The 81,124-nt window shown below is 65.8% G+C and carries 77 protein-coding genes and 1 pseudogene (1 of these 78 only partly in view); 23 read left to right on the forward strand and 55 right to left on the reverse strand.

What is annotated here, in order from left to right; genetic code table 11:
• The 8 genes from YWC_RS29215 to pdxR form a co-directional block, all read right to left on the reverse strand.
• Positions 1 to 1,198, reverse strand: partial view of a tetratricopeptide repeat protein gene (locus YWC_RS29215; protein WP_036214210.1) — the 5' portion only. The gene continues 503 nt to the left of window position 1, outside the view; only the first 1,198 of its 1,701 coding nucleotides appear in the window; the start codon lies at positions 1,196 to 1,198; its stop codon lies beyond the left edge, outside the window.
• Complete coding sequence (locus YWC_RS0112470) at positions 1,195 to 1,896, reverse strand: sensor histidine kinase (RefSeq protein WP_027865674.1); 702 nt, start codon at positions 1,894 to 1,896, stop codon at positions 1,195 to 1,197. Before YWC_RS0112470 ends, YWC_RS29215 begins: the two co-directional genes overlap by 4 nt.
• A 103-nt stretch (positions 1,897 to 1,999) precedes the next feature.
• Positions 2,000 to 3,664: an FAD-dependent 5-carboxymethylaminomethyl-2-thiouridine(34) oxidoreductase MnmC1 gene (gene mnmC1 / locus YWC_RS29220; protein ID WP_036214212.1), complete on the reverse strand. Its 1,665-nt coding sequence runs from the start codon at positions 3,662 to 3,664 to the stop codon at positions 2,000 to 2,002.
• 1 nt (position 3,665) lies between these two features.
• Entirely contained in the window at positions 3,666 to 4,229 is a 564-nt protein-coding gene (locus tag YWC_RS0112480) for a DNA-3-methyladenine glycosylase I (RefSeq protein ID WP_027865675.1), read from the reverse strand.
• Between the two features lie 24 nt (positions 4,230 to 4,253).
• Positions 4,254 to 5,309 carry a glycosyltransferase family 4 protein gene (locus tag YWC_RS0112485; RefSeq protein ID WP_051306424.1) on the reverse strand — a complete coding sequence of 352 codons (1,056 nt, stop codon included), beginning with the start codon at positions 5,307 to 5,309 and terminating at the stop codon, positions 4,254 to 4,256.
• The gene (locus tag YWC_RS0112490; protein ID WP_027865677.1) at positions 5,306 to 6,352 is read right to left on the reverse strand and encodes a glycosyltransferase family 9 protein; all 1,047 of its coding nucleotides are present in this window, start codon (positions 6,350 to 6,352) and stop codon (positions 5,306 to 5,308) included. Before YWC_RS0112490 ends, YWC_RS0112485 begins: the two co-directional genes overlap by 4 nt.
• Before the next feature lie 166 nt (positions 6,353 to 6,518).
• Positions 6,519 to 7,250 (reverse strand): class I SAM-dependent methyltransferase, encoded by a 732-nt coding sequence (locus YWC_RS31580; RefSeq protein WP_051306425.1) that lies wholly within the window; start codon positions 7,248 to 7,250, stop codon positions 6,519 to 6,521.
• Between the two features lie 73 nt (positions 7,251 to 7,323).
• A complete protein-coding gene (gene pdxR, locus YWC_RS0112500) occupies positions 7,324 to 8,841 on the reverse strand; it encodes a MocR-like pyridoxine biosynthesis transcription factor PdxR (RefSeq protein WP_229413096.1) in 1,518 nt (505 codons plus the stop codon).
• 54 nt (positions 8,842 to 8,895) lie between these two features.
• On the opposite strand from pdxR, the gene YWC_RS0112505 reads away from it, so the two are divergent.
• Together YWC_RS0112505 and YWC_RS29230 are read left to right on the forward strand one after the other, a co-directional pair.
• Complete coding sequence (locus YWC_RS0112505; RefSeq protein WP_027865679.1) at positions 8,896 to 9,360, forward strand: OsmC family protein; 465 nt, start codon at positions 8,896 to 8,898, stop codon at positions 9,358 to 9,360.
• 73 nt (positions 9,361 to 9,433) lie between these two features.
• A complete protein-coding gene (locus YWC_RS29230; protein WP_229413093.1) occupies positions 9,434 to 9,883 on the forward strand; it encodes an FMN-binding negative transcriptional regulator in 450 nt (149 codons plus the stop codon).
• Between the two features lie 25 nt (positions 9,884 to 9,908).
• Here YWC_RS29230 and YWC_RS29235 read toward each other — a convergent pair whose 3' ends face one another.
• The 3 genes from YWC_RS29235 to YWC_RS0112525 form a co-directional block, all read right to left on the reverse strand.
• Positions 9,909 to 10,604 carry a DUF4142 domain-containing protein gene (locus YWC_RS29235; RefSeq protein ID WP_084416414.1) on the reverse strand — a complete coding sequence of 232 codons (696 nt, stop codon included), beginning with the start codon at positions 10,602 to 10,604 and terminating at the stop codon, positions 9,909 to 9,911.
• A gap of 95 nt (positions 10,605 to 10,699) precedes the next feature.
• Positions 10,700 to 11,497: a DUF4142 domain-containing protein gene (locus tag YWC_RS0112520; RefSeq protein WP_027865680.1), complete on the reverse strand. Its 798-nt coding sequence runs from the start codon at positions 11,495 to 11,497 to the stop codon at positions 10,700 to 10,702.
• Between the two features lie 333 nt (positions 11,498 to 11,830).
• Positions 11,831 to 12,298 (reverse strand): GyrI-like domain-containing protein, encoded by a 468-nt coding sequence (locus tag YWC_RS0112525; RefSeq protein WP_027865681.1) that lies wholly within the window; start codon positions 12,296 to 12,298, stop codon positions 11,831 to 11,833.
• Between the two features lie 265 nt (positions 12,299 to 12,563).
• Between YWC_RS0112525 and YWC_RS0112530 the strand changes: the two genes are divergently transcribed.
• Positions 12,564 to 13,187: a head GIN domain-containing protein gene (locus tag YWC_RS0112530; RefSeq protein ID WP_027865682.1), complete on the forward strand. Its 624-nt coding sequence runs from the start codon at positions 12,564 to 12,566 to the stop codon at positions 13,185 to 13,187.
• A gap of 14 nt (positions 13,188 to 13,201) precedes the next feature.
• Here YWC_RS0112530 and YWC_RS0112535 read toward each other — a convergent pair whose 3' ends face one another.
• The 5 genes from YWC_RS0112535 to YWC_RS0112555 are packed head-to-tail and all read right to left on the reverse strand — an operon-like array spanning position 13,202 to position 16,370.
• Entirely contained in the window at positions 13,202 to 13,531 is a 330-nt protein-coding gene (locus YWC_RS0112535; RefSeq protein ID WP_027865683.1) for a DUF4326 domain-containing protein, read from the reverse strand.
• 8 nt (positions 13,532 to 13,539) lie between these two features.
• A complete protein-coding gene (gene arsH, locus YWC_RS0112540; RefSeq protein WP_027865684.1) occupies positions 13,540 to 14,256 on the reverse strand; it encodes an arsenical resistance protein ArsH in 717 nt (238 codons plus the stop codon).
• 8 nt (positions 14,257 to 14,264) lie between these two features.
• Positions 14,265 to 15,545, reverse strand: coding sequence for an arsenic transporter (locus YWC_RS0112545; protein ID WP_027865685.1), 1,281 nt, complete (start codon positions 15,543 to 15,545; stop codon positions 14,265 to 14,267).
• A 14-nt stretch (positions 15,546 to 15,559) separates the two neighbouring features.
• On the reverse strand, positions 15,560 to 16,042 hold the full coding sequence (locus tag YWC_RS0112550) for an arsenate reductase ArsC (protein ID WP_027865686.1): 483 nt from the start codon (positions 16,040 to 16,042) through the stop codon (positions 15,560 to 15,562).
• A gap of 10 nt (positions 16,043 to 16,052) precedes the next feature.
• The gene (locus YWC_RS0112555; RefSeq protein ID WP_027865687.1) at positions 16,053 to 16,370 is read right to left on the reverse strand and encodes an ArsR/SmtB family transcription factor; all 318 of its coding nucleotides are present in this window, start codon (positions 16,368 to 16,370) and stop codon (positions 16,053 to 16,055) included.
• 153 nt (positions 16,371 to 16,523) lie between these two features.
• On the opposite strand from YWC_RS0112555, the gene YWC_RS0112560 reads away from it, so the two are divergent.
• From YWC_RS0112560 to YWC_RS0112570, 3 genes are all read left to right on the forward strand, one after another.
• Positions 16,524 to 17,837 (forward strand): NAD(P)-binding protein, encoded by a 1,314-nt coding sequence (locus tag YWC_RS0112560; protein ID WP_027865688.1) that lies wholly within the window; start codon positions 16,524 to 16,526, stop codon positions 17,835 to 17,837.
• A gap of 30 nt (positions 17,838 to 17,867) precedes the next feature.
• On the forward strand, positions 17,868 to 19,067 hold the full coding sequence (locus YWC_RS29240) for an MFS transporter (protein WP_036214216.1): 1,200 nt from the start codon (positions 17,868 to 17,870) through the stop codon (positions 19,065 to 19,067).
• Positions 19,068 to 19,132: 65 nt separating this feature from the next.
• The gene (locus YWC_RS0112570; protein ID WP_027865689.1) at positions 19,133 to 19,450 is read left to right on the forward strand and encodes an ArsR/SmtB family transcription factor; all 318 of its coding nucleotides are present in this window, start codon (positions 19,133 to 19,135) and stop codon (positions 19,448 to 19,450) included.
• Between the two features lie 10 nt (positions 19,451 to 19,460).
• On the opposite strand, the gene YWC_RS0112575 is transcribed toward YWC_RS0112570, so the two are convergent.
• From YWC_RS0112575 to YWC_RS29245, 5 genes are all read right to left on the reverse strand, one after another.
• Positions 19,461 to 19,862, reverse strand: coding sequence for an OsmC family protein (locus YWC_RS0112575; RefSeq protein ID WP_027865690.1), 402 nt, complete (start codon positions 19,860 to 19,862; stop codon positions 19,461 to 19,463).
• A gap of 52 nt (positions 19,863 to 19,914) precedes the next feature.
• Positions 19,915 to 21,117, reverse strand: a complete 1,203-nt coding sequence (locus YWC_RS0112580; protein WP_027865691.1) for an MFS transporter — start codon at positions 21,115 to 21,117, stop codon at positions 19,915 to 19,917.
• A gap of 84 nt (positions 21,118 to 21,201) precedes the next feature.
• On the reverse strand, positions 21,202 to 22,446 hold the full coding sequence (locus YWC_RS0112585; protein ID WP_027865692.1) for a DUF2264 domain-containing protein: 1,245 nt from the start codon (positions 22,444 to 22,446) through the stop codon (positions 21,202 to 21,204).
• Positions 22,447 to 22,458: 12 nt separating this feature from the next.
• Positions 22,459 to 23,601, reverse strand: coding sequence for a glycoside hydrolase family 88/105 protein (locus YWC_RS0112590; RefSeq protein WP_027865693.1), 1,143 nt, complete (start codon positions 23,599 to 23,601; stop codon positions 22,459 to 22,461).
• Between the two features lie 5 nt (positions 23,602 to 23,606).
• A complete protein-coding gene (locus YWC_RS29245; RefSeq protein ID WP_051306427.1) occupies positions 23,607 to 24,932 on the reverse strand; it encodes a BNR repeat-containing protein in 1,326 nt (441 codons plus the stop codon).
• Positions 24,933 to 25,074: 142 nt separating this feature from the next.
• Here YWC_RS29245 and YWC_RS0112600 point away from each other — a divergent pair, with 142 nt between their 5' ends.
• The 3 genes from YWC_RS0112600 to YWC_RS0112610 all read left to right on the forward strand — a co-directional run bounded on the left by YWC_RS0112600 (position 25,075) and on the right by YWC_RS0112610 (position 29,288).
• Positions 25,075 to 27,426, forward strand: a complete 2,352-nt coding sequence (locus tag YWC_RS0112600; RefSeq protein ID WP_027865694.1) for a beta-galactosidase — start codon at positions 25,075 to 25,077, stop codon at positions 27,424 to 27,426.
• A 94-nt stretch (positions 27,427 to 27,520) separates the two neighbouring features.
• Complete coding sequence (locus tag YWC_RS0112605) at positions 27,521 to 28,222, forward strand: MarC family protein (protein WP_027865695.1); 702 nt, start codon at positions 27,521 to 27,523, stop codon at positions 28,220 to 28,222.
• A 10-nt stretch (positions 28,223 to 28,232) separates the two neighbouring features.
• Complete coding sequence (locus YWC_RS0112610) at positions 28,233 to 29,288, forward strand: porin (RefSeq protein ID WP_027865696.1); 1,056 nt, start codon at positions 28,233 to 28,235, stop codon at positions 29,286 to 29,288.
• A 1-nt stretch (position 29,289) separates the two neighbouring features.
• Here YWC_RS0112610 and YWC_RS0112615 read toward each other — a convergent pair whose 3' ends face one another.
• The 19 genes from YWC_RS0112615 to ubiE all read right to left on the reverse strand — a co-directional run bounded on the left by YWC_RS0112615 (position 29,290) and on the right by ubiE (position 49,581).
• The gene (locus tag YWC_RS0112615; RefSeq protein ID WP_027865697.1) at positions 29,290 to 30,069 is read right to left on the reverse strand and encodes an enoyl-CoA hydratase; all 780 of its coding nucleotides are present in this window, start codon (positions 30,067 to 30,069) and stop codon (positions 29,290 to 29,292) included.
• A gap of 159 nt (positions 30,070 to 30,228) precedes the next feature.
• The gene (locus YWC_RS0112620; RefSeq protein ID WP_027865698.1) at positions 30,229 to 31,425 is read right to left on the reverse strand and encodes an acetyl-CoA C-acyltransferase; all 1,197 of its coding nucleotides are present in this window, start codon (positions 31,423 to 31,425) and stop codon (positions 30,229 to 30,231) included.
• Positions 31,426 to 31,452: 27 nt separating this feature from the next.
• The gene (locus YWC_RS0112625) at positions 31,453 to 33,870 is read right to left on the reverse strand and encodes a 3-hydroxyacyl-CoA dehydrogenase/enoyl-CoA hydratase family protein (protein ID WP_027865699.1); all 2,418 of its coding nucleotides are present in this window, start codon (positions 33,868 to 33,870) and stop codon (positions 31,453 to 31,455) included.
• 127 nt (positions 33,871 to 33,997) lie between these two features.
• Complete coding sequence (locus YWC_RS0112630) at positions 33,998 to 35,788, reverse strand: acyl-CoA dehydrogenase C-terminal domain-containing protein (RefSeq protein ID WP_027865700.1); 1,791 nt, start codon at positions 35,786 to 35,788, stop codon at positions 33,998 to 34,000.
• Positions 35,789 to 35,838: 50 nt separating this feature from the next.
• Complete coding sequence (locus YWC_RS0112635; RefSeq protein ID WP_027865701.1) at positions 35,839 to 36,444, reverse strand: TetR/AcrR family transcriptional regulator; 606 nt, start codon at positions 36,442 to 36,444, stop codon at positions 35,839 to 35,841.
• A gap of 286 nt (positions 36,445 to 36,730) precedes the next feature.
• Positions 36,731 to 37,975: a DUF819 family protein gene (locus tag YWC_RS0112640; protein WP_027865702.1), complete on the reverse strand. Its 1,245-nt coding sequence runs from the start codon at positions 37,973 to 37,975 to the stop codon at positions 36,731 to 36,733.
• A 137-nt stretch (positions 37,976 to 38,112) separates the two neighbouring features.
• The gene (locus YWC_RS0112645; protein WP_027865703.1) at positions 38,113 to 38,496 is read right to left on the reverse strand and encodes an RNA-binding S4 domain-containing protein; all 384 of its coding nucleotides are present in this window, start codon (positions 38,494 to 38,496) and stop codon (positions 38,113 to 38,115) included.
• A gap of 20 nt (positions 38,497 to 38,516) precedes the next feature.
• Entirely contained in the window at positions 38,517 to 39,677 is a 1,161-nt protein-coding gene (gene clsB, locus YWC_RS0112650) for a cardiolipin synthase ClsB (RefSeq protein ID WP_027865704.1), read from the reverse strand.
• 3 nt (positions 39,678 to 39,680) lie between these two features.
• Positions 39,681 to 40,508, reverse strand: coding sequence for an endonuclease/exonuclease/phosphatase family protein (locus tag YWC_RS0112655; RefSeq protein ID WP_027865705.1), 828 nt, complete (start codon positions 40,506 to 40,508; stop codon positions 39,681 to 39,683).
• A 95-nt stretch (positions 40,509 to 40,603) separates the two neighbouring features.
• Positions 40,604 to 40,804 carry a hypothetical protein gene (locus YWC_RS0112660; protein WP_027865706.1) on the reverse strand — a complete coding sequence of 67 codons (201 nt, stop codon included), beginning with the start codon at positions 40,802 to 40,804 and terminating at the stop codon, positions 40,604 to 40,606.
• 365 nt (positions 40,805 to 41,169) lie between these two features.
• Positions 41,170 to 41,628: a dihydroneopterin triphosphate diphosphatase gene (gene nudB / locus YWC_RS0112665; RefSeq protein ID WP_027865707.1), complete on the reverse strand. Its 459-nt coding sequence runs from the start codon at positions 41,626 to 41,628 to the stop codon at positions 41,170 to 41,172.
• Between the two features lie 107 nt (positions 41,629 to 41,735).
• Complete coding sequence (aspS, locus tag YWC_RS0112670; RefSeq protein ID WP_036214219.1) at positions 41,736 to 43,538, reverse strand: aspartate--tRNA ligase; 1,803 nt, start codon at positions 43,536 to 43,538, stop codon at positions 41,736 to 41,738.
• 86 nt (positions 43,539 to 43,624) lie between these two features.
• Positions 43,625 to 44,212, reverse strand: coding sequence for a DUF502 domain-containing protein (locus YWC_RS0112675; protein WP_027865709.1), 588 nt, complete (start codon positions 44,210 to 44,212; stop codon positions 43,625 to 43,627).
• 61 nt (positions 44,213 to 44,273) lie between these two features.
• Positions 44,274 to 44,591 (reverse strand): FmdB family zinc ribbon protein, encoded by a 318-nt coding sequence (locus tag YWC_RS0112680; protein ID WP_027865710.1) that lies wholly within the window; start codon positions 44,589 to 44,591, stop codon positions 44,274 to 44,276.
• Between the two features lie 320 nt (positions 44,592 to 44,911).
• Positions 44,912 to 45,523 carry a methyltransferase domain-containing protein gene (locus tag YWC_RS0112685; RefSeq protein ID WP_027865711.1) on the reverse strand — a complete coding sequence of 204 codons (612 nt, stop codon included), beginning with the start codon at positions 45,521 to 45,523 and terminating at the stop codon, positions 44,912 to 44,914.
• Positions 45,510 to 47,093 (reverse strand): ubiquinone biosynthesis regulatory protein kinase UbiB, encoded by a 1,584-nt coding sequence (gene ubiB, locus YWC_RS0112690; RefSeq protein WP_027865712.1) that lies wholly within the window; start codon positions 47,091 to 47,093, stop codon positions 45,510 to 45,512. Before ubiB ends, YWC_RS0112685 begins: the two co-directional genes overlap by 14 nt.
• Positions 47,093 to 47,716, reverse strand: coding sequence for a ubiquinone biosynthesis accessory factor UbiJ (locus tag YWC_RS0112695; RefSeq protein WP_229413094.1), 624 nt, complete (start codon positions 47,714 to 47,716; stop codon positions 47,093 to 47,095). Before YWC_RS0112695 ends, ubiB begins: the two co-directional genes overlap by 1 nt.
• A 121-nt stretch (positions 47,717 to 47,837) precedes the next feature.
• The gene (locus tag YWC_RS0112700) at positions 47,838 to 48,827 is read right to left on the reverse strand and encodes a Tim44 domain-containing protein (RefSeq protein ID WP_027865714.1); all 990 of its coding nucleotides are present in this window, start codon (positions 48,825 to 48,827) and stop codon (positions 47,838 to 47,840) included.
• A gap of 19 nt (positions 48,828 to 48,846) precedes the next feature.
• Positions 48,847 to 49,581 carry a bifunctional demethylmenaquinone methyltransferase/2-methoxy-6-polyprenyl-1,4-benzoquinol methylase UbiE gene (gene ubiE / locus YWC_RS0112705; protein WP_027865715.1) on the reverse strand — a complete coding sequence of 245 codons (735 nt, stop codon included), beginning with the start codon at positions 49,579 to 49,581 and terminating at the stop codon, positions 48,847 to 48,849.
• A 150-nt stretch (positions 49,582 to 49,731) separates the two neighbouring features.
• On the opposite strand from ubiE, the gene YWC_RS31585 reads away from it, so the two are divergent.
• From YWC_RS31585 to YWC_RS0112745, 8 genes are all read left to right on the forward strand, one after another.
• Entirely contained in the window at positions 49,732 to 51,948 is a 2,217-nt protein-coding gene (locus tag YWC_RS31585; protein ID WP_051306428.1) for a hybrid sensor histidine kinase/response regulator, read from the forward strand.
• Positions 51,949 to 52,186: 238 nt separating this feature from the next.
• Positions 52,187 to 53,521, forward strand: coding sequence for a sigma-54 dependent transcriptional regulator (locus YWC_RS0112715; protein WP_027865716.1), 1,335 nt, complete (start codon positions 52,187 to 52,189; stop codon positions 53,519 to 53,521).
• Positions 53,522 to 53,866: 345 nt separating this feature from the next.
• Entirely contained in the window at positions 53,867 to 56,167 is a 2,301-nt protein-coding gene (locus tag YWC_RS31590; protein WP_027865717.1) for a hypothetical protein, read from the forward strand.
• Positions 56,168 to 56,232: 65 nt separating this feature from the next.
• Entirely contained in the window at positions 56,233 to 56,622 is a 390-nt protein-coding gene (locus YWC_RS0112725; RefSeq protein ID WP_027865718.1) for a hypothetical protein, read from the forward strand.
• A 13-nt stretch (positions 56,623 to 56,635) separates the two neighbouring features.
• Positions 56,636 to 57,325, forward strand: coding sequence for a C39 family peptidase (locus YWC_RS0112730; protein WP_027865719.1), 690 nt, complete (start codon positions 56,636 to 56,638; stop codon positions 57,323 to 57,325).
• Between the two features lie 10 nt (positions 57,326 to 57,335).
• A complete protein-coding gene (locus YWC_RS29265) occupies positions 57,336 to 57,866 on the forward strand; it encodes a hypothetical protein (protein ID WP_051306429.1) in 531 nt (176 codons plus the stop codon).
• A 36-nt stretch (positions 57,867 to 57,902) separates the two neighbouring features.
• The gene (locus tag YWC_RS0112740) at positions 57,903 to 59,393 is read left to right on the forward strand and encodes a coiled-coil domain-containing protein (RefSeq protein ID WP_027865720.1); all 1,491 of its coding nucleotides are present in this window, start codon (positions 57,903 to 57,905) and stop codon (positions 59,391 to 59,393) included.
• 215 nt (positions 59,394 to 59,608) lie between these two features.
• On the forward strand, positions 59,609 to 59,815 hold the full coding sequence (locus YWC_RS0112745) for a cold-shock protein (protein ID WP_027865721.1): 207 nt from the start codon (positions 59,609 to 59,611) through the stop codon (positions 59,813 to 59,815).
• A gap of 96 nt (positions 59,816 to 59,911) precedes the next feature.
• Here the strand turns inward: YWC_RS0112745 and YWC_RS0112750 are convergent, their stop codons facing one another.
• The 6 genes from YWC_RS0112750 to YWC_RS0112775 all read right to left on the reverse strand — a co-directional run bounded on the left by YWC_RS0112750 (position 59,912) and on the right by YWC_RS0112775 (position 66,444).
• On the reverse strand, positions 59,912 to 60,328 hold the full coding sequence (locus YWC_RS0112750) for a gamma-butyrobetaine hydroxylase family protein (RefSeq protein WP_027865722.1): 417 nt from the start codon (positions 60,326 to 60,328) through the stop codon (positions 59,912 to 59,914).
• A 10-nt stretch (positions 60,329 to 60,338) separates the two neighbouring features.
• Complete coding sequence (locus YWC_RS0112755; protein ID WP_027865723.1) at positions 60,339 to 60,776, reverse strand: HIT family protein; 438 nt, start codon at positions 60,774 to 60,776, stop codon at positions 60,339 to 60,341.
• Entirely contained in the window at positions 60,773 to 64,780 is a 4,008-nt protein-coding gene (locus tag YWC_RS0112760; protein WP_027865724.1) for a DUF3683 domain-containing protein, read from the reverse strand. The genes YWC_RS0112755 and YWC_RS0112760 overlap by 4 nt, the downstream gene beginning before the upstream one ends.
• A gap of 211 nt (positions 64,781 to 64,991) precedes the next feature.
• Entirely contained in the window at positions 64,992 to 65,312 is a 321-nt protein-coding gene (locus YWC_RS0112765) for a hypothetical protein (protein ID WP_036214224.1), read from the reverse strand.
• A 25-nt stretch (positions 65,313 to 65,337) separates the two neighbouring features.
• A complete protein-coding gene (locus tag YWC_RS0112770) occupies positions 65,338 to 65,934 on the reverse strand; it encodes a transglutaminase-like domain-containing protein (protein WP_036214227.1) in 597 nt (198 codons plus the stop codon).
• A 6-nt stretch (positions 65,935 to 65,940) separates the two neighbouring features.
• Positions 65,941 to 66,444 carry a YqaA family protein gene (locus tag YWC_RS0112775; protein WP_027865727.1) on the reverse strand — a complete coding sequence of 168 codons (504 nt, stop codon included), beginning with the start codon at positions 66,442 to 66,444 and terminating at the stop codon, positions 65,941 to 65,943.
• 202 nt (positions 66,445 to 66,646) lie between these two features.
• On the opposite strand from YWC_RS0112775, the gene ilvA reads away from it, so the two are divergent.
• The 5 genes from ilvA to rapZ all read left to right on the forward strand — a co-directional run bounded on the left by ilvA (position 66,647) and on the right by rapZ (position 71,900).
• A complete protein-coding gene (gene ilvA / locus YWC_RS0112780; protein WP_027865728.1) occupies positions 66,647 to 68,185 on the forward strand; it encodes a threonine ammonia-lyase, biosynthetic in 1,539 nt (512 codons plus the stop codon).
• Between the two features lie 163 nt (positions 68,186 to 68,348).
• Complete coding sequence (queF, locus tag YWC_RS0112785; RefSeq protein WP_027865729.1) at positions 68,349 to 69,179, forward strand: NADPH-dependent 7-cyano-7-deazaguanine reductase QueF; 831 nt, start codon at positions 68,349 to 68,351, stop codon at positions 69,177 to 69,179.
• A 354-nt stretch (positions 69,180 to 69,533) separates the two neighbouring features.
• Positions 69,534 to 70,016 (forward strand): PTS sugar transporter subunit IIA, encoded by a 483-nt coding sequence (locus tag YWC_RS0112790; RefSeq protein WP_027865730.1) that lies wholly within the window; start codon positions 69,534 to 69,536, stop codon positions 70,014 to 70,016.
• A 43-nt stretch (positions 70,017 to 70,059) separates the two neighbouring features.
• Positions 70,060 to 70,995: an HPr(Ser) kinase/phosphatase gene (gene hprK, locus YWC_RS0112795; RefSeq protein WP_036208776.1), complete on the forward strand. Its 936-nt coding sequence runs from the start codon at positions 70,060 to 70,062 to the stop codon at positions 70,993 to 70,995.
• 26 nt (positions 70,996 to 71,021) lie between these two features.
• Positions 71,022 to 71,900 carry an RNase adapter RapZ gene (gene rapZ / locus YWC_RS0112800; RefSeq protein WP_027865732.1) on the forward strand — a complete coding sequence of 293 codons (879 nt, stop codon included), beginning with the start codon at positions 71,022 to 71,024 and terminating at the stop codon, positions 71,898 to 71,900.
• A gap of 139 nt (positions 71,901 to 72,039) precedes the next feature.
• Here the strand turns inward: rapZ and YWC_RS0112805 are convergent, their stop codons facing one another.
• The 8 genes from YWC_RS0112805 to YWC_RS0112840 all read right to left on the reverse strand — a co-directional run bounded on the left by YWC_RS0112805 (position 72,040) and on the right by YWC_RS0112840 (position 78,722).
• Positions 72,040 to 73,125, reverse strand: coding sequence for an enoyl-CoA hydratase/isomerase family protein (locus YWC_RS0112805; RefSeq protein WP_027865733.1), 1,086 nt, complete (start codon positions 73,123 to 73,125; stop codon positions 72,040 to 72,042).
• A 143-nt stretch (positions 73,126 to 73,268) separates the two neighbouring features.
• Positions 73,269 to 73,622: a ribosome hibernation-promoting factor, HPF/YfiA family gene (gene hpf / locus YWC_RS0112810; RefSeq protein ID WP_027865734.1), complete on the reverse strand. Its 354-nt coding sequence runs from the start codon at positions 73,620 to 73,622 to the stop codon at positions 73,269 to 73,271.
• A 57-nt stretch (positions 73,623 to 73,679) separates the two neighbouring features.
• The gene (locus tag YWC_RS0112815) at positions 73,680 to 75,155 is read right to left on the reverse strand and encodes an RNA polymerase factor sigma-54 (protein ID WP_027865735.1); all 1,476 of its coding nucleotides are present in this window, start codon (positions 75,153 to 75,155) and stop codon (positions 73,680 to 73,682) included.
• On the reverse strand, positions 75,155 to 75,949 hold the full coding sequence (lptB, locus tag YWC_RS0112820; protein ID WP_084416415.1) for an LPS export ABC transporter ATP-binding protein: 795 nt from the start codon (positions 75,947 to 75,949) through the stop codon (positions 75,155 to 75,157). The genes YWC_RS0112815 and lptB overlap by 1 nt, the downstream gene beginning before the upstream one ends.
• On the reverse strand, positions 75,946 to 76,503 hold the full coding sequence (gene lptA, locus YWC_RS0112825; protein ID WP_027865737.1) for a lipopolysaccharide transport periplasmic protein LptA: 558 nt from the start codon (positions 76,501 to 76,503) through the stop codon (positions 75,946 to 75,948). The genes lptB and lptA overlap by 4 nt, the downstream gene beginning before the upstream one ends.
• 35 nt (positions 76,504 to 76,538) lie before the next feature.
• Entirely contained in the window at positions 76,539 to 77,141 is a 603-nt protein-coding gene (lptC, locus tag YWC_RS0112830) for an LPS export ABC transporter periplasmic protein LptC (RefSeq protein ID WP_027865738.1), read from the reverse strand.
• Positions 77,142 to 77,169: 28 nt separating this feature from the next.
• A complete protein-coding gene (locus YWC_RS0112835; protein WP_027865739.1) occupies positions 77,170 to 77,700 on the reverse strand; it encodes a KdsC family phosphatase in 531 nt (176 codons plus the stop codon).
• Positions 77,700 to 78,722: a KpsF/GutQ family sugar-phosphate isomerase gene (locus YWC_RS0112840; protein ID WP_027865740.1), complete on the reverse strand. Its 1,023-nt coding sequence runs from the start codon at positions 78,720 to 78,722 to the stop codon at positions 77,700 to 77,702. Before YWC_RS0112840 ends, YWC_RS0112835 begins: the two co-directional genes overlap by 1 nt.
• Positions 78,723 to 78,809: 87 nt before the next feature.
• Here YWC_RS0112840 and YWC_RS0112845 point away from each other — a divergent pair, with 87 nt between their 5' ends.
• Positions 78,810 to 80,789, forward strand: coding sequence for a monovalent cation:proton antiporter family protein (locus YWC_RS0112845; protein WP_027865741.1), 1,980 nt, complete (start codon positions 78,810 to 78,812; stop codon positions 80,787 to 80,789).
• A 96-nt stretch (positions 80,790 to 80,885) separates the two neighbouring features.
• On the opposite strand, the pseudogene YWC_RS33560 reads toward YWC_RS0112845, so the two are convergent.
• Positions 80,886 to 81,124 (reverse strand): annotated as a pseudogene (locus YWC_RS33560) (IS481 family transposase); the annotation flags it as partial.

Consider the following 81,124-nt stretch of genomic DNA (forward strand, 5'->3'; position numbering starts at 1 on the left):
CGAGGCAGGTCGGCACGTCGGGCCGTTCCCCGGTCGACTGCAGCAGCGCTTCCAGCTCGTCGCCGGCCTTGCGCGCGCGGCGGTAGTCGCCGCTCTCGTGGTACACCAGGCCTTCGGTGATCTTGGTGCGCAGTTCCATGTCCGGATGATCGGCGCCGAACTCGCGCTGCGCCGCGATCAGGAGCTGCAGCGCTTCCTTCGGATCGTTCTTCAGGCCGCACACGCGCGCCAGCCCCAGATAGGCGTCCGGCGTCTTGCGGATCGAGTACTCGCCGATCGAGATGCACTTGCGGAAGGCCTTCTCGGCCATGCCGACGTTGCCCAGCTTCAGGCTGGCCTGGCCGAGGTTGCGCTGGCGCGGCACGGAATTCGGCGAAAGCTTGGCCGCGCGCTCCAGCACGTTCAGCGCTTCCTCGTGCTTGCCCATTTTTTGCCAGGCCAGCGCCAGCTGGTCGTAGGCATCGATGTAGTAGCGGTTCTCGGCGATCACGGTCTGGAACATCTGGCGCGCCTGCTCATAGTCACCGTCGGCCATGCGGATCTTGGCCAGGCCGGAGCGCGCCCACTGGTACTCGCGCTGCGCCAGCACGCGCTCGTAGGTCTCGCGTGCCTTGGCCGGCTCGCCGCTTTTCTCCATCAGGCGCGCCTTCATGCGCAGCAGGTCGATCTCGTGCGCCTTGTTCAGCGCGATCTGCTCGTCGCACAGGCGCGCGGCGCGCAGGTAGTCCTTCTCGGCATAGGCCTGGTCGATCAGGCTGAACACCTGCTTCTTGCGCCACACCCGGTTCAGGCGGCTGAGCAGCACGCCTTCGGTGATCGGCTTGACCAGGTAGGCGTCCGGCTGGTGCTCGGCCGCCCCCATCACCGACTCCACGCTCTTCTCGGCCGACACCATCAGGAACACGCTCGAGGGCAGCAGCAGGTTGCGCATGCGCGCTTCTTCCAGCACCTGCTGGCCGTTCTTGCCCTCGCCGAGATTGAAGTCGCACAGCACCACGTCGTAGCGCGTCTTGTTGAGCAGGCCCATGGCCTCGCCGCCGCTGGAGGCCTGGTCGATGTTGCGCGCGCCCAGGCTGCGCAAGGCTTCGCGCAGCAGCTGGCGCACGCCGATGAAGTCGTCGACCACGAGGTAGCTCTTGGACGCCCAGTCCACCTGTTCGGCGCTCGGCGCCGCCAGCGAGTTGATCACGGCATTCATGGCAGGGTCAGGATGAAGCAGCCGCCGCCCAGCCGGCCGCCGTTCTCGAGGCGCACGGCGCCGTTGCGCTCGCGGTGGCGGTGCATGCGCGCGACCTCGCGCGAGAAATGCAGGCCCAGACCGGCGCTGTTGGTGAGGAAGTTGACACCGGACGCCATGCCGTTCATGGCCGCGCTCCCCGCCTCGAGCAGCGTGGCCGGGAAACCCACGCCATTGTCTTCGACGCGGATCTCGAGCCAGCCATCGCGCTCGCGCGCGCTCAGGAAGATGCTGTCGCGCGTGTAGTGCACGGCGTTGTTGACGGCATGCGAGACCACGCCGACGATCAGGTCCTCGTCGAAGTGCCAGACCAGCTCGGGATCGACGTCGAGCTCGAGCGCGATGCCGCGCGACTCCAGCAGCACCCGTTCCAGGGCGACCACCTGCTCGGCCAGCTGGCCGACTTCGAGCGGCTGCACGTCGAACGGATACTCGGGCGTGCCCACGTGCTTGTACAGCGCCAGCAGCTGCATCAGGTTGTCGTTCAGGCGGCGCGTCTGGTACAGCATCTGCGCCATTTGCGGATAGGCCTTCTCGGTCTCGGGCGAGGCGTCGTCGAGCAGGCGTTCGAGCGTGCCGGACAGGACGCTGATCGAATTCTTCATGTCGTGCGCAGTCGACGCGAGGAACATGGACAGGGGCGAGTGTGGGTCTTCCATCGAATTGGCCGGCTTTCGGCCTATAAATTACCGTAAGTCAATTATACCGCTGGCGATTTGACACTTTCTGGCGGAATGTAACTTATTGCGCTAACGCAACAGGCTACTCATCCGCCGGGACAGGTCCGCGTGGCACGCGACGCGCGCGCAGGACAAAACGCGCCGGGTCGAGCGCATCGACCAGGCCCATTTCCAGCGGCAGCGGCTCGCCTTCGAGCTGGGCGGCCAGCAGTTCCGCCGCCAGCGGCGCCCAGATCAGGCCGCGCGAGGCATAGCCGAGCAGCGCATGCAGGCCGGGGTGGCGCGGCACGTCGCGCAGGCGCTCGGTCCTGCCTGCGGCGCCGAAGTCCGGCAGGCGGCCGACCAGCGGCACGCGGTCCGGGGCCACGCAGCGGAAACCCACGCGGCCGGCCAGCGGCGCCCCGGCGGCAGCCAGCGGGTCGGACACCAGGCCGCGCAGGCGCTCGATGTTCTCTTCGTGGCTCGACAGGCGCAGTTGCGGGTCGGCGTCGAGGTCGTAGGTGGCGCCGGCGCAGGCAATGCCGCCGGCCGCCGGGGTCAGGTAGGCTTCGCGGCACAGCACCAGGGGCAAGGCGGGCAGGCTGCCGCTGTCCAGGTGGCTGACCTGCCCGCGCAAGGCCGCCAGCGGCAGCTCGCGCGATTGCGCCAGGCTGCGCGCGCCGGCGCCGCTCGCCAGCACCACGGTTGGCGCCTGCGCGACCACGTTGCCGTCCTCGGCGCGCGCCAGCCATTCGTCGCCGCTGCGTTCCAGGGTGATGCTGCCGGCGCCGAAGCGGCGCACCAGCCGCTCGCCGCAGGACTGCAGCATTGCTTCGCACACGCTGCCGGGACGCGCCCAGCCGCCCTGCGGGAACAGCCAGCCGCCGCTTGGCGCCGGCAGCCCGAGCAAGGCTTGCGCCTCGGGAGCTTCGAGCCAGCGCGCGAAGTCCGTCGGGTAATGCGCCTCGCGCGCGATGGCGCGCGACACGTCGGCGTGGCCGGGGTCGCGCGCCAATTGCAGCACGCCGCAGGCCTGCCCTTCGATGGCGCCGCCGATGCCGCCCAGCTGGCGCCAGGCGCGCAGCGCATACAGGTAGGCGGCGCGGGTCAGGCGGGTCGGGATATTGTCGTCGCGCGACAGCAGCGGCATGAAGATGCCGGCCAGGTTGCCCGAGGCTTCCATCGCCGGCGCCGGGTGGCGCTCGACCAGGGTGACCTGCCAGCCGCGCGCGCACAGGCTGGCGCAGGCGGCGGAGCCGGCCAGCCCTGCGCCGATGACCAGGGCGCGCTTGTGCGCTTGCGGCAGCACCGGCGGCAGCGGCAGGCGCGGCTTGCGGCTGGCAAAGACCGCACGCCTGCCGTCATCGTCGAAGACGAAACCCTGCGCCTGCAGCGCCGCACGCTGCTCGTCCACCAGTCCATCGGCTTCCAGCTGCGCCCCACTCGCTGCGATGCGCGCCAATGGCCGCGCGAAAGCGGCGCCGGCGACGTCCTGCAGGAAAAAATAATCAGGCTGCGCGCCCAGCTGCGCCAGCGCAGCGTCGAACGGCGCCGCAAGCAGGGTCAGGGTCAGCCGCGGGTCATCCTGCGGAATGCGGTGAAAGCCCGGCAGCAGGCCATCGGCAAGGGCCACGACGTGCAGCCGCGCGGGAGCGTCGGGGTCGGCGCGCCAGGCCTCCTGCACCGCACGCACCCGGGCGCCATCGCCGTAGTTCGTGTCGAACACGGTGTAGCGTTCGCGGTTGCGCCAGTGTGCGCGCAGGTCCACATCAAGCCCCTGCGAAACGGAAGCAGGCCTTGTCGTGGTCGTTTACGACGCCGACGCCCTGCAGGTAAGCGTAGATGATGGTCGAGCCGACGAACTTGAAGCCGCGTTTCGACAAGTCTTTCGAGATGCGGTCCGACAGCGCGGTCTTGGCGGGGCGCGATCCGTCCGGCCAGTCGTTGACGAGCGGCTTCCCGTCGACCCAGCCCCACAGGTAGGCGTCCAGCGTGAGCTCCTGTTCGCGCATCGCCAGGTACGCTTTCGCGTTGGTGATCGCCGCCGCCACCTTCAGGCGGTTGCGCACGATGCCCGGGTTGGCCAGCAGCTCGGCCACCTTGCCCTCGTCATAGGCGGCGATGGTATGCGCATCCCAGTTGTCGAAGGCCAGGCGGTAGCTGTCGCGCTTGTTCAAGATGGTCTCCCACGACAGGCCGGCCTGCGCCCCCTCCAGGTTCAGCATCTCGAACAAGGTCGTCTCGTCGTGGCAGGGCACGCCCCACTCGTGGTCGTGATAGGCGATGTAGCGGGGATTGGCCATGTTGGCCCAGGAGCAACGGGTCTGGTTCATCCCCGCAGTATAAACCCGCGGCCCCTAGCTGAGGACCTGCCGGTACAGGTCGAGGTAGGCCGCCCCCGCCTTTTCCCAGCTGAAGCGGCTCGCATGTTCGCGGGCACGCCGGGCGCCATCCTCGCGGGCAAAGCGCGCCAGTCCGTTTTCCAGGACCTCGGCCATGTGGTCCGGATCGAAGCTGTCGAAGTAGAAGGCGGCGTCGCCACCGACTTCCGGCAGGCTGGTGAAGCGCGACAGGAACACCGGGCGGCCGTGATGCATCGCCTCGATCACCGGCAGGCCGAAGCCTTCGGCGAGCGAAGGGAACAGGAAGGCCTCGCAATGCGCGTAGTACCAGTCCTTGTCGAACCCGCTGACCGGACCGGTCACCACCACCCGGTCGGCCACGCCGAAGCGCGCCGCTTCCTGCATGATCCTGTCCCGGTAGGCTTCCTTGACCACACCGGCGATCACCAGGCTCATATCGTTCGCGCGCAGCAGAGGCACGAGCACGTGGAAATTCTTCTTCGGGCAGACCATCCCGACCGCGAACAGGAAGCGGCCTTGCGGCAGGAAGCGCGGCTGGTGTCCCTCGGGCGCCCGGGTCGGATTGGTGCCGTTGTAGATGACCGAGATCTTGTTCTCCGCCTCCGGGAAGAAGCGCAGGATGTCGCTCTTCACGAACTCCGAGATCGCCACGATGCGGTCGACGCCCCGGATCTTGCGGCGCATTCTGCGCAGGTAGCGCTGGTAGCTCGCGCTGCCCGGCGTGCGCTCGTGCACCTGGTTGAGGTCGTGGACCGTCATCACGGTCCGGGCGCGCACGCGCTCCGGGCCAAAGCGGCAGTACTGGTCGGCGAAGTGGACCACGTCGAACTCGCGCTTGCGCGGAAACAGCCAACGGTGATACCTGCGGTGGCCGACGTAGGATGCCTCCTCGCCCAGGAAGCCGTGCTGCGCGGGATAGGTATAGGCGCTCAGGTCGACGCTGCCCTGCCCCTGCCTGGCCAGCTCCTTCGTCAGGCTGTCGCCGAAGGTGTGCAGGCCGGTGTTCTCGAAACGCATGGAATCGAGCGTGATCAGGAGCTTCGGCCTCACGCGGCCGCTTCTTCCATGCGTTGGCCGCGCTGCTGCGCTGCCGTGCTGCGCCATCCGGCGACCACTTGCGCCACCTGGCGCGCGCCGATCGCCTCCATGCAGCGGCAGTGCGCAGCGTCGGTGCAGCTGCCGCAGGCCTGCTCGCCGCAGAGCGACTGGGCACGCTGGCCGAGCGCGCCCCAGCGGGCGATGTCGATCGGCTTGATCGGTGGGAACAGGCCGAGCGTCGGCCTTCCCAGTGCCGCCGCGACGTGCAGCGGCCCGGTGCCGCTGGCGACCAGGCCGTCCGCCATGCCGATCAGCGCGACCAGGCCGTCCAGGTCCACCTGGCCGCACAGGTTGCGCACGTTCGGACTGGCCAACAGTTCGGGCGCCGCGCGCGCCAGCAGTTCGCCTTCGGCGCGGCTGCCCGTGATCCAGACGGCGATGCCGGGATCGTTGCTCAGCAACGCGGCCAGTTCGGTGTAGCGCGCCAGCGGCCACTCGCGGCCGTTGCCGTTCGACTTGGGATGCAGGATCAGGTTGAAGCGCGTCGGATCGAAGAAATGGCCGACGCCGGCCTCGCCAGGGGCCTGCAGGCCGTACAGGGGCCAGATCTCGTCCAGGACAGGCTGGCGGTCGATGCCGAGGGGCTTGAGCAGGGCGAAGTTCAGCTGGGCTTCGTGCAGGTTCGAGCGCGCCCGGCTGAAGTGCGCCAGCCGGTTGCAGCTGATCCAGTGGTGCAGGCGGTGGCTGCTGCCCACGCGGTTCGGCACGTGGGCGCGCCGCGCCGCGCGGCCGATGGCACGGTGCGGGAAGGCGAAGATGACGGTGTCGTATTCCCGGTCCTGGAACAGGCGGTCGATGTCCAGTTCTTCCAGCGCCAGCACGCGGTCGACGTGGCGGCAGCAGCGCACCACGGGCGCGGCATAGGCGCGGCACACCATGTCGACCTGGACGCCCGGGATCGCCCCTTTCAGGAAGCCTGCCAGCGGCAGGGTGAGGACGACATCGCCGATGTTATCCGTGCGGCAGATCAGAATGCGAGACAGGGCAGGATGCATGAAACGGTTTTCCGAAAGACTTCCGGGAGTCTGCGCCTGGCCGGGCCGCTCCCTACATTGATCCAAAAACTGCAGGCGTAATGCATGGTTACCCCATCTTTACATGTTCTTACCTGCAATACAACCGCTGAGGTGCAAAAGCGACAGGCACCTGGTGTGCCGGCGCTTATTTGCGCAACACGACGATGCCCGCCTGGTGTTTCGAGAACAGCACGGTGGCCAGGCCCGCCAGGGCGCGCATGCCGGGAATGCGCAGCAGCTTGCCTACCAGGTTGTCGGCGTGCTTGCGGTACAGGGCGATATACAGGTAGGAAGCATGCGGATGCACGCTGAAGCTGCGGAATCCGACTTTCTTGCCCGCGCGGATGATCTTCGCCGGGTGCATGTCGCGCTCGGTCGTGCCAAACTCCGCCATGATGGCGGCCGAACGGCGCTCGTGGCCCAGGCCGGGCTCGGAGGTGATGCAGATGCCGCCCGGTTTCAGGGCGCGCCAGGCGCTCTGCAGCGCGCTGACCTCGTCCACCGCATGGTGCAGGCAATCGAAGAACACCACCACGTCGAATTCTTCGCGAAAGGAAAGCGACTCGTAGTCGCCGACCACGAAGTCGAGGTTGGGCAAGCCTTCCTTGTCCCTGAGCCGGCGCCCGGCGTCGATGGCTTCTGGCACCAGGTCGGTGCCGATCACGTCATAGCCGCGCTTGGCGAACAGCACGCTGGTCCATCCGGTGCCGCATCCCATGTCGAGCAGGCGGCCCCCCTCGGGCATCAGGCCGAGCATGGCGCCCAGTTCCATCATGTACAGGCCGCAATGGGCGTCGGACCAGGGCTTGTGTGTCGAATGCTGCATGCCCGCTTCGCCGATCCTCTTGAAATACTCGTACTCGCCCTGCGTCGCCATGTGCCTCTCGTATTCAAGCAAAACGCCATTCTAGCTGATCAATCATTAACGTTTCCTGAAATGCCATTCGGCTTCAGGGCGCCAGGGCCTGTGCGAGACGGACCACGCCGGCGCGGATCTCCGCCGGCGTGAAGGCCGAAAAGCCCAGCAGCATCCCGGGCGGCGCCGCGCATGCCGGGCCGGCCTGCGGGTGGACATAGTAGGACAGCGGGCGCAGGTCGACGCCGGCGGCCAGGGCACGTGCCACGGCCTCGGCTTCGCCCAGCGGACCGGTGATGCGCGCGCAGACGTCCAGGCCGGTATCTGCCGGGCCGCAGGCCAGCATGCCGTCCAGGCGGCTTGCCAAAGCCTCCATCATCGCGCCGCGTCGCTCGGCATAGGCGTCGCGGGTGCGCCGGATGTGGCGCGCAAAATGGCCCTGCTGGATGAAGTCGGCCAGCACCGCCTGCGGAACCACCGGGCTGTGGCGGTCGACCACCGCCTTCGCCTGCGTCAAGGGTTCGACCAGCGCCGGCGGCGCCACCACATAACCCAGGCGCAGGCCCGGGAACAGCACCTTGGACAGGGTGCCGACATAGATCACGCAGCCCGCGTGGTCGAGGCTTTGCAGCGAAGCGAGCGGCGGACCGGTGTAGCGGTATTCGCTGTCGTAGTCGTCCTCGACGATCCAGGCGCGTTTCGCCTCGGCCCAGCGCAGCAGCTCGAGGCGCCGGCCCAGGCTCATGGTGACACCCAGCGGTAACTGGTGCGACGGGGTGGCGAACACCATCGCGGCGTCCGGATGGTGGGCGGCGGCATGGGCGACGTCCATGCCTTCGGCGTCGACCGGCACCAGGCACATGCGCGCGCCGGCCACTTCGAAAGGCGCGGCGGCGCCCTGGTAGCCGGGCGACTCCAGCCACACGCCCTCGCCCGGCGCCAGCAGCAGCTGCGCCAGCAGGTACAGGGCCTGCTGCGATCCGGTGGTGACGATGATCTGCTCGGGCGTGCAGCGTACCCCGCGCGAGGCATTCAGGTAGGCGCACAGCAGCTCCCGGAGCAGCGGGTAGCCGGCGGCGGCGCCGTAGCCCAGCGGCAGCTCGCGGCGGCGCCAGTGGCGCGCTTCCAGCTTGCGCCAGACCTCGAAGGGGAACAGGTCCAGGCCCGGCATGCTCGGCCTGAAGGCCCGCAAGGGGCCCTGGTGATGCCGTACCCGCGCCATGCTGGAGGCCATTGCCAGGCCGCGTGCCGGCAGCGGCCTTGTCATGCCGGGTGCGCCGGGCACGGCGCCGGCATGAGCCGGCCCCGGGCGCGCGGCGGGCAGGCTGGCGTCCACGAAGGTACCCTGCCCCACCCCGCCGCGCAGGTAGCCTTCGGCCGTGAGCTGCTCGTAGGCGGCCAGCACGGTCTGGCGCGACACCTGCAATTGCCGCGCCAGCTCGCGCGTGGCCGGCAGGCGGGTGCCGGGCGCCAGGCGTCCGTGCAGGATGGCGTCCTTCAGCCGCGCATAAAGCTGGCGGAACAGCGGGGTCGTGGCGGCGCGCTCGAGCGGCGCGGCGGCGATCAGGTCGTCGATGTGCATTGGTACGCCCATCTTCGCGCGGATTGGCACTTTGGACAAGCCAAGTGGTCTCTTAAGATAAGCCCATACCATCACGGAGGAAGCATGAAAGAGTTCGAAGCACGGGTGGCCTGGCAACGCGCCGGCCAGGCTTTCCTGGACGGGCGCTACAGCCGCGCCCATGACTGGCAGTTCGACGGCGGCCTGCAGCTGCGGGCCTCGTCCTCGCCCTTGTCGGTGCCGCTGCCGATGTCCGACCCGGCGGCGCTCGATCCCGAGGAAGCGCTGGTGGCCGCGGCGTCGAGCTGCCACATGCTGTTCTTCCTGTCGCTGGCGCAGCAGCAGGGCTTCATGGTGGACAGCTATGTGGACGGGGCCGTGGGCTTTCTTCACGAAGACGATGCCGGCCGCATCGCGATGACGCGCATCGAACTGCGCCCGGCCATCGTGTTCGGCGGCGAGCGCCAGCCCTCCGCCGACGAGCTGGACGCCCTCCACCACGCTGCCCACGCGCGCTGCTACATCGCGAACTCGCTCAAGACCGACGTCGTCGTCATGCGGGTGCGCTGATGTACCTGCCGACCCGAGACCGCCAGCAGGACCCACGGGCCATGCGCTCGCTCATCAGGGAGCATGCCTGGGCATGCTCGTCACCCAGCATGGGGGACTGCCGGATGCCGATCACCTGCCCTTCGAATTCGCCGAGGGCGGCAGCGAAGGCCTGGGCCTGCTGCGCGCCCACGTGGCGCGCGCCAATCCGGTGTGGCGCCGCGCCGGCCAGCAGGTGCTGGCCGTCTTTCGCGGGCCCGCCGACTACGTGCCGCCGGACCAGCAGGAAAAAGCCGCCAGCGGCGGCAAGGTGGTGCCGACCTGGGACTACCGCGTGGTGCACGTGCACGGGCGCCTGCGTGCGATCGAGGATCCGGGCTGGCTGCTGGACTTCCTGCATGGCCAGACGCGGCACCATGAAGCGGGCCAGCCGCAGCCATGGTCGGTGGCGGATGCGCCGCCGGCTTATATCGATGGCATGCTCAAGGCGATCGTCGGCATCGAGATCGACATCGCACGCATCGAAGGGAAGTGGAAAGGGTGATCTGGTCCGGTGGACCAGATCGTACTTACTTCTTGTTCGGGATCGGCTCCTTGCCGGTGGCGGTGCTGGTGTCGTTGCCCGGCGTGCCGGCCGTGCCGGTGGCGCCGCGCGCGGTACGGGCGATGAGTTCGTCCGCCGCCAGCAGGTGCTGCTCGACGACCGGGCGCATCTTCATGGCCAGGGCCTTGATGTCCGGGTCCTTGATCTTGTCCATGTTGTCGCGCAGTTGCTCGTGCGTGACGCGGTGGTCGCGCCGGCCCGACTGCTTCATGTAGGTGCGGTCGAAGATGTCGCCCTTCAGGGCTTCGAGCATGGCGCCCTTGGCCTTGTGCTTGACGGTGAGTTCCTTCGGCAGTTCGACGCCCTTGGCCTGGGCCAGCGCCTGCACCTCGGCCAGCGTCTTGCTGTGCTCGTCGACCATGCGCTGGGCGTAGGCCTTGATTTCCGGGTTGACGGCCTTGCTGAGCGCAAGCTTGCCGGTCGAGATCTCGGCCATGTTGGCCTGCGCCATCTCGATCAGGGCATTGCGGTCCGAGCGGTCCAGTTTGGTTGCGGGAGCTGCCGAGCTTGCGGGAGCCGCGGGCGCGCCGGCAGCTGCGGCAGCGGCCGGCGCCGTACCTTGGGTGACCGCCTGGGCCTGGGCCTGGCTTGCGCCGGCGGCGAACAAGGCGCCCGCGATCGACAGCGCCAGTACTCGGTGGATACGCAGTGTTTTCTGCATGGGATTCTCCTTGACACTTGCGTGTAAGCCGGCGGACGCGATGCACGGCCGCCGGCGGGTGAGGCGTGGCTGCCCGGCCGGCAGCCCGCGATTGCTTACTTGCCCGAGGTCGTGCCGGACTTGGCCGACGACATCTGCTGGGCCGCCTTCAGGTGCTGCTCGACCGTCGGGATGGTCTTCTCGGCGGCGGCCTTGACGTCAGGATCCTTGGCGCTCTTGCTGATCTTCTGCAGCTTGGCGTGGGTGTCCTTGTGGTCCTTGAGGCCGGCCATCTTCATGTATTCCTTGTCGAAGGCATCGCCGCTGAGCTTTTCCAGCTTGGCCGCCATCGCCTTGTGCTTGGCGTCGAGTTCGGTCGGCAGGGTCACGCCCTTGGTCTGGGCCAGGGTCTGCAGTTCGGACAGGGCCTTGCCGTGGTCGTCGATCATCTGCTGGGCGAAGGTCTTCACTTCGGCGTTCTGGCTCTTGCTCAGCGCCAGCTTGCCGGTTTCGACTTCGGCCATGTTGGCAATGGCCATGTCCATCATCGCCTTCTTGTCGGCGTTGCTCAGCTTGGCCGCACCGGAGGCGGTGGCGCCGGCGGCGCCCGACGCGCCCGAGCTGGACTGCATGGTATCGGCGGTGTGCGACTTGGCGCCTTCGGCCCGGGTGGTGCCCTGGCTGCCCGAAGCGCCCATCTGCGCGCTGCGGTCTTCCTTGCCCTGGCTGCTGGTGTTGTTGACGGTGCCGTCGGCGGCGGTCTTGCCGGTCAGGTTGGGGTTGCCCGTCGCGCTCTGGTTGGTCATCGACTGCGCGCTCTGGCCGGTGGTCTGGGCCTGCACGCCGACAGCGCTGAACATGGCGGCCACGGCACCAACTGCGAGCAACTGCTTGAGGGCCTGTTTCTTCTGCATGATGGTTCTCCTGTTATTGATGGTAGGGCTGCCGCTCGGGATCGCCGGGCGGGCGTCTCCTTCTAACATCTGGCGATGTCGAGCGCGTTTGAGTGTAGCGCCGCGTATTCACAGGTAGCGCACGTTAGCCGTATAGCAATTGCGCTGTTATATGGGGGTGTAAAACGAGAACGGAAACGAGGGAAGCGCGTCAAACGCCTGTCACAATCGGCAGGCAAGATACGCTTGTCCTTGGGAAGGGATGCTGGCGGCGCAAGCCGCCCTACCGGCGCCGGCGGTCGGGAAATATACCGGCACCAATTCATTGCCCTGCGAGCGCGCAGGGCAGCAGCATCACAGTAGCGGGATCAGGATGTCGTAGGCATTGTCCGGGCGGTTGCCGTCGTGGAGCGTCGGCGTGTAGCGGCGGTCGTAACGCTCGATGCGCCAGCCTTCCTCATCCTGCACCATGCCCAGCTGCTCGATGGCGGCATGGCCGGTCAGGTAGGTGGCCTGCACCCGCGTGACGGGTCCGCGGTGCGTCAGCATCGCATAGCGGCGCTCGGGAATACGGATGCCGATCATGCCCGGCGGCAGCGCGTTGAGGTCGCTGACCTCGGCGGCGATGCACTCGATGCGCACGCCCTGCTTGTCCTGCAGACTGACGCCGTAGCGCAGCCCGTTGGTTTCGCCCAGTTCGCTTTCGCGTTCCAGGAAGGTGCTCCAGATATCCGGCATATCCGCTTCCAATTCCGAGAGCGGACCTGCAAGCGGCAGTCCGGCGAGCTTCATTTCAGGTAAGGTGACAGTGGAGATGTGCATGGTATCGGCTACGCAAGTGGACGAAGAAAATTATAGCCTTAACTCCTCGACAATATTGTCACGGAATCAATCGTGCGCACCTATTTTTCATGATCTGGCAGGACAAATGTGCAACAGCGCACACAGGCGTATTGACGCGGGCGCGCTGTACGCACATTCCAGTTTTGCAACCGTCCACCCTCGCATTCTTGCAGTTCGTCGCAAACGGCACCCAGGCCTGTTCCGTCTCCCTACAATGGATTCATACCACTTATCGGAGACCACCATGCAACGCCTGATCCTTGCCGCAGTCCTGTCCCTCGCTTCGATCACGGCTCATGCCGACGAGCAAGTGCGTAGCGTGACGCCTTTCAAGGGCATCGCCGTGCACGGCCCGGTCAGCCTGGTGGTGGAAGCCGGTAAATCGTTTTCGCTCAAGGTACAGGGCGACCCGCGCTTCATCGAGCGCGTCAGCAGCGAAGTCGTGGACGGCGAACTGCGCCTGGACATGAAGGACAGCACGCGCAACAGCCTGAAAAGCAGCGACCGCGTGGTCGTGACCCTGCCTTCGCTGCAGACCTTCAAGGGCGAAGGCGCCGGGGAGATGCGCCTGACCAAGGTGCGCGGCGAACGCCTGGACGTCAATTACCGCGGCGCCGGCCGCCTGGCCATCGACGGCGAGGTGCGCGAACTGCGCCTGTCCGCCCAAGGCGTGGGCGAGGTCGACACCAAGGACCTGATCGCGCAGGATGCCAACGTCAGCTTCGAAGGCATCGGTTCGGTCAAGATCTACGCCAAGGACAGGCTGAACGCCAACGTGCGCGGCATGGGCGAGCTCACCTATTACGGCAACCCGCGCGTGGTGAACAAGTCGGTGTCGGGCATCGGCAGTGTGGTGGCGGCCAAGTAAGGGCGAAAGCCCGCTCAGCGGTTGGCGATGTCGAGCAGCACCTCGGCATGGCAGGGACCATCGAGCGGGCACCAGCAGGCCAGGTTCTTGCCGTGCAGCGCTTCGCACGCCTGTGCGGCCAGCTGCTGTCCTTCCGGGCTCGCCTCCAGCCAGCGCCGGTAGGCGGCCACCGCTTCGACCACGCTCGGCATCGCGGTGTATCTTGTACCCACCGGCGTGCCCGGCACCGCATCCGGCACCACCGAGAACGGATTGCCCCAGCGCCCGGGACGCGCCACCGACACCGTGTTCGGCGGCAGCTTCCAGCCCTTCTTCCTGCTCAGTTGGACGCGCTGCGGTTTCATCGCTTTCCCTATAGTTTTGCGATCTGCGCGTCGATTTTCTTCAGCGCGCGCTCGCTGCGCTCACTATACCGGTCCGTCAGGTAGTCGGTGCGCCCGCGCATGAGCAGGGTGATCTTGAAGAGTTCTTCCATTACGTCCACCACGCGGTCGTAATAGGCCGAGGGGCGCATCCGGCCCGCCTCGTCGAACTCCTTGTAGGCCATCGGCACCGAGGACTGGTTCGGGATCGTGAACATGCGCATCCAGCGTCCCAGCAGCCGCATCGTGTTGACCACGTTGAAGGACTGCGAGCCGCCGCATACCTGCATCACGGCGAGCGTGCGGCCCTGGCTCGGCCGCAGCGCGCCCTGCTCCAGCGGAATCCAGTCGATCTGGTTCTTCATCACGGCCGTGATCGCGCCGTGGCGCTCGGGACTGCACCACACCTGCCCTTCCGACCACAGCGACAGCGCGCGCAGCTCGACCACCTTCGGATGCGTCTCGGGCACGCTGCCGGCCATCGGCAGCTCCATGGGGTCGAAGATTTTCACCTCGGCGCCAAAGTGCTCGAGGATGCGCGCCGCCTCGTAGGTAAGGAAGCGGCTGAAGGAACGCTCGCGCAGCGAGCCATACAGCATCAGGATGCGCGGCGGATGGTCCAGGTCGCCGACGGGGGCGAGCTTGTCCATGCTCGGCATGTCGAGCTGTTCGGGGTTGATGTTCGGGAGTTCAGGTATGCGTTCCATGATCTTTCTCAGCCAAGACGAAGGGCCAGCGCACACAGCGTGACCAGCAGGATCGGCAGCGTCAGCACGACGCCGACCCGGAAATAGTATCCCCAGGACACCCGGATGTCCTTCGCGGCCAGCACGTGCAGCCACAACAGGGTGGCCAGGCTGCCGATCGGCGTGAGCTTCGGTCCCAGGTCGGCGCCAATCACGTTGGCATACACCATGGCTTCGCGCACCACACCGGTCGTGGCGGTGGCGTCGATCGCCAGCGCCCCCACCAGCACGGTCGGCATGTTGTTCATGATGGAGGACAGGACGGCCGTGATGAAACCAGTGCCGAGCGCCGCACCCCACACGCCGTATCCGGCGCAGCGCTCCAGCAGCGCCGTCAGGTGTTCAAGCAGGCCGGCATTGCGCAGTCCATAGACCACCAGGTACATCCCCAGCGAAAACACCACGACCTGCCATGGCGCGCCGCGCAGCACCTCACGCGTCGAGATCCGGTGCCCGCGCGCGGCCACCAGCAGCAACAGCACTGCGCCCACGGCGGCAACCGCACTGATCGGGACCCCGGCGTCGTCCAGCCAGAAGAAGCCAACCAGCAGCAACGCCAGCACCCACCAGCCGGTCACGAAGGTGGCGCGGTCATGGATGGCATCGATGGGGCGCTTGAGCTGGGCCAGGTCATAGTTGGCCGGGATGTCCTTCCGGAAGAACCAGACCAGGGCGGCGAGCGTCGCGGCCACCGACACCAGGTTGACCGGCACCATGACCGCCGCATAGCGTGCGAACGTGATGCCGAAGTAGTCGGCGGACACGATGTTAACCAGGTTCGACACCACCAGCGGCAGGCTGGCGGTATCGGCAATGAAACCGGCGGCCATCACGAAAGCGAGGGTGGCGCGCGCGGAGAACCGCAGGGCGACCAGCATCGCAATGACGATCGGGGTCAGGATCAGCGCGGCGCCGTCATTGGCAAACAGTGCCGCAACGGCCGCACCCAGCAGGACGAGCAGGATGAACAGGCGCCGGCCGTTGCCCCTGCCCCAGCGCGCCACATGCAAGGCGGCCCATTCGAAGAATCCGGCCTTGTCCAGCAGCAGGCTGATGATGATCACGGCAACGAAAGCCCCGGTGGCATTCCAGACGATATTCCAGACGACCGGGATGTCGGACGGATGGATCACGCCGGCCAGCAGGGCGACGAGCGCGCCGGCGGACGCGCTCCAGCCGATGCCGAGGCCACGCGGCTGCCAGATGACGAGGATGAGGGTGGCAAGGAAGATCAGGAAAGCGGGCAGCAAGCTTGATCCCCTGCTCAGGCCGGCAACAGGCTGCCGATACGGTCCAGCTCCGCCTTGAGGCGGGCACGATCCTGCGCCAGTTCACCAAGGGGAAGCGCGAGGAAGGCCTCGATGCGGGCGCGCAGGATCGCGTAGGCGCGCTCGAAGGCCTCGCTGATGTCGTCAAGCGTCCCTTCGACGTGGCCAGGATCCTCGACGCCCCAATGGGTGCGCAGTACTGGGCCCAGGTAGGCCGGGCAGGTCTCGCCGGCCGCGCTGGCGCACACCGTGACGACGATGTCGGGCGTCACCGGCAGGTCGTCCCAGGACTTGCTGTAGTAGCCCTCGGTCGGGATACCCTTTTCCGCCAGCAGCTGCAGGGCGCGCGCGTTCAGGCGCCCGGTGGGCTGGCTGCCGGCGCTCAGCGCTTGCCAGCCGGGTGGAGCGAGGTGGTTGAAGACGGCTTCGCTGATGAGCGAACGGCAGGAATTCCCGGTGCAGAGGAAGAGTACGTTCATGGTGGTTGGGTCAGCTCGTGGCGCCGCACACGGGCGTGCAGGGATTGCCGCCGCAGCAGTTCTCGGTGAGGAAGGACAGCAGGCCGTTCATGGTGTCGAACTGCGCCGCGTAGATGATGAAGCGCCCCTCCTGGCGCGGCGTGATCAGGCCGGCGTGGCTCAGCTCCTTCAGGTGAAAGGACAGCGAGGACGCTGGCATGCCGAGCGCCTCGGCGATCTTGCTGGCCGCCATGCCGGCAGGGCCGGCCTGCACCAGCAGCCGGAAGGTGGCCAGGCGCGATTCCTGGGCCAGTGCGGCAAGGGCCGCGATGGCGGACTTGGTATCCATGCGTGCTTCTTTCATTAATTCCATGCTTATCGAATTATACCGGAGCTTGTAGACACTTCGAATATTATCGAAATAATTTGACAGCTTCATGACAAGGCATTTATTCTTTGTTCGTCGAATGACGAATAACGAATACTTTTCAGGAGAGCTGCCATGCACCAGATCGATGCCACCCTTCCCGTCGCCATCCTTGGCGCCGGCCCCGTCGGACTCGCCGCCGCCGCGCACCTGCTGTCGCGCGGCATGACGCCCCTGCTGCTGGAAGCGGGCAGCGCCGTCGGCGCCAACCTCGACAGCTACCGCCATGTGCAGCTGTTCTCGCCGTGGCGGTACAACGTCGACAAGGCGGCGCGCCGCCTGCTCGAAGTCGCCGGCTGGACCATGCCCGACCCCGATGCCCTGCCGAGCGCCGGCGAACTGCGCGACGCCTACCTGGCGCCGCTGGCCGCCCTGCCCGGCATTGCCGGCGCGCTGCGCCTGCGGCACCGCGTCAGCGCGATCACCCGCAGCGGCGCCGACAAGGTGAAGACCCGCGGGCGCACTGAAGCGCCCTTCCTCATCCGCGCCGATACGCCGGACGGCCCACGCGAGTTCGCCGCACGTGCCGTGATCGATGCTACCGGCACCTGGACGCAACCGAATCCGCTCGGCGCCAGCGGCATCCCGGCGCTCGGCGAAGCGGCGCTGGCGGCGCACATCGCCTATGGCATGCCGGACGTGCTGGGCAGCCAGCGCACCCGCTATGCCGGCCGGCGCGTGCTGGTAGTGGGCGCCGGCCACTCCGCCGCCGGCACCCTGCTGGCGCTGGCCCAGCTCGCCGCCGAGCATCCCGCCACGCAACTGGTGTGGGCAACCCGCGGCAGCCAGCTGGCGCGCGTGTTCGGCGGCGGCGATGCCGACGGCCTGCCTGCGCGTGGACGGCTGGGGCAGCGCCTGCAGGCACTGCGCGACACGGGACAACTGGAGATGCGCCAGGACTTCCCGATCGTGCGCCTGGTGGAAAGCGAGGGCCGTATCGTCGTGATCGATGCCGTCGGCCACCGCATCGAGGGGATCGACGAGATCGTCTGCGCCACCGGGGCCCGGCCCGACCTGTCGCTGACGCGCGAACTGCGCACGCGCCACGACCCGTGGCTGGAAAGCACCGACGCGCTGGCCCCGCTGATCGACCCGAACGAGCATAGCTGCGGCTCGGTGCGCCCGCACGGCCATCGCGAGCTGGCCCATCCCGAGACCGGCTACTACGCGGTCGGCGCCAAGAGCTATGGCCGCGCGCCGAACTTCCTGCTGGCCACCGGCTACGAGCAGGTGCGCTCGGTAGTGGCAGCCCTCGCGGGAGATATTGCCGCCGCCGACGACGTCCAGCTCGAGCTGCCGGAAACGGGCGTCTGCGACACCCGGCGGGTCTACCAGCAGCAACGCGCGGCCTGCTGTACAGTGAAGGCTGCAGACGCCACCTGTTGCTGAGCGTTCGCCCATCGCTTCAGGAGAAACAGTTTGTCGTCCGCCCGCAAGACCATCGGCATCCTCGCCTTCACCCAGATCGCGTCGTGGGGATCGCTGTACTACGCCTTCGCCGTCCTGGCGCCGGCGATCGGGCGCGAGCTCGGCATCTCTGCCGAGACCGCGTTCGCCGCGTTTTCCTGGAGCCTGCTGGTAGCGGGGGTCGCGGCGACGCCGGTGGGCGCGCTGGTCGACCGCCACGGCGGACGTTGGGTCATGGCGGCCGGCTCGCTGACCAGCGCCCTCGGCCTGGCCTGGCTGTCGCAATGCGCAACGCCCGCCGCCTATTTCGGCGCCTGGACCCTGATCGGACTGGCGATGGCCCTGACCCTGTACGAAGCGGCTTTCGCCACCATCAACCGCAAGCTCGACGTGGGCGCGCCGCGCGCCATCTCGAACCTCACGCTGTTCGCCGGCTTCGCCAGCACCATCTTCTGGCCGCTGACCCAGTTCGTCGCGGCGCGCATCGGCTGGCGCGACACCTACCTGGCCTATGCGGCGCTGCAGCTGGCCGCCTGCCTGCCGCTGCATCTCTGGCTGGGACGCGACGCTACACGCGCGACCTTGTGCGCGCATGCCCCGCGCGACAGCCACACGCTGGCCGAGGCGATCCGTCACCCGGCTTTCTGGAAGCTGGCGCTCGCCTTCTCGGCCAACGTCTTCATCTTTTCGGCGCTCGCGATCAACCTGATCCCGCTGCTGCAGTCGCTCGGCCACAGCGCCGCCACCGCCGTGCTGCTGGCCGCCCTGGTCGGGCCGATGCAGGTCGCCGGCCGCATTGGTGAACGCACGCTGGCGCGCGACAAGGCGCCGCAGGCGGTGGGGCGCTTCGTGTTCGCCACCCTGCCCTTCGGCCTGCTGGCGCTGGCGCTGCTGGGCACCCGTGCCTGGGCGGTGGCGCTGTTCTGCATGCTGTACGGGATGAGCAACGGCGTGCTGACCATCATCCGCGGGACCTTGCCGCGCGTGCTGTTCGGGCCGCGCAACTATGGTGCGATCACCGGCGCCATGGCGGCCCCGTCGCTGCTGTCGAAGGCCATTGGTCCGCTGGTCGGGGCGGCGCTGCTCTCCGGCGCATCGGGTCCGATGATGTTGCCGCTGGTGCTGTTCGGCTGCGCGCTGGCCTCGCTCCTGCTCTACCTGTCGGCGGTCAAGCCGATAGCGGCAAGCGCAGCGGAAACCGCGGGCGCTTGACGCGAACTTGACGAGAATGCGCCGGCTTCCTATCCTCAGCGCTCAATACCAGATCGAAAGCACCCATGACCAGTTCCTGCTGCGGCCCGGCCGTCACGCCAGAACCCCGCGCCGACATCGACGTCGACGACCTCGCCGCGCTGTGCAAGGCGATCGGCCATCCCGCCAGGCTGCAGCTGCTGCGGCACCTGATCGAGCATGGCGATTGCTATTTCGGCAGCCTGGCCGACGTGCTGCCGCTCGCCGCTTCCACCATTTCGAAGCACGTCTCGATCCTGAAGGAGGCCGGCCTGATCGAAGGCTCGTCCGACCTGCAACGCGTCTGCTACTGCGTGCGGCCGGACCGGCTGGTCCAGCTGAAGGCGATGATCGGCGCGCTCTGACACGCGGCGCTCAAGGCAGCTGCAGGGCGACGGCGCATCCGGCCCGCAGCGTATTGTGCACTTCGGCCACCGCATCGGTTTGGGCCAGCAGGCGGGCGATGTCCTGCGCCGGCGCCGCCGAACGCACCGTGGCGCGGTAACGGATATCGGTGGCGGCCAGTCCGATGCCGGGGAATTCGGCGCTGGCCTCGACCTGTACGCCGTCGATCGGGATGCCGAGCCGCCGCGCTTCGCGGTACAAGTCGTTGCAATAACAGGTGGCCAATGCCAGCATCAGGAACTCGCCGCCGTTCACGCCCGAACCGGCGCCGGACGCCTTGGCCGGCACGGCCAGCGCCTGGCGGCTTCCGTCGGTGTCCACCTCGGCCCGATGGGCCGCGGGCGAATTGTCGACCAGGGCAGTAATCCGCATCGCATCCTCCATTGCCCGGAAGGGGCAAGGCAATGCTAGCGCATCTGCGTACTTAGGGCCGCTGCGACGGCATCCGCGGCAGGAACACGGCCAGGATGCCCAGCAGCGGCAGGAAGGAGGCGATCCGGTACACGTACTCGATGCCGGTGGTGTCGGCGACCGCGCCCATGACGGCGGCGCCGATGCCGCTGATGCCGAACATCAGGCCGAAGAACAGGCCGGCGATCATGCCCACCTTGTCCGGCACCAGCTCCTGCGCGAACACCACGATGGCCGAGAAGGCGGACGACATCACCAGCCCGATCACCACCGACAGCACGGCGGTCCAGAACAGGCTCGCATACGGCAGCGCCAGCGCGAACGGCGCGGCGCCCAGGATCGAGAACCAGATCACGCGCTTGCGGCCGATGCGGTCGCCGATCGGGCCGCCCGCGAAGGTGCCCGCCGCCACCGCCGCGAGGAACAGGAACAGGTACATCTGCGCCGCCTCCACCGAGACGTGGAAGCGTTCGATCAGGTAGAAGGTGTAGTAGCTCGACAGGCTGGCCATGTAGATGTACTTGGAGAACACCAGCAGCGCCAGCACCGTCAGGGCCCAGATGACGCGCCGTCGCGACAGGCCCGGTCCGGCATGCACGGCCAGCCTGCGCGTGACGGTGCGCAGGTGGCCTGCGTACCAGCGGCTGACGCCGACCAGCACCGCGACCGCCAGCAGCACCAGCAGCATCAGCCAGGCGATCCTGCCCTGGCCCTGCCCCACGATGATGGCGGCGGCCAGCAGCGGTCCGAACGCCGAGCCGAGGTTGCCGCCCACCTGGAACAGCGACTGCGCGAAGCCGAAGCGTCCGCCCGAGGCCAGCCGCGCCACGCGCGAGGCTTCCGGGTGGAAGGTCGAAGAGCCGATGCCGATCAGGCCGGCCGCCAGCAGCAGCATGGCGAAGCTGCCGGCCGTCGCCAGCAGGGCGACGCCGCCCAGCGTGACGCACATCCCGGCCGGCAGCAGGAAGGGAATCGGACGCCGGTCGGTGTACAGGCCGATCCAGGGCTGCAGCAGCGAGGCGGTGCACTGGAAGGTCAGCGTGATCAGGCCGATCTGGGTGAAACTGAGTGCGAATTCGTCCTTGAGCAACGGGTAAATGGCGGGCAGGACCGCCTGCACGCAGTCGTTCAGCAGGTGGACAAAGGCGACCGAAAACAGGATCTGCATCACGACTGCCGGCGGCGCGGCGGATGCTTGTGGCGATGTTGTGGACATGGAGGAAAGCACGGTGGAAAGCCTTGCCAGTGTACACCGCGCGGCCGGAACGCGCCGCCGGCCGCCGCGGTGCCCGCCATGGGTCTAGTAGCTCACCGGATAATCCTTCGGGAAGCCGCGGCCGCCGAAGGCCTTCTTCTGGGTCCAGTCCTGGGCGGGCGCGGTCCAGAAGCTGTCGCTGGCGGGCAGCCCCAGCGCCAGCAGGCTGCTGGAAGCGATGTACATGCTGCCGTTGTTCGAGTACCAGTCCCCCAGTTCGGGCTGGTGGCCGCGAAAGCCGATGGTGAGAAAACCCTCGTCCGTGAAGTTGCCCGGCGCATCCCAGATGGCACGGTGCACCGCATGCAGCGCGGCGCGCACCTGCCCTTCCGGCAGCGAAGCCGGCAGCTGCTTGCGCCAGGCCAGCAGCGCCAGCGGCTGGAAGGCTGCGGTGCGGTAGGTGAGCGAGCGGCCGATCGGCGGGAAGCTGCCGTCCGGGCCGACGAAGCGCTCCAGGTGCTCGCAGTAGCGCTGCGCGCGCCTGATCGCCTGGGCCAGCAGTTCCTGCGGCTTGGCCTGCCAGAAGGGGGCCTTCTTCGCCGCCAGCACGTCGAGCACCTCCAGCAGCATCGGGTACATCACGTAGGAGTTGTAGTAGTCGAAGTGAAAATCCTTGCCGTCCTTTATCCAGCCATCGCCGACATACCACTCGTTGATCTTGCGGATCGCCCCGTTCAGGCGCATCGGGTCGTACTCTTCCCCGATCGACAGCAGCCAGGCTTCGTTCATGGCGGCGAACAGCAGCCAGTTGGTGTTCGGGGGTTCGACCCGGCGCAGGCCCTTGATTTCGGCGACGATGCGCGCCTTGGTCGCAGCGTCGAGCGGCTCCCACAAGACCTTGGGCGCGCGCAGCAGGGCATTGGTGAAATAGGCGGAATCGACCAGCGCCTGGCCTTCGCCCTTCCACTTCAGGTAGTCCGGGCTGCGCGGATCGACCGCGTTGGCATAGCTTTGCAGCGCCATTCCCTGCAGGCGCCGGCGCAAGCTCCCTTCCGGTGTCGCGTCCGCCGGCAAGGCCAGCCAGGGGGCGATGCCCGACATCAGCCGGCCGAAGCATTCGAGATAGGCCACCGCGCGGTCGCGCCCGTCCCAGGTCGGGCTCAGCTCGAGCGGGAAGGTCGTTTTCAGCTCCCCCTTCGCCATGAGCGTCAGCACCGGCTCGGCCATCCGCTGCAGCAGGCGCAGCAGGTAGGCGCGTTCATCGCCGGCCGGCAGCGCCGCCGGTGCCGCTGCCGCCGCGCCCAGGGCCGGTGCGGCGGCTAGCGCCCGCATGAAGTGTCGTCGTTCCATATTCGCCTCTGCTTATCGGTCGGCCAGGCGCGCCATCTCCGCCGCGGCCAGCAGGAAGGCCCCCACGCCGAAAGGCGTGGTCGAGTCCTGGTTCACGACCTGTCCCGGGATCGCGCGCTCGCCGATCGGCTGGACGTAGCCGACCTTGCCGTCCGCTTGCAGGGCGACGGTGCTCAGGTAGTGCCAGCCGCGCTGCGCGACCGGCAGGTAGGCGCCGCGTGGCAGCAGGCCGTTGTTGATCCCCCATAGCATCCCGTAGGTGAAGAAGGCGGTGCCGCTGGTCTCCGGTCCCGGAGCGTGAGCCGGGTCGAGCATGCTGCGGGTCCAGTAGCCCTCCGGCTGCTGGGTGCGCGCCACGGCCCTCGCCATCGCCTGGAAGCGCTCGACGTACTCGGCGCGATGCGGATCGCTTGCCGGCAGTTCGGCCAGCACCTTGGCCAGCCCCGCGAACACCCAGCCGTCGCCGCGCGCCCAGAAATCCTTCTTGCCGCTGGCGCTCTTGTGCTTCGGGTAGACGTACTTGGCGTCGCGGTAGTACAGCTGTTCCTGCGGGTCGTACATGATACTGTTGGCATAGGTGTAGTACTCGTGCAGCTTCTCGAGGTACTGGGGATTGCCGGTGATCTTGTACAGCTTCGTCATGACCGGCATCACCATGTACAGGCCGTCCGCCCACCACCAGTAATCCTTGTTGGGGGTGCTCATCTGGTATTCCATCACCTCGCGGGCGCGCGCGATCTTGCGCGGGTGTTTATCCAGTTCGTACAGGTCCGCATAGGTCTGGAACGCGATCTGCCAGTCGCCGAACAGGACGTGTTCATCGGTTTCGCCATAGTTGTACTTCCACCTGGCCTTGTCCGGCGACTTCGCCCCCATCCAGGCATTGTGCTCGGCCCATTCCTCGGAATAGCGGCGGTAGCGCTCGTTGCCGGTCACGCGATAGGCTTCGATGTTTCCGGTATGGTAGGCCGCCACGTCCCAAAAGGCCCACTGCTTCGCCGGCGTCTTCGCCTGCCAGTGGGTGTTGACCTTGTCGATGATGGCGAGCACTTCGCCGCGCTTGACGCCGGTGTCGGATTGCGGCGGTGTCGCACAGCCGCCCAGAACCAGGCCCAGCGCAAGCAGCATGCCGGTGAAGTATTTTTTTGTATTCATGTCGTTCATGGTGTGGCTGGGCAGGCCGGCGTCCATTCGAGGACGCCGACCCTGGTCGGACCGCTCGGCAGGACGCCTTCGGCGTCGGCCTGGTGCACGGTTTGCAGGTAGAGGTTGAGCTGGCCGGCGTCGCGCCACAATTCGGTGTCGAAGCTCGGCTCCCAGGCCCCCATGGCGCGCTCGAGCAGGTCGCTCACCTGCCAGCGGCCCTGGCGCAAGTCGGGTGTGCAGGCCACGGACACCTTGTGGCCGCGCTCCGCATCGCGGAACACGAGCCAGGCCGCGCCGCTGTTGCGGACCAGGATCTGCGGACGCGAGATCGGGATCGCCTTGGTCCCGAGGCCGGATAGCGAGAAGGCCGTCCGCCGGAAGGCCAGGTCCTGCGACTGCCAGCCCTGGCCATCGTGGCGCACCACGCGGTATTGCGGCACGGCGCTGCCGGCGTCGCGCCAGTAGCTGGCGATGACCGGATGGCCGTCGCGGTCGGCCGCCATGGCGGTCTGGTTGATCAGTTCGCTCCTTTGCGGAACCTGCGCCGCCACTTCCGCCGTGCCTGCCGTGATCGGCAACTGGTAAGGCTCGCCCTTGCTGCGCTCCCAGGTCCGGCCGCCGTCGCGCGAACGGGCATAGGCCAGGTCATGGTTGCTGGCGACGTCGGGCGACTCGCGCCATACCCAGGACAGGTGCAGCGTCCCCGCCCTGTCCACGAAGGCTTGCCAGTAGGCGTTGCGCTGCCCTTCCCCGCTCAGGAGATTGTCCTGCAGGCGCTGCCAGGACTGGCTATGCGGGTCGTAGCGGTTGATGACCAGGTTGCCGCGGCCGGAGCCGCCGTCGCGGTAGAGGAACAGCAGGCCGCCGTCCGGCATGCGGTAGAACTCCGGGTAGGACACGGACTTCTCGCCGCGCCCGGTCATCGCCTGCTGGGGGCCGAGGCTCAAGACGCCGGGCGACGTTCCGCGCGCGTAGCGCAAGGGTCCATTGTGGTGGTCCCAGGCCACGTGCAGGAAGCCTGCGCCATCGACCATGATGCTGATGCTGTTGTGGGCGTCGCTGGCCTTGCCCAGGTACTGGGTGGGCGCCAGCTGCCACTCAAGGGCGCCCAGGCGGCGCTTGCCCAGCACCAGCCTGGCCGCGGCGTCGTAGAAGGCGATGTACTGGCTGCCCTCGTGCGTGACGAGCGAGTTCTTGCGGAACACCACGGCATTGACCGAATTGGCCGCCCAGCCGTCCGCCACCTCGACGACGCGCACGGCCGGCTGCTGTATCAAGCCTGCGCAGGCGCACAGCAGGACGGAACAGGCAAGCGATACGCCGATCGGCAGGATTCTCATCAATTCTCCACGTGAATCCGGCTACCTTACACCGCAAATCGTCGCGGCCGGAATCAAGCTGATGAGTATTGTGGCCGGACCGCGCTCCGGCACGGCGTGTTCCACTACCATGATGGGCACCAGCCTTCGACCAGGACCCGCCATGCCCCTTCATCCATCGCGCCGCACTTTTCTGAGCGCCGCCGCCGGCACCGCCCTGGCACTGAACGTGCCGAGAGCCGTCGCCGCATCGCCCCGCTTCGCCATCGGCGACAAGGACTTCCTGCTGGACGGGAAGCCGCTGCAGATCCGCTGCGGCGAGATGCATTTCGCCCGGGTGCCGCGTGAATACTGGGGGCACCGGCTAAAAGCGATCAAGGCCATGGGCCTGAACACGGTCTGTGCCTACCTGTTCTGGAACTACCATGAATGGCGCGAGGGTCGCTACCGCTGGGAAGGCCAGCGCGATGCCGCCGAATTCTGCCGCATGGCGCAGGCGGAAGGCCTGTGGGTCATCCTGCGTCCCGGACCTTACGCCTGCGCCGAGTGGGAAATGGGTGGCCTGCCCTGGTGGCTGCTGAAGCACCCGGGCGACAGCTTCTTGCGCAGCCGCGCCCCGGCCTTCGTGGAGCCGGCGCGGCGCTGGCTGAAGGAAGTCGGCCGGGTGCTGGCGCCGATGCAGGTGACCCAGGGCGGTCCGATCCTGATGGTACAGGTCGAGAACGAATACGGCTTCTTCGGCGAAGACCGCGACTACATGCGGGTCATGCGCCAGGCCCTGCTCGACGCGCGCTTCGATGTCCCGCTGTTCCAGTGCAATCCGACCAATGCGGTGGCCAAGACCCACATCCCGGAACTGCTCTCGGTGGCCAACTTCGGCAGCGACCCGGAGCGCGGCTTCAAGGCGCTGGCCGCGGTGCAGCAAGGGCCCCTGATGTGCGGCGAATACTATTCCGGCTGGTTCGACACCTGGGGCACGCCGCACAAGCGCGGCGACAATGCGCGCGCCATCCGCGATATCGACACCATGCTGAAGGCGAACGGCTCGTTCAGCCTGTACATGGCGCACGGCGGCACCACCTTCGGCCTGTGGGGCGGCTGCGACCGCCCCTTCCGTCCCGACACGACCAGCTATGACTACGATGCCCCGATCAGCGAGGCGGGATGGCTGGGCGAGAAATTCCGCACCTACCGCGAATGCCTGGGCAAGCACCTTCAGCCCGGCGAAACCCTGCCCGAGGCGCCGGCGCACCTGCCGGTGATGGCGATTCCCGCGTTTGCGCTGAAGGAGACCGCGCCCGTATTCGCGAACCTGCCGGCAAAAGTGATCCGGGACGCGTCGCCACGCAACATCGAACAGTACGACATCAGCCGCGGCCTGGTCGCCTACAGCATCACGTTGCCGCCCGGCCCGGCGGCCAGGCTGGAAGCTGCGAACGCGCGCGACCTGGCCTGGGTCTACGCCGGCGGGCGCCTGGCCGGCACGATGGACACGCGCCATCGCCGCTTCAGCGTCGACCTGCCGGCGCGCACCCAGCCGACCCAGGTCGAGATCCTGCTGTACACGATTGCGCGCGTGAATTTCGGCGTCGAGGTCCACGACCGCAAGGGGCTGCAGGGTCCGGTGCTGCTGCGCACGGAGGACGGCGCCGCCCAGGAACTGAGCGGCTGGGACATCCGCGCCATCGATTTCGGCGACGACGGCGAGCTGCCGCCGCTGCGCTGGCAGGCCAAGCGCGTTGCCGGCCCGGCGTTCTGGCGCGGCAGCTTCGACGTGAAGGAACAGGCCGACACCTTCCTCGACATGTCGAGCTGGGGCCAGGGCATCGTCTGGATCAACGGCCGCTGCCTGGGCCGCTACTGGAGCATCGGCCCGACCCAGACCATGTACCTGCCGGGTCCCTGGATCAAGGCCGGCCGCAATGAAGTCGTGGTGCTCGACCTGACCGGGCCGCGCGCCAGCCGCATCGAAGGGCGCACCACGCCCATCCTCGACGAACTGCACCCCGAGCGCGACCTGGCGCGTCCGGCCAGCTCCGCGCGCCCGCGCCTGGCGGGCGTGGCGCCGGTGCATGCCGGGCAGTTCGCCGGCGGCCCCGCCACCCAGGAGGCCAGGTTCGAACAGCCGGCGCGCGGACGCCAGCTGTGCCTGGAAGTGGTCGACAGCTTCGACGGCAAGCCGCATGCGGCCGTTGCCGAACTCGCCCTGCTCGGCCTGGACGGCAAGCCGATGAACCAGAGCACATGGACCATCGCCTACGCCAGCAGCGAAGAAGCGCACAAGGAAGACGGCGGCGCCCTGAATGCCATCAACGGCCAGGCCAGCGACTACTGGCATACCGCCTACAGCAAGGGCGAGACGCCCGCTGGGCCGGCGCGGCTGATCATCGATCTCGGCGCAGCGGTCGATATTGCCGGCCTGCGCTACACGCCGCGCCAGGGCCCGGACACCGTGACGGGCCGGATCCGGCGCTACCGCGTCTACGTCGGCGACCGGCTGGTGCAGCCAATGTAAGCCGGCAGCGGGGCGTCACGATTTTTGCCTTCGTCCTATACTTGCGTATTGGACTTCGTTGCGATGCAGTTTGTCGTAACTCGCAGAAATTGTCATGACAATCGAATTATTGCTGGCAGCAGCCAAGGGCTTCCTGTTTGTGCTGGCAACCATGCTGCCGATCTTGAATCCGGCAGCAACAGCGCCAATTTTCCTCAGCATGACCGATGGCGCATCGGCTGCGACCCGCACATTGCTGGCGCGCCGTATCGCGCGCAACATGTTCTGGCTGATGACGGGCTCGATGCTGATCGGTTCCTATGTGCTCGACTTCTTCGGCATCTCGCTGCCCATCGTCCGCATCGGCGGCGGCCTGCTGCTTGCCTCGGTGGCCTGGCGCCTGCTGGGCGCGACGCCGTCCACGCCCGACAGCCGCGCCGCCCTGGCCGAGGCGTACACACCCGACCATGCGCACCGCCAGGCCTTCTATCCGCTGACCTTCCCCATCAGCTGCGGTCCGGCCTCGATCTCGGTCGCGATCACCGTGGGTGTTTCCCTGCACGATGTCCGGATGGTGCTGTCGCTGGCGCGCATGGGCGGCGCCCTGCTGGCGCTGGCGCTCATCGGCGTGCTGCTGTATCTCGCTTTCCGCTATGGGGAACACTTCCTGCGCCTGATCGGCGAAGCCGGCACCGCCGTCTTCCTGCGCCTGACCGCCTTCATCCTGCTGTGCCTTGGCGTGCAGATCGTGTGGGATGGCGTCAGCGAACTGCTGCTCGAGGTCATGAGCGTGCCGTCCCACCTCGTTGCAGCCTAGGAGAGCACGTATGTCGACACCGCGTTTTTTATCGGGAAGCCTGGCACTTGGACTGGCGGGCTGCCTGGCCTGGACCCAGGCCGCGGCCCAGGATGCTCCCGCTATCGACTTTTACGCATCGCTGCGCACCCAGGTCGAAGCGGTCCGTCCGGATCGCGACGACCGCCTGGACAGTTATGCGGGTGTCAGGGATGCCTACTCGCGGGTGGGCATCAAGATCGACCATCCGCTGGGCGCCGGGCTGGCGCTGACGGGACAACTGGAACTGCCTGTCGATTCGGCCAACTTCCGGATGCGCGATCCCTACGACCAGGGCGATGCCCAGCGTCCCCACGGAGAGCGGATCAGGCTCGCCCACCTCGGCTTGCGCAGCAGGTTCGGAACGATCACCTGGGGCCAGCAGTGGATGCCTTACTACAACGCGGTCGCGGCGCCGGTGGACATGTTCAGCACCTATTACAGCGGCTTTGCGACCTATACCGTTTTTCGCGTGGCGCAAACGCTTGCGTATGCGACGCCGGAAGTCGCGGGGTTTGCATTCAGCGCAGGGTATACCGGCAGCAGCGGCAACGCGCGTTCGACCTCGCGCATCGATGCGCCGCGCCGGCAAATCGCTGCCACTTATACCTTCGGCGACACCCGCCTTGCCGCAGGCATCGATGACCGGGGCGACGCTGGTTACGGGCGCAACCGGATCGTCGGGCTGTCGGCCAGCCACCAGGCCGGCAATCTCTACCTGGCCGCCAAGGTCGAGCGTTTCGACTCGGGGAACCGCCAGCGCGGTAGCTTTTCAAGCGACGGCAACCAGGCCGTCAACCTGTTCGGCAGCTATGCGATGGGCAAGACCACGTTCAAGCTGATGCTGGCGAAGGTGGACAACTATGGCGACAACATCATTCACCTTGGCGTCGACCACCAGGTCTCGGATGCCTTGAAGCTGTTCGCCGAATACTATCGGGAAGGCTCGACCGCCGTCCTCACGCCGCGCCGTGGTGGCCTGGACGATTTCGATGCCGGCATCAGTGGCGGTCAAGCGCTTGCTGTCGGCATCCGCTACGACTTCTGAATCAGTCGAACTTCGAGAAGTCCGGCTTGCGCTTCTCGAAGAAGGCGGTAAACGCTTCCTTCGCTTCCGGCGCCAGCAGCATGGCGGCGAAGCGCTCGTTCTCGGCGGCGATGGCGGCTTCGATGCTTTCGATGCGCGGACGCTTCATCAGCGCCTTGGTGGTGCGGATCGAGGCGGCCGGCAGCGCCACCAGCTTGGCGGCCTGCTGTTCGGCGAAGGCGCGCAGCTCGGCGGCCGGCAGCACGCGCGTGATCAGGCCCATCTCGAACGCTTCCTGCGCGCCGAAGGCTTCGCCCAGCAGCAGCTTCTCGGCGGCGCGCGGGTAGCCCGCGAGTTGCGGCAGCAGCAGCGAGGAGCCGAATTCAGGGCACAGGCCGAGCTGGGTGAAGGGTACCGAGAACTTCGCATTGTCGGCGGCGTACACCAGGTCGCAGTGCATCAGCATGGTGGTGCCGATGCCGATGGCGGCGCCGGCCACGGCAGCGATCACCGGCTTGGTCGAGCCGTGCAGGGCGCGCATGAACTGGAAGACCGGGCGGCTTTCGGCCGGCACGCCTTCCACCGGGGCCGAGTTCTTCATGAAGTCGTCGAGGTCGTTACCGGCGGTGAAGATCTCGGGCTTGCCGACGATGAGGATGGCGCGCACGGCGGTGTCGCTTTCCGCGTCCAGCAGCGCGTCGGCCATAGCCTGGTACATCGTGGCGGTGATCGCGTTCTTGCGCTCGAGGCGGTTGAATTCGATGGTCAGGAGGCCGTTGGCCTTGTTGATCAGCATGTCCATGGTTCTGGAGTCTCCCGTTTATTCTGAGTCTGGATGAACGCGTGGGCAGGAAACCTGCCCACCCTACGATTCGCGGCAATTCCGCTTTTGTAGGGTGGGCGGGTTCTCCGCCCACGCAGTGATACGTGGCAGCTGCGTTACCGCGCCGCCCTTTTTCAATTAAACGCGCTCGATGATACCCGCTGCGCCCATGCCGGCGCCGACGCACATCGTCACCATGCCGTACTTCAGGTTGTTGCGGCGCAATGCGTGCACGACGGTCGCGGCGCGGATCGCGCCGGTGGCGCCCAGCGGGTGGCCCAGGGCGATCGCGCCGCCCATCGGATTCACTTTAGAGGTGTCGAGGCCCAGGTCGCGGATCACGGCCAGCGCCTGCGCTGCAAACGCTTCGTTCAGCTCGATCCAGTCCAGCTGGTCCTGGCTGATGCCGGCGGCCGCCAGCGCTGCCGGGATGGCGACCTTCGGGCCGATGCCCATGATCTCCGGCGGCACGCCGCGCACGGCGAAGGAAGAGAACTTGGCCAGCGGGGTCAGGTTGTGCTCCTTCAGGATCTTCTCGCTGACGACGATCAGCGCACCGGCGCCGTCCGACATCTGCGACGAGGTCGCGGCGGTCACGCTGCCCTTGGCGGCGAACACCGGCTTGAGCTTGGCCATGCCTTCCATGCTGGCGTCGGCGCGCGGGCCTTCGTCCAGGTCGACGGTGCGGCGCTTGACCGAGATTTCACCGGTGGCCAGGTTCGGCGTGCGGGTGACGATTTCCACCGGGGTGATCTCGTCCTTGAAGTAGCCGGCCTGCTGGGCGGCGATGGCGCGGCGGTGCGATTCCAGGCCGAAGGCGTCCTGGTCTTCGCGCGAGATCTTCCACTGCTCGGCCACCTTCTCGGCGGTCAGGCCCATGCCGTAGGCCAGGCCCACGTTCTCGTCCTTGAACGTTTCCATGTTGATCGACGGGTGATGGCCCATCATCGGGACCATCGACATCGATTCGACGCCGCCGGCGATCATCACGTCGGCTTCGCCCACGCGGATGCGGTCCGCCGCCATGGCCAGGGCGGTGATGCCCGAGGCGCAGTAGCGGTTGACGGTGACGCCGCCCACGGTGTTCGGCAGGCCTGCCAGCACCACCGCGTTACGCGCCACGTTGAAGCCCTGCTCCGCTTCCGGGAACGAGCAGCCGACGATGGCGTCGACGATCAGCGCCGGGTCCAGGTTCGGCACGGCTGCCATGGCGCCGCGGATGGCGTGCACCAGCAGGTCGTCCGGGCGGGTCTTGTTGAAGAAGCCGCGCGGCGCCTTGCCGATCGGGGTACGGGTCGCTGCGACGATGTATGCGTCTTGAAGTTGTTTGCTCATGATTTGTCGTCCTGTTCTGTCGTCGCTTTAGTTGCGCACCGGCTTACCGTTTTGCATCATGCCCATGATGCGCTCCTGGGTCTTCGGATTGCTCAGCAGCGCGATGAAGGCCTTGCGTTCCATGTCGAGCAGCCACTGCTCGGACACCACGCTGCCCTGGTCGATGTCGCCGCCGGTCACGATCTCGGCGATGGTGTCGCCCAGGTGGTAGTCGTAGGCCGAGATGAAGCCGCCGTCACGCATGTTGACCAGCTGGCCGCGGATGGTCGCCCAGCCGTAGCGGCCGGTGACCGTGATCGGGCGGCGCGCCGGGGCGCGGTAGCCGGCGTCGAACATGGCGCGCGCGGTGGTCTTGGCCACGTGCAGCAGTTCGTACGGGTTGAAGACGATGATGTCGTCTTCCTTCAGGTAGCCCATGGCCTTCGCTTCCAGGGCCGACTTCGACACCTGCGCGGTGGCCGCGTTGGTGAAGCCGGTCTTCAGGAATTGCAGGATGTCGTTGCCCTTGGCTTCGGTGAAGGCGCGGACGGCCGCTTCCTTCAGACCGCCGCCGGCCGGCACCAGGCCGACGCCGACTTCGACCAGGCCGATGTAGGACTCGATCGAGGCCACGCGCTTCGATGCGTGCAGCGCCATCTCGCAGCCGCCGCCCAGCGCCAGGCCCGCGACAGCGGCGACCACCGGGATGTTCGAGTACTTCATCTGCATGAACACGTCCTGCAGCTGGCGCACCATCGGTTCCATCGCCTTGGCGCCGCCCATCATGAAGGCCGGCAGGGCCGACTGCAGGTCGGCGCCGGCCGAGAAGGCGCCGCCTTCGGCCGCGTCGGTATTCCAGATCACCAGGCCCTTGTAGCCCTTCTCCGCCTCTTCCATGCCGCGCTGCAGGCCCTTCACCACGCCTTCGCCGATGACGTGCATCTTGGTCTTGAGCGAGACGACCAGCACTTCGTCGTCCGAGTGCCACAGGCGCACCGAGTCGTCCTCGAACACGGTGGTGCCGAAGGTCTTCGGATCAATGGTGGTCGAGCCGACCACCGGCGCGCGGAACTGCTGGCGCTGGTACACCGGCAGGTCGGATGCCGGCACGTAGGCGTTCTTCGAGGCCGAGTACGAGCCTTCCGCGGTGTGCACGCCCTTCTCTGCGACCGGGCCTTCGAACACCCAGCTTGGCAGCGGTGCATTGACCAGCGCCTTGCCGCTATCGATGTCTTCCTTCACCCACTGGGCGATCTGGGTCCAACCGGCGGCCTGCCAGGTCTCGAACGGACCGACGCTCCAGCCGAAGCCCCAGCGCATCGCGAAGTCGACGTCGCGCGCGTTGTCGGCAATCGTATCCAGATGGAACGCGATGTAGTGGAAGGCGTCGCGGAAGATCGCCCACAGGAACTGCGCCTGCGGGTTGGTCGATTCGCGCATGGCCTTGAACTTCTTGACCGGGTCTTTCTCTTTCAGGATGCGGCCGACGATGTCGGCGGCCTTGGCGCCGCTCGGCACGTATTCGCCGGTGGCGAAGTCGAGGCGCTGGATCTCCTTGCCGACCTTCTTGTAGAAGCCGCCGCCGGTTTTCTGGCCCAGGGCGCCCTTCTCGATCAGCTTGGCCAGCACGTCCGGGGTCTTGTACAGGCTGAAGAACGGATCATCCTGCAGGGTGTCCTGCATGGTCTTGATCACGTGGCCCATGGTGTCCAGGCCCACGACGTCGGCGGTGCGGAAGGTGCCGGATTTCGCGCGGCCCAGCTTGGCGCCGGTCAGGTCGTCGACCACGTCCACGCTCAGGCCGAACTTCTCGGCTTCGTGGATGGTGGCCAGCATGCCGAAGATGCCGACGCGGTTGGCGATGAAGTTTGGGGTGTCTTTTGCACGCACCACGCCCTTGCCCAGGGTCGAGGTCAGGAAGGTTTCCAGCTGGTCCAGGATTTCCGGGCGGGTGCCCGCGGTCGGGATCAGTTCCACCAGGTGCATGTAGCGCGGCGGGTTGAAGAAGTGCACGCCGCAGAAGCACGCCTTCAGTTCGTCGTCGAAACCTTCGGCCAGCTTGTTGATCGACAGGCCCGAGGTGTTGGAGGCGAAGATGGCGTTGGCGCCGATGTGCGGAGCGACCTTCTTGTACAGGTCGTGCTTCCAGTCCATGCGCTCGGCGATGGCTTCGATGATCAGGTCGCAGCCCGCCAACACGTCGAGGTTGTCCTCGTAGTTGGCCACTTCGATCAGGGCCGCGTCATCCTTGTTGCCCAGCGGGGCCGGCGACAGCTTCTTCAGGCCTTCGATGGCCTTCAGGACGATGGAATTTTTATTGGCGTTGCCGCCGGAGCTTTGCTCCGGCTTGGCGGGCAGGTCGAACAGCACGACCGGCACTTTCGCGTTCACGCAGTGCGCAGCGATCTGCGCGCCCATCACGCCGGCGCCGAGCACGGCGACTTTCTTCACGATGAAATTGGACATGTAAGTATTCCTAAGAGTTAGCGTCGTCCCGGCGAAGGCCGGGACCCAAGTTCTGCATGTGCTGTCGCACTGCAAGCAAAATTGGGTACCGGCCTTCGCCGGTACGACGGTCTTGCGTGATGAGGTGTTAGAACAGGTCTGCGTCCATGGCCAGCAGGTTCGATGCACCCGAACGTGCCTGGCGGATCAGCATCGCGGTTTCCGGATACAGGCGGGCGAAGTAGAAGCGCGCGGTGTGCAGCTTGGCCGCATAGAACTTGTCGTCCGAGTCCTGCTTGGCCAGCGCGATCTTCGCCATCTGGGCGAAGAAGTAGCTGAACACCAGGTGGCCCACGACGCGCAGGTAAGGCACGGCGGCGGCGCCGACTTCGTCCTGGTTCTGGAAGGCCTTCATGCCGATTTCCATGGTCAGCTTGGTGACCTTCTCACCGAGCTCGCCCAGCGGGGTCACGAACTCGGACATCGACTCGTCCAGGCCGTTCTCTTCGACGAAAGCCTTGATCTTCTCGCCGAAGGCGCGCAGCTTGGCGCCGTTGTCCATCAGGATCTTACGGCCCAGCAGGTCCAGCGACTGCACGGTGTTGGTGCCTTCGTAGATCATGTTGATGCGGGCGTCGCGCACGTACTGCTCCATGCCCCACTCGCTGATGTAGCCGTGGCCGCCGTACACCTGCATCGCTTCCGAGGTCGCGATCCAGCCGTTGTCGGTGATGAAGGCCTTCACGATCGGGGTCAGCAGCGCGACTTCGCCGGCGGCTTCCTTGCGCACTTCCTCGTCCGGGTGGTTCAGTTCGCGGTCGATCTGCAGCGCGATGTACGAGGTCAGGGCGCGCGCGCCTTCGGCGAAGGCCTTGGCGGTGAGCAGCATGCGGCGCACGTCCGGGTGCACGATGATCGGGTCGGCCGGCTTGTCCGGCGCCTTCGGGCCCGACAGCGAACGCATCTGGATGCGTTCCTTGGCGTAGACCAGCGCGTTCTGGTACGCGACTTCGGTCAGGCCCAGCGACTGCATGCCGACGCCCAGGCGGGCCGCGTTCATGAACACGAACATCGCCTGCAGGCCCTTGTGCGGCTGGCCGATCAGGGTGCCGATCGCGCCGTCCAGGTTCATCTGGCAGGTGGCGTTGCCGTGGATGCCCATCTTCTCTTCGATGGCGCCGCAGGCGATGCCGTTGCGCTCACCGACCGAGCCGTCGGCATTCACCTTGAACTTCGGCACCAGGAACAGCGAGATGCCCTTCGAGCCTTCGGGTGCATCCGGCAGGCGCGCCAGCACCAGGTGGACGATGTTCTCGGCCATGTCGTGTTCGCCGGCCGAGATGAAGATCTTGGAACCGGTGATGCTGTAGGTGCCGTCGGCCTGCGGTTCGGCCTTGGTGCGCAGCAGGCCCAGGTCGGTGCCGCAATGCGCTTCGGTCAAGCACATGGTGCCGGTCCACTCGCCGGAGACCAGCTTCGGCAGGAACAGCTTCTTCTGCTCGTCGGTACCGTGCTCCTTCAGGCACTCGTAGGCGCCGTGCGACAGGCCCGGGTACATGGTCCATGCCTGGTTCGACGAGTTCAGCATCTCGTAGAAGGAGTTGTTCAGCGAGACCGGCAGGCCCTGGCCGCCGTATTCCGGATCGCACGCCAGCGCGGCCCAGCCGCCTTCGACGTACTGTTTATACGCTTCCTTGAAGCCCTTCGGGGTGGTCACGGCCTTGGTGGCGGCGTCGAAATGGCAGCCTTCGCGGTCGCCCGAGTGGTTCAGCGGGAACAGCACTTCCTGCGTGAATTTCGCACCTTCTTCGAGCACCTGGTTGATGATGTCGGCGTCGATTTCCTGGTAGGCAGGCAGGTTCTTGAACTCTTCGCTGACATTGAGGAATTCGTGCAGAACGAACTGCATATCCCGGATTGGCGCGACGTACTGACCCATGGTTTTCTCCTGAACGAAGGTGATGTGTTATTTGACGGTTGGCGTAGTGCTTACTGCGCCGGTGAATCTGGATTGCGGTAGTTCTCGACCAGCCGCTCGAAACCGCGGCGGGCGCGCTCGACCGCGCCTGCATTGCGCAAGAAGCGGGCGTCGTGGTGCAGGGCCAGGATCAGCCCATACATTTCATACACGAGCTGCTCGGCATCGGCATCGGAACGCAGGTGGCCGACCTCGATCGCCTGGCGCGCGGCGCGGCGCAGCGCGTCCTGCCAGTCCTGCACCATCTTGACCAGCTCCTCGCGGATTGGCCCCGGGCGGTCGTCGTATTCGACCGCGCCGCTGATGTAGATGCAGCCGGATGCGATCTCGACCGACACGCGCGCCAGCCAGCGGTCGAACATCGACTGCAGGCGCGGCAGGCCGCGCGGCTCGCGCACGCTCGGGAAGAACACTTCCTGCTCGAAGCGGTGGTGGTAGAGCTTGACGACCTCCAGCTGCAGGTCTTCGCGCGAGCCGAAATGGGCGAACACGCCGGATTTGCTCATGTTCATCCGGTCGGCCAGCACGCCGATGGTCAGGCCTTCCAGGCCGTCGCGGCTCGACAGCTCGAGCGCCACGTCCAGGATCGCTGCCCGCGTGAGTTCGCCCTTGCGCATGAATTTGGCTGAAGTAGTGATAGCTGCCCCTGAATCGAAAAAATCCGAACGCTCGTACTATTATCTACCAGAGATGAAATGTCAAACGGGAACTTAGAGGCGAGATTCTATTGATGCAGGACAACGGCAAGCGAGGTGAAGCCGCTTGCAGAGCGTTCCTCGCCAGAGCTGGCGAGGACAAGCTTGTCGCAGATGTAAAGGTACAGCATTTTTCGTGCTTGTGGCGTATGCCGCGGGCGCGTTCCGGACATTTCGAGCGGGCGCCCTGCGCCCGCTCCTTGCAGCCTCAGGTCGCCAGGCTGCGCAGCACCAGCCCGGTGATATAGGCGCAGTAGGTCCCCAGCGCATAGCCAAGCACCGCCAGCAGCACGCCGACCGGCGCCAGCGCCGGGTGGAAGGCCGAAGCCACCACCGGCGCGGAGGCGGCGCCGCCGACGTTGGCCTGCGAACCGACCGCCATGAAGAACAGCGGCGCGCGGATCAGCTTGGCCACGAGCAGCAACAGGCCACCGTGCACGCAGATCCAGATCAGGCCCAGCACGAACAGCCATGGGCGGTCGAGCAGCGCGTTCAGGTCCATCTGCATGCCGATGGTCGCCACCAGGAAGTACAGCATGGCCGAACCGAGGGTCGAGGCGCCGGCGCCTTCCAGGCTGCGCGCCTTCGTGAAGCTGAGCAGCATGCCGAAGGTGGTGGCGAACACCACGATCCAGAAGAAGGACGAAGTCAGGCTGTAGTCCTGCAGGCGCCATTCTTGCGGCAGGCTGGCGATCCAGCCCACGGTGGGGCCGGTCAATGCATGCGACAGGCCGGTGACGCCCAGGCCCACGGCCAGGATCACCATCACGTCGGTCAGGGTCGGCATGCGCGCATGCTCGGCCTGGTAGGTCTCGATGCGCGTCTTGAGGGCATTGATGGCGGAGAGGTCGGCCCCGGTCCAGCGATCGAAGGCCTGGGCACGGCCGGCCAGGAACAGCAGCACCGCCATCCAGACGTTCGCCACCAGCACATCGACGGCGACGAACTGGCCGAACAGGGTGGCATCGACCTCGAACACTTCCTTCATCGCGGCCTGGTTGGCGCCGCCGCCGATCCAGGCGCCGGTGATGGTGGTCATGCCGCGCCAGGTCTCGCCTGCCACCGTCTCCGGATGGATCACCCGCATGACTTCGAAGGACACGATCGCGCCCAGCATGATGCCGACGGTGCCGGTCAGGAACATGATGATCGCCTTTGGACCGAGCCGCACGATGGCGCCGAAGTCGATCGCGATACACAGCAGCACCAGCGCGCTGGGCAACAGGTAGTCGCGCGCCACCGGATACAGCCTGGACAGGCTTCCGTCGATGATGCCGAAGGTATTCAGGATGGCCGGGACCAGGTAGCACAGCAGCAGGGCCGGCACATAGGTATAGAACTTCTTCCAGAAGCCATCGGTCCGGGAGGAGGACCAGAAGACGAAACCGAGGATCGATGCGAGGATGCCGAGCACGACGGCATCATTGGTGACGAGAGGAACAGCAGTCTGCATGGAAAGGACACGAAGAGGTTGGCGGAGACCGCCAAGCCGCTTCGCGCGTCTTTACGCCTCAGCGATCCTTGCGGCCGGGAAATCGCATTCTACATTCCCTACTGCAAAGAAGGCCAAGATCTGCCGCGCACGCTTCTTTATTCGTCCCCGATGCGCGTCATGGCGCGGCGGTCGCGCTTGGTCGGTCGGCCTTTGATGTCGGCGCTCGGTTCGGGGAACAGGCGGCGCGCCGTCTTGTCGTTCTCGCGCTTGGCGATGCTCTCGTCGGTCTCGAAATAGAGCGTGCGCGCGACCGGCGCCGGGCCGCGCGTGCCCGAGATGGCGGCCACGATCACTTCCCAGCGGTCGGAGCCGTTGTCGATGAAGATCTTGTCGTTGACCTTGACGTTGCGCGCCGGCTTGACCGGTTCGCCGCCGATACGCACGCGGCCACGGTCGACCGCGTCGGCCGCCATCGAACGCGTTTTAAAAAAGCGCGCGGCCCACAGCCATTTGTCGATGCGTACGTTGTCGTTTTCCATGGTGTTCCTTTTGCTTCCATTCATGCATAGCCGATCGCGAAGATCCGCATGACCAGTTTATACGCCATATAGGCCAGACCATAGCTGGCACGCCGGATCCAGCCGATGTGGCCGAATTCCTCGGCACGGATCGGCACGCCGTCCGCGATGCCGCGCTCGATGTGCTCGCGCATGGTGGCGGCGAAGCGCTCGTCCAGCACTACCACGTTGGCTTCCTGGTTCAGGAACAGCGACAGGCCGTCGCAATTGCTCGAGCCGACCGTGGCCCAGTCGTCGTCGACCACCGCGACCTTGGCATGCAGCTGGGTCTTGCGGTACTCGACCACCCGGATGCCGTCGGCCAGCAGCTTCGGATAGAAGGAGTGCGCCACCATGTCCTGGATCTTGAACTCCCCGACCCCGATCAAGAGCGTCACCTGGACGCCGCGCCGCGCCGCATGGGCCAGCGCCTTGCGGAACTTGCGTCCCGGTGCAAAATACGGCGTGGCCAGCAGCACGCTGTGTTTCGCGCGGCCCAGGGCCTGCAGGTAGGCGCGCTGGATCGTGGAGCGGTTGCGCAGGTTGTCGCGCACCACGAAGGCGGCGCGCGCCGGATATTCGCAGGACTGCGGCGGATCCCTGCGCATTTCCTTGAACAGCTCGATGCGCTGGCGGATCTTGAGGCGCCCCGCGCGCAGCCACTGCCCCTGGGCCTCGTCGTGGATCTGGGCCACTAGCGGCCCCGCTACCCGCACCGTGAAATCCCAGCGCGGGGCCGGCAGGCGGTGGCGGTCGGCGTGGTCGCACTGCCAGTCGTCATTGACGTTGATGCCGCCCACGAAGGCGACTTCGCGGTCGACCACGGCGATCTTGCGGTGCGAGCGCGCGATGCCGCGCCGGCACCAGGGATTGAAGATGCGGTACTGGATGCCCGCTTCCGCGAAGGCCGCACCGAGGCGCTTGGCGGGCAGGTGTTCGGTGCCGATCCAGTCGACCAGCACGCGCATCTTGACGCCCCGCCCGGCGGCGCGGATCAGGGCGTCGCGCACGGTCCGCGCGGTGTCGTCCTCGCCGAAGATATAGGTCTCGAAGAAGACCTCGTACTGCGCCGCATCGAGCGCCGCGATCAGCGCCGGGAAGTAGGCGGTGCCGCTTTCCAGGAGGGTGACGTCGTTGTTGTCTACGAAGCTGACGTGGCGCATGGCCTACGAGAGCTGCAGTTCCGCCACGATCGGCGCATGGTCGGACAGCTTGGCCCACAGCGGGCCATGCATCACCTGGGCGTTGTCCACCTTGAAGCCGCGCACGTAGATGCGGTCGAGGCGGAACCAGGGCAGCATGGCCGGAAAGGTGCGCGCCGGGGCCAGCCGCGGCTGGCGGCGCGGCGGCGGCTGGCGGCCGGCCCAGTTGCGCACCATGTCGCCCAGCGGCGACTTCGGCCCCAGCTCGTCGAACACCTCCTTCACGCCGAGCGCATTGCGCAGGCGGTCGCTGAGGTTGTTGCGCCAGTCGTTGAAATCGCCGGCAATGATCACCGGCTCGCCATGCGAGGACCCGTTGACGTGCTCGATCAGGGCGTCCGTCTGGCGGCCGCGGCTGCCTTCGAACAGGCCCAGGTGCACCACGTAACAGTGGACCTTGCCCGCCTGCGTGTTCAGCACGCAGTGCAGGATGCCGCGCTGTTCGTAGGCGTGGTCGGAGATGTCGTGGTTGTGCGAATTCTCGATCGGGAAAGCGCTCAGCAGCGCATTGCCATGGTGGCCGTGGTCGTACACGGCGTTCATGCCGTAGGCGCTGTGGTGCTTCTCGTTCTTGAAGTAATCGTATTGCGCCGTCTCGGGCCAGTGCCGGTGCGCAAGGTCTTCCTTGCCGTAGCGTGCCTGGAAGCGGTCGTGCCGTCCTTGTACCTCCTGGAGGAAGACGACATCGGCGTTGAATTCCGCGATTGCTTTCTTGAGGGCGATCACCCGGGGCGTACTACGCAATGACGAGACGCCCTTGTGAATGTTGTAGGTAGCCACACGAATTTTCATGGGAACATTCTAACCGCATCGGGCGGATGTCCTCGTGGAACGAGACCCAATTGTGCGCTGCCGGGTGATCTGGTCGCGGGGCCAGCCCGCTGTGTTCAGACAAATGCCATCTGGCTAGAAATAGCCTCGTGACCGCTCACCATCATCCGGCGCGGGCGCGCGGACGTTCGGGCCACTTCGTCGTTCGACAGCAGAGGTCCGGACAACCTCAGGCCAGACAACAGGTCGATCTGGATGCAGCCGTTGCCGATGCTGATCTCTTTTACCTTATCGTCGTTCTTCAGTTCGAGGTCCATGTTTTCTCCCTGTAGATCTATCTAGTTAGAGTTGCGTCGCGAAAATTGTTACAAGCGACCTCAGCGACGATATGCTAGAGATTGACGTCTGTCAAACGACGAATCTATCGTGCAGATGGGAAAAAGACTAATTTCCTTCGGTAAACTAATTACCAAAATCATCTCGCCTAACTCAGCAATATCTGCAAAAACAACGGTTTATGAAAGCAACTTGACATCAAATGCACACAAACGAATAAAAATTTGTCAAGGAAGTGAATAACCGTGCACAAAAAAAAATTTGGTGCCTGTTGTGGTATCACGACAGTTTATTTTCCAACAGGAATTATCAAAAGCCCCATGTGTGGGGGGTATTTCGCGAAGATTTACTTTGCAGCAAGGATGTGGCGCGGCAACTGCAGTATGGCTTCGGCGTTCGATGAGGAAAAACAGCGGTCGGCAGCCTCGAGATAAGGCAGCCAGGCGTATTGCGTGTGCTCGCGCGGGCTCAGGACCACAGGGATGTCGCGCGGCACGCAGACCGAGAACACGTGCTCGGTATTGTGGGTGACGCCGGGGGCGTAGCGATGGCGCCAGACGGGGTAGATCTCGTAGACGTTGGCCAGACCCCAGTCGCGCAGGCGGATCCGGTCGCCGTCGGCCACGATGCCGGTTTCCTCGAACAGTTCGCGGGTGGCGGTCTGGATCAGCGGTTCGTCGTGGGTGTCGAGCGAGCCGGTGACGGATTGCCAGAAACCCGGGCGGTCGGCGCGTTCGATCAGCAGCACCTCCATGGCGGAGGTGTGAATGACGACCAGGACCGATTCGGGGATTTTGTGGGGCATGGGCAGATAAAACAAACGCGGGCAGAACCGATGATCGGTCAAGCCCGCGTTGGTTGGACGCGTGGGTAATTCGGGCCAGTGGCCCGAATTACGAGCCGACCCGTCGTTTAAGCAACCTTGGGCTCGTTACGCAGGCGGATGTGCAGTTCCTTGAGCTGCTTCTCGTCGACTTCCGACGGCGCGTTGGTCAGGAGATCCTGTGCGCGCTGGGTCTTCGGGAAAGCGATCACGTCGCGGATCGACTCGGAGCCGGTCATCAGGGTGATGAGGCGGTCCAGGCCGAAGGCCAGGCCACCGTGCGGCGGCGCGCCGTACTGCAGGGCGTCGAGCAGGAAGCCGAACTTCAGCTGGGCTTCTTCGGCGTCGATCTTCAGGGCGCGGAACACCTTGCTCTGCACTTCTTCGCGGTGGATACGGATCGAGCCACCACCCAGTTCCCAGCCGTTCAGGACCATGTCGTAGGCCTTGGCGACGCAGGCGCCCGGATTGGTTTCCAGCATGTCTTCGTGGCCGTCCTTCGGTGCGGTGAACGGGTGGTGGGTGGCGTTCCAGCGGTCGCCGTCTTCGTCGTACTCGAACATCGGGAAGTCGATGACCCACAGCGGGGCCCAGACGTCGTCGAACAGGCCGGCCTTCTTGCCGAATTCCGAGTGGCCGATCTTCACGCGCAGCGCGCCGATGGCGTCGTTGACGACCTTGGCTTTATCTGCACCGAAGAAGATCAGGTCGCCGTCCTGGGCGCCGGTCAGTTCCAGCACCTGCGCCAGGATCTCGTCCGAGATGTTCTTGACGATCGGCGACTGCAGGCCGTCACGGCCCTTGGCCTTCTCGTTGACCTTGATGTAGGCCAGGCCCTTGGCGCCGTAGATGGCGACGAACTGGGTGTACGCGTCGATTTCCGAACGCGGCATCGAAGCGCCCTGCGGCACGCGCATGCCGACCACGCGACCGCCGGCCATGTTGGCGGCGCTGTTGAACACCTTGAACTCGACCGACTTCATCAGCTCGGTCAGTTCGGTGAACTGCAGCTTGACGCGCATGTCCGGCTTGTCCGAACCGTAGGAGCCCATGGCGGTGGCGAAGTCCATCACCGGGAACGGGTTCGGCAGGTCGATGCCGGCCGCGTTCTTGAACACGACGCGCATCATGTCTTCGAACAGGTCACGGATTTCCTGCTCGGTCAGGAACGAGGTTTCGCAGTCGATCTGGGTGAATTCCGGCTGGCGGTCGGCGCGCAGGTCTTCATCGCGGAAGCACTTGGTGATCTGGTAGTAGCGGTCGAAGTTCGCGACCATCAGCAGCTGCTTGAACAGCTGCGGCGACTGCGGCAGCGCGAAGAAGTTGCCCGGGTTGACGCGCGAAGGCACCAGGTAGTCGCGCGCGCCTTCCGGGGTCGACTTGGTCAGCATCGGGGTTTCGATGTCGATGAAGCCCAGGTTGTCGAGGTACTTGCGCACTTCCATCGAGACCTTGTAGCGCAGGCGCAGGTTGTGCTGCATCTGGTTGCGGCGCAGGTCGAGCACGCGGTGGGTCAGGCGGGTGGTTTCCGACAGGTTGTCGTCGTCCAGCTGGAACGGCACCGGCACCGAGGCGTTCAGCACTTCCAGCTTGGTGGTGTTGATCTCGATCTTGCCCGACTTCAGGTTGGCGTTGGCAGTGCCTTCCAGGCGGTTCACGACGGTGCCGGTGATGCGCAGGCAGTACTCGTTGCGCACGTGTTCCGCAGCCTTGAACACCTCGGCGTTATCCGGGTGGCAGACCACCTGCACCAGGCCTTCGCGGTCGCGCAGGTCGATGAAGATCACGCCGCCGTGGTCGCGGCGACGGTGCACCCAGCCGCACAGGCTGACGGTTTGGCCCAGCAGTTCCTCGGTGACGAGGCCGCAGTAGTGAGTACGCATGGAGGTCATGGTTTTCGTTCCAGGTTGGTTGATTCGTGAAAGGCGCCCCCGCATGCGGCGGCCCTCTGTTCTTTGCTTGCTGCGTTCTTTGTTCTTTATTCCGGAGCGACGACGCCCATCGAGACGATGTGCTTCAGGGCCGCGTCCACGGACATGTTCAGCTCCACGACCTTGCTGCGTTCCATCATCAGGAAGAAGCCCGAGGTCGGGTTCGGGGTGGTCGGCACGTACACGCTCACGTAGTCGCCCACCAGGTGGTTCTTCACGTCGCCGCCCGGCACGCCGGTCAGGAATGCGATGGTATAGGAATCCGCGTGCGGGTACGGGATCAGCACCGGCGTGCGGAACGCATTGCCCGAGGACGAGAACAGCGTGTCCGACACCTGCTTGACGCTGCCGTACAGCGAGCTGACCACCGGAATCCGCTTCATGATGCGGTCGCCCACGCGTACGATGTAGCGGCCGACCAGGTTATTGGTCAGCAGGCCGGTAAGGAAGACGATGGCGAGCGTCAGGACCGCGCCGAAGCCGGGCATGTCCATGCCGAACAGTCTGCGCGGTTGCCAGGCTTCCGGCACGAACAGCAGCGACTGGTCCAGGGTGCTGATGATGGCACTCAAGACCCAGGCCGTGATCACGAGGGGCACCAGCACCAGCAGGCCGGTCAGGAAATATTTGCGCATCGAATTCTCTTGTTCTTGTTCGGGCTGCGGCCGTGGCCGGCCGCAGCCATTTGCTGACTGCTCAGGTACTGCTCTTGTCGCCGCCGCCGGCAGCAGGCGCCGGCGCCGGGGTGGCCGCCGTGCCTGCACTGCCGGATGCAGCGGCTGGGGCTGCAGTTGCGGAAGCGCCCGCGGCAGTACCGGTCGCCGGCGGGGTGCCGCCGCGGAAGTCGGTCACATACCAACCCGTGCCCTTGAGCTGGAAGCCGGCAGCGGTCACCTGTTTTTTGAAGGCTTCCTTGCTGCACGACGGACAGACCGTCAGCACTGGGTCAGAAATTTTTTGCAGTACATCTTTGGTAAATCCGCATTCATCGCAGCGGTAGGCGTAGATCGGCATCTGGTACTCCGCAAAAATCTTCAAAACCCTGAATTATAAAGCTTTTACGGGAGGCCTTGCCTGTTTTGGCCGCAGCAGGCGGGCCGGGACGCTTCCGGACGGCGCCCGAGGTGTTGTTTTTCGTCATCGTCACACGCTGTTTCGTTTGCGCAAGAACAGCGGCGGGTGATTAAATAGCATCTTTCTTAAGAACATGATGGCAGCAGGCAAGCTCTGCTGCCCACAGTTAAGAAGAAACAGAAGATTTTGCGCGGTGCTGCACCGCCGCTGGTCCGTAAAAGAACGCTGCACTTGGAAGCCCGCTCATGCGGGCTTTTCTTTTAGCGGCGCTGCCAGAGCATCCAGCGCTCCTTGCCGGCAAACACGGGAATCGAGTCGGCCACTGCCGCCTCCTCGACCAGGTCGAAGCAAGGCGCCAGCAGCGCCTCCAGCCCTGCCCTGTCGATGCCGAAGGGCGGACCTTTTACCGTTCGGTCAAAAAAGAAGAAGCCGCCCAGCTGCCCGCCCGGCGGCAGCAGCTTGGCCCAGCGCGCCGCTACTTGCGGCCGCATGGCGGGCGGCAAGGCGCACAGGAAGGCGCATTCGTAGATGAACCCGAGCGCTTGCGGCGGCTGCCAGGCAAAGAAATCCGCTTCCACGACGCGATCGCCGCACTGCCCCGCCAGCGCCCTGGCGCGCGCCACGGCTTCCGGTGCGAAATCGATCGCGGTGGCATCCCAGCCGGCCTGGCGCAGGAACACCAGTTCGTAGGCACTGCCGCAGCCCGGAATCAGGGTGGGCAGCGGCGCCGGGCTGCGCGCCACGAAGTCGCGCAAGGCTTGCGGCACGCCGCCGCGGTCCCAGGGCGTGAAGGATTTGGCGAAACGCTCGTCCCAGAACCGCGGGCTGAGCGGATCGCGGCTGGCAAAGCTCGGCGGGTCAGCCGCCGCCATGCAGCACGACGTAGCCGGCCACCAGGCTGCCCACCACCACCACCACGGCGCCCAGGAAGGCCAGCAGGCGGTTGGTGCGGCGCTGCTCGACCAGCAGGGCCGCCATCAGGTCGGCATTCCCGACCGGGTGCCCGTGCTGCGTCGCCATGCCCGAGTGGGCGTGGCGCTCGAGGGTCTGGTGCACCAGGCGCGGCAGCTGCGGGAAGATGTGGGCGTAGCGCGGCGCCTCGGCGCGCAGGCGCTCCACGAGTCCCTGCCACCCCATCTGTTCGGACATCCAGCGTTCGAGGTGCGGCCTGGCGGTCTTCCACAGGTCGAGCTCGGGGTCGAGCTGGCGCCCCAGGCCTTCGATGTTGAGCAGGGTCTTCTGCAGCAGCACCAGCTGCGGCTGCACCTCGACGTTGAAGCGGCGCGAGGTCTGGAACAGGCGCAGCAGGATCTGGCCGAAGGAAATGTCTTTCAGCGGACGGTCGAAGATCGGCTCGCAGCAGGCGCGTACCGCCGATTCGAGTTCGTCGACGCGGGTATCGCGCGGCGCCCAGCCCGATTCGATGTGGGCCTCGGCCACGCGCTTGTAGTCGCGGCGGAAGAAGGCCAGGAAGTTCTGCGACAGGTAATCCTTGTCGAAATCGTTCAGGGTGCCGACGATGCCGAAGTCGAGGGCGATGTAGCGGCCGAAGGTTTCCTTCTCGACCGATACCAGGATGTTCCCTGGGTGCATGTCGGCGTGGAAGAAGCCGTCACGAAACACCTGGGTGAAGAAGATCTCCACGCCATCGCTCGACAGCTTCTTGAGGTCCACGCCCTCGGCCGCCAGGCGGTCGATCTGCGACACCGGGATGCCGCGCATGCGCTCCATCACGATCACGCTGCTCGAGCAGTAGTCCCAGTGCATCTCCGGCACCATCAGCAGGTTCGAATCGGAGAAGTTGCGGCGCAGCTGGCTGGCGTTGGCGGCCTCGCGCATCAGGTCGAGCTCGTCATGCAGGTACTTGTCGAACTCGGCGACGACTTCGCGCGGTTTCAGGCGGCGGCTTTCGGCCCAGACTTTCTCGATCAGGCCGGCGGCCATGTCCATCAGGGCCAGGTCTTCGTCGATGGTCTTGCGCATGCCGGGGCGCAGCACTTTCACTGCCACCTCGGCGCCGTTCTTCAGGGTCGCGAAGTGCACCTGGGCAATCGATGCCGAGGCCACCGGCACGCGGTCGAAGCTGCCGAACAGTTGATCGGGGTGGGCGCCGAGCGCTTCGGTGATCTGGGCGATCGCCAGGTCGGAATCGAAGGGCGGCACGCGGTCCTGCAGCAGCGACAGCTCGTCGGCAATATCCTGCGGCATCAGGTCGCGCCGGGTCGACAGCACCTGGCCGAACTTGATGAAGATCGGCCCCAGCTCTTCGAGCGCCTGGCGCAGACGGATGGCGCGCGGCGACGTGATGCGGCGCCAGAAGAACAGGGTGCTCATGACACGCGCGGTGCGCGGAGCATGCAGGCTCGTGACCGCGATTTCGTCGAGACCGTACTTGGTCGCGACAGCGAGGATTTTCAGCAGGCGCAGGAATTTCAATATCATCAGTTATCCGGACTCAATATCACGCTCTTCGTCGGAGCGGCATTCTGCGCCAGGCGCTGCTCCAGTTTTGCAATGCGCTTGGCGGTACGCTCGACGTCGTCGCGCAGGCGCACCACGTCGGCGGCGAATTCGTCGACGGCCGTCGGACGCACCAGAACCGGCCGCTCTTCCAGCAGGAATTCGGCCACGTTCTCGGCCAGCCGGCGGCCGGCGCCCAGTACGCCGGTGGCAGCGCCACGCGCGCCCTGCACCAGGCCGCGTGCGCCCAGCGGGCCGACGATGCGCTCCAGGTCGTACTCGGCATCCCAGCGCAGGCCTTTCGACAGCGAAGAGATGGTGTTGGCGAACTCGGCGTCGCCTTCGATTTTCACGTAGGAAAAAGCACGGTCGCGGTTCTGGGCGATCAGCGGCAGGTCGCTCAGCTTGACGCGGATGGTCACGTTCGCCGGGCCTTCGTCCGTGCCGGGTTCCAGCATGCCATCGCGCGCCACGCGCAGGCGCAGCTGGAGGTGGCCCGTATCGATACAGGCTTCCTTGCCGGCGTGACGCAGGAGCGATTCGCGCGCCCAGGCTTCCTGGGCCAGCAGGTGGTTGATCGTGGCAACGGCAGGCGTCGCCAGCATGGAAGAACTCGGGATCATTGGCAGCACACGTTATAAAAAAACCGCCCGGTGTTAGCGGGCGGTTCGATCTTACCAGTTTGCCGGGCGCAAACCCGGCAGCACGGAACTTAACTGGAAAATATTAAGCAACCTGCTGGATACCGGCGAGTACCCAGCCGCCCTGGCCCGACAGCGGCTTGGACATGTTCCACACTTCCACGAAGGGCTCGGCCGGCGCATTCGGGGCGGTACGGATCATGCCGTTGAACTGCACGCTGGCCAGGTAGTCGGTAGCGGTGGTCTCGATGCCCAGCAGCTGGCCATCGATCGTCACCACGTCGGTGAAGTCGGTGGCGCCGTTGCGTTCCTGGATCTGCATCTTCAGCTCGGCGAATACTTCCGGCGAGGTGAACTCGCGCAGGTCGTTGGTGTCGCCACGGTCCCACGCAGCCTGCATGCGGATGAAGGACGCTTTCGCATGGCGCAGGAAGGCGTCCTGGTCGAAGTCGGCCGGCACGCCCCACTGCTGGTGCGCCGCTGGCGCTGCCGCATCAGGCTTGCCCAGCGAGACGCCGCCGAACTGGCTCTGGCTCTGGAAACCCGCGGGCTGGCGCAGGCCGGAACCGATTTCCGGGGTCGCGACCGTACCGGCAGCCGGATTCGGTGAGGCGCCGGCCGGCACCGGGTTGGTGTAGCCGCCGCCGAAGGCCGGGTTGGCCGGGGTGTCCTTGCGTCGGAACATGCGCACGATGAACAGCACGGCCAGCACCAGGAGGCCGATCATGAGGATCGCCGAGATCGCGCTCGCCAGGGCGCCGCCGATGCCGAAGTGCGACAGCAGCGCACCCAGGCCGAGGCCCAGCAGGGCGCCGCCGAGGATGCCCTTCCACATGCTCGGGCGCTTGGCCTGGGCAGCGGCCGCACCGGCGGCGCCGGCGGCAGCCGGCGCCGCGGCAGGTGCGCGCTGCGGCTGCATGCCCGGCGTGGGCGCCGGCGCCGGGGCCTGCATCTGCTTGACGGGCTGCGACTGGCGGCCGATCGAGCGCTTGCCGCCCATCGGGCGTGCAGTGGCTTCGGCGATCATCGAGACCGCGGTAAGCGCCAGAACCATGGTTGCCACGAATTTTTTCATCTTTGCTTCCTCTGTCATCCTACAGTTTGATACCGGTGTGCAATGCAGCCACACCCGCTGTCAGGTTGTGGTACTGGACCCGCTCCAGTCCCGCGTCGAGCATCATGGACTTCAGGGTTTCCTGGTCCGGATGCATGCGGATCGATTCCGCCAGGTAGCGATAGCTCTCGGCATCGCCCGCGATCTTCTGGCCCAGCCACGGCAGCACCGAGAACGAATACAGGTCGTAGGGCTTTTGCAGCGGCTCGATGACTTTCGAGAATTCCAGCACCAGCAGCTTGCCGCCCGGCTTGAGCACGCGACGCATTTCCGCCAGCGCCTGGTCCTTGTGCGTCATGTTGCGCAAGCCGAAGGCCACGCTGACCCGGTCGAAATAATTGTCCGGGAAGGGCAGCTTCTCTGCATCACACAGCAAAGTTGGGGTCACCAGGCCCTTATTCAATAGTCTATCCCGGCCCACGCGCAGCATCGATTCGTTGATGTCGGTGAGCCAGACCTCGCCGGTGCGGCCCGCCTGCTTGGCGAAGGCCTTGGCCAGGTCGCCGGTGCCGCCGGCGATGTCGAGCACCTTGAAGCCCGGACGCACGCCCGCCTGGGCGATCGTGAACACCTTCCAGGCGCGGTGCAGGCCGGCCGACATCAGGTCGTTCATGACGTCGTATTTCGATGCGACCGAATGGAAGACCTTGGCGACTTCCTGGACCTTCTGGTCCTCGGCGACGGTCTTGTAGCCGAAGTGGGTGGTATTGGTCATATGTGCTTGCGGTGTAGGGTTGCCAACATTATACAAGCTGGCCGCGCCGGCGCCGTTTGGCGGGCCGAGCACGGTACGTTAGCTTTCCTGACAACATTACAGCTCTTGTATAATCGTCAAATTGCATAGATTGCGGCTTCAAGCCATCCCATGCGTATCCGCAGCCGTCTCCTGATCCTGGTCCTGGCCATCCTGGTGCCCTCCTTCATCGCAGCCGCGCTGGCGGTCAGCTACGTCTATCGGGAAGAGCAGAAATCGCAGGTGCAGAGCGTGAGCGAGGCCACCCGCGCCTTTGCCCTGATGGTGGACAACGAACTGCAGGCGCGTACCGCGGTCCTGCGCACCCTGGCCGTCGCCCCCTCCCTGCACCGGGGCGACCTGCGCGAGTTCTACGAGCATGCACGCGGCATGGCGCCGGCATGGGACACCGTGATCGTGCTGGCCGACCTGGACGGGAAGCAGCTGATCAACACACGCAAGCCATTCGGCGCGGCGCTGCCGACGCGGCGCTCGTCCAACGTCGGCGAACTGATGCAGCGTGGCGGCCCCGCAGCGACCTATGTGTCCGATGTCTTCATGGCGCCGATCGGCAAGACCTACGACTACACCGTGCAGGTGCCGGTGATGGTGGACGGCGCCGTGCGCTACCACCTGCTGCTGGGCGTCAGCGTGGCAAGCCTGCAAAAGCTGGTGGAGCGCCAGCATTTCCGTACCGAATGGATTGCCACCATCGTCGACCGCAAGGGCGTGGTGCTGGCCCGTTCGCGCACGCCCCGGGAGTTCATCGGCAAGCCGGTGAGCGCCTACAGCCGCGAACTGCTGGCCCGGACGCACGAAGGCGTGTACGACAGCCGCACGCTCGACCGGATCGCCGTGCGCGCCTTCTTCAGCACGGTGCCGATGTCGGACTGGAAGGTGTTGGTCAGCATCCCGGTGAGCGACATCCGGCGCGTGCCCCTGGAAGCCGCAGCCATGCTGGCCGGGCTGATGGCGGCCCTGCTCGCTGCCGGCGTGCTGGCGGCGCGCTGGCTGGCGCGGCGCGCGATCGGGCCGATCGAACATCTTGGCCTTGCCGCCGACGAACTTGGCCAGGGCAAGGAGCCGGCTTACCGCCCCCAGGGCATCGTCGAGATCGACAGCGTGGCGCGGCGCATGCTCGATGCCGGACGGCAGATCCGCCAGGCGCAGCAGGAACTCGAGCAGCGCGTGGCCGAAGCCGTCGCCGCCACCGAAAGGGCGCAGGGCGCCCTGCTCAAGTCGCAGAAGCTGGAGGCGCTGGGCCGCCTGACCGGCGGCATCGCCCATGAGTTCAACAACCTGCTGCAGACCCTGAGCACGGCGCTGCAGCTGGCCGAATTCAGGAACAAGGACGACAAGGTGGGCGGCCTCCTGCAGACCTGCAAGAAGACCGTGCAGCGCGCCGCCGCCCTCACCGGCCAGCTCGGCTCCTTCGGCCGGATCCAGGAAGCGCGCCAGGAAACAGTGGATGCCTGCCAGCAGCTGCGCAGCGCGCGCCAGCTGATGAGCGGCGCCCTGCGCGCCGACATCGCGCTGCAGATCGACTGCGACGAGCCGGCCTGGCCGATCAAGGTCGAGCCCCTGCAGTTCGACCTGGCGCTGCTGAACCTGGCCGTCAATGCGCGCGACGCCATGCCGCACGGCGGCGTGCTGCGCATCGAGGCGCGCAATGTCGCCCTCGCCCATCCGCCCCCGGGTTCCGCCCTCGATGCGCTGGCGCCCGGCGACTACGTGCGCGTGACCGTCAGCGACACCGGCAGCGGCATGACGTCCGAGGTGCTGGCGCGTGCGCTCGATCCCTTCTTTACCACCAAGGGCCAGGGCCAGGGCACCGGCCTGGGGCTGGCGCAGGCCTATGCCTTCGCCCTGCAGTCGCAAGGCCTGCTGCTGCTCGACAGCGAACCCGGCAAGGGCACGCGGGTGGACATCTGGCTGCCGCGCGCGCAACAGCCGGCGCAAGCGCCGACGCCTGCGCCAGCGGAAGCCCCGCTGCCGCGCGGCCGCGGCACCGTGCTGTTCGTCGAAGACGACCCGCTGGTGCGCGAAGCGGTCTCGCAGGCGCTGCGGGACGCCGGCTTCGAGGTGCTGGTCGCGCATGACGGCGAGCAGGCCGTGGCCCTGCTCGAGGGCGGCGCCCGTCCCGCCGTGGTGTTCTCCGACATCGTCATGCCGGGCAGCGTGAGTGGCATCGACCTGGCCGGCATCGTGCGCCAGCGCGACCCCGGCTTGCCGGTGGTGCTGGCCACCGGCTATACCGAACGCCAACCGGCGATTCCCGGCGTGCGGGTGCTCGCCAAACCCTATCCGATCGAGCGCCTGGTCAGCCTGCTGGCAAGCGCAACCGCATAGAGAAGAAACGGAGGTATTACTGTAAAGCATTGATTCCCGTAGGAATTTTCGCGATGCAGATTACCAACTCGGCAATATTTGTGCGCCGAAAAGTGGCTATTTCTGGTTAAATGACAGTCAAGGCTTTTGTCGGACGAATCCGGCATTTACCACCCGGCGTTTTCCTTACAGGACTTCCCGGATTCCGCCGACAACGTCGCCTGCATTACCAGTAATAACGAATAAGAACGAGGTTAATGTGTCGGTCAAACGACTCTTATGCATCACGAATGAGGGGAATGCCGGCGTACGCGCCGCCTGCGGTGACTTGCGGGGCTGGGACGTGTGCACGGTCGACAGTATCGCGGCCGCGCGCAAGGTGCTGGCACAGCAGCACTATGCGCTCGGGCTGTTGCTCGACGGCGACGGCAGCCTCGAGCACGACGACACCGAACGCTTCCTGCAGCAGCACCATCACATGCGCTGGATCGGCGTGTTCGGCCCTGACCTGCTGCACCGTCCACAGCTGCGCCAGGCCATCGCCACCCACCTGTGCGATTTTCATACCCGTCCGGTCGACACCGTGCGCCTGCACCATTCGCTCGGCCACGCGCACGGCATGGCCATGCTGGCCAGGTCCACGCCGCCGCACCAGCGCGCGTCAAGCGCGCGCCACATCGACGGCAACTCGGTGGCGATCCGGCGCCTGCGCGCCCACATCGACAAGATCGCCGCAGTCGATGCGCCGGTGCTGATCTCGGGAGAAAGCGGCAGCGGCAAGGAACTGGCGGCGCAGGAGATCCACGCGCAGTCGCCGCGCGCCGGCGGGCCTTTCATCGCCATCAATTGCGCCGCGATTCCGCCCTCGCTGATCCACTCCGAGCTGTTCGGCTACGAGCGCGGCGCCTTCACCGGCGCGGCAAAGGACAAGCCGGGCCTGATCGAAGCAGCTTCCGGCGGCAGCATCTTCCTGGACGAGATCGGCGACCTGCCGCTCGACCTGCAGGCCAGCCTGCTGCGCTTCCTGCAGGAACGCACCATCTACCGGGTCGGAGGCACCCGCACGGTGGCGGTCGACGCGCGCGTGATCACCGCCACCCACGTCGACCTGCCCAAGGCGGTGGCCGCGGGACGCTTCCGCGAAGACCTGTATTACCGCCTCAGCGTGTTCCCGATCCGGGTGCCGCCGCTGCGCGAGCGCAAGGAAGACCTGCCCCTGCTCACCGAGATCATTTTTAACAAATTTGCCGATGAGAAGAGCCCGCAGCTCAAGGGCATCAGCAAACAGGCCCTGCGCGCCATGGCCCAGCACGACTGGCCGGGCAATATCCGCGAGCTGATCAACCGCATGCGGCGCGCCATGGTGCTCGCCGAGCACCGTCTCATCATGCCGGAAGACCTCGAGCTGGCGCCCCAGGACGACGCCATCATCCTGCGTGACGACCTCGACCACTCGCGCGGCAGCGCGGAACGCACCGCCATCTGGAACAGCCTGGCCAAGTGCGGCAACAACATCAGCCAGGCCGCGCGCGAGCTCGGTGTCTCGCGCATGACGCTGTACCGCCTGATGGCCAAGCACTCGATCGCTCCCTGATCACGCCCGTCCGGGCACTTTTCCCCTTCTTTTTTTCCTACATTCTCGAAGCAAGCGCAGCCTATGTGCCTGCTTCTGCACGCCTGTGTGCGCTGTTACAGGGTGATACAGTCTGGTGACAATCTTGTTACAACTGTCACAGTTTTGAGACAGCTTTTTTCAGAGTTATTGAACTGCCTCATCAACTTAGTCCTACAAGTTTGCTCAGCATAAAAATCACCAAACTAATCAAAGACTTGCAAGATCTTAAAGAGCTGGCACGCAAACTGCTATGAGGAAGATGGACCGGTGACATGGAACGCCGGGCATTTCAACTTTTCAGTGACACACATAGGGGAGTAACAGATGAAGCGCACTATTCTGGCGATCGCGATCGCTTCGGCATTTGGTCTGGCCCACGCACAAGACGGCAACACCACCGTTGACCGCGTCCGTGGTGACAACACGCAAACCACCAGCATCGACCGTTCGAACAACAGCACGAACACGACCGACAACACCAACAACAGCACCCGTACCAACACCACGACCAATACCGACAACAGCGATCGCTCGAATAACAGCGACAACTCGGACAACAGCACCCGCACGACCACGAACACGACCAACACCGACCGTTCGGACAACAGCGACCGTTCGAACAACAGCGACAACTCGGACAACAGCAGCCGCACCAACACGACCACGACCAACACCGACGCGTCGGACAATAGCGACCGTTCGAACAACAGCACCAACACGAACACCACCAACACCAACAACTCGCGCGACGCTTCGGGCCAGAACCGCAGCTCGGGCGACGCTTCCGCTTCGGCTGCCGGCGCAGCTGCCGCCAACAACGGCGGCAACGCGACCTCGAGCATGAGCAACTCGTACAACACCTCGAGCGCCAACTCGATCAGCAACCTGACCGGCGAAGTCAGCGGCAACCGTATCAACAACATCGGCAACGCCGCCAACAGCAGCGGCAACGCCAACGGCGCAGCCGGCATGGGCGCAGCAGGTGGCGTGGCCACCGGCGGCGAGGCAAACGGTGCTGCCGGTGCAGCCGGCGGTGCAGCCGGTAGCGCCAACGGCGCTTCGGCCGGCGCAGGCGGCCAGGGCATCAGCGGCGCAGCCTCGAGCGGCGCAGCCTCGGTCGGCAACGCAGCCGGCGGCGCAGGCGGCGCAGGCGGCAACACCGGCAACGCATCGAGCGGCATGGGCGGCTCGGGCGCAGCGGGCGGCATGGGCGGCGCAGGTGCAGCCGGCGGCATGGGCGGTGCAGGCGCAGGCGGCAACGCCGGCGGTGCAGGCGCAGCTGGCGGCGCAGGCGGCTTCGGCGGCGGCTCGACCGCAACCGGCGGCTTCGGCGGCGGCTCGGGCGCCACCGGCGGCCTGGGCGGCGCTTCGTCCGCAAACGGCGGCATGGGCGGCGCAGGCGCCTCGGGCGGTGCAGGCACCGGCGGCCTGGGCGGCGACGCCACCGGCGGCGCAGGCGGCGCAACCGGCGCCCTCGACGGCGGCAACGGCGGCAACAACGGCGGCGCAACCGCAGGCAACGGCGGCTTCGGCGGCGGCTCGGGCGCCACTGGCGGCGCAGGCGCAGCCGGCGGCGCAGGCGGCATGGGCGGCGCAGGCGGCTCCTCGTCGGGTTCGACCCAGAACGCATCGAGCGGCGCCGGCACCGGCGGCGCTGGCCAAGGCGACAACGGCGCCTCGAGCGGCGCGGTGATGCCTGGCACCGAAGGCGGCGCAGGCGGCACCAGCGGCGCTGCCAACGGCACCGCTGGTTCGGTGACCTCGGGCGCCGGCACCAACGGCGACACCATGAACACCGGCGGCGACTCGACCGGCGGCGCAGCCGGCGCAGGCGCAGCAGGCGGCATGGGCGGCTCGGGCGCTTCGGGCACCTCGACCGGCGGCGCAGGCGCGGCCGGCGGCGCAGCAACCGGCGGCACCGGCGGTGCCGGCGCAGCCCTGAGCGGCACCGGCGGTGCTGCTGGTTCGGGCACCGGCGGCGCCGGCGCTTCGGGCACCGGCGGTGAAGGCGGCGCAGGCGGTGCAGGCGCAGCAGGCACCTCGACCGGCGGCGCGGGCGCAGCAGGCACCTCGACCGGCGGCGCAGGCGCTTCCGGCACCTCGACCGGCGGCGCAGGCGCCGCAGGCGGTGAAGGCGGCATGGGCGGCGCAGGCGGCTCAGGCGGCGACGGCGGCGCCGGCGCGGCAGGCGGCTCGGGCGCAGCAGGCGGCGCAGGCGGTTCGGGCGCAGCCAGCGGCGCAGCCTCGAACTCCAGCGGCAGCGGCGCAGCAGCCGGCGACGCCACCAACGGCGATTCGACCAGCGGCAGCGGCACCTCGGGCGCCAGCACCGGCGGTAACGGCGGCGAAGGCGGCATGGGCGGCACCTCGACCGGCGGCGAAGGCGGCGCGGGCGGCACCACCACCGGCGGCGCAGCCATGGCCGGCAACGGCGGCAACGGTACCGGCGGCAACGGCGGCACCCAGTCGGTGACCACCGGCGCCTTCGACATGTCGAACACCATGTCGAACATCGCCCAGTCGGCAGCCGGCGTCTCGGTGATCAGCCAGAACAACGGCTTCTCCTCGCTGATCCAGCAGAGCGTCAACGTTCAGTCGAACATGAACGTGGGCAGCGGCCAGTAAGACCAGCAGTAACCGCCGCGCGGCATCCGCCGCGCGGCGGTTTTTCCGACTCAAGGAGATTGCTTATGAAACCTGTGAACCGATTCGTGCTGGCGGCGCTTGTCGCGCTCCCGCTGGCGGTCCAGGCCGCCGACCAGGAGAAGCTGCCGATCAAGCTCGACTTCCTGGCCGAAGTGAACGTGGCCCCGGCAACACACAGCGAAGCCGGCATCTGGGGCGAAGCCGTCACCAGCGAGCGCCTGGGACGCACTTCCGGCAAGGACGACACCATGCACACTGAGGCGGTGCTGGGCGGTACGGTGGGCAACAACACCGCGGTGAATACGGTCAGCGGCAACAACGTCATCGACAGCGGTTCGTTCGCGAACGCGCAAGGCCTGCCGATGGTGATCCAGAACAGCGGTTCGAACGTGCTGATCCAGAACGCCACCGTCATCAACCTGCGCTTGCAATAGGCATGAAGGCTTTATGAAAACGACTGTCGCCATCTGTGCCGCCGTGGGCGGCATCTTGCTGGCACCCGGGTGCCTGGCATCGAGCATCGAGCTGGCCGTCGGCCAGCGCGCCACGGTGCCGGTCACCTCTCTCAAAGAGATCAAGTTTCGCAAGACCACCCGCCAGCAGTTCGACTTCAGCTGCGGCTCGGCCGCCCTGGCCACGCTGCTGACCTACCACTACGATACCCCGGTGACCGAGAAGGAAGTCTTCGAGAAGATGTTCCTGACCGGCGACCAGGCCAAAATCCGCCAGCAGGGCTTTTCCATGCTCGACATGAAGCGCTACCTGGCCACCCGCGGCTTCGTCGGCGACGGCTTCCAGCAGCCGCTCGAAAAGCTGCTCGAGGCGAAGCTGCCCGCGATCGTCCTGATCAGCGACCGCGGCTACAACCACTTCGTGGTGATCAAGGGCGCCGAGGATGGGCGCATCCTGCTGGGCGATCCGTCCAGCGGGGCCCGCTCGGTGACGCGCGAACGCTTCATGGAGCTGTGGGCCAACAAGCTGCTGTTCGTGGTGCACCGCTACCCGAACACGATTGCCAGGGCCGGCTTCAACGGCGCCGACGACTGGCGCGCCGCGCCGCGCGCGCCACTGGGCACCGGCATCAACCAGGAACAATACAGCCAGGGCCTGCCGAAGTTCGGCCCCGGCGATTTTTGAGAGGAATGCCATGGACTGGCTCATCAGCTGGCCGAAATTCGCATGCCGGGCCCTCGCGGCCACGCTGCTGGCCGGAGCCTGCAGTGCAGCGCTCGCCCAAGGGAAGGTGGCCGTGATCGCCGCCGAGGAATGGGCGCCGGTCGACGAACAGACGCTCGACGCCAACCGCGGCGGCTTCGAGATGCCGGGCGGCCTCAACATCTCGCTCGGGATCGAGCGCGTGGTGTCCGTCAACGGCGAGATCCTGTCGCGCACCAACGTCGCCATTCCCGATGTGGCGTCGATGAACGCCGAACAGCTGATGCAGGCGCGCGACGCGCTCGGCACGGCGCGCCTGATCCAGATCGGCGGCAGCAACTTCGCGCCCAACGACATCGGCCTGGGCAGCGGCGCCACCCTGGTCCAGAACAGCCTGGACCACCAGGCCATCATGGCCCAGACGACCATCAGCTCGACGGTCAACAGCATGGCGCTCATCAAAGACCTCAATTTTCACTCAACAATTCGGGATGCAATCGTGCGCTCGGCAGGAAGCCTGTAACATTGCAATATTATTAATTTGCCGATGGAGAAACGCATGCCCACCCACGTCGCGCGCCTAGGCGCCGCGAGCCTCGCGGCAATGCTGCTGGCCCCTGTCGCCCAGGCCCAGGGCACGCCTGCCGCCGAACCGGACAAGGCTGCCGAACTGGCCACGCTGAAGGCAGAACTGGCCGCCCAGCGCGAACTGGTCGACCGCCTGATGCGCGAACTGCAGGCGCAGCGCGCCAAGATCGACCGCATCGAGGAAAGGCGCGACGACGCCCGCCCGGTGCTGGCCGAGAACCTGGAACTGCCCCCGCGCGTCGACGACCTGCTGCTGTCCGAGCAGCGCGGTACCGGTGGCCAGAACGGCGGCGCGCAGGCAGGACAGAACACCACCCAGAACAACCAGCCGGCCCCGGCGCAGAACAATGCCCCGCGCACCGCGCAGAACGGCAACGCGCCGAACAACGGCCGGCCGCCCTCGACCCCGGCGCCGGTCGTGCCCGGCCCGGCCCCGGCGACCGCCCGTCCGCCGGCCCAGGCAGTCGCCGCCAGCCGTATCCAGAACAACCAGAAGGACCAGCGCCCGCCCGAAGTGGCGCCGCTGTTCGAAGCCCCGGGCGTGCTGACCCCGCGCGGCAAGTACATCCTCGAACCCGCCCTGCAGTTCGGCTACTCGTCGAGCAACCGCGTGGCCCTGGTCGGCTACACCGTGATCCCGGCCCTCCTGATCGGCCTGGTGGACGTGCGCGAGGTCAAGCGCAACACCTTCACCGGCTCGCTCACCGGCCGCACCGGCCTGAACAACCGCATGGAAGTCGAGGTCAAGGTGCCCTACGTGTACCGCTCGGACGCCACCGTCAGCCGCGAGATCTTCACCGGCACCGCGGTCGAGCGCGTGTTCGACACCAGCGGCAAGGCCCTGGGCGATGTCGAAATCGCCAGCCGCTACCAGCTGAACAACGGCGGCCCGGACAAGGCCTATTACATCGGCGGCCTGCGCTACAAGTCGACCACCGGCAAGGACCCGTTCGAAGTCGTCACCGACTGCCAGACCCGCTGCATCGGCGAGAACGTGACCGGCACCGGCCTGCCGCTGTCGCTGCCGACCGGCTCGGGCTTCCACTCGCTGCAGGGCAGCCTGACCTGGCTGTTCCCGTCCGACCCGGCGGTCTTCTTCGGCAACCTCAGCTACCTGCACAACTTCAAGCGCAGCAACGTGCAGCGCCTGGTGCGCAACGGCATCCGCGAACCGCTGGGCGAGCTGGCGCCGGGCGCGATCATCGGCTTCAACTTCGGCATGGGCCTGGCGCTGAACGACAAGGCCTCGCTCAGCCTCGGCTACGACCACAGCACGGTGGCGCGCATGAAGCAGAACGGCCGCACGGTACCGGGCTCGGTGCGGACCCAGCTCGGCACCCTGCTGATCGGCTATTCCTACCGCTTCAACGAGAAGCGCTCGCTGTCGGTGGCGGTGGGCGCCGGCGTGACGCGCGATACCCCGGACGTGTCGCTGACGATACGGATGCCGCTCAGTTTCTGATGGGTTTCTACCAGGTTTCTGATAGCTGATGGGCCGCTGCTGGAGACCGGCGGCCCACACTAAAAAAAGGGAGGCGCACGATTGAAAAAAGTTCCTTCCCTTTTAAAAAATTGCCTCTATAATCATTTTTGCAATGTTGAGCACGCCGCTGGATCCACTACCTCCTGACGTCCGACAAAGCAATAACATAGATAAACTTCATTGAGGGAATTACCATGGCGACTGGCACTGTAAAGTGGTTTAACGATGCAAAAGGTTTCGGCTTCATCACCCCGGACGGCGGTGGCGAAGACGTCTTTGCACACTTCTCGGCCATCAACACCCAAGGCTTCAAGTCGCTGGCGGAAAACCAGCGCGTGAGCTTCGACATCACTGCCGGCCCGAAGGGCAAGCAGGCTGCGAACATTCAGCCACAGGCCTGAGACACCACTGCTGCGCTCCCCAGGGAGCGCGCCAAAAACAAAAGAGCACGTCGACAGACGTGCTCTTTGTTTTTGTGGGCCCGGTTCAGGCAGAGGTCAGTGATGATGCCCGCAGCCCGACTTCGGCGCCGCGCCCGGCAGTTCGGTGCCTGGCTCGCGCCCGCTGTCGCCCGCGAAGCCGGCCGCATGCAGGCGGTCCAGGTATTGCTGCCACAGCGAGGCCTGCTCGCTGCCCAGCTTGTACAGGTAATCCCAGGTGAAGATGCCGCTGCCGTGGCCGTCGTCGAACAGGGGCTTGATCGCGTAGTTGCCGACCGGCTCCACGCCGGTGATGCCGACCTCGCGCTTGCCGAGTTGCAAAACTTCCTGGCCTGGGCCGTGGCCCTTCACTTCGGCCGAGGGCGAGTATACCCGCATCAGCTCAAAAGGGATGGAAAAGCTGCTGCCGTCGTCGAAGGCGATTTCCAGCACGCGCGATTTCTGGCGCACGGCGATATCGAGTGGGTTGGGCATGGGTCTCCTCTTATTCGTTGAAGTGCTTCGCGATCGCGGCGGCCAGGTCCGGCAGCAGTGCGCGGCGCGCCGCCAGGACCTCGTCGCCGGTCTGGCGTGCGGCGTGCGCCCACACCGGCGCCGGGAAGTGCGCATCGTCCGCATAGCGCGGAATGATATGCCAGTGCAGGTGCGGCACCACGTTGCCGAGGCTGGCCACGTTGACCTTCAGCGGCTGCATGACCTCGCGCACCGCCTGCTCGACCTGGTACACGGCCTCGTTCAGCAGCAGGCGGTCGTCATGCGACAAATCGCTCATCTCGCGCACGTGCTCGCGCCAGATCACGCGGCAAAAGCCCGGATAGGCCGCATCGTCGACCAGGATGACCGAAAGCTTCTCGTCCTGCCAGACCACCGGCACCGTCAGGTGGCACAGTTCGCAGCCGGTTTCGCGCACGACTTCCTTCATACCAGTACCCTTTCGATGCCGCCGTTGTTGGCGCGGGCGACGTAGTCGGGCATCCAGTTCTCGCCCAGCAGGTGCCTGGCCATCTCGACCACGATGTAGTCGGCGGTGGTGCCGGAATCATGGTTGTAGCGCGACAGGCCCTGCAGGCAGGACGGGCAGCTGGTCAGGATCTTGACGTCGCCCTTGAAGCCGTCGTCGCGCAGTTTATCCGCGCCCTTCTCCATCTCGCCCTGCTTGCGCGAACGCACCTGGGTAGCGATGTCCGGACGGCTCACGGCGAAGGTGCCGGATTCGCCGCAGCAGCGGTCGTTCTTCTCAATCTTGACATTGTCCACGGTGGAGACCAGCGCGTTGACGGTCTTGAGCGAATCCTGCATCTTCATCGGGGTGTGGCAGGGGTCGTGGTACATGTAGCGGGTACCGGTGACGCCTTCCAGCTTCACCCCTTTTTCCATCAGGTATTCGTGGATGTCGATGAGGCGGCAGCCCGGGAAGATCTTGTCGAACTCGTAGTTCGCCAGCGAGTCGTAGCAGGTGCCGCACGACACCACGACCGTCTTGATGTCGAGGTAGTTCAGCGTGTTGGCCATGCGGTGGAACAGCACGCGGTTGTCCGTCACCATCTTGTCGGCCTTGTCGTACTGGCCGGCGCCGCGCTGGGGATAGCCGCAGCACAGGTAGCCCGGCGGCAGCACGGTCTGCACGCCCACTTCCCACAGCATCGCCTGGGTCGCCAGGCCCACCTGCGAGAACAGGCGCTCCGAACCGCAGCCCGGGAAGTAGAACACGGCTTCGGTGTCGGCGTTGGTCGCCTTCGGGTTGCGGATGATCGGGATGACCTTGTCGTCCTCGATGTCCAGCAGCGCACGCGCCGTCTTCTTCGGCAGGTTGCCCGGCATTTTCTTGTTGATGAAGTGGATCACCTGCTCGCGCACCGGCGCCTTGCCGGTGGTCGGGGGCGGTGCTTCCACCTGCGGCTTGGCCAGGCCGCGCAGTAGCTGGTTGCCCAGACGCTGGGCCTTGTAGCCCCAGTCGACCATTACCTTGCGGGTGGCGTTGATGGTGGTCGGGTCGGTCGCGTTTAGGAAGAACATGCCGGCGCGCTGGGCCGGCTTGAAGCTGCGCTTGTCCATCTTGCGCAGCAGGTTACGCATGTTCATCGAGACGTCGCCGAAGTCGATGTTGACCGGGCACGGCGTCACGCACTTGTGACACACGGTGCAGTGGTCGGACACGTCCTCGAACTCTTCCCAGTGTCTGATCGACACGCCGCGGCGGGTCTGCTCTTCATACAGGAAGGCTTCGATCAGCGCCGAGGTGGCCAGGATCTTGTCGCGCGGCGAATACAGCAGGTTCGATTGCGGCACGTGGGTGGTGCAGACCGGCTTGCACTTGCCGCAGCGCAGGCAGTCCTTGATGCTGTTGGCGATCTCACCGATGTCGCTCTGCTGCATGATGAGCGATTCGTGGCCCATCAGGCCGAAGGACGGCGTGTAGGCGTTGCGCAGGTCGGCCGATACCGCCGTCGTGTTGAGCAGCTTGCCCTTGTTGAAACGGCCTTCCGGGTCGACACGTTCCTTGTAGTCGCGGAATTCGCGGATCTCGTCGTCGGTCAGGAACTCGAGCTTGGTGATGCCGATGCCGTGCTCGCCCGAGATCACGCCGTCCAGCGAACGGGCCAGCTTCATGATGCGCTCGACCGCGGCATGCGCATCCTGCAGCATCGCGTAGTCGTCCGAGTTCACCGGCAGGTTGGTGTGCACGTTGCCGTCGCCGGCGTGCATGTGCAGGGCCACGAATACGCGCGAGCGCAGCACGCGCTTGTGGATCGCCGTGCATTCGTCGAGGATGCATTTGTAGGCCGCACCGTTGAAGATCTGGCGCAGCTGCGCACGCAGTTCCTGCTTCCAGGAGACGCGGATGCTGTGGTCCTGCACCACATCGAACAGCAGCGCGTCCGGCTGGACGCCGATGCGCTGGTCCAGGGTCGACGACAGGTGGTCCAGGCCCAGCTCGTCCAGCTTCCCGCGCACGTCGACCAGCTTCTGGTCGAGGTTGGCGAGGATGAAGCCCCAGCGTGCATAAACCAGCTCCACCAGCGCCACCGCCTGTTGCGGGCGGTCGCCCAGGATCTCGTTGCGGTCGACGGTGTCGCCGGTGGCGTCGTCGCTCTTCTCGATCGGCAGGTGCTCGTTGGCGAGGTACTGGCGCAGCTCGCCGGCCAGCTGCAGCTTGTTCTTGATCGACAGCTCGACGTTGATGCGCTCGATGCCGTCGGTGTACTCGCCCATGCGGTTCAGCGGAATCACCACGTCTTCGTTGATCTTGAAGGCGTTGGTGTGGCGCGCGATGGCCGCGGTGCGGGCGCGGTCGAGCCAGAATTTCTTGCGCGCTTCCGCGCTCACGGCCACGAAACCTTCGCCGACGCGGGTGTTCGCCAGGCGCACCACTTCCGAGGCCGCGATGGCGACCGCGTTCTCGTCGTCGCCGACGATGTCGCCGAACAGCGCCATCTTGGGCAGCACGCCGCGCTTGGATTTGGTCGCATAGCCGACCGCGCGCAGGTAGCGCTCATCCAGGTGCTCCAGGCCCGCCAGGCGGATCGTCGAGAAGGCCGGGTCGCCGTTCTTCGGCAGGCCGTCGAGGTAGTCCTTGATCTCGACAATCGACGGGATCGCGTCGCGCGCCTGGCCGAAGAATTCCAGCGCCACGGTGCGGGTGAACTTCGGCATCTTGTGCAGGATCCAGCGCGCCGAGGTGATCAGGCCGTCGGTGCCCTCTTTCTGGATGCCCGGCAGGCCGGCCAGGAATTTGTCGGTGACGTCCTTGCCCAGGCCTTCCTTGCGGAAGCGGCGGCCTTCGATGATGAGGGTCTCGGTGCGGAACGGCGTGCCCTTAACGGCGCCGCGCGGCGTCGGATGGGTCCATTCGAGTTTAAACGTGGCGACCGGCGCGTCGTGGATCTTCGACAGGTTGTGGTCCATGCGCGTGACTTCCAGCCAGTCGCCGTTCGGGTCGACCATGCGCCAGGAAGCCAGGTTGTCGAGCGCGGTGCCCCACAGGACGGCCTTCTTGCCGCCCGCGTTCATCGCGATGTTCCCGCCGATGCAGGACGCGTGGGCCGAGGTCGGGTCGACCGCGAACACGAAGCCGGCTTTTTCCGCCGCCTGCGACACGCGCTGGGTGACCACGCCGGCGTAGGTGTGGATGGTCGCGTATTCGCGGTCCACGCCCGGCAGGCGGCTCAATTCGACTTCGCCGATGCCGATCAGCTTTTCGGTGTTGATCACGGCCGACATCGGCGTGAGCGGAATGGCGCCGCCGGTATAGCCGGTGCCGCCGCCGCGCGGGATGATGGTCAGGCCCAGTTCGATGCAGCCCTTGACCAGGCCGGCCATCTCCTCTTCGCTGTCGGGCAGCAGGACCAGGAAGGGGTATTCGACGCGCCAGTCGGTGGCGTCGGTGACGTGCGAGGTCCGGTGCATGCCGTCGAAGCGGATGTTGCGCTTGTCGGTGTAGGCGCCGAGCACCTGCTTTGCGCGCTTGCGCAGGTCATAGGTCTCGCGGAACTCGCGCGCGAAATCGTCGACGGCCTTGCGGGCGGCGGCCAGGAGCTGTTCGACCGCGGCGCTGCGCGATGCGGATGCTTCGGCCTCGCCTTCGGCGGCGTCCACGCTCAGGCGGCGCTTGTCGACTTCGCCCAGGCGGTGGTGCAAGGCGTCGATCAGCTTCTGGCGGCGCTTCGGGTTGTCCAGCAGGTCGTCCTGCAGGTAGGGATTGCGGCGCACCACCCAGATATCGCCCAGCACCTCGTACAGCATGCGCGCCGAGCGGCCGGTCTGGCGCGCCCCGCGCAGTTCGTCGAGCAGGCGCCATGAGGACTCGCCCAGCAGGCGGATCACGATCTCGCGATCGGAGAACGAGGTGTAGTTGTAGGGGATCTCGCGCAGTCGTGCAGGAGCATTGTCGGCGAGCAGGGTATGGATGTGTGCGGGCGCGTTCATGAGATGCAGGGCGTCGGTCGGACGGGTCCGAAGGACGTTCATTCTAGCTTATTGCGCTGCACCACGCTGGACGCTGGCTAGAATCAAAGGAAAGGGCACGCAAGAAAATTCCAACAGCGGGCAAAAGATGCAAATTACGTTTGCAAAAAGCTGCTCACATGCATCATTCGTTTGCCTCCCGCTCTCGAATGGCATATTGCATAAGGATGCTTCAGCGCTGCTGTGCCGGCGCCTGGCGGATCAGGCGCTCCAGCCGGGCCTTTGCTCCCTCGTTCATCTCGACCGAGCGCAGGCAGTCGACGACCTCGGCACGCACCGGCTCGCGCATGGTCAGGTTGCAGGTATGGGCGAGTTCGACGAGAAAGTTGCGGTCCCCTTCCGGCATGGCGGCGATGCCCGGCCAGACCAGGCCGAGTTGCTCGTTGGTGGACTCCTTGTGCGAGCTCAGCATGTATTTGGCGCCGAGGACACCGAACACTGCCAGGGCGGCCAGGACGAGGAACAGGGAAAGAAGGCTTGGGGACTTGTTCATGGCCCGCATGATACCCGACCCGGCGTCAGGGCGGATCGCCGGCCAGGTCGGGCAGGCCGGCCAGCACCTGCTCGACCGTGTCGCAGCGCTCCAGCACCTCGACCACGACCGGCAGCGGTTCGGCCAGCACGCCGGGCAGGTAGCGCTCCTGCGGGTCGCTCAGGCTGAAGGCGAGCAGCTCGCGCGGCGGGTCGAAGCGGGCGTCGATGCCGGGCTTGTTGCCGCGTGGGTCGAGCCGGTACCAGCCAAAGTCCGCCAGCCAGACCGCGTTCAGCCCGTGCAGGCAATACGGCGCGGCGCTATCGCCAGTCGCCAGGCGCTGGTAGCACAGGCCCGCCGGGATACCGTTGGCCCTGAGCAGGGCCGCCAGCAGGTGGCTCTTGGCGTAGCAGAATCCCGTCCCATGGCGCAGCACGCTTGACGCGCGGCAGGTGACCGGATTGCGCCGGAAATCGGCGCTGTGCGCGATCTCGTCGCGGACGAATTCGAAGCAGGCGCGCACGATGTCGGCTTCCGAGCTTGCCCCTGCCGCCAGGCGGCGCGCGGTGGCCGCTACCTCCGGATGATCGGCATCGATCCAGGTGCCGGCGCCGAGGTAGGCTTGCAGTCCAGTGCGGTCCATGCCCCGTCAGCCGATCAGGCGCTCGAAGAAATCGCCCACGGTCTTCCAGAATCCGTCCGGGATGTACAGCAGGATCGCGGTCATGGTGACGTAGCGTGCGAATTTGCCGATCGCCATGTACATCACGCTCGGCCAGAACGGCAGGTGCAGCCAGCCGGCCAGGGTGCACAGCGGGTCGCCCACGCCCGGCACCCAGGACAGCAGCATGGTCTTGGCGCCGTACTTCTTGAGCCAGCCGAACCAGCGGCTCTGGCGCTCCTTGGCGAAGGCGATCTTGGCGCGGTAGCCGATGAAGTAATCCACTGCCCCGCCCAGCGTGTTGCCCACCGTGCCCACCAGGATGGCCGGCCAGAACATGGCCGGATTCGCCTTCACCACGGCGAAGACGGCCGGCTCGGAGCCGAGCGGCAGCAGCGTGGCCGAGACGAAGCTGATGATGAAGATGGAGGTAAGCCCGATGGTCGGTGCGGCAAGGAGGTCCAGCAGCCAGAGGACGGCGTTTTCGATCATCGGGAAAGGGGGCAGTGAGCAATTGCGATAGGTGTCCATTATAATGAGGATCACCTATCGTAACGACACGATACGCCGAGCCTGCCATCCAGCACGTCGTATCGCCACTCCGCCCCGGTCATCCTCCGCGAGGAAAAGTGTGTGTCGTCCGGACCGCCGGCCCCTATCCACTGCCGGCATTGCAGCATACCGATTGCCGACCATGACTACCGACTACCTCAAGAGAATCCTGACCGCCCGCGTCTACGACGTCGCCGAAGAAACGCCGCTCGAATACGCGCCCACCCTGTCGAACCGCTTCGGCAACCGCATTTATTTCAAGCGCGAAGACATGCAGAGCGTGTTCAGCTTCAAGCTGCGCGGCGCCTACAACAAGATGGCCAACCTCACGCCGGAGCAGCTGAAGCGCGGCGTGATTTGCGCCTCGGCCGGCAACCACGCCCAGGGTGTGGCCCTGTCCGCGGCGCGCCTCGGCTGCCGCGCCCTGGTCGTGATGCCGACCACCACCCCGCAGGTGAAGGTGGACGCGGTGAAGGCGCGCGGCGGCGCCAGCGTGGAAGTGGTGCTGCATGGCGACTCGTACACCGACGCCTACAACCACGCGCTGCTGCTGGAAAAGGAACAGCGCCTGACCTTCGTCCATCCTTTCGACGACCCCGACGTCATCGCCGGCCAGGGCACCATCGGCATGGAGATCCTGCGCCAGCATTCCGGCCCGATCCACGCGATCTTCGTGGCCATTGGCGGCGGCGGCCTGGTAGCGGGCGTGGGCGCCTACGTGAAGGCGGTGCGCCCGGACATCAAGGTGATCGGCGTGCAGACCATCGATTCGGATGCGATGGCAAGAAGCCTGAAGGCCGGCCAGCGCGTGACCCTGAGCGATGTCGGCCTGTTCTCGGACGGCACCGCGGTGCGCCTGGTGGGCGAAGAGACCTTCCGCGTGGCGCAGCAGGTGGTGGACGAGATCATCATCGTCGACACCGACGCGATCTGCGCGGCCATCCAGGACGTGTTCCAGGACACCCGCAGCATCCTCGAGCCTGCCGGCGCACTGGCGGTGGCCGGCGCCAAGGCCTATGTGGAGCGTTCGCAGATGGGACGCGCGCCGGTCAAGGACGAGACCCTGGTGGCGGTGGCCTGCGGCGCCAACATGAACTTCGACCGCCTGCGCTTCGTGGCCGAGCGCGCGGAGCTGGGCGAATCGCGCGAGGCCGTGTTCGCGGTGACCATTCCCGAGCAGCGCGGCAGCTTCCGCCGCTTCTGCGCCCTGGTCGGCCCGCGCAACGTCACCGAATTCAACTACCGCATGGCCGATTCGCGCGAGGCGCACATTTTCGTCGGCGTGCAGGTGGGCAGCCGCAGCGAGTCGGGCCTGCTGGCGCGCACCTTCGAGGAACACGACTTCCGCACCCTCGACCTGACCCACGACGAACTGGCCAAGCTGCACATCCGCCACCTGGTGGGCGGGAAAAGCGCGCAGGCCCAGGACGAATTGCTGTATCGTTTCGAGTTTCCCGAACGGCCGGGGGCCTTGATGCGCTTCCTCGACAGCATGGCGCCGAACTGGAACATCTCGCTGTTCCACTACCGGAACCAGGGCGGCGACGTGGGACGCATCCTGGTCGGCCTGCAGGTGCCGGCGGCGGAGATGGAGGAGTTCCGGCAGTTCCTGGCGACCCTCGGTTATCGATATTGGGACGAGAGCAGCAATCCGGTTTATAAGCTGTTCCTCGGCGCCTAGAATTCGGCTGATTTCACCCAAGCTTATGCACGTCGTTCCGGCGAAGGCCGGAACCCAATTCCGTACCGCAGTGTTATCCACGCCGCAAGTACGCAAACTTTAGTTGACCGCGTGGGCAGGAAACCTGCCCACCCTACGGATGCCACAAGCATTCAAGCTTCCTATGAATACTCCTGATCAATCGCCACTTGGCAAAACCTCCGCCTACCAGAGCCAGTACGCTCCCGAGCTCCTGTTCCCGATCCCGCGTCTGCAGAAGCGCGAAGAGATCGGCCTGGGCACGGGCACGCTTCCCTTCTTCGGCGTCGACATCTGGAATGCCTACGAACTGTCGTGGCTGAACATGCGCGGCAAGCCGCAGGTGGCGATCGCCACCATTACGGCGCCCGCCGATTCGCCCAACATCGTCGAATCGAAGTCGTTCAAGCTCTACCTGAATTCCTTCAACCAGACCCGCCTGGCCGGTACCGATGCGCTGGCCGAGCTGCTGCGCCAGGACTTGTCAGGCGCTTTCGGCGCCCCGGTGCATGTGACGATCACCACGCCGGACGCCTTCGGCAGCCTGGCAATGGGCGAACTGGAAGGCAGCCTGCTCGACCGCCTCGACGTGGAGATCGACCAGTATGTCCCCTCGCCCGAACTCCTGAGCGCCAACCAGACGGAAGCGCCGGTCGAGGAAACCCTGGTATCGCACCTGCTGAAATCGAACTGCCTCGTCACCGGCCAGCCGGACTGGGGCACCGTGCAGATCCGCTATGTCGGTCCGCAGATCGACCAGGAAGGCCTGCTCAAGTACCTGATCGGCTTCCGCGAGCACAACGAATTCCACGAGCAATGCGTCGAGCGCATCTTCATGGACGTGCTGCGCCAGTGCAAGCCGACCAAGCTGGCGGTGTATGCACGCTATACCCGCCGCGGCGGACTCGACATCAATCCCTGGCGCGCCAATTTCAGCACCGGCAAGCCGTCCAACCTGCGCACCGCGCGTCAATAACCCGAAACCGTGTACGCTTGCAAGCCGGCTGTGCGTTTTCAGCCACACTCGGCGCAAGTTTTTGATACAAAAACGGCATCCGAACGTCGTGCTCAAAAAACGGGCACAATGCATGGAAAAGATGGTGCGAAAGCTTTCGCACCTCCATTTGCGCCACTTTCCCTGCGATTTCGCTTAGGAAATTGCGTTTAATTGCTAAGCCGATTTCATGGCAAAACACTACGCTTTCGCCATACCGTCCCCATGTAGGTGACTGTATGCCTGTACAGATGCGAAATCGAATGTCACCGTCCTGAAACAGGCCTATAATTCCGCCTCGCAAGCACACCCCACCCTGTGCATGGCATACAAGTTATGACGAACCTTAGCAAAATCCTCTCGCTCGAGAACGTGCAGTTGGATCTGGAAGTTTCCAGCAAAAAGCGTGCATTCGAGCAGGCTGGCCTGATTTTCGAGAACAACTGCGGCATCGCCCGTTCCACCGTGTCGGACAACCTGTTCGCACGCGAGCGCCTCGGCTCCACTGGTCTCGGCCATGGTGTCGCTGTGCCGCACGGGCGGATCAAGGGCTCCAAGAGCCTGAAGTCGCCGCTGGCGGCCTTCGTGCGCCTGAAGGAACCGATTCCCTTCGAATCGCCCGACGGCCAGCCGGTCAGCCTGCTGTTCTTCCTCCTGATCCCGGACCACGTGACCCAGCAGCACCTCGAAATCCTGTCGGAAATCGCCGAGCTGTTCTCGGACGAAGCCGTGCGCAACGCGCTGGCCACCGACCCGGATCCGAAGTCGGTCCACGAACGCATCATCAACTGGCAGCCCAGTCTGCAAGCTTTAGGCTAAACTGTCTACGCGGCAATTCGCCGCGTGGATCGATGACATGCCCATGCTGCAGACTCCGCTGACCATCCAGCGTTTGTACGATGACAACCGCGACAGCCTCCAGTTGGGCTGGTTCGCGGGTTTCCCCGGCGGCGAGCGGCAGATCGCGGGCGACGCGGCCTCGGCCGCCGACCAGGTCGGCCACCTGAACCTGATCCACCCGGGCCGGATCCAGGTGTTCGGACACCAGGAACTGAACTATTACCACCGCCTGAAATCCAGCTCGCGCACCCACGTGATCGGCGAGCTGATCGGTGGTGGCCCGCCGGCCCTGATCATCGCCCAGGGCCTGGAAACCCCGCCCGACATCCTCGCCATCTGCGACGAGCAGAACATTCCGCTGTTCTCGACCCCGCTGCCGGCGGCGCAGGTGATCGACTTCCTGCGCGTGTATCTGTCCAAGAAGCTGGCGCAGCGCGTCATCATGCACGGCGTGTTCATGGACGTGCTGGGCGTGGGCGTGTTGATCACCGGCGACTCGGGCCTGGGCAAGAGCGAGCTCGGCCTGGAACTGATCTCGCGTTCGCACGGCCTGGTGGCCGACGACGCAGTGGAATTCTCGCGCATCGCGCCGAACATGATCGAAGGCCGCTGCCCGCCGCTGCTGCAGAACCTGCTGGAAGTGCGCGGCCTGGGCCTGCTGGACATCAAGGCGATCTTTGGTGAGACCGCGGTGCGCCGCAAGATGCGGCTCAAGCTCATCGTCCACCTGGTCAAGCGCGGCGCGCTCGACGAAGAGGTCGAGCGCCTGCCTTTCCACCATCCGACCGAGGACGTGCTGGGCCTGCCGATCCGCAAGGTGGTCATTCCGGTGGCGGCCGGCCGCAACATCGCGGTGCTGCTCGAGGCCGCCGTGCGCAACACCATCCTGCAGCTGCGCGGCATCGATACGCTGCAGGAATTCATGGAGCGCCAGCGCCAGGCGATGAGCGGCGACTGACCCCCATTTGGGGTATCATCCCAAGCATGCACATCGTCCTCATTACCGGTATTTCCGGCTCGGGCAAGTCGGTTGCCCTGAATGTCATGGAAGACGCAGGCTACTACTGCGTCGACAACCTGCCGCCGGCCCTGCTACCGGCCCTGGTGTATGCGGTCAGTGAAAAAGGCACGGAGAAAATCGCCGTCGCGGTCGATGCGCGCAGTGCCGAATCGCTGGTCGAACTGCCGGTGAGCGTGCGCCACCTGAAAGAGGAAGGCCACGACGTCAAGGTGATGTTCCTGACCTCGAGCACGCACTCGCTGGTGGCGCGTTTCTCCGAAACCCGGCGCAGCCACCCGCTGTCGCACGAGCTGCGCCCGGGCGAGAATCCGGCCTCGCGCCGCACCCTGATCGAATGCATCGCCGAGGAACGCGAGCGCCTGTCGGCGATCGAGAACCTGGGCCACGTGATCGACACCTCGGAACTGTCCGCCAACAAGCTGCGCGCCTGGGTCAAGGAACTGGCCGACCTGGAGCATGCCCCGCTGACCCTGTTCTTCGAATCCTTCGCCTTCAAGGTGGGCGTGCCGCTGGACGCGGACTTCGTGTTCGACGTGCGCGCGGTTCCCAATCCCTACTATGACCTGGCACTGCGCCCGCTCACGGGCAAGGACGCGCCGGTGATCGCCTTCCTCGACGCCCAGCCGAGCGCGGTGGAGATGCTGGAAGATATTCGCGCTTTTGTTGCGAAGTGGCTGCCCTCGTTCAAGACGGACAACCGGTCCTACCTCACCGTGGCGGTGGGCTGTACCGGCGGGCAGCACCGTTCGGTCTACATGGCGGAAAGGCTGGGGGCCTATTTCGGGCAGACGGAGCGGGTGATCATTCGTCACCGCGAGCAGCCGAAGCACGCTGCGGGGTGATTACACCGTTAGCCTGAAGACCGTCGTTCCGGCGAAGGCCGGAACCCAATTTTCTTCGCACGCTGCAATCGATAGCGCTTGTAGCTGCCCATGCAAACTTGGATCCCGGCCTGCGCCGGGATGACGTGCATAAGCCGCCTTAGGTGAGGTGCCGCAGCGGGTGTGCGTAATCAGGCCACACCGGCTCGAAGAAGCGCGCCACCATCTCCGGCTTCACGTCCCCCAGCGTCGGCGGATTCCACTTCGGCTGGTTGTCCTTGTCGATCACCAACGCCCGCACGCCTTCCAGCACTTCGCCGTGCTCGAAATTGCGGCGCACCAGGTTGCGCTCCATGCGCAGGCAGTCCGCCACGTCCAGCGAGGCGCCGCGCAGCAGCAGTTCGTGGGTCACGCACATCATCAGGGGCGAGCGCTGGCGCATCGCCTTCAATGCCTTCTGCGCGAACGGGTTCTCGTCACGACCCAGCGAGGCCATGATCATCGACACGCTGGCCGCGCCGAAGTGCGCATCGATCACGCCGCGCTGCGCCTGCAGTTCGCTCGGGGCCAGCTGGCCGGCATACTTCGTCGCATAGCTGCGGATCGCCGCCGGCAGCTGCGCGCCTGGGGTCGTGTCGACCAGCGCCATCAGGCCGGCCAGCTCCGCGCCCGGCACGAACACGTCCGCCAGTCCCACGTACAGCGCGTCGGCTGCGCCGATGGTCAGGCCAGTCAGGCCAAGGTACTGACCCAGCTGGCCCGGCGCATGCGACAGGAAGTGGCTGCCGCCCACGTCCGGGAACAGGCCGATGTTCACCTCGGGCATCGCCATCTTGGTGCGGTCGGTCACGATGCGCAGGCCGCAGCCAGGTCCGCCCTGGGCGATGCCCATGCCGCCGCCCATCACCACGCCATCCATCACCGCGATGTAGGGCTTCGGGTAGAAGTGAATGAGGTGGTTCAGTGCGTATTCTTCGGTGAAGAAGTCTTCCAGCAGCGCGCTGCCGCCCATCGGGCCGACGTGGCCCATCTCATGAAAGAAGCGGATATCGCCGCCGGCGCACAAGGCCTTCTCGCTGCTGCTGGTGATGACCACCGCGTCGATGCCCGCGTCATCCTTCCATTCCAGCAGGATGGCGCTCAGGGCGCGCACCATGTCGAGCGAGAGGGAGTTCAGCGCCTTCGGCCGGTCGAGCGTGATGACGCCGGTGCGGTTGGCAACGCGGGTCAGGACGGTATCGGTCATGATGGTATTCTGTGATCGAAAAGACATGCATTCTACAGAACATTTGTACAAACGGAAGCGTAGAAAAGTAACAGGTATTGTACAAAAGCAAAAAGGGCGTCCCCTCTGACGCCCTTGCTGTGTTTTGCGGCTACCCGTACTAATTACGCGGCAGCGGCTTCTCCGTTGTCCGGAAGGCGCTTGTGCGCCACGTGATTATGATTTTGCAGCATGGATTTGTGTTTCAGAACCTGCCTGTCCAACCTGTCCATCAAGGTGTCGATGGCCGCATACAGGTCTTGCGCAGCACTCGCCACATGCAGAATCTTGCCCGATACCTGTAGGTTGATCTCGGCCTTTTGCCGTTTTTCTTTTTCAGTGAGGTTATCGATGGCGAGGAACACGTGGGTGTCGATCACGTGGTCGAAATGGCGGGTGATGCGCTCGAGCTTATTCTGAACGTATTCACGGATGGCGGGTGTGACTTCGAGATGGTGGCCGCTGATTGTGAGGTTCATACACACTCCTTTGGGAAGGTGCCCTGCCCGCGCCACAAGGTGAGAGTGGGCAGTGCTTTACAGGGATTTACGGAGGCTGACGGGAGGAATCTTGAGCGCTTCGCGGTATTTGGCAACCGTCCTGCGCGCAATGACCATACCTTGTTCCCCGAGCATCTCCGCGATCTTGCTGTCGGATAGAGGATTCCTAGGGTCTTCTGCTCCTGTCAATTGCGCAATAAGCGCGCGGATCGCCGTCGAGGAGGCTTCTCCCCCCGCTTCGGTGGCGACGTGGCTTCCGAAGAAGTACTTCAGCTCGAACATGCCGTGCGGGGTCAGCATGTATTTCTGCGTGGTCACACGTGAGATCGTGCTCTCGTGTAGGCCTAGTGTATCAGCTATCTCACGCAAAACAAGAGGGCGCATGGCAACCGCGCCGTGGCTGAAAAAATTGCGCTGACGCTCGACGATCGCCTCGGCAACACGCAGGATCGTGTCGAAGCGCTGGCGCATGTTCTTGATGAGCCACTTGGCTTCCTGCAGCTGCGCGCCCATCTGGCTTTCGCTCTTTCCCTGCTTGAGCAGGTTCGCATACAGCGAGTTCACGCGCAGCTTCGGCATGACGTCCGGGTTCAGCGACACCTGCCAGCCGTTCTTGGCGCGGCGCACGATCACGTCCGGCACCACGTAGTCGGATACTCCCGAGCCGAAGGCCGCGCCGGGATGCGGATTGCATTGGCGGACCACGGCCTGCACCTCGCGCAGGTCTTCGTCGTCGCAATCGAGCGCCTTTTTCAGCTTGGTGTATTCGCGCTGCGCGAACCAGGTCAGATAGCCTTCGACAATCTTCAAGGCGAGGCGCCGCGTCACCAGGGGCACGCCCGGCATGCGGCGGATCTGCAGGGCCAGGCATTCGGCCGCGCTGCGCGCGCCCACGCCCACCGGGTCCAGGCTCTGCACCAGCGCCAGCGCGCAGCGCAGCTCGTCCATCTCGACCTCGAGTTCTTCCGGCAGGCGCGCATGGATCTCGTCGAGCGGCTCTTCCAGGTAGCCGTTGTCGTCGAGCGCATCGATCACCAGCTCGGCCAGCGCGCGGTCGCGCATGCTGCAGCAGCTCAGGCGGATCTGTTCCGTCAGGTGCTCGCGCAGCGTGATGCCGTCGGCTTCCAGCTGTGGACGGCCATCCTCGTCGTCGCCGCTGCGCGCGCCGCCGCCCTCGCCGCCCCAATCCGCATCGGCCTCGCCACGCTCCCCATGGTCTTCGCCTTCCGCGCCCTCGGGCTCGGCCTTCGCGCCCTCCTGCCCTTCCTGGCCCGGCCCTGCTGCCGGCGCTTCGCCATTCGCCGGCGCGGTATTGATCGCGCCGTCCGCCAGCAGCCGCACCGAGCGGTCGAGCGGATCGTCGAGCCGTTCGAGCAGCGGGTTGTCGTGCAGGATCTGCTCGATCTCCTGGTGCAGTTCGAGCGTGGAGAGCTGCAGCAGGCGGATCGACTGCTGCAGCTGCGGCGTGAGCGCCAGGTGCTGCGAAGTGCGGAGCTGCAGGGATTGTTTCATTACATCCTGAAATGTTCGCCGAGGTAGACGCGCCGTACGGATTCGTTGGCGATGATGTCGTCAGGGCGGCCCGAGGCCAGCACCGCCCCCTGGTTGATGATGTAGGCGCGGTCGCAGATGCCGAGCGTCTCGCGCACGTTGTGGTCGGTGATCAGGACGCCGATGTTGCGCTCCTTCAGGAAGCGCACGATGCGCTGGATCTCGATCACCGCGATCGGGTCGACGCCGGCGAAGGGTTCGTCGAGCAGCACGAAGCGCGGGTTGGTCGCGAGCGCGCGCGCGATCTCGACGCGGCGCCGTTCGCCGCCCGACAGCGACAGCGCCGGGTTCTCGCGCAGCTTCTCGATCTGCAGTTCGGCCAGCAGGGTGTCGAGGCGCTCGCTGATCTGGTCGCGGCCGAGCGGCTTGCCGTCCACGCGCTGCAGTTCCAGCACGGCACGGATGTTCTCCTCCACCGTCAGCTTGCGGAACACCGAGGCTTCCTGCGGCAGGTAGGAAAGGCCCAGCACCGCACGGCGGTGGATCGGCAGGCTCGAGATGTCGGTGCCGTTGATGTCGATGGTGCCGGCGTCCGAGGGCACCAGGCCGACGATCATGTAGAAGGAGGTGGTCTTGCCGGCGCCGTTGGGGCCGAGCAGGCCCACCACTTCGCCGCATTCCACCTGCAGCGACACGTCACGCACCACCAGGCGCTTGCCGTAGCTTTTCTGCAGGCCCTTGACGATCAGGGTGCTGCAGCCTTCGACCGCGGTCGCCGCTTCTGCGTTCATGCTTGCGCTCATGGCTGCCGTCATTGCTTGCTGCCTTCGGCGGGCGCCGTGGTACGGCGCGGCGCGATGATCAGGGTGCCGCGGCCGCCGCCCACCTTGCTCTGGCCGGTAGGATCGTTGCGTACCTGCGCGACCTCGCGGCGGTTGTCGTAGGAGATGAAGGGACCCTTGATCTCGTTGGTCATGCGGCCGCCCTCCAGTTCGCGCACTTCGGCGCTGGTGAACAGCTTGACCAGTTCGGCGCGCTCGTCGTACTCGATGCGCTGGGCCTGGCCCTCGACCCACAGGTCGGGACCGCCGTCGCGTTTCTGGCGGAAGGTCGCCAGCTTGCCGTTGTTGGCGGTCAGGGTCACGCTCATGTAGCCCTCCGGCGTTTCCTTCACCAGGGCGCGGTCGGATTTGAGCACCAGGGTGCCGCGCGTGAGCACGACGTTACCGGTCAGGATGCGGGTCTGCGTGACCTCGTCCACGTCGAGGGAATCGAAGTTGATCACGGCCTGCTTGAGCGAATCGGCACGCTCCGCCGAGGCGCCGAAGGCGGCCAGGCTGAGGAATACGGCAGCGATGATTTTTTTCATGTTCTTGCTTTGTCCTGGGTTGACGCGGCGCGGCGCTACTGCCGCTGCGCGCGTGGCGGATAGACGATCTGGCCGCGGCTGGCCAGGTGCAGCTTCTGGGTCGCGTTGTTGGCCACCATGCCGGTGCCGGTCACGGTGGCGGCCCCCAGCTGCATCTCGATCGGCCGGTCGGTCTTGAGGATTTCTTCGTCGGGCAGCACGGTCAGCGCCTGCGTCTGCACGCGCAGCGCTTCGCTGGTCGGTGTGGCCGGGCGCTGGATGTCGACGTTGCCGAGCAGTTCGACGCGGTGCTCTTCGTGGTAGAGCTGGGCGCGGTTGGCGACGATGGTCATGCGCGGCCGGCCAGGCGTCATGCCCTGCATCACCGGCGCCTCGACCTGGGACACGTCGCCCAGCGGCGTATGCGCCAGGCGCTTGCCCGACACCACGTAGCTCGGCTTGCCCTCTTCGGTCATGCGCACGAAGGAGAAGTTCTCGACGATGTAGTCGGGCTCGTCCCCTGGCCCGCCGAGACGGGCATCGCCATCCTCGTTTTCCATCACCTGCACCAGCCAGAAGCTGCCGAAGGCGCAGAAGGTCGCGATCATCATGATCGTCAGGAGCTTCCAGCGGTGGGCGGTGCGTTTGTAGGTGACCATATCGTGTCCCGTGTCCGATATCGCCGTGTTACGCGAAATACGGCGCCAGCGCCTGTTCGTAGGTGCCCTGCGCGCGCATGACGAGGTCGCAGACCTCGCGCACCGCGCCGCGCCCGCCCGCGTTCTTCGTGACGTAGTGGGCGCGGTGCTGCACTTCCGGGTGGCCCGAGGGCACGGTGACGGCGAAGCCGACGCGGGTGAACAGCGGCAGGTCGATCACGTCGTCGCCGATGTAGCCGCATTCCTCCGGCGTGACGCCGGTGGCCTGCAACAGCTCGGCGAAGCCGACCCGCTTGTCGTGGATGCCCTGGTAGACGTGCGAGATGCCGAGGTCGGCGGCGCGCTTGACCACGATCGGCGACTTGCGTGCGCTGATGATGGCGGTTTTCACGCCGGTCTTGTTCAGCAGCTGGATGCCGAGGCCGTCGAGCACGTTGAAGGTCTTGGTGACTTCGCCGTCCGGGCCGTAGGTGAGGCTGCCGTCGGTGAGCACGCCGTCGACGTCGAAGATCATCACTTTGACGCGCGCCGCGCGCTGCATGAATTCGGTTGGCGTCATCAGATCACCTTGGCGCGGGTCAGGTCGTGGATGTGCAGTGCGCCGACCAGGCGGTCTTCACCGTCGACGACCAGCATCTGGTTGATGCGGAATTCTTCCATGACGGCGACGGCATCCACCGCCAGCTGTTCCGGATGGACGCGGCGCGGGTTGGCGTGCATCACGTCGCGGATGCTGATGTTCGAGAAATCGGTCACGCGCTCGATCAGGCGGCGCAGGTCGCCGTCGGTGAACACGCCGACCGGGCGGCGCTCTGCGTCGACGACGGCGGTCATGCCCATGCCCTTCTGGCTGATTTCCAGCAGCGCGCGCGTCAGCGGGGTGTCCGGGGACACGGCCGGGATGGCGTCGCCGCTGCGCATCACGTCGCGCACGTGGGTCAGCAGGCGGCGGCCCAGAGCGCCGCCCGGGTGCGACATGGCGAAGTCTTCCTCGCGGAATCCCCGCGCGTCGAGCAGCGCCACGGCCAGCGCATCGCCCATGGCCAGGGTGACGGTGGTGCTGGTGGTCGGCGCCAAATTGAGGGTGCAGGCTTCCTTGGCCACCGAGATGTCCAGGTGGATCTCGGACAGCTTGGCCAGGCGCGAATGCGGCTTGCCGGTCATCGAGATGACAGGGGTGCCCATGCGCTTGATGGCCGGCAGGATCTCCAGCAGCTCGGACGATTCGCCGGAATTCGAAATGGCGATGAACACGTCGTGCGTGGTCACCATGCCCAGGTCGCCATGGGCGGCTTCGCCCGGATGCACGAACATGGCCGGGGTGCCGGTCGAGGCCAGGGTGGCGGCAATCTTGCGGCCGATGTGGCCGGACTTGCCCATGCCGGAGACGACCACGCGCCCGGTGCAGCCGTACAGCAGGTGCACGGCGCGCACGAAACTGTCGTCGTCACCGAGGCGCGCATGCAGGGCGCGAATCGCGTCGGCTTCGATGGCAAGCGTCTCGCGGCCCAGCTCCAGAACACGGCGGGCCTGGTCCGCGTCAAAACTTTTCAGCATTATTTTTTCATCGGTTAAACTCATAGTGGCAGTATATCCGAATTGAATAAGCAAAAAACTTGCCAGTCGTAACAAACCACTACAACGATAACGAAAAAACAACTGTGGCAGATGCATTCCGGACTTGAACTGACCCTGCTCCTGCTGGGCTGCGCCGTGCTGGGCGTGGTCGCCTTCCGGATGCTGCACCTCCCGCCGATGCTCGGCTATCTGACCGTCGGCGTATTGATCGGCCCCCATGCGATGGCCCTTGCGGAAGACAGTCCCGCCACCCATGCGCTGGCCGAATTCGGCGTCGTCTTCCTGATGTTTTCCATCGGGCTCGAATTTTCGCTCGCCCAGCTCAAGTCGATGCGCCGTATCGTGTTCGGACTAGGTCTGGCTCAAGTCGTATTGACAATCGTGGCCGCCATGGCTTTCGGTTTGTTCATTTCCTGGTGGGTACCCGCACTGCACGTCAGCTGGCAGGCCGCGTTCGCGCTGGGCGGCGCGCTCGCCATGTCTTCGACCGCGATCGTGGTCAAGATGCTCACCGAACGGCTCGAACTGGAAAGCGAACACGGCCGTCGCATCATCGGCATCCTGCTGTTCCAGGATCTGGCCGTGGTGCCGCTCCTGATCATGATTCCCTCGCTGGCGCGCCCGGCCGAGGAACTGGCGATCACGCTCGGCTGGGCGGCGCTCAAGGCGGCTTTTGTCCTGGCCCTGCTGCTGATCTTCGGCCAAAAGCTGATGCGCAACTGGTTCACCATCGTCGCCAAGCGCCGTTCGCAGGAGCTGTTCATGCTGAACCTGCTCCTGGTGACGCTCGGCCTGGCCTGGGTCACCGAACAGGCGGGCCTGTCGCTGGCGCTGGGCGCTTTTGTTGCCGGCATGCTGATCTCCGAGACCCAGTACAAGCACCAGGTGGAAGAGGACATCAAGCCCTTCCGCGACGTGCTGCTCGGGCTGTTCTTCATCACGGTGGGCATGCTGCTCAACCTGCAGCTGGTGTTGCAGCACTGGTGGGTGGTGCTGGCGCTGGTGATCTTCCCGGTGCTGCTCAAGTTCGCCATCATCGCGGCGCTGGCCAAAGCCTTCGGCTCCAGCGACGGCGTGGCAATGCGCACCGGCCTGGCGCTGGCGCAGGCGGGCGAGTTCGGCTTCGTGCTGCTCAACCTGGCGATGGGTTCGAAGCTGGTCGATCCCTTCCTGATCCAGCTGGTGCTGGCCTCGATGGTGCTGTCGATGCTGCTCGCGCCCTTCATCATCGACAACATGGACCGCATCGTCATGAAGCTGGCGGCCAACGAATGGATGATGCAGTCGCTGCAGCTGACCCAGATCGCCAGCCGCACCATGAAGACCCAGAAGCACGTGATCATCGCCGGCTTCGGGCGCAGCGGCCAGAGCCTGGCGACCTTGCTGAGCGAAGAAAAGCTGCCCTGGTACGCCCTCGACCTGGACCCGGAACGGGTGCAGGAAGCCCAACGCGCCGGCGCCAACGTCTCCTACGGCGACGCGGCGCGCCGCGAAAGCCTGATTGCGGCCGGCATCAACCGCGCCAGCGCGCTGGTGATCACCTTCGCCGACACGCGACTGGCGCTGAAGGTGCTGCACCTGGTGCACGAGCTGGCCCCGAACCTGGCGGTGATCGTGCGCAGCCACGACGACAGCGACCTCGACGTGCTCAAGCGCGCCGGCGCCACCGAAGTGGTGCCGGAAGCGCTGGAGAGCTCACTGATGCTGGCCTCGCACGCGCTGGTCACCATGGGCGTACCGCTACGCCGTGTGGTGCACCGGGTGCAGGTGGCGCGCGACGAACGCTACGCCTCGCTGCGCGGCTACTTCCACGGCGCGAGCGACGTGTCGGACGACCTGGAACACAGCTACGTTCGCCTGCATTCGGTGACCCTGCACAGCGGCGGGGCAGCGATCGGGCGGCACTTGCGCGAGCTGGCGCTGGAGGAAGTGGGGGCGGAAGTCACGACGCTGCGCAGGAACGGGCAGAGTCTGCACTTCGATCCGGAGACGACCCTGCTGGCGGGCGATGTGCTGGTGCTGCGGGGTGAAGGGGAAGCGGTCAGCCGGGCCGAAAGCCGGCTACTGTGATGACATCTATACCGTAGGGTGGGCGGGTCTCCCTGTATGGCACAGGGACATGGGTTACACATGTCTAGAGACATAGGTGACACATGTCGAACCATTCTACGCCTTAATCCTGAGGTCGATTTCTGCGACTTTTCGCGTACAGAACATGACGTCGAAGAGTCCATCGGTGTCAGTGGGCTTGACCGCAACAGGCTCTCCAGCCAGGCCCTCTCCGATATACGGTTGCAAACCTGAGAAACTGATGCAGCCGCTTTGTTTGACCTTCCTGACGTCGTCCTCATTGTCATACTCGACGTCGGGGAGCTGGGCGGGAAATTTGCGCCCACTGGCGGTGT

It is taken from the genome of Massilia alkalitolerans DSM 17462 (genome assembly GCF_000427785.1).
GTDB lineage: Bacteria > Pseudomonadota > Gammaproteobacteria > Burkholderiales > Burkholderiaceae_D > Telluria > Telluria alkalitolerans.

Excerpts from the sequence above, each read along its gene's own strand:
- YWC_RS0112470 (WP_027865674.1), bottom strand. The coding sequence starts at position 1,896 with ATGGAAGACCCACACTCGCCCCTGTCCATGTTCCTCGCGTCGACTGCG.
- YWC_RS0112480 (WP_027865675.1), bottom strand. The coding sequence starts at position 4,229 with ATGAACCAGACCCGTTGCTCCTGGGCCAACATGGCCAATCCCCGCTAC.
- YWC_RS0112490 (WP_027865677.1), bottom strand. The coding sequence starts at position 6,352 with ATGCATCCTGCCCTGTCTCGCATTCTGATCTGCCGCACGGATAACATC.
- YWC_RS31580 (WP_051306425.1), bottom strand. The coding sequence starts at position 7,250 with ATGGCGACGCAGGGCGAGTACGAGTATTTCAAGAGGATCGGCGAAGCG.
- YWC_RS0112505 (WP_027865679.1), top strand. The coding sequence starts at position 8,896 with ATGAAAGAGTTCGAAGCACGGGTGGCCTGGCAACGCGCCGGCCAGGCT.
- YWC_RS29230 (WP_229413093.1), top strand. The coding sequence starts at position 9,434 with ATGCTCGTCACCCAGCATGGGGGACTGCCGGATGCCGATCACCTGCCC.
- YWC_RS29235 (WP_084416414.1), bottom strand. The coding sequence starts at position 10,604 with ATGCAGAAAACACTGCGTATCCACCGAGTACTGGCGCTGTCGATCGCG.
- YWC_RS0112520 (WP_027865680.1), bottom strand. The coding sequence starts at position 11,497 with ATGCAGAAGAAACAGGCCCTCAAGCAGTTGCTCGCAGTTGGTGCCGTG.
- YWC_RS0112525 (WP_027865681.1), bottom strand. The coding sequence starts at position 12,298 with ATGCACATCTCCACTGTCACCTTACCTGAAATGAAGCTCGCCGGACTG.
- YWC_RS0112530 (WP_027865682.1), top strand. The coding sequence starts at position 12,564 with ATGCAACGCCTGATCCTTGCCGCAGTCCTGTCCCTCGCTTCGATCACG.
- YWC_RS0112535 (WP_027865683.1), bottom strand. The coding sequence starts at position 13,531 with ATGAAACCGCAGCGCGTCCAACTGAGCAGGAAGAAGGGCTGGAAGCTG.
- arsH (WP_027865684.1), bottom strand. The coding sequence starts at position 14,256 with ATGGAACGCATACCTGAACTCCCGAACATCAACCCCGAACAGCTCGAC.
- YWC_RS0112550 (WP_027865686.1), bottom strand. The coding sequence starts at position 16,042 with ATGAACGTACTCTTCCTCTGCACCGGGAATTCCTGCCGTTCGCTCATC.
- YWC_RS0112555 (WP_027865687.1), bottom strand. The coding sequence starts at position 16,370 with ATGGATACCAAGTCCGCCATCGCGGCCCTTGCCGCACTGGCCCAGGAA.
- YWC_RS0112560 (WP_027865688.1), top strand. The coding sequence starts at position 16,524 with ATGCACCAGATCGATGCCACCCTTCCCGTCGCCATCCTTGGCGCCGGC.
- YWC_RS0112570 (WP_027865689.1), top strand. The coding sequence starts at position 19,133 with ATGACCAGTTCCTGCTGCGGCCCGGCCGTCACGCCAGAACCCCGCGCC.
- YWC_RS0112575 (WP_027865690.1), bottom strand. The coding sequence starts at position 19,862 with ATGCGGATTACTGCCCTGGTCGACAATTCGCCCGCGGCCCATCGGGCC.
- YWC_RS0112580 (WP_027865691.1), bottom strand. The coding sequence starts at position 21,117 with ATGTCCACAACATCGCCACAAGCATCCGCCGCGCCGCCGGCAGTCGTG.
- YWC_RS0112585 (WP_027865692.1), bottom strand. The coding sequence starts at position 22,446 with ATGGAACGACGACACTTCATGCGGGCGCTAGCCGCCGCACCGGCCCTG.
- YWC_RS0112590 (WP_027865693.1), bottom strand. The coding sequence starts at position 23,601 with ATGAATACAAAAAAATACTTCACCGGCATGCTGCTTGCGCTGGGCCTG.
- YWC_RS29245 (WP_051306427.1), bottom strand. The coding sequence starts at position 24,932 with ATGAGAATCCTGCCGATCGGCGTATCGCTTGCCTGTTCCGTCCTGCTG.
- YWC_RS0112600 (WP_027865694.1), top strand. The coding sequence starts at position 25,075 with ATGCCCCTTCATCCATCGCGCCGCACTTTTCTGAGCGCCGCCGCCGGC.
- YWC_RS0112605 (WP_027865695.1), top strand. The coding sequence starts at position 27,521 with ATGACAATCGAATTATTGCTGGCAGCAGCCAAGGGCTTCCTGTTTGTG.
- YWC_RS0112610 (WP_027865696.1), top strand. The coding sequence starts at position 28,233 with ATGTCGACACCGCGTTTTTTATCGGGAAGCCTGGCACTTGGACTGGCG.
- YWC_RS0112615 (WP_027865697.1), bottom strand. The coding sequence starts at position 30,069 with ATGGACATGCTGATCAACAAGGCCAACGGCCTCCTGACCATCGAATTC.
- YWC_RS0112620 (WP_027865698.1), bottom strand. The coding sequence starts at position 31,425 with ATGAGCAAACAACTTCAAGACGCATACATCGTCGCAGCGACCCGTACC.
- YWC_RS0112625 (WP_027865699.1), bottom strand. The coding sequence starts at position 33,870 with ATGTCCAATTTCATCGTGAAGAAAGTCGCCGTGCTCGGCGCCGGCGTG.
- YWC_RS0112630 (WP_027865700.1), bottom strand. The coding sequence starts at position 35,788 with ATGGGTCAGTACGTCGCGCCAATCCGGGATATGCAGTTCGTTCTGCAC.
- YWC_RS0112635 (WP_027865701.1), bottom strand. The coding sequence starts at position 36,444 with ATGCGCAAGGGCGAACTCACGCGGGCAGCGATCCTGGACGTGGCGCTC.
- YWC_RS0112640 (WP_027865702.1), bottom strand. The coding sequence starts at position 37,975 with ATGCAGACTGCTGTTCCTCTCGTCACCAATGATGCCGTCGTGCTCGGC.
- YWC_RS0112645 (WP_027865703.1), bottom strand. The coding sequence starts at position 38,496 with ATGGAAAACGACAACGTACGCATCGACAAATGGCTGTGGGCCGCGCGC.
- clsB (WP_027865704.1), bottom strand. The coding sequence starts at position 39,677 with ATGCGCCACGTCAGCTTCGTAGACAACAACGACGTCACCCTCCTGGAA.
- YWC_RS0112655 (WP_027865705.1), bottom strand. The coding sequence starts at position 40,508 with ATGAAAATTCGTGTGGCTACCTACAACATTCACAAGGGCGTCTCGTCA.
- YWC_RS0112660 (WP_027865706.1), bottom strand. The coding sequence starts at position 40,804 with ATGGACCTCGAACTGAAGAACGACGATAAGGTAAAAGAGATCAGCATC.
- nudB (WP_027865707.1), bottom strand. The coding sequence starts at position 41,628 with ATGCCCCACAAAATCCCCGAATCGGTCCTGGTCGTCATTCACACCTCC.
- aspS (WP_036214219.1), bottom strand. The coding sequence starts at position 43,538 with ATGACCTCCATGCGTACTCACTACTGCGGCCTCGTCACCGAGGAACTG.
- YWC_RS0112675 (WP_027865709.1), bottom strand. The coding sequence starts at position 44,212 with ATGCGCAAATATTTCCTGACCGGCCTGCTGGTGCTGGTGCCCCTCGTG.
- YWC_RS0112680 (WP_027865710.1), bottom strand. The coding sequence starts at position 44,591 with ATGCCGATCTACGCCTACCGCTGCGATGAATGCGGATTTACCAAAGAT.
- YWC_RS0112685 (WP_027865711.1), bottom strand. The coding sequence starts at position 45,523 with ATGGCGGCGGCTGACCCGCCGAGCTTTGCCAGCCGCGATCCGCTCAGC.
- ubiB (WP_027865712.1), bottom strand. The coding sequence starts at position 47,093 with ATGATATTGAAATTCCTGCGCCTGCTGAAAATCCTCGCTGTCGCGACC.
- YWC_RS0112695 (WP_229413094.1), bottom strand. The coding sequence starts at position 47,716 with ATGCTGGCGACGCCTGCCGTTGCCACGATCAACCACCTGCTGGCCCAG.
- YWC_RS0112700 (WP_027865714.1), bottom strand. The coding sequence starts at position 48,827 with ATGAAAAAATTCGTGGCAACCATGGTTCTGGCGCTTACCGCGGTCTCG.
- ubiE (WP_027865715.1), bottom strand. The coding sequence starts at position 49,581 with ATGACCAATACCACCCACTTCGGCTACAAGACCGTCGCCGAGGACCAG.
- YWC_RS31585 (WP_051306428.1), top strand. The coding sequence starts at position 49,732 with ATGCGTATCCGCAGCCGTCTCCTGATCCTGGTCCTGGCCATCCTGGTG.
- YWC_RS31590 (WP_027865717.1), top strand. The coding sequence starts at position 53,867 with ATGAAGCGCACTATTCTGGCGATCGCGATCGCTTCGGCATTTGGTCTG.
- YWC_RS0112725 (WP_027865718.1), top strand. The coding sequence starts at position 56,233 with ATGAAACCTGTGAACCGATTCGTGCTGGCGGCGCTTGTCGCGCTCCCG.
- YWC_RS0112730 (WP_027865719.1), top strand. The coding sequence starts at position 56,636 with ATGAAAACGACTGTCGCCATCTGTGCCGCCGTGGGCGGCATCTTGCTG.
- YWC_RS29265 (WP_051306429.1), top strand. The coding sequence starts at position 57,336 with ATGGACTGGCTCATCAGCTGGCCGAAATTCGCATGCCGGGCCCTCGCG.
- YWC_RS0112740 (WP_027865720.1), top strand. The coding sequence starts at position 57,903 with ATGCCCACCCACGTCGCGCGCCTAGGCGCCGCGAGCCTCGCGGCAATG.
- YWC_RS0112745 (WP_027865721.1), top strand. The coding sequence starts at position 59,609 with ATGGCGACTGGCACTGTAAAGTGGTTTAACGATGCAAAAGGTTTCGGC.
- YWC_RS0112750 (WP_027865722.1), bottom strand. The coding sequence starts at position 60,328 with ATGCCCAACCCACTCGATATCGCCGTGCGCCAGAAATCGCGCGTGCTG.
- YWC_RS0112755 (WP_027865723.1), bottom strand. The coding sequence starts at position 60,776 with ATGAAGGAAGTCGTGCGCGAAACCGGCTGCGAACTGTGCCACCTGACG.
- YWC_RS0112760 (WP_027865724.1), bottom strand. The coding sequence starts at position 64,780 with ATGAACGCGCCCGCACACATCCATACCCTGCTCGCCGACAATGCTCCT.
- YWC_RS0112765 (WP_036214224.1), bottom strand. The coding sequence starts at position 65,312 with ATGAACAAGTCCCCAAGCCTTCTTTCCCTGTTCCTCGTCCTGGCCGCC.
- YWC_RS0112770 (WP_036214227.1), bottom strand. The coding sequence starts at position 65,934 with ATGGACCGCACTGGACTGCAAGCCTACCTCGGCGCCGGCACCTGGATC.
- YWC_RS0112775 (WP_027865727.1), bottom strand. The coding sequence starts at position 66,444 with ATGATCGAAAACGCCGTCCTCTGGCTGCTGGACCTCCTTGCCGCACCG.
- ilvA (WP_027865728.1), top strand. The coding sequence starts at position 66,647 with ATGACTACCGACTACCTCAAGAGAATCCTGACCGCCCGCGTCTACGAC.
- queF (WP_027865729.1), top strand. The coding sequence starts at position 68,349 with ATGAATACTCCTGATCAATCGCCACTTGGCAAAACCTCCGCCTACCAG.
- YWC_RS0112790 (WP_027865730.1), top strand. The coding sequence starts at position 69,534 with ATGACGAACCTTAGCAAAATCCTCTCGCTCGAGAACGTGCAGTTGGAT.
- hprK (WP_036208776.1), top strand. The coding sequence starts at position 70,060 with ATGCTGCAGACTCCGCTGACCATCCAGCGTTTGTACGATGACAACCGC.
- rapZ (WP_027865732.1), top strand. The coding sequence starts at position 71,022 with ATGCACATCGTCCTCATTACCGGTATTTCCGGCTCGGGCAAGTCGGTT.
- YWC_RS0112805 (WP_027865733.1), bottom strand. The coding sequence starts at position 73,125 with ATGACCGATACCGTCCTGACCCGCGTTGCCAACCGCACCGGCGTCATC.
- hpf (WP_027865734.1), bottom strand. The coding sequence starts at position 73,622 with ATGAACCTCACAATCAGCGGCCACCATCTCGAAGTCACACCCGCCATC.
- YWC_RS0112815 (WP_027865735.1), bottom strand. The coding sequence starts at position 75,155 with ATGAAACAATCCCTGCAGCTCCGCACTTCGCAGCACCTGGCGCTCACG.
- lptB (WP_084416415.1), bottom strand. The coding sequence starts at position 75,949 with ATGACGGCAGCCATGAGCGCAAGCATGAACGCAGAAGCGGCGACCGCG.
- lptA (WP_027865737.1), bottom strand. The coding sequence starts at position 76,503 with ATGAAAAAAATCATCGCTGCCGTATTCCTCAGCCTGGCCGCCTTCGGC.
- lptC (WP_027865738.1), bottom strand. The coding sequence starts at position 77,141 with ATGGTCACCTACAAACGCACCGCCCACCGCTGGAAGCTCCTGACGATC.
- YWC_RS0112835 (WP_027865739.1), bottom strand. The coding sequence starts at position 77,700 with ATGACGCCAACCGAATTCATGCAGCGCGCGGCGCGCGTCAAAGTGATG.
- YWC_RS0112840 (WP_027865740.1), bottom strand. The coding sequence starts at position 78,722 with ATGAGTTTAACCGATGAAAAAATAATGCTGAAAAGTTTTGACGCGGAC.
- YWC_RS0112845 (WP_027865741.1), top strand. The coding sequence starts at position 78,810 with ATGCATTCCGGACTTGAACTGACCCTGCTCCTGCTGGGCTGCGCCGTG.